Source organism: Ruminococcus sp. OA3 (genome assembly GCF_022440845.1).
Lineage (GTDB): Bacteria > Bacillota > Clostridia > Lachnospirales > Lachnospiraceae > Ruminococcus_G.
This window is the reverse complement of sequence record NZ_JAKNTO010000001.1, coordinates 3,573,626-3,688,968: the sequence shown is the minus strand read 5'-3', so window position 1 is coordinate 3,688,968 and position 115,343 is coordinate 3,573,626. Positions and strand designations below refer to the sequence as shown.

The 115,343-nt window shown below is 44.1% G+C and carries 124 protein-coding genes and 2 pseudogenes (2 of these 126 running past the window's edge); 113 read left to right on the top strand and 13 right to left on the bottom strand.

Annotation, left to right across the window (positions count from 1 at the left end):
- From secY to MCG98_RS16830, 12 genes are all read left to right on the top strand, one after another.
- Positions 1 to 512 carry the end of a preprotein translocase subunit SecY gene (secY, locus tag MCG98_RS16885; RefSeq protein WP_240303025.1) on the top strand. 805 nt of this gene lie to the left of the window's left edge, so 512 of the gene's 1,317 nt are visible here — the last part of the coding sequence; its start codon lies beyond the left edge, outside the window; the stop codon is at positions 510 to 512.
- A gap of 80 nt (positions 513 to 592) precedes the next feature.
- The gene (locus MCG98_RS16880; protein ID WP_240303024.1) at positions 593 to 1,237 is read left to right on the top strand and encodes an adenylate kinase; all 645 of its coding nucleotides are present in this window, start codon (positions 593 to 595) and stop codon (positions 1,235 to 1,237) included.
- 1 nt (position 1,238) lies between these two features.
- Positions 1,239 to 2,009 (top strand): type I methionyl aminopeptidase, encoded by a 771-nt coding sequence (gene map / locus MCG98_RS16875; RefSeq protein WP_240303023.1) that lies wholly within the window; start codon positions 1,239 to 1,241, stop codon positions 2,007 to 2,009.
- A 62-nt stretch (positions 2,010 to 2,071) separates the two neighbouring features.
- Positions 2,072 to 2,341, top strand: coding sequence for a KOW domain-containing RNA-binding protein (locus MCG98_RS16870; protein WP_240303022.1), 270 nt, complete (start codon positions 2,072 to 2,074; stop codon positions 2,339 to 2,341).
- Positions 2,342 to 2,351: 10 nt separating this feature from the next.
- Complete coding sequence (gene infA, locus MCG98_RS16865) at positions 2,352 to 2,570, top strand: translation initiation factor IF-1 (RefSeq protein ID WP_240303021.1); 219 nt, start codon at positions 2,352 to 2,354, stop codon at positions 2,568 to 2,570.
- Between the two features lie 66 nt (positions 2,571 to 2,636).
- Complete coding sequence (locus tag MCG98_RS16860; protein WP_240303020.1) at positions 2,637 to 3,821, top strand: cation diffusion facilitator family transporter; 1,185 nt, start codon at positions 2,637 to 2,639, stop codon at positions 3,819 to 3,821.
- Positions 3,822 to 3,947: 126 nt separating this feature from the next.
- Entirely contained in the window at positions 3,948 to 4,061 is a 114-nt protein-coding gene (rpmJ, locus tag MCG98_RS16855) for a 50S ribosomal protein L36 (protein WP_003497809.1), read from the top strand.
- Between the two features lie 470 nt (positions 4,062 to 4,531).
- Positions 4,532 to 4,900 carry a 30S ribosomal protein S13 gene (rpsM, locus tag MCG98_RS16850; protein WP_028528619.1) on the top strand — a complete coding sequence of 123 codons (369 nt, stop codon included), beginning with the start codon at positions 4,532 to 4,534 and terminating at the stop codon, positions 4,898 to 4,900.
- A gap of 46 nt (positions 4,901 to 4,946) precedes the next feature.
- Positions 4,947 to 5,339 carry a 30S ribosomal protein S11 gene (gene rpsK / locus MCG98_RS16845; RefSeq protein WP_028528618.1) on the top strand — a complete coding sequence of 131 codons (393 nt, stop codon included), beginning with the start codon at positions 4,947 to 4,949 and terminating at the stop codon, positions 5,337 to 5,339.
- Positions 5,340 to 5,357: 18 nt separating this feature from the next.
- A complete protein-coding gene (rpsD, locus tag MCG98_RS16840) occupies positions 5,358 to 5,951 on the top strand; it encodes a 30S ribosomal protein S4 (RefSeq protein ID WP_240303019.1) in 594 nt (197 codons plus the stop codon).
- Positions 5,952 to 6,019: 68 nt separating this feature from the next.
- Positions 6,020 to 6,979, top strand: a complete 960-nt coding sequence (locus tag MCG98_RS16835; RefSeq protein WP_240303018.1) for a DNA-directed RNA polymerase subunit alpha — start codon at positions 6,020 to 6,022, stop codon at positions 6,977 to 6,979.
- 87 nt (positions 6,980 to 7,066) lie between these two features.
- A complete protein-coding gene (locus tag MCG98_RS16830; RefSeq protein ID WP_240303017.1) occupies positions 7,067 to 7,603 on the top strand; it encodes a 50S ribosomal protein L17 in 537 nt (178 codons plus the stop codon).
- Between the two features lie 86 nt (positions 7,604 to 7,689).
- Here MCG98_RS16830 and MCG98_RS16825 read toward each other — a convergent pair whose 3' ends face one another.
- Positions 7,690 to 8,424 (bottom strand): SDR family NAD(P)-dependent oxidoreductase, encoded by a 735-nt coding sequence (locus tag MCG98_RS16825; protein ID WP_240303016.1) that lies wholly within the window; start codon positions 8,422 to 8,424, stop codon positions 7,690 to 7,692.
- A gap of 176 nt (positions 8,425 to 8,600) precedes the next feature.
- Here MCG98_RS16825 and MCG98_RS16820 point away from each other — a divergent pair, with 176 nt between their 5' ends.
- The 13 genes from MCG98_RS16820 to MCG98_RS16760 all read left to right on the top strand — a co-directional run bounded on the left by MCG98_RS16820 (position 8,601) and on the right by MCG98_RS16760 (position 23,418).
- Positions 8,601 to 9,533, top strand: coding sequence for a diacylglycerol kinase family protein (locus MCG98_RS16820; RefSeq protein WP_240303015.1), 933 nt, complete (start codon positions 8,601 to 8,603; stop codon positions 9,531 to 9,533).
- A gap of 242 nt (positions 9,534 to 9,775) precedes the next feature.
- Positions 9,776 to 11,890, top strand: coding sequence for a glutamine synthetase III (locus MCG98_RS16815; protein ID WP_240303014.1), 2,115 nt, complete (start codon positions 9,776 to 9,778; stop codon positions 11,888 to 11,890).
- 218 nt (positions 11,891 to 12,108) lie between these two features.
- The gene (locus tag MCG98_RS16810) at positions 12,109 to 12,447 is read left to right on the top strand and encodes a P-II family nitrogen regulator (RefSeq protein WP_240303013.1); all 339 of its coding nucleotides are present in this window, start codon (positions 12,109 to 12,111) and stop codon (positions 12,445 to 12,447) included.
- Positions 12,448 to 12,572: 125 nt separating this feature from the next.
- A complete protein-coding gene (locus MCG98_RS16805) occupies positions 12,573 to 13,808 on the top strand; it encodes an ammonium transporter (RefSeq protein WP_240303012.1) in 1,236 nt (411 codons plus the stop codon).
- Between the two features lie 130 nt (positions 13,809 to 13,938).
- Positions 13,939 to 14,859 (top strand): MoxR family ATPase, encoded by a 921-nt coding sequence (locus MCG98_RS16800; RefSeq protein WP_240303011.1) that lies wholly within the window; start codon positions 13,939 to 13,941, stop codon positions 14,857 to 14,859.
- A gap of 12 nt (positions 14,860 to 14,871) precedes the next feature.
- Positions 14,872 to 16,665 (top strand): nitric oxide reductase activation protein, encoded by a 1,794-nt coding sequence (locus tag MCG98_RS16795; RefSeq protein WP_240303010.1) that lies wholly within the window; start codon positions 14,872 to 14,874, stop codon positions 16,663 to 16,665.
- A gap of 209 nt (positions 16,666 to 16,874) precedes the next feature.
- Positions 16,875 to 17,726 (top strand): YitT family protein, encoded by an 852-nt coding sequence (locus MCG98_RS16790; RefSeq protein WP_240303009.1) that lies wholly within the window; start codon positions 16,875 to 16,877, stop codon positions 17,724 to 17,726.
- A gap of 123 nt (positions 17,727 to 17,849) precedes the next feature.
- Positions 17,850 to 18,938 (top strand): helix-turn-helix domain-containing protein, encoded by a 1,089-nt coding sequence (locus MCG98_RS16785; RefSeq protein WP_028528606.1) that lies wholly within the window; start codon positions 17,850 to 17,852, stop codon positions 18,936 to 18,938.
- Between the two features lie 13 nt (positions 18,939 to 18,951).
- Positions 18,952 to 19,635: a cell division ATP-binding protein FtsE gene (ftsE, locus tag MCG98_RS16780; RefSeq protein ID WP_240303008.1), complete on the top strand. Its 684-nt coding sequence runs from the start codon at positions 18,952 to 18,954 to the stop codon at positions 19,633 to 19,635.
- Positions 19,625 to 20,533, top strand: coding sequence for a permease-like cell division protein FtsX (gene ftsX, locus MCG98_RS16775; RefSeq protein ID WP_240303007.1), 909 nt, complete (start codon positions 19,625 to 19,627; stop codon positions 20,531 to 20,533). The genes ftsE and ftsX overlap by 11 nt, the downstream gene beginning before the upstream one ends.
- 77 nt (positions 20,534 to 20,610) lie before the next feature.
- Entirely contained in the window at positions 20,611 to 21,786 is a 1,176-nt protein-coding gene (locus MCG98_RS16770; RefSeq protein ID WP_240303006.1) for a S41 family peptidase, read from the top strand.
- A gap of 63 nt (positions 21,787 to 21,849) precedes the next feature.
- Entirely contained in the window at positions 21,850 to 22,719 is an 870-nt protein-coding gene (locus MCG98_RS16765) for a DegV family protein (RefSeq protein ID WP_240288972.1), read from the top strand.
- A 207-nt stretch (positions 22,720 to 22,926) separates the two neighbouring features.
- Positions 22,927 to 23,418, top strand: coding sequence for a sporulation initiation factor Spo0A C-terminal domain-containing protein (locus MCG98_RS16760; RefSeq protein WP_240288973.1), 492 nt, complete (start codon positions 22,927 to 22,929; stop codon positions 23,416 to 23,418).
- A 64-nt stretch (positions 23,419 to 23,482) separates the two neighbouring features.
- Here MCG98_RS16760 and MCG98_RS16755 read toward each other — a convergent pair whose 3' ends face one another.
- Both MCG98_RS16755 and MCG98_RS16750 read right to left on the bottom strand, forming a co-directional pair.
- A complete protein-coding gene (locus tag MCG98_RS16755) occupies positions 23,483 to 24,547 on the bottom strand; it encodes an HD domain-containing phosphohydrolase (protein WP_345891690.1) in 1,065 nt (354 codons plus the stop codon).
- A gap of 3 nt (positions 24,548 to 24,550) precedes the next feature.
- Complete coding sequence (locus tag MCG98_RS16750) at positions 24,551 to 24,913, bottom strand: Hpt domain-containing protein (protein ID WP_240288974.1); 363 nt, start codon at positions 24,911 to 24,913, stop codon at positions 24,551 to 24,553.
- Between the two features lie 167 nt (positions 24,914 to 25,080).
- Between MCG98_RS16750 and MCG98_RS16745 the strand changes: the two genes are divergently transcribed.
- From MCG98_RS16745 to MCG98_RS16710, 8 genes are all read left to right on the top strand, one after another.
- On the top strand, positions 25,081 to 26,499 hold the full coding sequence (locus MCG98_RS16745) for a phospholipase D-like domain-containing protein (protein WP_240288975.1): 1,419 nt from the start codon (positions 25,081 to 25,083) through the stop codon (positions 26,497 to 26,499).
- A 163-nt stretch (positions 26,500 to 26,662) separates the two neighbouring features.
- Positions 26,663 to 28,657: an excinuclease ABC subunit UvrB gene (gene uvrB, locus MCG98_RS16740; RefSeq protein ID WP_240288982.1), complete on the top strand. Its 1,995-nt coding sequence runs from the start codon at positions 26,663 to 26,665 to the stop codon at positions 28,655 to 28,657.
- Between the two features lie 203 nt (positions 28,658 to 28,860).
- On the top strand, positions 28,861 to 29,358 hold the full coding sequence (infC, locus tag MCG98_RS16735) for a translation initiation factor IF-3 (RefSeq protein WP_240288976.1): 498 nt from the start codon (positions 28,861 to 28,863) through the stop codon (positions 29,356 to 29,358).
- A gap of 27 nt (positions 29,359 to 29,385) precedes the next feature.
- A complete protein-coding gene (rpmI, locus tag MCG98_RS16730; RefSeq protein ID WP_028528597.1) occupies positions 29,386 to 29,583 on the top strand; it encodes a 50S ribosomal protein L35 in 198 nt (65 codons plus the stop codon).
- Between the two features lie 26 nt (positions 29,584 to 29,609).
- Positions 29,610 to 29,966: a 50S ribosomal protein L20 gene (rplT, locus tag MCG98_RS16725; protein WP_240288977.1), complete on the top strand. Its 357-nt coding sequence runs from the start codon at positions 29,610 to 29,612 to the stop codon at positions 29,964 to 29,966.
- Positions 29,967 to 30,072: 106 nt separating this feature from the next.
- Positions 30,073 to 30,756, top strand: a complete 684-nt coding sequence (locus MCG98_RS16720; protein ID WP_240288978.1) for a polysaccharide deacetylase family protein — start codon at positions 30,073 to 30,075, stop codon at positions 30,754 to 30,756.
- Positions 30,757 to 30,874: 118 nt separating this feature from the next.
- Positions 30,875 to 31,684, top strand: coding sequence for a methyltetrahydrofolate cobalamin methyltransferase (locus tag MCG98_RS16715; RefSeq protein ID WP_240288979.1), 810 nt, complete (start codon positions 30,875 to 30,877; stop codon positions 31,682 to 31,684).
- A gap of 146 nt (positions 31,685 to 31,830) precedes the next feature.
- Positions 31,831 to 32,469: a corrinoid protein gene (locus tag MCG98_RS16710; protein ID WP_240288980.1), complete on the top strand. Its 639-nt coding sequence runs from the start codon at positions 31,831 to 31,833 to the stop codon at positions 32,467 to 32,469.
- Positions 32,470 to 32,530: 61 nt separating this feature from the next.
- Here MCG98_RS16710 and MCG98_RS16705 read toward each other — a convergent pair whose 3' ends face one another.
- On the bottom strand, positions 32,531 to 33,403 hold the full coding sequence (locus tag MCG98_RS16705) for an AraC family transcriptional regulator (RefSeq protein WP_240303005.1): 873 nt from the start codon (positions 33,401 to 33,403) through the stop codon (positions 32,531 to 32,533).
- 174 nt (positions 33,404 to 33,577) lie between these two features.
- Here MCG98_RS16705 and MCG98_RS16700 point away from each other — a divergent pair, with 174 nt between their 5' ends.
- The 4 genes from MCG98_RS16700 (at position 33,578) to MCG98_RS16685 (ending at position 38,921) form a co-directional block, all read left to right on the top strand.
- Positions 33,578 to 33,730, top strand: coding sequence for a hypothetical protein (locus tag MCG98_RS16700; protein WP_156887916.1), 153 nt, complete (start codon positions 33,578 to 33,580; stop codon positions 33,728 to 33,730).
- 151 nt (positions 33,731 to 33,881) lie between these two features.
- The gene (locus MCG98_RS16695) at positions 33,882 to 36,074 is read left to right on the top strand and encodes an ASKHA domain-containing protein (RefSeq protein WP_240303004.1); all 2,193 of its coding nucleotides are present in this window, start codon (positions 33,882 to 33,884) and stop codon (positions 36,072 to 36,074) included.
- 12 nt (positions 36,075 to 36,086) lie between these two features.
- Positions 36,087 to 37,409, top strand: coding sequence for a replication-associated recombination protein A (locus MCG98_RS16690; RefSeq protein WP_240303003.1), 1,323 nt, complete (start codon positions 36,087 to 36,089; stop codon positions 37,407 to 37,409).
- A 168-nt stretch (positions 37,410 to 37,577) separates the two neighbouring features.
- On the top strand, positions 37,578 to 38,921 hold the full coding sequence (locus MCG98_RS16685) for an MATE family efflux transporter (RefSeq protein WP_240303002.1): 1,344 nt from the start codon (positions 37,578 to 37,580) through the stop codon (positions 38,919 to 38,921).
- 15 nt (positions 38,922 to 38,936) lie between these two features.
- Here the strand turns inward: MCG98_RS16685 and MCG98_RS16680 are convergent, their stop codons facing one another.
- The 4 genes from MCG98_RS16680 to MCG98_RS16665 all read right to left on the bottom strand — a co-directional run bounded on the left by MCG98_RS16680 (position 38,937) and on the right by MCG98_RS16665 (position 41,428).
- On the bottom strand, positions 38,937 to 39,452 hold the full coding sequence (locus MCG98_RS16680) for a DUF4364 family protein (RefSeq protein WP_240303001.1): 516 nt from the start codon (positions 39,450 to 39,452) through the stop codon (positions 38,937 to 38,939).
- Positions 39,453 to 39,466: 14 nt separating this feature from the next.
- Positions 39,467 to 40,390, bottom strand: a complete 924-nt coding sequence (locus tag MCG98_RS16675) for a TIGR01212 family radical SAM protein (protein ID WP_240303000.1) — start codon at positions 40,388 to 40,390, stop codon at positions 39,467 to 39,469.
- Positions 40,391 to 40,408: 18 nt separating this feature from the next.
- Positions 40,409 to 40,699: a YerC/YecD family TrpR-related protein gene (locus tag MCG98_RS16670; protein WP_240302999.1), complete on the bottom strand. Its 291-nt coding sequence runs from the start codon at positions 40,697 to 40,699 to the stop codon at positions 40,409 to 40,411.
- Positions 40,700 to 40,831: 132 nt separating this feature from the next.
- Complete coding sequence (locus MCG98_RS16665; protein ID WP_240302998.1) at positions 40,832 to 41,428, bottom strand: DUF1836 domain-containing protein; 597 nt, start codon at positions 41,426 to 41,428, stop codon at positions 40,832 to 40,834.
- A gap of 197 nt (positions 41,429 to 41,625) precedes the next feature.
- Between MCG98_RS16665 and pcrA the strand changes: the two genes are divergently transcribed.
- From pcrA to rlmD, 6 genes are all read left to right on the top strand, one after another.
- Positions 41,626 to 43,851: a DNA helicase PcrA gene (pcrA, locus tag MCG98_RS16660; RefSeq protein WP_240302997.1), complete on the top strand. Its 2,226-nt coding sequence runs from the start codon at positions 41,626 to 41,628 to the stop codon at positions 43,849 to 43,851.
- A 77-nt stretch (positions 43,852 to 43,928) separates the two neighbouring features.
- Entirely contained in the window at positions 43,929 to 44,156 is a 228-nt protein-coding gene (locus MCG98_RS16655) for a hypothetical protein (RefSeq protein WP_028530197.1), read from the top strand.
- Between the two features lie 136 nt (positions 44,157 to 44,292).
- Positions 44,293 to 44,829, top strand: coding sequence for a prolyl-tRNA synthetase associated domain-containing protein (locus MCG98_RS16650; RefSeq protein WP_240302996.1), 537 nt, complete (start codon positions 44,293 to 44,295; stop codon positions 44,827 to 44,829).
- Between the two features lie 17 nt (positions 44,830 to 44,846).
- Complete coding sequence (locus MCG98_RS16645) at positions 44,847 to 46,298, top strand: extracellular solute-binding protein (RefSeq protein WP_240302995.1); 1,452 nt, start codon at positions 44,847 to 44,849, stop codon at positions 46,296 to 46,298.
- Positions 46,299 to 46,320: 22 nt separating this feature from the next.
- Positions 46,321 to 49,275, top strand: coding sequence for an EAL domain-containing protein (locus MCG98_RS16640; protein WP_240302994.1), 2,955 nt, complete (start codon positions 46,321 to 46,323; stop codon positions 49,273 to 49,275).
- 35 nt (positions 49,276 to 49,310) lie between these two features.
- Positions 49,311 to 50,669, top strand: a complete 1,359-nt coding sequence (rlmD, locus tag MCG98_RS16635) for a 23S rRNA (uracil(1939)-C(5))-methyltransferase RlmD (protein ID WP_240302993.1) — start codon at positions 49,311 to 49,313, stop codon at positions 50,667 to 50,669.
- A 61-nt stretch (positions 50,670 to 50,730) separates the two neighbouring features.
- Here rlmD and MCG98_RS16630 read toward each other — a convergent pair whose 3' ends face one another.
- From MCG98_RS16630 to MCG98_RS16615, 3 genes are all read right to left on the bottom strand, one after another.
- Entirely contained in the window at positions 50,731 to 51,945 is a 1,215-nt protein-coding gene (locus MCG98_RS16630; RefSeq protein WP_275891344.1) for a tyrosine-type recombinase/integrase, read from the bottom strand.
- 158 nt (positions 51,946 to 52,103) lie between these two features.
- Entirely contained in the window at positions 52,104 to 52,670 is a 567-nt protein-coding gene (locus tag MCG98_RS16625) for a hypothetical protein (protein WP_240302992.1), read from the bottom strand.
- Positions 52,671 to 53,323: 653 nt separating this feature from the next.
- The gene (locus tag MCG98_RS16615; RefSeq protein WP_240302990.1) at positions 53,324 to 53,695 is read right to left on the bottom strand and encodes a helix-turn-helix transcriptional regulator; all 372 of its coding nucleotides are present in this window, start codon (positions 53,693 to 53,695) and stop codon (positions 53,324 to 53,326) included.
- Positions 53,696 to 53,834: 139 nt separating this feature from the next.
- Here MCG98_RS16615 and MCG98_RS16610 point away from each other — a divergent pair, with 139 nt between their 5' ends.
- From MCG98_RS16610 to MCG98_RS16435, 36 genes are all read left to right on the top strand, one after another.
- Positions 53,835 to 54,011, top strand: a complete 177-nt coding sequence (locus tag MCG98_RS16610) for a hypothetical protein (protein WP_240302989.1) — start codon at positions 53,835 to 53,837, stop codon at positions 54,009 to 54,011.
- 3 nt (positions 54,012 to 54,014) lie between these two features.
- A complete protein-coding gene (locus tag MCG98_RS16605; RefSeq protein ID WP_240302988.1) occupies positions 54,015 to 54,227 on the top strand; it encodes a helix-turn-helix domain-containing protein in 213 nt (70 codons plus the stop codon).
- A gap of 2 nt (positions 54,228 to 54,229) precedes the next feature.
- Positions 54,230 to 54,469: a hypothetical protein gene (locus MCG98_RS16600; RefSeq protein ID WP_240302987.1), complete on the top strand. Its 240-nt coding sequence runs from the start codon at positions 54,230 to 54,232 to the stop codon at positions 54,467 to 54,469.
- Positions 54,470 to 54,667: 198 nt separating this feature from the next.
- Positions 54,668 to 54,892, top strand: a complete 225-nt coding sequence (locus MCG98_RS16595; RefSeq protein ID WP_240302986.1) for a cysteine-rich small domain-containing protein — start codon at positions 54,668 to 54,670, stop codon at positions 54,890 to 54,892.
- Positions 54,889 to 55,053 (top strand): hypothetical protein, encoded by a 165-nt coding sequence (locus MCG98_RS16590; RefSeq protein ID WP_240302985.1) that lies wholly within the window; start codon positions 54,889 to 54,891, stop codon positions 55,051 to 55,053. The genes MCG98_RS16595 and MCG98_RS16590 overlap by 4 nt, the downstream gene beginning before the upstream one ends.
- Positions 55,053 to 55,703: an ATP-binding protein gene (locus MCG98_RS16585; RefSeq protein WP_240302984.1), complete on the top strand. Its 651-nt coding sequence runs from the start codon at positions 55,053 to 55,055 to the stop codon at positions 55,701 to 55,703. Before MCG98_RS16590 ends, MCG98_RS16585 begins: the two co-directional genes overlap by 1 nt.
- Positions 55,687 to 56,280, top strand: coding sequence for a DUF669 domain-containing protein (locus tag MCG98_RS16580; RefSeq protein WP_240302983.1), 594 nt, complete (start codon positions 55,687 to 55,689; stop codon positions 56,278 to 56,280). The genes MCG98_RS16585 and MCG98_RS16580 overlap by 17 nt, the downstream gene beginning before the upstream one ends.
- Before the next feature lie 9 nt (positions 56,281 to 56,289).
- A complete protein-coding gene (locus MCG98_RS16575; protein ID WP_240302982.1) occupies positions 56,290 to 56,850 on the top strand; it encodes an ERCC4 domain-containing protein in 561 nt (186 codons plus the stop codon).
- Positions 56,851 to 57,588: a hypothetical protein gene (locus MCG98_RS16570; protein WP_240302981.1), complete on the top strand. Its 738-nt coding sequence runs from the start codon at positions 56,851 to 56,853 to the stop codon at positions 57,586 to 57,588.
- A gap of 12 nt (positions 57,589 to 57,600) precedes the next feature.
- Positions 57,601 to 57,984: a helix-turn-helix domain-containing protein gene (locus MCG98_RS16565; protein WP_240302980.1), complete on the top strand. Its 384-nt coding sequence runs from the start codon at positions 57,601 to 57,603 to the stop codon at positions 57,982 to 57,984.
- Positions 57,977 to 58,411 carry a hypothetical protein gene (locus tag MCG98_RS16560; protein WP_240302979.1) on the top strand — a complete coding sequence of 145 codons (435 nt, stop codon included), beginning with the start codon at positions 57,977 to 57,979 and terminating at the stop codon, positions 58,409 to 58,411. The genes MCG98_RS16565 and MCG98_RS16560 overlap by 8 nt, the downstream gene beginning before the upstream one ends.
- A 70-nt stretch (positions 58,412 to 58,481) precedes the next feature.
- Positions 58,482 to 59,660, top strand: a complete 1,179-nt coding sequence (locus tag MCG98_RS16555; protein ID WP_240302978.1) for a phosphoadenosine phosphosulfate reductase family protein — start codon at positions 58,482 to 58,484, stop codon at positions 59,658 to 59,660.
- 17 nt (positions 59,661 to 59,677) lie between these two features.
- Complete coding sequence (locus MCG98_RS16550) at positions 59,678 to 60,121, top strand: hypothetical protein (RefSeq protein ID WP_240302977.1); 444 nt, start codon at positions 59,678 to 59,680, stop codon at positions 60,119 to 60,121.
- Positions 60,122 to 61,070: 949 nt separating this feature from the next.
- On the top strand, positions 61,071 to 61,364 hold the full coding sequence (locus MCG98_RS16545) for a hypothetical protein (RefSeq protein WP_240302976.1): 294 nt from the start codon (positions 61,071 to 61,073) through the stop codon (positions 61,362 to 61,364).
- On the top strand, positions 61,330 to 62,643 hold the full coding sequence (locus tag MCG98_RS16540) for a PBSX family phage terminase large subunit (protein WP_240302975.1): 1,314 nt from the start codon (positions 61,330 to 61,332) through the stop codon (positions 62,641 to 62,643). The genes MCG98_RS16545 and MCG98_RS16540 overlap by 35 nt, the downstream gene beginning before the upstream one ends.
- A gap of 8 nt (positions 62,644 to 62,651) precedes the next feature.
- Positions 62,652 to 64,154 (top strand): phage portal protein, encoded by a 1,503-nt coding sequence (locus MCG98_RS16535; RefSeq protein WP_240302974.1) that lies wholly within the window; start codon positions 62,652 to 62,654, stop codon positions 64,152 to 64,154.
- Positions 64,155 to 64,165: 11 nt separating this feature from the next.
- Entirely contained in the window at positions 64,166 to 66,115 is a 1,950-nt protein-coding gene (locus MCG98_RS16530; RefSeq protein ID WP_240302973.1) for a phage minor capsid protein, read from the top strand.
- Between the two features lie 14 nt (positions 66,116 to 66,129).
- Positions 66,130 to 66,357: a hypothetical protein gene (locus tag MCG98_RS16525; RefSeq protein WP_240302972.1), complete on the top strand. Its 228-nt coding sequence runs from the start codon at positions 66,130 to 66,132 to the stop codon at positions 66,355 to 66,357.
- 55 nt (positions 66,358 to 66,412) lie between these two features.
- Positions 66,413 to 66,700 carry a ribosomal-processing cysteine protease Prp gene (locus MCG98_RS16520; RefSeq protein WP_240302971.1) on the top strand — a complete coding sequence of 96 codons (288 nt, stop codon included), beginning with the start codon at positions 66,413 to 66,415 and terminating at the stop codon, positions 66,698 to 66,700.
- A 49-nt stretch (positions 66,701 to 66,749) separates the two neighbouring features.
- On the top strand, positions 66,750 to 67,370 hold the full coding sequence (locus MCG98_RS16515) for a hypothetical protein (protein ID WP_240302970.1): 621 nt from the start codon (positions 66,750 to 66,752) through the stop codon (positions 67,368 to 67,370).
- A 15-nt stretch (positions 67,371 to 67,385) separates the two neighbouring features.
- Complete coding sequence (locus MCG98_RS16510) at positions 67,386 to 68,237, top strand: phage major capsid protein (protein WP_240302969.1); 852 nt, start codon at positions 67,386 to 67,388, stop codon at positions 68,235 to 68,237.
- 16 nt (positions 68,238 to 68,253) lie between these two features.
- The gene (locus MCG98_RS16505) at positions 68,254 to 68,643 is read left to right on the top strand and encodes a hypothetical protein (RefSeq protein ID WP_240302968.1); all 390 of its coding nucleotides are present in this window, start codon (positions 68,254 to 68,256) and stop codon (positions 68,641 to 68,643) included.
- A complete protein-coding gene (locus MCG98_RS16500) occupies positions 68,630 to 68,980 on the top strand; it encodes a putative minor capsid protein (RefSeq protein WP_240302967.1) in 351 nt (116 codons plus the stop codon). The genes MCG98_RS16505 and MCG98_RS16500 overlap by 14 nt, the downstream gene beginning before the upstream one ends.
- Positions 68,973 to 69,380, top strand: coding sequence for a minor capsid protein (locus MCG98_RS16495; RefSeq protein WP_240302966.1), 408 nt, complete (start codon positions 68,973 to 68,975; stop codon positions 69,378 to 69,380). Before MCG98_RS16500 ends, MCG98_RS16495 begins: the two co-directional genes overlap by 8 nt.
- Complete coding sequence (locus MCG98_RS16490; RefSeq protein ID WP_240302965.1) at positions 69,377 to 69,766, top strand: hypothetical protein; 390 nt, start codon at positions 69,377 to 69,379, stop codon at positions 69,764 to 69,766. The genes MCG98_RS16495 and MCG98_RS16490 overlap by 4 nt, the downstream gene beginning before the upstream one ends.
- A gap of 16 nt (positions 69,767 to 69,782) precedes the next feature.
- Complete coding sequence (locus tag MCG98_RS16485) at positions 69,783 to 70,280, top strand: hypothetical protein (protein ID WP_240302964.1); 498 nt, start codon at positions 69,783 to 69,785, stop codon at positions 70,278 to 70,280.
- Positions 70,281 to 70,322: 42 nt separating this feature from the next.
- Positions 70,323 to 70,772, top strand: a complete 450-nt coding sequence (locus MCG98_RS16480; RefSeq protein ID WP_240302963.1) for a hypothetical protein — start codon at positions 70,323 to 70,325, stop codon at positions 70,770 to 70,772.
- Between the two features lie 4 nt (positions 70,773 to 70,776).
- The gene (locus MCG98_RS16475; protein ID WP_240302962.1) at positions 70,777 to 71,388 is read left to right on the top strand and encodes a Gp15 family bacteriophage protein; all 612 of its coding nucleotides are present in this window, start codon (positions 70,777 to 70,779) and stop codon (positions 71,386 to 71,388) included.
- The gene (locus MCG98_RS16470; protein WP_240302961.1) at positions 71,388 to 74,090 is read left to right on the top strand and encodes a phage tail tape measure protein; all 2,703 of its coding nucleotides are present in this window, start codon (positions 71,388 to 71,390) and stop codon (positions 74,088 to 74,090) included. Before MCG98_RS16475 ends, MCG98_RS16470 begins: the two co-directional genes overlap by 1 nt.
- A 10-nt stretch (positions 74,091 to 74,100) precedes the next feature.
- The gene (locus tag MCG98_RS16465; RefSeq protein ID WP_240302960.1) at positions 74,101 to 74,514 is read left to right on the top strand and encodes a DUF6711 family protein; all 414 of its coding nucleotides are present in this window, start codon (positions 74,101 to 74,103) and stop codon (positions 74,512 to 74,514) included.
- A 5-nt stretch (positions 74,515 to 74,519) separates the two neighbouring features.
- Positions 74,520 to 80,243 (top strand): leucine-rich repeat protein, encoded by a 5,724-nt coding sequence (locus MCG98_RS16460; RefSeq protein ID WP_240302959.1) that lies wholly within the window; start codon positions 74,520 to 74,522, stop codon positions 80,241 to 80,243.
- Positions 80,243 to 81,463, top strand: coding sequence for a hypothetical protein (locus MCG98_RS16455; protein WP_240302958.1), 1,221 nt, complete (start codon positions 80,243 to 80,245; stop codon positions 81,461 to 81,463). Before MCG98_RS16460 ends, MCG98_RS16455 begins: the two co-directional genes overlap by 1 nt.
- A gap of 72 nt (positions 81,464 to 81,535) precedes the next feature.
- Positions 81,536 to 81,760, top strand: a complete 225-nt coding sequence (locus tag MCG98_RS16450; protein ID WP_240286193.1) for a hypothetical protein — start codon at positions 81,536 to 81,538, stop codon at positions 81,758 to 81,760.
- Positions 81,757 to 82,017 (top strand): phage holin, encoded by a 261-nt coding sequence (locus MCG98_RS16445; RefSeq protein ID WP_240286196.1) that lies wholly within the window; start codon positions 81,757 to 81,759, stop codon positions 82,015 to 82,017. Before MCG98_RS16450 ends, MCG98_RS16445 begins: the two co-directional genes overlap by 4 nt.
- A 31-nt stretch (positions 82,018 to 82,048) precedes the next feature.
- Complete coding sequence (locus MCG98_RS16440) at positions 82,049 to 82,207, top strand: hypothetical protein (RefSeq protein WP_240301488.1); 159 nt, start codon at positions 82,049 to 82,051, stop codon at positions 82,205 to 82,207.
- Positions 82,204 to 83,601: a phage tail tip lysozyme gene (locus MCG98_RS16435; protein ID WP_240302957.1), complete on the top strand. Its 1,398-nt coding sequence runs from the start codon at positions 82,204 to 82,206 to the stop codon at positions 83,599 to 83,601. The genes MCG98_RS16440 and MCG98_RS16435 overlap by 4 nt, the downstream gene beginning before the upstream one ends.
- 238 nt (positions 83,602 to 83,839) lie before the next feature.
- Here MCG98_RS16435 and MCG98_RS16430 read toward each other — a convergent pair whose 3' ends face one another.
- Complete coding sequence (locus MCG98_RS16430; RefSeq protein ID WP_240302956.1) at positions 83,840 to 84,181, bottom strand: sporulation initiation factor Spo0A C-terminal domain-containing protein; 342 nt, start codon at positions 84,179 to 84,181, stop codon at positions 83,840 to 83,842.
- A 285-nt stretch (positions 84,182 to 84,466) separates the two neighbouring features.
- On the bottom strand, positions 84,467 to 84,652 hold the full coding sequence (locus tag MCG98_RS16425) for a hypothetical protein (RefSeq protein WP_240286206.1): 186 nt from the start codon (positions 84,650 to 84,652) through the stop codon (positions 84,467 to 84,469).
- Between the two features lie 482 nt (positions 84,653 to 85,134).
- On the opposite strand from MCG98_RS16425, the gene MCG98_RS16420 reads away from it, so the two are divergent.
- From MCG98_RS16420 to MCG98_RS16265, 34 genes and pseudogenes are all read left to right on the top strand, one after another.
- Positions 85,135 to 86,280 carry a hypothetical protein gene (locus tag MCG98_RS16420; RefSeq protein ID WP_240286207.1) on the top strand — a complete coding sequence of 382 codons (1,146 nt, stop codon included), beginning with the start codon at positions 85,135 to 85,137 and terminating at the stop codon, positions 86,278 to 86,280.
- Positions 86,281 to 86,628: 348 nt separating this feature from the next.
- Positions 86,629 to 87,291: a helix-turn-helix domain-containing protein gene (locus tag MCG98_RS16415; protein ID WP_240302955.1), complete on the top strand. Its 663-nt coding sequence runs from the start codon at positions 86,629 to 86,631 to the stop codon at positions 87,289 to 87,291.
- An 85-nt stretch (positions 87,292 to 87,376) separates the two neighbouring features.
- A complete protein-coding gene (locus MCG98_RS16410) occupies positions 87,377 to 88,288 on the top strand; it encodes a DUF4097 family beta strand repeat-containing protein (protein ID WP_240302954.1) in 912 nt (303 codons plus the stop codon).
- Complete coding sequence (locus MCG98_RS16405) at positions 88,285 to 88,719, top strand: hypothetical protein (RefSeq protein ID WP_240302953.1); 435 nt, start codon at positions 88,285 to 88,287, stop codon at positions 88,717 to 88,719. Before MCG98_RS16410 ends, MCG98_RS16405 begins: the two co-directional genes overlap by 4 nt.
- A gap of 14 nt (positions 88,720 to 88,733) precedes the next feature.
- On the top strand, positions 88,734 to 89,396 hold the full coding sequence (locus MCG98_RS16400) for a hypothetical protein (RefSeq protein WP_240302952.1): 663 nt from the start codon (positions 88,734 to 88,736) through the stop codon (positions 89,394 to 89,396).
- Positions 89,374 to 90,591, top strand: coding sequence for a hypothetical protein (locus tag MCG98_RS16395; protein WP_240302951.1), 1,218 nt, complete (start codon positions 89,374 to 89,376; stop codon positions 90,589 to 90,591). The genes MCG98_RS16400 and MCG98_RS16395 overlap by 23 nt, the downstream gene beginning before the upstream one ends.
- A 448-nt stretch (positions 90,592 to 91,039) precedes the next feature.
- Positions 91,040 to 91,465, top strand: a complete 426-nt coding sequence (locus tag MCG98_RS16390; RefSeq protein WP_240302950.1) for a sigma-70 family RNA polymerase sigma factor — start codon at positions 91,040 to 91,042, stop codon at positions 91,463 to 91,465.
- On the top strand, positions 91,462 to 91,698 hold the full coding sequence (locus MCG98_RS16385; protein ID WP_240302949.1) for a helix-turn-helix domain-containing protein: 237 nt from the start codon (positions 91,462 to 91,464) through the stop codon (positions 91,696 to 91,698). The genes MCG98_RS16390 and MCG98_RS16385 overlap by 4 nt, the downstream gene beginning before the upstream one ends.
- 76 nt (positions 91,699 to 91,774) lie before the next feature.
- Positions 91,775 to 91,906 carry an SHOCT domain-containing protein gene (locus MCG98_RS16380; RefSeq protein ID WP_240302948.1) on the top strand — a complete coding sequence of 44 codons (132 nt, stop codon included), beginning with the start codon at positions 91,775 to 91,777 and terminating at the stop codon, positions 91,904 to 91,906.
- Positions 91,907 to 91,967: 61 nt separating this feature from the next.
- Positions 91,968 to 93,722, top strand: coding sequence for a recombinase family protein (locus MCG98_RS16375; RefSeq protein ID WP_240302947.1), 1,755 nt, complete (start codon positions 91,968 to 91,970; stop codon positions 93,720 to 93,722).
- Between the two features lie 401 nt (positions 93,723 to 94,123).
- Complete coding sequence (locus MCG98_RS16370; RefSeq protein ID WP_240302946.1) at positions 94,124 to 95,062, top strand: HTH domain-containing protein; 939 nt, start codon at positions 94,124 to 94,126, stop codon at positions 95,060 to 95,062.
- A 193-nt stretch (positions 95,063 to 95,255) separates the two neighbouring features.
- A complete protein-coding gene (locus MCG98_RS16365) occupies positions 95,256 to 95,645 on the top strand; it encodes a helix-turn-helix transcriptional regulator (protein WP_240302945.1) in 390 nt (129 codons plus the stop codon).
- 52 nt (positions 95,646 to 95,697) lie between these two features.
- A complete protein-coding gene (locus tag MCG98_RS16360) occupies positions 95,698 to 96,405 on the top strand; it encodes an ImmA/IrrE family metallo-endopeptidase (RefSeq protein WP_240302944.1) in 708 nt (235 codons plus the stop codon).
- A gap of 39 nt (positions 96,406 to 96,444) precedes the next feature.
- Positions 96,445 to 96,705: pseudogene (locus tag MCG98_RS16355) on the top strand (HK97 gp10 family phage protein); the annotation flags it as partial.
- Positions 96,702 to 97,019: a hypothetical protein gene (locus MCG98_RS16350; RefSeq protein WP_240302942.1), complete on the top strand. Its 318-nt coding sequence runs from the start codon at positions 96,702 to 96,704 to the stop codon at positions 97,017 to 97,019. The pseudogene MCG98_RS16355 and the gene MCG98_RS16350, both read left to right, overlap by 4 nt.
- A 3-nt stretch (positions 97,020 to 97,022) precedes the next feature.
- The gene (locus MCG98_RS16345) at positions 97,023 to 97,550 is read left to right on the top strand and encodes a major tail protein (RefSeq protein ID WP_240302941.1); all 528 of its coding nucleotides are present in this window, start codon (positions 97,023 to 97,025) and stop codon (positions 97,548 to 97,550) included.
- Entirely contained in the window at positions 97,547 to 97,924 is a 378-nt protein-coding gene (locus MCG98_RS16340) for a hypothetical protein (protein ID WP_018594136.1), read from the top strand. The genes MCG98_RS16345 and MCG98_RS16340 overlap by 4 nt, the downstream gene beginning before the upstream one ends.
- Positions 97,921 to 98,085 carry a hypothetical protein gene (locus MCG98_RS16335; RefSeq protein WP_018594135.1) on the top strand — a complete coding sequence of 55 codons (165 nt, stop codon included), beginning with the start codon at positions 97,921 to 97,923 and terminating at the stop codon, positions 98,083 to 98,085. The genes MCG98_RS16340 and MCG98_RS16335 overlap by 4 nt, the downstream gene beginning before the upstream one ends.
- 102 nt (positions 98,086 to 98,187) lie before the next feature.
- On the top strand, positions 98,188 to 99,825 hold the full coding sequence (locus tag MCG98_RS16330; protein ID WP_240302940.1) for a hypothetical protein: 1,638 nt from the start codon (positions 98,188 to 98,190) through the stop codon (positions 99,823 to 99,825).
- Between the two features lie 167 nt (positions 99,826 to 99,992).
- Positions 99,993 to 102,839, top strand: coding sequence for a phage tail tape measure protein (locus tag MCG98_RS16325; protein ID WP_240302939.1), 2,847 nt, complete (start codon positions 99,993 to 99,995; stop codon positions 102,837 to 102,839).
- A 2-nt stretch (positions 102,840 to 102,841) separates the two neighbouring features.
- Complete coding sequence (locus MCG98_RS16320) at positions 102,842 to 103,168, top strand: hypothetical protein (protein ID WP_240302938.1); 327 nt, start codon at positions 102,842 to 102,844, stop codon at positions 103,166 to 103,168.
- 15 nt (positions 103,169 to 103,183) lie between these two features.
- A complete protein-coding gene (locus MCG98_RS16315; RefSeq protein WP_240302937.1) occupies positions 103,184 to 105,001 on the top strand; it encodes a hypothetical protein in 1,818 nt (605 codons plus the stop codon).
- Positions 105,002 to 105,011: 10 nt separating this feature from the next.
- A complete protein-coding gene (locus MCG98_RS16310; RefSeq protein WP_240302936.1) occupies positions 105,012 to 106,412 on the top strand; it encodes a hypothetical protein in 1,401 nt (466 codons plus the stop codon).
- Positions 106,413 to 106,508: 96 nt separating this feature from the next.
- Positions 106,509 to 106,921, top strand: a pseudogene (locus MCG98_RS16305) (phage holin family protein).
- Positions 106,908 to 107,876 (top strand): N-acetylmuramoyl-L-alanine amidase, encoded by a 969-nt coding sequence (locus MCG98_RS19015; RefSeq protein WP_345891689.1) that lies wholly within the window; start codon positions 106,908 to 106,910, stop codon positions 107,874 to 107,876. The pseudogene MCG98_RS16305 and the gene MCG98_RS19015 overlap by 14 nt, the downstream one beginning before the upstream one ends.
- The gene (locus tag MCG98_RS19010; protein WP_345891688.1) at positions 107,818 to 108,399 is read left to right on the top strand and encodes a hypothetical protein; all 582 of its coding nucleotides are present in this window, start codon (positions 107,818 to 107,820) and stop codon (positions 108,397 to 108,399) included. The genes MCG98_RS19015 and MCG98_RS19010 overlap by 59 nt, the downstream gene beginning before the upstream one ends.
- 189 nt (positions 108,400 to 108,588) lie before the next feature.
- Positions 108,589 to 108,984 carry a recombinase family protein gene (locus MCG98_RS16295; protein WP_240302935.1) on the top strand — a complete coding sequence of 132 codons (396 nt, stop codon included), beginning with the start codon at positions 108,589 to 108,591 and terminating at the stop codon, positions 108,982 to 108,984.
- A complete protein-coding gene (locus MCG98_RS16290; RefSeq protein ID WP_240302934.1) occupies positions 108,981 to 110,261 on the top strand; it encodes a recombinase family protein in 1,281 nt (426 codons plus the stop codon). The genes MCG98_RS16295 and MCG98_RS16290 overlap by 4 nt, the downstream gene beginning before the upstream one ends.
- Positions 110,185 to 110,586, top strand: a complete 402-nt coding sequence (locus MCG98_RS19005; RefSeq protein ID WP_345891687.1) for a recombinase family protein — start codon at positions 110,185 to 110,187, stop codon at positions 110,584 to 110,586. Before MCG98_RS16290 ends, MCG98_RS19005 begins: the two co-directional genes overlap by 77 nt.
- Before the next feature lie 177 nt (positions 110,587 to 110,763).
- Positions 110,764 to 111,501 carry a recombinase zinc beta ribbon domain-containing protein gene (locus tag MCG98_RS19000; RefSeq protein WP_345891686.1) on the top strand — a complete coding sequence of 246 codons (738 nt, stop codon included), beginning with the start codon at positions 110,764 to 110,766 and terminating at the stop codon, positions 111,499 to 111,501.
- Positions 111,502 to 111,633: 132 nt separating this feature from the next.
- On the top strand, positions 111,634 to 111,888 hold the full coding sequence (locus tag MCG98_RS16280) for a single-stranded DNA-binding protein (protein WP_240302933.1): 255 nt from the start codon (positions 111,634 to 111,636) through the stop codon (positions 111,886 to 111,888).
- Between the two features lie 59 nt (positions 111,889 to 111,947).
- The gene (locus MCG98_RS16275; protein ID WP_240302932.1) at positions 111,948 to 113,456 is read left to right on the top strand and encodes a class I SAM-dependent DNA methyltransferase; all 1,509 of its coding nucleotides are present in this window, start codon (positions 111,948 to 111,950) and stop codon (positions 113,454 to 113,456) included.
- 216 nt (positions 113,457 to 113,672) lie between these two features.
- Positions 113,673 to 114,908, top strand: coding sequence for a restriction endonuclease subunit S (locus MCG98_RS16270; protein ID WP_240302931.1), 1,236 nt, complete (start codon positions 113,673 to 113,675; stop codon positions 114,906 to 114,908).
- Positions 114,909 to 114,926: 18 nt separating this feature from the next.
- Positions 114,927 to 115,343, top strand: partial view of an FRG domain-containing protein gene (locus MCG98_RS16265; protein WP_240302930.1) — the start only. The gene runs 429 nt beyond the window's last position; only the first 417 of its 846 coding nucleotides appear in the window; its start codon is at positions 114,927 to 114,929; its stop codon lies off the right edge, out of view.

Here is a 115,343-nt window from a genome sequence, read left to right as displayed (position 1 = left end):
TCCCGATCATCTTTGCTTCTTCGATCATGTCTTTCCCGGGCATTATCGCCTCTTTTGTCGGGAAGACAGGGGGAACAGGTATCGGTTCCAAAATACTTGCCGGATTAAACTCTGGAAACTGGTTTAATCCACATCAGCCGGTTTACTCTGTCGGTCTGGTGGTTTATATCTTACTGGTTATATTCTTTGCTTATTTCTATACATCCATCACTTTCAATCCATTGGAAGTTGCGGATAATATGAAAAAGCAGGGTGGATTTGTACCAGGTATCCGTCCTGGAAAACCGACGGTTGACTACTTAAACCAGATTTTGAATTACGTAATTTTTATAGGAGCAGCAGGACTTACGATCGTGGCTGTCATACCGTTTTTCTTTAACGGTGTGTTCGGTGCAAATGTTTCTTTCGGCGGAACTTCGCTGATCATTGTCGTCAGTGTTATCCTGGAAACATTGAAACAGATTGAATCCATGATGCTGGTAAGAAATTACAAAGGCTTTTTAAATGAGTAATCAATAGGAGGTTGTGGCGTTTCACGCCGCAACCTTAACGTGTATCTGTAATTGACCATTAGAGAAAAGGAGAGATACTTATGAAGATTATTATGTTAGGAGCACCAGGGGCAGGCAAGGGAACACAGGCAAAAAAGATAGCTGCAAAATATCAGATTCCGCATATTTCTACTGGGGATATTTTCCGTGCAAATATTAAAAATGGAACAGAGCTGGGCAACAAGGCGAAGACATACATGGATCAGGGACTGCTGGTTCCGGATGAACTGGTGTGCGATCTTGTTGTTGACCGTGTGAAACAGGAAGACTGTGCAAACGGCTATGTTCTGGATGGATTCCCAAGGACGATTCCGCAGGCTGAAAGCCTTCGGTCCGCTTTAAAAGCGCTGGGAGAAAGCATTGATTACGCGATCAATATTGAAGTACCGGATGAGAATATCGTGAACCGCATGGGTGGAAGAAGAGCATGCCCTGCGTGTGGAGCGACCTATCATAAAGAGAATATACCGCCGAAGATCGCAGGCATCTGTGATGTCTGCGGAGCTAAATTGATACTGAGAGATGATGACAAACCGGAGACAGTTAAAAAACGTCTGGATGTTTATCACGATCAGACACAGCCGCTGATCGAGTTCTATACAGCTGAGAACGTGCTGGTGGAAGTAGATGGTACACAGCCGATGGATACTGTATTTGAGGCCATCTGTAAAATTTTGGGAGCGTAATATGTCGGTTACAATTAAATCTTTAAAAGAAATTGAACTGATGAGAGAAGCCGGCCGTCTGCTGGAACTGGTTCACGATGAACTGGCGAAGGCTGTTCGGCCGGGAATTTCAACATGGGATATCGACCATCTGGGAGAAGAACTCATCCGCAGTTATGGCTGTGTTCCCAACTTTTTGAATTATAATGGATTTCCGGCTTCTATCTGTGTTTCTGTTAACGATGAGGTCGTACATGGAATTCCAAGAAAAGACAGGATCCTTCAGGAGGGTGATATTGTGAGCCTGGATGCCGGTCTGATCTATCAGGGATATCATTCTGATGCTGCCCGTACACATGCGGTCGGTGAGATCAGTGCTGAGGCCAGGCGGCTGGTCGATGTTACCAGACAAAGCTTTTTTGAAGGCATTAAATACGCAAAGGCAGGACATCATTTAAATGAAATATCCGCGGCAATCGGTTCATATGCGGAGAGTTTCGGTTATGGTGTGGTAACGGATCTGGTAGGCCATGGCATAGGCAGCAGCCTGCATGAAGATCCACAGATACCTAATTTTGCACAAAAACGCAGAGGACTTCGACTGCAGCCGGGAATGACCCTGGCAATTGAGCCCATGATCAATATGGGACGCGCGGATGTCTGCTGGCTGGATGATGACTGGACTGTTGTGACGGAAGACGGCTCATGGTCAGCACATTACGAAAATACAGTGCTGATTACGGAGGGGGAACCGGAACTGCTGACGTTGACAGAGCAGAAAGCAACTAAGTAAATGCAAGCTGTCAGGGGCAGCATGGCTTAGTGGAGGAAAGTACCCGTCTGAGGGAGGAATATATGAAAAATGTAGCTAAAGGCATGTTTGCCAGGTCTCTGGCAGGACATGATAAAGGCAGATTATATATCATATTGTGCACAGATGAGGAATATGTATATCTGGCAGACGGAAAAAACCGCCTGCTGGATACACCAAAGAAGAAGAGGAAGCGTCATGTTCAGGTAGATTATCATATTTCAGCACTCATACAGGATAGAATGGATTCCCGCTGCGGGCTGCGGGATGAAGATATCAAAAGGGCCATTAAATTGAAGGAAGCTAATATCTAGGAGGTAAGAAATGTCAAAGGCTGATGTTATTGAAGTAGAAGGTACGGTATTGGAAAAGCTGCCAAATGCCATGTTTAAAGTTGAATTGGAAAATAAGCATGTGGTTCTGGCACATATCAGCGGCAAGCTGCGTATGAATTTCATCCGTATCCTGCCGGGTGACAAAGTAACGATTGAACTGTCACCGTATGATCTGACAAAAGGCAGAATCATATGGAGAGATAAATAAGAGTAATGAAGTTAGAAGTGATACTTTACGGCTGTAAGGTGTCACTTTTTTAAGAAAAGGGAAAAGATGGATTTTTTAGTTAAAAAGTTTGTAAAAAACAGCGACAGGATTCATGATCCTGCGGTCAGGACTTCCTATGGCGTACTCGTGAGTATCGTTGGGATACTGTGCAATGTCCTGTTATTTGCCGCGAAGCTTTTAATCGGTGTTTTCATGCACAGTATTGCAGTCATGGCAGATGCCTTCAATAACCTGTCAGATGCCGCTTCCTCTGTGATCAGTTTTGTGGGTGTCAAGATGGCCAGCAAACCGGCGGATGATGAGCATCCTTTTGGGCATGGACGTATGGAATATATTGCGGCTTTCATCGTTGCGTTCCTGGTAATACAGGTTGGATTTTCATTTTTCAAGAGCAGTATTGTGAAGCTTCAGAATCCGGAGGATATTACCTTCGAACTGATTCCATTTTTGATTCTGGTACTCTCGGTGGGAGTGAAATTCTGGATGGCACATTTTAATCGCAGGCTTGGGAAACGGATCGACTCAAAAGTAATGCTGGCGACCGCTGCCGATTCCCTGGGGGATGTGATCACGACATCCGCGACGATTGTTTCGATACTGATCTGTGCGTTTGCCGGTATCAATATTGACGCAATTGCAGGACTTGTGGTTTCGATGGTCGTTATATGGTCCGGCATTTCCATCGTGAAGGATACACTGGAACCTCTCATCGGGGAGGCTGTTGATCCGAAGCTGTACCAGGACATAACGGAATTGGTTGAGAGTTACGACGGTATAGTGGGAACACATGATCTGATCGTGCACAATTACGGTCCGAATAAAAGTATGGCTACGATCCATGCGGAAGTGCCGCGCGATGTGGACATTGAAGAGTCACATGAGATTATCGACAGGATAGAACGGGATGTAGCGAAAAAACTCGGTATTTTTCTGGTCATTCACATGGATCCGCTGGCGGTTGAGGACGAGGCTATCCTGGCAGTGAGGGGAGAGGTCGAAGAGATCCTCTGGCTGATCGATGAGTCTTTAAGCTTCCATGACTTTCGGATGGTGCACGGAAAGAAACAGATCAATCTGATCTTTGACGTTGTCGTACCACACAGTTATACGCAGGAGAATCGTGACAGGCTGGTACACAAAATCAAAGTAGCCATGCAGAAAAAAGATTCGAGGTATCAATGTGTGATTACAGTAGACCAGAGTTTTGTCGCAGACGCAAAAACGGAGTAAAAAAATTGTAAAACCGCTAAAAATTGCTTGCATAATATGGCGTGTGGTGTTATACTATAAAACGAACTTTTGTGCACGGCAAGTCCGTGTTCACTGCAGAAACACAGAAAGGAAAGGAGGATTCCAATGAAAGTAAGATCATCTGTTAAGCCTATTTGTGAAAAATGTAAGATCATTAAAAGAAAAGGTAGTATCAGAGTAATCTGCGAGAATCCAAAACACAAACAGAGACAAGGCTGACCACTTAATGAGTACGAACCGCGGGCGCAGTACGAATTTTAGTGGGAAGCCTGTTCGAATCATCTGTTGATTCGAACTTCCTTACGCTGTACAAGCGCAAGCGCAGCACGAACTTAGTGAATCACCTGTTCGAATTACGAAGTGATTCGAACCTCAGATGCAAGTGTAGTGAATTTAGACGTACATTTGCACTTTTAACGAGCGGCTGCAGCTTTGAACCACCCGGAAGAGTTGTTCAGGCTGTTACTAATATTATTGTGAGAGTATCACGTATAATATTGCTTAATACCGGTGCCCCGTCGGCTCCGGAAAGGTCATGCGTTTAGCAGCATGGCTGGATGCTTGCATACCGGCATCCCAGTTAGGAAAATATTAACGAGGATTCATGGGGTTGCGCACACATTTCAGGCCTGTTTTGCAGGAGCTGCGTGTATTTTATGGATCGGAAACAGAAAATGGAGGAATAATACATGGCTCGTATAGCTGGTGTAGACTTACCAAGAGACAAACGTGTGGAAATCGGATTAACTTATATCTATGGAATCGGCAGAACAAGTGCTGACCGTATCCTGAAAGAAGCAAATGTGAATCCGGATACTCGAGTAAGAGATTTAACTGACGAAGAAGTAAAAAGAATCAGTGTGGTAATCGAAGAAACACAGACAGTAGAAGGTGATCTGAGAAGAGAAATCGCTCTCAACATCAAACGTCTGCAGGAGATCGGATGCTACAGGGGTATTCGTCATAGAAAAGGACTTCCTGTTCGTGGACAGAAGACAAAGACAAATGCAAGAACACGTAAAGGTCCGAAGAGAACAGTTGCAAATAAGAAAAAGTAAATTTAATCATATTTAATTAAGAGAAAGTGTAGGTTAGTTTTTTATTATGGCTAAAGTGACAAAGAAAACGACGAAACGTCGTGTTAAGAAAAACGTTGAACGCGGACAGGCACATATTCAGTCATCTTTCAATAACACAATCGTTACTCTGACTGATACTGAAGGCAACGCTCTTTCATGGGCAAGTGCTGGTGGTCTGGGATTTAGAGGTTCAAGAAAATCTACTCCTTATGCAGCTCAGATGGCAGCAGAAACTGCTACAAAGGCAGCGCTGGTACACGGTTTAAAAACAGTTGACGTATTTGTAAAAGGTCCTGGTTCAGGAAGAGAAGCTGCAATCCGTGCACTCTCTGCAAGCGGACTGGAAGTAACCAGCATCAAAGACGTAACTCCGGTACCGCATAACGGATGCCGTCCACCAAAACGTAGAAGAGTTTAATCAGGAGGTCTAAGTAATATGGCAGTAAATAGAGTACCCGTACTGAAAAGATGCAGATCCCTCGGACTGGATCCTGTATATCTTGGAATCGATAAAAAATCAACAAGACAGTTAAGAAGATCAAACCGTAAGATGTCTGAATACGGTACACAGTTAAGAGAAAAACAGAAAGCAAAATTCATCTATGGTGTTCTGGAAAAACCGTTCAGAAACTACTATAAAAAAGCTGATCAGATGCCGGGCATGACAGGTGCAAATCTGATGACTATGCTGGAGACACGTCTTGATAACGTAATTTTCAGACTTGGTTTTGCAAGAACAAGAAGAGAAGCCAGACAGATCGTTGACCACAAACATGTACTGGTAAACGGAAAACAGGTAAATATTCCGTCTTATCTCGTAAAAGCCGGTGATACGATTGAAATCAAAGAAAAATGCAAAGGATCTCAGAGATACAAAGACATTCTGGAAGTTACAGGCGGAAGAATGGTTCCGGAATGGCTGGATGTAAATCAGGAAACATTGACTGGTACAGTGAAAGAATTACCTGCAAGAGAAGTCATTGATGTTCCGGTTAACGAGATGCTTATCGTCGAGCTGTATTCCAAATAATACGATCGGATAAACATTTTTAAAAAGATACCCTCAATCAAAATATTAACCCAGAAGGAGGGCTTGCAGTGTTTGATTTTAATAAACCGAAAATCGAGATTACTGAAATTTCAGACGATAAAAAATATGGTAAATTTGTGGTTGAGCCGCTCGAGAGAGGATACGGCACGACACTCGGCAATTCTCTGAGAAGAATCATGCTTTCTTCTCTTCCGGGAGCTGCTGTCAGCCAGGTAAAGATCGAAGGCGTTCTGCACGAATTCAGTTCCATTCCGGGCGTTAAAGAGGATGTAACCGAGATTATCATGAACCTTAAGAGTCTTGCAATCAGAAACACAAGCGAGACTAATGAGGCGAAAATAGCTTACATTGAATTTGAAGGTGAAGGTGTAGTTCATGCTTCTGATATTCAGGCAGACCAGGATATTGAGATTCTGAATCCGGATCTTGCGATCGCAACGCTGAACGGCGGTGCAGACAGCAAGCTGTACATGGAACTTACCATTACCAAAGGACGCGGTTATGTCAGCGCGGACAAAGGAAAAAGCGAGGACATGCCAATTGGCGTTATCGCGATAGATTCTATCTACACTCCGGTTGAGCGTGTAAACCTGACAGTTGAAAACACGCGTGTCGGTCAGATCACGGACTATGACAAGCTGACACTTGATGTGTTCACCAAGGGTACACTTGCGCCGGATGAGGCTGTCAGCCTTGCAGCCAAGGTGCTGAGTGAGCATCTGAAGCTCTTCATTGATCTTTCTGAAAATGCAAAGACCGCTGAGGTTATGATCGAGAAAGAAGATCATGAGAAAGAAAAAGTTTTAGAAATGAATATCGACGAGCTTGAGCTGTCTGTTCGTTCCTACAACTGTCTGAAGAGAGCCGGTATCAATACAGTAGAAGAATTATGCAACAGAACTTCAGAGGATATGATGAAAGTCCGCAATCTGGGACGCAAATCTCTGGAAGAAGTGTTGGCTAAGTTAAAAGAACTGGGATTGCAGCTGAATCCCGGTGAAGAATGACTTAGAGAATATTTGTAGATTACAGCCGTATGTCAGTAAGACCGAAGAAGCATGATATAGGGTTCCACAAATGGAGGAAATAATACAATGGCAAAATATAGAAAGCTTGGAAGAACATCCAGCCAAAGAAAAGCGCTGCTCAGAAACCAGGTCACAAACCTGCTTTATAACGGGAAAATCGTTACAACTGAGACAAAAGCAAAAGAAGTTCGAAAAATTGCAGAAGGCCTGATCGCGCTTGCTGTAAAAGAGAGAGATAATTTTGAGACAGTTACAGTGACTGCAAAAGTTGCACGTAAAGATGCTGACGGTAAAAGAGTAAAAGAAGTTGTCGACGGTAAAAAAGTAACTGTTTATGATGAAGTGCAGAAGGAGATCAAGAAAGACGCTCCGTCCAGGCTTCATGCAAGAAGACAGATGATGAAAGTGTTCTATCCGGTAAAATCAGTTCCGGCTGAAAATGCAGGTAAGAAGAAAAACACGAAAGAAGTAGACTTGGTAGATAAAATGTTTACGGAAATCGCACCAAAATATGCAGGTCGTAATGGTGGTTATACAAGAATCATCAAAATCGGACAGCGTAAGGGCGATGCAGCAATGGAAGTGCTGTTAGAGCTCGTATAGTAGTAACATTCATGGCGGCGCCATAAATGCTAAATAAAAATCGCAGGTCAGTGACCTGCGATTTTTTGCATTACGTGAAATGTATATCACATCCATCCCCCGTCGAACGTCAGGATCTGTGCGGTGAGATATGGGTGACAACAGGCAATGTCGTACAGGAAATCACCGGCCTCATCCGGTTCTGCCATGCGTCCGAAAGGAATTTCTTCGCAGAGTGCTACGCGTTGTGTATCGTCCAGCATCTGGTTCATATCTGTGTCTACCGCACCGAAGGCAACGGCATTGACCCGGATACCGCTGGGGGCGAGTTCACGTGCAAGGGCTTTGGTGAAGGCATTCACTCCGCCCTTTGCTGCTGAGTAGGCGGTTTCACAGGAAGAGCCGTGAATACCCCACACGGAGGAGGTGTTTACAATGGAACCACTGTGCTGTTTTAGCATCAGCGGGATAGCCCGTCGGCAACAGAGAAACTGAGAAGTCAGGTTTACACTCAGTATCCGGTTCCACTGTTCAAGCGTCATGTCCTGCAGAAGCCCCATGTGGGCGATTCCGGCGTTGTTGATCAGGACATCCAGTGAATCTTTGGAATCTGCAATTTCATCGAACAGACAGTCAACATAGACTTCGTCGCTGATATCTCCGTGAGAAAGGCGGCAGCTGATTGCATACTCGCTCTCAAGATCACACCTGAGAGACTCCAGATAGTCGACACGCTGATGGCAGTTCAGGATCAGGTTGTATCCGTGTTCTGCAAAAGAGCGTGCGCAGGCGCGCCCGATACCGCGGGATGCACCGGTGATCAAAACGGTTTTCTGTTTCATATGTGGACACTCCAAATCATGATTATTTGTTGGACGGGCAGCGCTGGTGCGGCCCTGTTTGCTTATTATACCACAATTATGCAGTACTGGAAACAGCCGATAAAGTATCACGTTCTGGTTGTAGGATTGGGAAAATAGTAGTAAAATAAAGCATAGCAAAAACAGAGGAGAAGCTTATGGAAAAAAAGTTATTTTTCATTTTTAATCCGAGATCAGGTAAAGGACTGATTAAATCTAAACTGCTGGATATTGTAGACATTTTTGTGAAACACGGGTATCAGGTTATCGTACATCCAACACAGAGTGCTGAGGATACGTACAATGCCACTAAGAAAATGACGCAGCATGCAGATCTGATCGTGTGCAGCGGCGGTGACGGGACACTGGATGAAGTCGTAACCGGCATTATGGACAGTGGGATCGATATTCCGATGGGTTACATACCATCGGGCAGTACGAATGATTTTGCGAACAGTCTTTCTATATCAAAAAACATGATCAAAGCGGCGGAAGAAATTATGGAGGGTCAGGTTTATGGATGTGATGTAGGGAGTTTCAACAATGATACTTTCGTTTATATCGCGGCGTTCGGCCTGTTTACGGATGTGTCGTATCAGACAGCGCAGACGCTGAAAAATGTTCTGGGACATATGGCGTATCTCTTAGAAGGTGCCAAGCGTATCTTCGATATAAAATCATACCACCTCAAAATAGAGGTAAATGGAAAAGTGCTGGAAAATGATTATGTCTATGGTATGGTGACGAACTCGCGTTCTGTTGGAGGGTTTAAAAACCTGACGGGAAAAAATGTGAAGATGGATGACGGGCTTTTTGAGGTAACGCTGATCCATATGCCGAAAAATCCTTTGGAGCTGAATGAAATTATGGGTGCTCTGCTGAACGCAGTTGATAATACGGATCTGGTAGATTCATTCAAAACAGACCGGATCGTGATAGAGGCAACGGAGGATATTCCGTGGACTCTGGATGGGGAATACGGAGGAGAACACAGGGAGATATGTATCGTAAACAAAAAAGAAGCGATACACATCCTGCTCAATCCCAGGAAACATAAGGCAAAGCCACTGGAATTGCCACTGCAGCAGTAAGCTGTCACTTTCTACGAAAACAAGGTTTTTTGCTTGAGGAACTTCATACTAATTACCAAAAAAAGAATTTTCGTAAAGAATGTCTTGCAATTTTTGTGTGTTTGCGGTATCTTATTAACAGATTGGAAATGCTATTTCCAAGTGACGTATGCAGAACAAAGGCGTTCCACACGAGTGGAATGCCTTTTTTTACTTTTTACATATGCATGGGTCGCTAAAAATGGTTGAAAGGATGAGAAAAAATGGGTGATTTTGTTAATGTAGCTGAGATATTCGGGAAAAACGTATTCAATGATACAGTCATGCAGGAACGTTTGCCGAAAAAAGTTTACAAAGAACTGAGACAGACGATTGAAGAGGGAAAAGAGCTGGATCCTGCAGTCGCTGATGTGATAGCTCATGAAATGAAAGAATGGGCCATTGAAAAAGGGGCTACACACTATACGCACTGGTTTCAGCCGCTTACAGGCGTGACAGCTGAGAAGCATGATTCCTTTATATCAGCCCCTATGAGTAACGGAAAGGTTCTTATGAGTTTTTCCGGAAAGGAACTGATCAAAGGAGAACCGGATGCATCATCCTTTCCCTCGGGAGGTCTGAGAGCAACATTTGAGGCAAGGGGATATACGGCCTGGGACTGTACATCGCCGGCATTTGTGAGGGAGGATGCAGCAGGAGCAACACTTTGCATTCCGACGGCCTTCTGTTCTTATACCGGAGAGGCACTGGATCAGAAAACACCGCTGCTTCGTTCCATGGAAGCAATCAATACGCAGGCGCTGAGGCTGATCCGGCTGTTTGGAAATACGACTTCTAAAAAAGTAACCCCCTGTGTTGGACCGGAACAGGAATACTTTCTTGTGGATGCTAAGAAATTTCAGCAGAGGAAGGATTTGATTTATACTGGAAGAACACTGTTTGGTGCTATGCCTCCAAAGGGACAGGAGCTGGATGATCACTACTTTGGAACGATTCGCCAGAGGGTTGCAGCATTCATGAAAGATGTCAACGAGGAACTCTGGAAGCTTGGTGTGACGGCAAAGACTCAGCATAATGAAGTTGCCCCGGCACAGCATGAACTGGCGCCGATATACGCACAGGCAAATGTAGCCGTAGACCATAACCAGATCATCATGCAGACGCTGAAAAGGGTTGCCTGTGCGCATGGTCTGAAATGTCTGCTGCATGAAAAACCATTTGCGGGGGTAAATGGTTCGGGTAAACATAATAACTGGTCACTTACCACGGATGACGGGATTAATCTGCTGGAGCCCGGTAGGACACCTCACGAAAATATTCAGTTCCTGATGATTCTGACGTGTGTGCTGAAAGCTGTGGACACTCATGCAGATCTGCTGCGCGAGTCAGCTGCTGATGTGGGAAATGACCACAGACTGGGAGCGAATGAGGCGCCGCCGGCTATCATTTCAGTTTTCCTTGGTGAGCAGCTGGAGGATGTACTGGAGCAGCTGATCAGCACAGGCATGGCAACACACAGCATCAAGGGAGGAAAACTGCGGACCGGCGTTAAGACACTTCCTGACGTAGCCAAAGATGCCACTGACCGAAACAGGACTTCACCGTTCGCATTTACAGGAAATAAATTTGAGTTCCGTATGGTAGGCTCCAGGGATTCGATAGCACCGCCAAATACTGTTTTGAATACGATTGTGGCGGAAGCGCTCAAGGAAGCCTGCGACATTCTGGAAAAGGCAGAGAATTTTGACGATGCAGTGCACGATCTGATCAAACAGTATGCGTCAGACCACCAGAGAGTCGTCTTTAACGGAAACGGGTATTCCGAGGCATGGGTGGAGGAAGCTGCCAGAAGAGGGCTTCCGAATATCAAATCCATGGTGGATGCGATTCCGGCGCTGGTGACAGACAAAGCAATCAAGGTATTCGAGGAATTTGGCGTTTTTACCAGGGCAGAACTGGAATCGAGAGTTGAGATTCAGTATGAAGCTTATGCAAAAGCGATCAATATTGAGGCGAGAGCAATGATAGATATTGCCACCAAACAGATTATTCCGGCTGTCGTCAGATATACGAAGGCGCTTGCGGATTCTATCAATGCGGTAAAAGAAGCGTGCGATGCCGATGTGAGTGTTCAGACTGATTTGCTGAAAAAGACATCACTGCTTTTGAAAGAGACAAAAGCTGCCCATACAAAACTGATTGAGATTGAGAACCAGGCGGTAGCGATGGAGGAAGGTGCCCGTCGGGCGAATTTCTATCACAGCAATGTGATTCCGGCTATGGAAGCTCTGAGAGCTCCGGTGGATGAACTGGAAATGATCGTTGATAAAGAAATGTGGCCGATGCCTTCTTATGGTGATCTGATGTTTGAAGTGTAACTGTTTCTGAAAAGGAGGGTGCCAGACAGGAAAATGAAATACAAAAACCTGTCTGGCACGAGTTATAAAAAAGTTATAAGGAATGCTAATTGATAGCCTCTTCTATAATTATAATATAGAAGAAAAAAATGAAGAATTCATATAACACTGATGAAGGCATTTTTAATTTTCAGTGAATAAAATATGAATGAAAATTTATAAGTGAGGAGGACAATTATATGAAAAAGCTTGAAATTGTTGTTAAACCTGAAAAGCTTGAAGATCTGAAAGGAATTTTGGATCAGTGTAATGCGAGTGGTCTTATGATACACAATATCATGGGTTACGGACAACAGAAAGGATACAAACAGCTTTACCGCGGTGCAGAATACCACGTCAATCTTTTACCCAAAACAAAAGTTGAGACAGTTGTAGATGATGAGGTGTGTGATATGATCATTGACAGAGTCGTGGAGCAGATCAACACTGGAAATTACGGCGATGGTAAAATTTTCGTTTACGATGTGGAAGATGCAGTACGCATCCGGACAGGAGAGCGTGGAAAAGATGCATTATGATCTGCAGAGAGAGGAAATAAATATGACAACAACCTGTTATCAAAGGGGATAACTATTGGGTTCTCAGAAGAATCCGGTAGTTATCCCTTTTTTTGATCAGCAGGTGGCATGAGGAGGAAATGATTATGAATGTTGAATTGTTGATGAATATCATCTGGACTATGATAGCCGCATTCCTGGTGTATTTCATGCAGGCGGGATTTGCCATGTGTGAGGCAGGATTCACAAGGGCAAAGAACACGGGGAACATTTTGATGAAAAATATGATGGACTTTGTCCTGGGCAGCTTATGCTTCTTTCTGATCGGTTTTTCGCTGATGCACGGTACAGACTGGAACGGCATCATCGGTCTTGGCGGACTCTTTGATCCGACCTCGCTCGGAACGGTGGAGGATGTCAGCGGCACTGCGGTAAACATGATGAATGGTCTTCCAGTAGGCGTTTTCATGATCTTCCATACTGTGTTCTGCGCAACGGCTGCCACGATCGTATCGGGTGCTATGGCTGAGAGAACGAAGTTTATCGCATATCTGATCTACAGTGCGGCGATCAGCCTTGTGATCTATCCGATCACAGGGCACTGGATCTGGGGAGGCGGATGGCTGAGTCAGATGGGATTCCATGATTTTGCGGGATCTACAGCGGTCCATATGGTAGGCGGTATCTGTGCCTGTGTGGGGGCTAAAATCCTGGGTCCGCGTCTTGGCAAGTATAACAAAGACGGTTCTGTAAACGCGATTCCTGGCCATAATCTCTCGATTGCGGCACTCGGTGTCTTTATCCTGTGGTTCTGCTGGTTTGGATTTAACTGCGGTTCCACTACGTCGGCATCGACAAGCCTCGGTGATATTGCGATGACAACAAACCTTGCAGCGGCAGCGGCAACTCTCCTGGCAATGATTGTCACATGGATCCGTTATGGTAAGCCGGATGTTTCCATGACATTTAACGGTGCTCTTGCAGGTCTGGTTGCAATCACTGCTGGCTGTGACACCGTGAGCAACTGGGCAGCCATTGCCATCGGTGCTGTTGCCGGTATTCTGGTAGTATTCTCCGTTGAGTTTTTTGATAAGATCGTTAAAATCGATGATCCGGTAGGTGCCATCAGTGTACACGGTGTGTGTGGCGCCGCCGGAACGATCCTGACAGGTGTATTTTCGAAAGAGGTGAGTCTTGGAACACAGGTGCTCGGCGTTGCATCGGTTGCTGCATACGTAGCGATCGCAGCATTCATTGTGTTCAAACTGATTGATGCCACGGTTGGACTGCGTGTGTCAGAGGAAGAAGAAATCGATGGTCTGGATGTGCATGAACACGGTGCGCCTGCCTATGCGAACTTTAACCTGCACCGAGACAGATAAATCAGGAAATTAAAATTAACGTTCCCAGAGTCAATGACTTTGGGAACGTTTTTCTTGACTTGCTTTTTCAGGACATTTCCCATATTATTAGTAATAGCAGTGGACTCGTAGATAAAGGAGAAATCAGATTGTGGATGAATTAAAATTTTTAGAGGATCAGGGTGTAAACCCGGGAATGATAGAAGAGGTTCGCGCATACCGCGAAGAGTTTCCTGTTGATGATACGGTGAAGTACCGGGTTGTAAAGCCGCTGATGCCGTTTTACGGACGTGAGATTCTGGAGATGGCAATTGCAGGCCTGCTGCAGGGAGAAAACCTGCTGCTGACAGGTTCCAAGGCGACGGGAAAGAATGTTCTGGCGGAAAATCTGGCATACATTTTTAACAGGCCTTCCTATAATATATCGTTCCATGTCAATACGAACAGCGGTGATCTGATCGGAACAGATACGTTTATTGATAATCAGGTGCAGCTGCGAAAAGGAAGCATTTACCTGTGCGCACAGTATGGGGGCTTTGGCATTTTGGATGAGGTGAATATGGCAAAAAATGATGCGGTTTCTGTGCTGCATGCCACCCTGGATTACCGGCGCAGCATTGATGTGCCGGGGTATGACAAGATAGAACTTCATCCGGCCGCCAGGTTTATAGGGACGATGAACTACGGGTATGCGGGAACGAAGGAGCTGAATGAGGCTCTCGTATCCCGTTTCCTGGTGATCGATATGCCGCCTCAGTCGAGAGACACGCTGGAGCCAATTTTTGCACAGACTTTCCCTGATGGGAAACCGGAGGCGATGGAGCAGCTGATAGGATTGTTTCTGGACCTGCAGCTGAAAGCGGCCAACGGTGAAATTTCAACGAAAGCGCTGGACCTGCGCGGTATGCTTGCGGCAGTCAAAACGATCCGATGCGGACTGGCGCCGGCACTTGCTGTGCGGATGGGAATTGTAAATAAGAGTTTTGATGCATTTGAAAAAGAAATCATCAGTGATGTTGTCATGACGAGAATACCGGAAGCCTGGACAGAAGAGGATATATTTCTCATGTAAGGAGCAAAATCTATGACAGATGTAAATATGAGAGAAGAGTATCAGCTGGAGATTGAAAACCGGATCAGGAACCTGATCTGGACAGTGTGTGGAGATTATACGCTGGAAGCAAGACCGGATGTGGATGCATTTCTGAAATCAAAATATATCGCACTTTACGATGGCATCAAGCAGGGAGCATTTGCCAGGTATTTCTGCAAAGAAGAACTGAGCCTCTATCTTGTAAAAAAGTTGTATATCCATGCAGATGAAGCTTCCCTGATGACAGTTGCACAGATGTGCATTGAGGAGGCTGTTGAGAGCAGGATCGCCAGTGAGAGGAGCGGCGTGCCCGAAATACGCAGGCGTGCGCTGGAGGATACGCTGGAGTTTGATTTTCATCATCTCGTGAAGAGTGAAATCGGCAGGCTGAAGATAGCACTGTTCCGGGAGAAAATACAGGGCGAGTATGTGGTGAGCAGCGCGGTTCGCAGGAATATGGAGCGCATATATAAACTAAAGAATGCAAAGACTACGCGGGATGTGATTGAGACGATCGATGAGCTTTACAATCTCTGGGTGGAACCGGGGTATGAACAGACGTACGGAACACTGGAACACATCCTTTCTGTCACGCTGGAGGAACTTACCGAGTACAGCTGGAAAGATTTTCTGACGGAAGAGATGTATGAGGAGAATCTCGAGGCCTATCTCGAAAAAGTCAGCAGAGATATGACCGCCACAAGAACACCGGGGAGCGAGGAAGAGGAAGAAGAAGAGGTCCGGGACGAGGAGGGATTGCGTAAGAAAAAGATCATCGTTGTGGATGAAGAAGCGATGCAAAAGGTCTATTCTTATGTTGAGCTGAATTTCGGCAAAACGTACCTGTCACCGCTTCAGGAAAAGCGAATGAATTTCCAGTTGTGCAAAGGACTTCATTCCGATTGCAGCCTCTATTTTACGGATGGTATACTGCGAAGTCCGGTCACTCGTAATTATCAGTATGAATATGCCAGGAAACAGCAGGCTAAGAATAAGTATGCTTACTACGATTATCATCGTGTGGTTAAGCGAAATATAGCAGTGCTGTCAGATACCTTGAAAAAGGCGCTGGTTATGCGGGATGAGGTATCAGAGACCATCAGCGACAGGGGAATACTGATTCCGTCCAGGCTTTGGAAGGTGGGGAGGACACAGGACGCAAAACTGTTTCGCAAAGAAGAAAAGACAAGCACCCAGGATTTTGTGGTAGATGTGCTGATCGATGCCAGTGGTTCACAGCGGCCCCGACAGGAAAAAGTGGTGCTCCAGGCATACATTATCATGGAAGCCCTGAGCAGTGTACGGATTCCGCATCGTGTCACAAGTTTCTGTACATTCTGGGATTATACCATTATTCAACGGTACAGGGAATATGATGACCCGCGGTCTGAAAATGAACGGATCTTCGAGTTTACGACATCTTCAAATAACAGGGATGGCCTTGCTGTCAAAGCTGCAGCCCAGGAGCTTCTGAACCGGGATGAAGAAAAGAAGATATTGATCATCTTGAGTGATGGGAGACCGTATGATGTAATCCTGAACAGACCGAATGCACGAAATCCACAGCCGTATCAGGGTGAATATGCGATTAAGGATACCGGATTCGAAGTGCGTCGCCTCAGGAGCCAGGGAATCTCTGTGATGGGGGTATTTGCCGGGGAAGAAAAAGACCTGGAGGCGGAGAAGAGAATTTTTGGAAAAGATTTTGCATATATCCGTGATATTGAGTATTTTTCTAAAATTGTCGGAAGATATCTGAAAAAACAGTTGGAGGACAATGTCTAAAAAAGGGGATAATTCCCCTTTTTTATTGTACAGGAAATTCTTCCGGAGGATGCAACATATGCGCTAAGGAAATAGGTTGTCTGCATGACTGCGCTCCAGCGCGGAGTCCGGTCTCCAGGCCTTAATATGCGTTGGAATTTGGCTGAATATATTCTGGCAAAATACGAATACTCTTACTAGGCATATTACGCTGCAGCGGAGGAAGTTTTATGACAAGCAAAAAAGAATATTTACTGATAATTGCAGGAACAGCCGCCATGGCGGTTTCCATCAATTCCGTATTCGATCCCCTGGGAATGGTTACGGGAGGTTTTTCGGGGATTGCGATCCTGATCAAAGAGCTTACAAAACATCTGATACCCGGGGGCATGCCGCTCGGCATCACAACTGCGCTTCTCAATGTTCCACTGTTTTTGATCGGAATAAAAATCAAAGGCTTCCAGTTTTTGAAGCGCTCGTTTGTCGGGATGATCAGTCTTTCTGTGTGGCTTTCTATCCTTCCGCAGATTCCGATCATTGAAGGAGATCTGATGCTCGCTGCCCTGTGCGGCGGTGCAATACAGGGAGTGGGTATCGGACTGGCGTTTTCAGGGAGAGGGACGACGGGAGGGAGTGATATGGCGGCGGCGCTGCTCCAGAAAAAGTTTCCGTGGTATTCCGTAGCTCAGATCATGCAGGTGATTGACTGGATTATAGTTTTTTTTGGCGCCCTTGTTTTCGGATTTTCCATGGTTTTATATGCGGTTGTAGCCATTTTTGTCATCTCAAAAGTCAGTGACGGAGTAATTGAGGGGTTGAAATTTTCTAAAGCAGCGTTTATTATAACGGAGAAGCATCAGGTGATCTCACAGACACTAATGAAGGAATTAAAAAGAGGAACAACTGGGATAACGGTACACGGAATGTATTCCGGAAAAGAAAAAATCATGTTGTTCTGCGTAGTTCCCAAGAAACAGATTGTCTATGTGAAGGAAATTATACACAGGCTGGATGAACACGCTTTTGTAATCGTTACAGATGCAAGGGAAGTACTGGGAGAGGGCTTTTTGCGTTACGAATGACGAAAAAATGAAAAGTTTGTTAAAAAAATTGTATTTTCTCTTTCTTTTTTTGTGTAATTGTATTAAAATATATTCTAAGGGACTTTTGTTTTCCTTTAGAAAACGCAAAAAAGGGGTATCAATATGATTTCAAATCAAATACTTCAAAATACAATCGAAGGCTTAAAAACAATATCCAGAGCGGATCTTTGCATTATGGATATTGAGGGAAAAGTTCTGGTATCGACCTTCGCAGAACAGGTTGCCAGCAGTGCGGAAGTATTGAGTTTCGTTGAATCGCAGGCGGACAGCCAGGTGATCAAGGGGTTTCAGTATTTCAAGGTGTATGATGAACACCAGCTGGAGTACGTACTGATCGCAGGCGGCGGAAGTGAAGATATCTATATGATTGGCAAGCTGGCGGCATTCCAGATTGAGAATCTGTTGATTGCCTATAAAGAGCGTTTTGATAAAGATAATTTTATCAAGAACCTTCTGCTGGATAATCTTCTGCTCGTCGATATCTATAACCGTGCGAAAAAGCTACATATCGAAGTGAATGCCAGAAGGGTTGTATTTATACTGGAGACTAATCAGAGTAAGGATTACAATCTGCTGGAATGTATTAAAAATATGTTCCATGGAAAGAATGGCGATTTCATCACGGCAGTCGATGAGAAGAATATCATTATCGTCAAAGAACTGTCGGAGACCGATGGATATGACGAGATGAATAAAATTGCGGTTTCCATTCTGGATACGCTTGGTTACGGTACGGTAGGCGAAACCCACATTGCCTATGGAACGATCGTGAAAGAACTGAAAGAAGTTTCGAGATCCTACAAAGAAGCCAGAATGGCACTGGATGTCGGAAAAATCTTTTTTGGTGACCGCGATGTCATCGCTTACAGTTCACTCGGTATCGGTCGTCTGATCTATCAGCTTCCGATTCCGCTGTGTAAGATGTTTATCAAGGAAATATTTGCTGATAAATCACCGGATGATTTTGATGAGGAGACTCTGGTGACAATTAATAAGTTCTTTGAGAACAGCCTGAACGTTTCTGAGACATCCAGACAGCTGTATATTCACAGAAACACACTGGTATATCGCCTGGACAAGCTTCAAAAGAGTACCGGACTGGATCTGCGTGTATTTGAGGATGCCATTACGTTTAAGATTGCGTTAATGGTAGTGCGGTACATGCAGTACATGGAAACCTTGGATTACTAGTCAGGAGGAAATTATGATTACGTTAAAGGGCGTAAGCAAATCCTACGGAAAAGGCCAGCCGGCCATTGACCGAATGGATTTGCAGATTGATAAGGGGGAATTTGTTTTTGTTGTGGGGAACAGTGGATCCGGGAAATCCACATTGATTAAACTGCTTTTAAAAGAGCTGGAACCCACAGAAGGCACAATTGAGGTTAACGGTCAGATTCTTAATACGATGAAGCGCAGAAAAGTACCAAAATACCGCCGCGGGGTCGGTGTCGTATTTCAGGACTTCCGTCTGCTCAAGGACAGGAATGTCTTTGAAAATGTTGCATTTGCTCAGCGTGTCATCGAACGCCCAAACAGGGTGATTAAAAAAAGAGTACCGGAGGTTCTTACTCTGGTAGGACTGGCAGAAAAATATAAGTCATATCCGAAAGAGCTGTCCGGAGGTGAGCAGCAGAGGGTTGCGCTGGCAAGGGCCCTTGTCAACAGACCGAATATACTGCTCGCGGATGAGCCTACGGGAAATCTGGATCCTAAAACTTCATTTGAAATTATGAAGCTTCTGGAGGAAATCAACGAGCGTGGAACAACCGTATTGGTCGTTACTCATAACCGTGACATCGTAAACACAATGAAAAAGCGTGTGATCGCGATGAAGAAAGGCGTCATTGTAAGCGACGAACAAGAAGGTGAATACCATGCGAATTAGTACGATTGGATACAGTGCGAAGCAGGGTGTTGTCAACATTGGCAGAAATATTATTTTTTCACTTGCTTCCATAGCGACAATAGCAGCCTGTGTTTTTCTGTTTGGACTTGTGTTTTCTATTGTTATCAATTTTAATTATATTGTCAAAAATGTGGAGGAGGGCGTATCCATCACCGTATTCTTTGATGAGGATGCTGACCAGGCAACGATTGATGCGATTGGAGAACAGATTAAGGCGCGTACGGAGGTTACAGAGGTAGAATACGTCTCTGCACAGCAGGCCTGGGACGAATTTAAAAAAGATTATTTTAAAGACGCTGAGGATGCTGCGGAAGGGTTTGAAAATGATAATCCACTCAGCAATGCAGCCAACTATGTTGTTAAAGTTGACAAGATAGAACATCAGGCTGATCTGATTACATACATTGAAGGTCTGAACGGTGTCAAGAATGTCAATCATTCTGAAGGAGCGGCGAATACGCTGACTACGTTTAACCGTCTGCTGGGAATGATCTCTGTTGCGATCATCGGCATTCTGCTGGCGGTTGCCATCTTCCTTATCAGCAATACGGTATCAGTCGGCATAGCTGTCCGAAGAGAAGAGATCGGCATCATGAAACTGATCGGAGCTACAAATGGATTTGTCCGTGCACCGTTTATCATAGAAGGGCTGATCATTGGTCTTATCGGTGCGGCAATACCTCTTCTCATCCTGTATTTTATGTATAATAAGACGATCGGGTATATTCTGGAAAGATTCAATGTGCTGAGCAGTATCGTATCATTCCTGGAAGTGCGCCAGGTATTTGAAGTACTGGTTCCGGCAGGTCTGATTCTTGGAATGGGTATCGGACTGATCGGAAGTGTGATTACTATCAGGAAACATCTCAGAGTATAATATACAAATGATTGATTGAAAGAAATGAGGGCTTCAAAGGACATATGTCTTTTGAAGCTCTCCTGTTTGGAGTGCTTATGTCGAATAATAGAAAAAACAGCCTGGAGTGTTTTATTCTCGGTGTGATGGTTACGATACTGGTGTTTCTGATGTACCGTTTTGTGGATACGACATTCCTGCAGGGGAGGGGCGACACATCCCCGGAGAGCAGGACTGCCAGAGCGAAAGTCGAGGAGATCGACGGTCTTATTGAACAGGAGTATCTGTTTGATGCGGATGGAGATGATCTGTCACAGGGAATGTATGCAGGTCTTGTAGAAGGGCTTGGGGATAAGTATTCCCGCTATTATACAAAGGAAGAGTATGAGGCCGTGCAGCAAAGTAATGAGGGTCATTACGAAGGCATAGGGGTCGTGATGATGCAGGATAAGGATTCCGGTATGGTTCAGGTGGCACACTGTTATGAGGGAAGCCCGGCTGCTGAAGCAGGGGTTCGGGAAGGTGATATCATCTACAAGATCGGAGACACGGTTGTTGCGGATAAAGATTTATCCGAGGTTTCAGATGCCATCAAGGACAGTGAAAGTGATGTTATTCATCTGACGGTATACCGCCAGACGGAAAAAAGATATATAGAAGTGGATCTCGAAAAAGCTGAAGTCGAGATACCTGCAGTATCTTACAAGATGCTGCAGGATGAGGTGGGCTATATTGTCATCTATCAGTTTACCGCTGTCGTACCGGAACAGTTCCAGAAAGCGTGTCAGCTGCTTACAGAACAGGGGATGAAGCGGCTGATCGTGGATCTGAGAGACAATCCGGGAGGTCTTTTGACCTCTGTATGTGACACGCTGAACTCCTTTATGCCAAAAGGACTTCTTGTATACACCGAAGACCGGAATGGAAACCGCACAGAACACTTCAGCGAGGGGAAAACACCGCTTGATATACCGCTTGTTGTGCTCGTCAATCAGAACAGCGCGAGCTCTGCGGAAATATTTGCGGGAGCTGTGAAGGATTACGGCGTCGGGACGCTTGTCGGTACGACGACGTACGGAAAAGGAATCGTTCAGAAAACATTTGGATTAAATGACGGCAGTGTGGTGAAACTTACGGTTTCCAGCTACTATACGCCAAACGGGATCAATATACACGGCACCGGGATCGAGCCGGATGTAGAGGTTGAACAGCCGGAAGATGCCACGGAAGATCTGCAGCTGGAAAAAGCACTGGAGTTAATTTGTAAAGAATAAACAGTTGTGAATTGAATTTCATCTGAAAAAGTGGTATGATGGAACAAAAACAGGGAGGGGATTATGCAGAAATTTGTTATTACAACGGACAATATGGCCGATTTACCGGAAACATATTACGGAGAGCATCAGATTCCTTACATGTATCTGCCGTACACAATGGATGGAGAGACTTATCGGAAAGAAAATGAGCTGAAGTCCAGTGATTTTTATAACAAAATGAGAAATGGTTCTATGCCTACGACATCACAGGTCAACTCTGAAGATGCGAAGGAGCTCTGGAAGCCATTCATAGAGGACGGATATGATATTTTGCATATTGCATTTTCTTCAGGGCTGAGCGGAAGTTATAACAGCTGCCGGATTGCCGCTGAGGAGATAGCGGAAGAGTATCCGCAGAGAAAAGTGACAGTGATCGATTCATTGTGCGCATCACTGGGAGAGGGACTGTTCGTTCATCTCGCCGTGAAGATGAAGGAAAGCGGAAAGTCCATGGATGAGATCATCGAGTGGCTGGAAAGCCATAAGATGAATCTGTGTCATGTATTTACGGTAGATGATCTGAATCATCTTCACCGTGGAGGGCGTGTATCTAAGATGACCGCTGTCATCGGTACCATGATCAATATCAAGCCGGTTCTTCACGTGGATGAGGAGGGACATCTGATCGCAGTCAGTAAAGTTCGGGGAAGGAAACGTTCTCTGATCACGCTGGTCAATATGATGGAAGAACGCCTGAAAGATTACACCGGGGGAAAAAGCAGCGTCTTCATCAGCCATGGTGACTGTCTGGAAGATGCACAGTTCGTGGCGAAGCTGGTGAAGGAACGTTTCGGAACAGAAGATATTCTGATTAATCCGGTTGGATCTACGATCGGAGCACATTCAGGACCGGGAACAGTCGCACTGTTTTTCCTTGGAAGCTACAGATAGCTGTTAACGACATACTGCCAGAGGCTACTGCAGTTATGCAGTAGTCTTTTTTTGTCCAAATAAATCATATATCTAAAAAAAACTGAATTTTTATGCAAAAACTTCCGAATTTGGAATGTTTTTAAATGTCGAGGATTCTATTTCGAATTTAATTTTTCCTATAATTAAATAATTAAACGAAATTATTTAAACACAGAAGGGGATAACATGGAAGTTGATAGGATTGAAGGGTTAAAAACAGGAGAGGTGCTTCTTACGCTTACTGAGAATTCATGCACCATAGGTGCAGCACAGGAATATGGGACGTGCTGCTTTGGGTGTGAGGTGCACAGCGGACAGGGATGCGGCAAAAGTGAGCAGGCATGGAGGGAAAAAGCTGGTCAGCTGCTGCTGGAATTTGGTGTTTCTGTACATACGAAGGGATATGTATATTTGTGTCAGGCAGTCGGTATGGCAGCAGCCAGCCCGGGAGAGACGATTTGGGTGACAAAAGAGATTTATCCTGCTATTGCAAAACGTGAGCGTGCGACGGCAGCAGGAGTTGAACGCGCCATCAGATATGCAGTTACAGGAATCTGGGATCACGGAAACTGGAAGCTTTACAGCAGCATTACACAGAATCTGGCGGTCAGCAAGCCGACAAACGGGCAATTTATTCTTCAGGTTGCAAAATATCTGCATGAAGGCATGAGGATGTAACCGATTAAAATGAATATAAATAAAAGCAGGTTTCCAGGATCAGCCGAACCCGGAAATCTGCTTTTTATTTTTGATGATCTGCATATTCATTTGCAAGATGCGCAAATTCAGTGCGTACACTCCTGAAGCTCTCCAAAAGCCTGGGTGAAAAAGTACCGCATTCACCGTTCAGGATCATATGGAATGCCTGTTCTTCGGGGAGCGCCTTTCTGTAAACACGATCCATAGTGAGTGCATCATAACAGTCTGCGATTCCCACAACCTGAGCACAGACTGGTATTTGATCAGACGTCAGTCCGTCAGGATATCCTTTTCCGTCCCAGCGTTCATGGTGATAGCGGCAGATATTATATGCGTACTGCAGGTATTTCTCATCCCCGACACGCTTCAGGGTCTTTAGCATTTCACAGCCTTTTGTAGTATGGGTCTTCATGACCTCGAATTCCTCATCTGCCAGCCGGCCCGGCTTATTGAGTATCGAATCCGGGATGGCTATTTTGCCGATGTCATGCATGGAGGATGCGCTGGCTATGATATCGATGTCTTTTGTATTCAGACCGAGGTCTGTGCAGTGTCTGGTTACTTCCTGCAGCAGTGTTCTTGTAAACAGACGAATTCGCTGAATATGCTGTCCGGTCTCCAGGCTTCGGTACTCAATAATTGATGAAAGTGCATCAACCATGACCGTATTAGATTCACGCAGTTTGACGGCCTGTTCTTCGATGATCTGTTCCTGGTAAAGTTTTCGGTGGTTCAGTTCTATCACATTCTGTACTCGGCGTTTTACCACATGAGGTTCAAATGGCTTCATGATGATGTCGGAAGCGCCGAGATCAAATGCTTTCACTTCATTTTCGGAAGAATCCTCTGCAGTGATGATTATGACGGGAAGTTCAGAGAGAAGACCATCTTTTTTTAATTCCGTCATAACCTGATAACCGTCTTTGACAGGCATATTCAAATCCAGCAGTATGATCGCCATGCGTTCGTGATATTTGCGGGCAAGTGTCAGAGCCTGGTCGCCATTTTCTGCTTCCAGGAGACGAAAATCATGTTCAAACAGGCCGCAGAGTATCACGCGGTTAATCTCGATATCATCTACAATTAAAATCGTATCTCTGGTTTTCATCAGCTAAATCTCCATGGTACTGCTGATAGCAGCCACTGCCGCATCATATGCCTCTTTTGCAGCGGGAAATAAATCCTGAGCCTGCGCAGCATTATCTGAGCGCAGTTCAACTACGATCTGAGAACAGAGGTCGAACAGTCGTGTCAGTCCAAGATTTCCGGCGACTCCTTTCAGAGTGTGGGCAGCGAGCAGTGCATCATCATAACGTTCTTCTTTCATTGCACAGGAAAAAAGTTGCATGTTCTCATCCTGCAGAAATTTATGCAGAAAACGAATATAAAGACCGCTGTTTCCGGAAAAGCGGGCAACAGCAGCGTCATAATCAATACCAGCAATCTGGAGAATAGTTCTCGAATTTTGATCCATTTTATTGGTACTCCTTTAAAGGGTATATATTAGTAAATATTATAGCATATATTTTTGCGTATTGTAAACATAATCTGAGGGCGGTAAAATATTAATGTTTTTGAGCGAATGATATGATAAACTGTAAAATGACGGATAATAATAACAGCGGTCTGCAGGAGGAAGAGATGAAGTATAAGAGAATGATGACAGTGGTTCTGATCATACTGGTTCTGATAGTATATATTTCTTTTGTCTGTGTTCCTTACCGGAAGCAGGAAGGGGTTACAGCGAAGACGAAAAACAGTTTTGATTCCTCTGATTTCTATGGAGATCACCTCTGCCAGGACCGTGCGGCAATTCTGTTTCAAAATGATGAGGCATTGGAGGAGAGGATTCGTTTAATATCCAACGCTTCTGAAAGTATTATACTGTCAACATTTGATTTTAAATCTGATAACAGCGGAAAGATCATGCTGTCAGCTTTATACGATGCCGCGATGAGAGGCGTGAAGGTCCAGCTATTGCTGGACGGCTTTTCATATTTTATACATGTGATGGGGGATCCATATTTTAAGGCGCTGGGTACTCTCAAAAATGTAACCATCAAAGTATATAATCCGATCAACATCCTGAAGCCGACTAAACTGATGGCCCGTATGCATGATAAATATCTGATAGCAGATGACACTGCATTTATTCTGGGGGGACGCAATACATTTGATTATTTTCTGGGAAATGATACAGACTATAAGAATTATGACTGGGACGTTTTGATATACAATGCGGGCAAGACGCAGGGGTCTTCCGTAGAACAGGTAAAGACATATTTTAAATCGGTCTGGGAGCTTTCTGAATGTAAAATTGTAATGGATTCAGTGCCTGCATTTTCAAAAGAAAAGATCAGAGAGAGCGGAAATGAACTGGTGGAACTGTATGGAAATATGCGGTCAGAACACGGCGGGTGGTTTGAAGAAGCAGATTATATGGAAATGACAACGGAAACAAATCAAATCCGTCTGATATCAAACCCAATTCAGGCTGCGGTAAAAGAACCGGTCTTATTTTACAACATGACGGAGCTGATGATGCAGTCTTCGGAGAAAATAGTATTCCACACCCCATATATATTGTGTAACGATTATATGACAGAAAGGCTCACAGAACTTGGCAATACAAATGAAGATGTATGGATGATGACAAATTCAGCTCCAAATAATGGAAATCCATTTGGAGCCGTTGATTATCTGATCCATAAAGAAGAAATTGTGGATACTGGTATCAACATCATGGAATACGATGCGGGAGTATCATATCATGGGAAATGCTTCACGATCGGAGACAGGCTGACGGGAATCGGATCATTTAACTGGGATATGCGGAGTGCATACATCGATACGGAATTGATGCTGGTGGTCGACAGTACATCTTTGAACACGAGCATGCGCAAATATATGAAAACGTATGAAGAGGATACGCTCATTGTGCAGGACGAAGTGACATATACACTGGCACCGGGACAGATTCCGCAGAAGATCAGTCCGAAACGTCTGGAAAAAATCCGCATGCTGTGGCCGCTGGATGAGTGGTTTCGTCATTTGATGTAACTTAAAATGCAGAACAAACATTCGGATGTGCCCTGTACTTTATCTATGCACTCTGTTATAATCAAACTATATAAACTTTTATCGGACCACCATGGAGGTAAAATACATTATGGTTAATCAAGGACATTCGCAATCCGCATCGCTGCCTGCTGATGAAACCCGCATGAAAGGGGGGGCTGGTTTCAGACTGCATTCAGAATACCAGCCTACGGGCGACCAGCCGCAGGCGATAAATCAGCTTGTGCAGGGATTCAGGGAAGGCAATCAATGTCAGACGCTGCTCGGCGTTACCGGATCCGGCAAGACATTTACGATGGCAAATGTCATTCAGCAGATTCAGAAACCGACGCTGATCATTGCACATAATAAGACTCTGGCAGCCCAGCTCTACGGCGAGTTCAAAGAGTTTTTTCCGGAGAATGCAGTTGAATACTTCGTGTCCTACTACGATTACTATCAGCCGGAGGCCTACGTCCCATCCACTGACACCTATATCGCGAAGGATTCCGCTATCAATGAGGAGATCGACAAGCTGCGTTTGTCGGCAACGGCCGCTCTGAGTGAGCGGAGGGATGTTATCATCATCTCCAGTGTGTCCTGCATCTACGGGATCGGCAGTCCGAAGGACTATCAGAATATGATCATTTCTCTGCGCCCCGGTATGGAAAAAGACCGTGATGCGGTGCTGAGAGAACTGATTGATATACAGTATGACCGGAATGACATGGATTTTCACCGCGGCACTTTTCGCGTGCGTGGAGACGTGGTGGAGATCTTTCCGGCGGATGCCACAGATATCGCATACCGTGTTGAGTTCTTTGGGGATGAGATTGAACGGATTACGGAAATTGACACTCTGACGGGGGAAATACTGCATGAGATGAATCATGTTGCAATTTTTCCGGCATCACATTACGTTGTTCCCATGGATAAAATACTGGCTTCGGCAAAGGAGATCGAAGTTGAGCTGGAAGAGCAGGTCCGTTACTTTAAGAGTGAAGACAAGCTGCTGGAGGCACAGCGTATACAGGAACGGACCAACTTTGACCTGGAGATGATGAAGGAGACGGGATTCTGTTCCGGCATTGAGAATTATTCGCGTTATCTCGCAGGCCTCAGGCCGGGAGAGGCACCGTATACCCTGATGGATTACTTTGAAGATGACTATCTTCTTATCATTGACGAGTCACATAAGACTGTTCCGCAGATTCGCGGAATGTATGCAGGCGATCAGTCACGGAAGTCGACTCTGGTAGATTATGGATTCCGCCTGCCCTCGGCAAAAGATAACAGGCCGCTTAATTTCACGGAATTTGAGGAGCACATTGATCAGGTGATGTTTGTATCAGCGACTCCGGGAGATTATGAAGCGGATCACGAGATGCTGCGCGCGGAGCAGATCATCCGTCCAACCGGGCTTCTGGATCCCGATGTGGAAGTGCGCCCTGTGGAAGGCCAGATTGATGATCTGGTATCCGAAGTCTATAAGGAAGTCGATAAGCATAATAAAATTCTGATCACTACTCTGACGAAGCGCATGGCTGAAGATCTGACAGATTATATGAAAAATCTCGGTATTCGGGTAAAATACCTGCACTCGGATATCGATACGCTGGAGCGGACGGAGATCATACGTGATATGCGTCTCGATGTGTTTGATGTGCTTGTGGGAATCAATCTTCTGAGAGAGGGGCTTGATATTCCGGAAATCACCCTGGTTGCGATACTGGATGCGGATAAAGAAGGGTTTCTGCGTTCTGAGACCTCGCTGATCCAGACGATCGGACGTGCGGCAAGAAATGCGGATGGCCATGTCATCATGTATGCCGATAATATAACGGATTCCATGAAAGTGGCGATTGAGGAGACAAAACGGCGCCGGGAGATACAGGAGGCATATAATACAGAGCATGGCATCACTCCAAAGACTATTCAGAAAGCCGTGCGTGATCTGATCAGCATCTCAAAAGAAGTGGCGAAGACAGAGAAGAATCTGGCAAAAGATCCGGAATCTATGAGCAGGAAAGAACTGGAACAGCTGATTGCGAATCTGGAGAAACAGATGAAAGCGGCAGCTGCAGATTTAAACTTCGAGGTTGCAGCAGAACTGCGCGATAAAATGGTGGAGCTTAAGAAGAATCTGGAGGATATTGAATAAAACAGTTGACAGAATGATAAGGGTTGTGATAAAGTAAACAAGTATGAAAAACAAAGAAGAGTATCCACTCTCACCTTAGCACAAATGAGTGACTATGGTTAATATTGAAATAATAAGTCATTATTATGCGATATGAATAAGTGGATAGTCTGTCTATCTACTTATTTTTTTATTTATGGAGGTGCACAACTATTAGCGATTTAATGATTAATGAGCAGATCCGCGACCGGGAAGTAAGACTGGTTGGAGCGGACGGGGAGCAGATGGGAATCATGTCATCCAAGGAGGCATATAACATTGCGGTGGAGGCCGGACTGGATCTGGTGAAGATTGCGCCGACAGCAAAACCGCCGGTATGCAAGATCGTGGACTATGGCAAGTACAAATATGAACTGGCGAGAAAAGAAAAAGATGCCAGAAAGAAACAAAAAACCGTCGACGTAAAGGAAGTTCGCCTGTCTCCAAACATTGATACAAACGATTTAAACACGAAGGTCAATGCAGCCAGAAAGTTTATCTCCAAAGGGGATAAAGTGAAGGTGACTCTGCGTTTCAGAGGACGTGAGATGGCGCATATGCACAGCAGCAGGTATATTCTGGATGATTTTGCAGAGAAGCTGTCTGATATTGCAGTGGTAGAAAAAGCACCAAAAGTAGAAGGCAGAAGTATGACGATGTTCTTAAGCGAAAAACGTCAGTAAAAACATATATTCAAGGAGGACGACAAAATGCCAAAAATTAAAACAAGCAGAGCAGCTGCAAAGCGTTTCAAAAAAACAGGTACAGGAAAATTAGTAAGAAACAAAGCTTATAAAAGCCATATCTTAACCAAAAAATCTCAGAAGAGAAAAAGAAATCTGAGAAAACCGGCTGTTACGGATGAGACAAATGTAAAGAACATGAAGAAAATTTTACCTTACATTTAAGATAGAGTCGAAGGAGGAATATAAGAATGGCAAGAATTAAAGGCGGCTTAAACGCTAAAAAAAGACATAACAGAACACTGAAACTGGCAAAGGGTTACAGAGGAGCCAGATCAAAACAGTACAGAGTGGCAAAACAGTCAGTAATGAGAGCCCTTACAAGCTCCTATGCAGGCAGAAAACAGAAAAAACGTCAGTTCAGACAGCTGTGGATCGCACGTATCAACGCTGCGGCAAGAATGAACGGTTTATCATACAGCAAGTTTATGCATGGTTTAAAATTAGCTGAAGTAGATCTGAACAGAAAAGTTCTGGCAGATATGGCAGTTAATGATGCTGCAGGATTTACAACTCTTGCGGAACTGGCAAAATCTAAAATCGCATAATAGTAAAATGTTACGATCCCGGAATCTAAGTTCCGGGATTTTTTAGCATTCTATTCTGACAGAGAACCTTCATATGATATAAGGAAATACATGGAGGAATTTCCGGATGAAATTTTGGAATGTTTATAAAAAACTGCAATGGATACTGCCGGCGCTGATGCTGCTGGCAGTTTCTGTTCTATGTCTTGGCAATGCACGAACAGATGTACAGGAGGCGTCGTCCGAAGTGATGGAAAAGCCGAAAGTAGCGTTGACATTTGATGATGGACCGCATGAAGTATATACCCCCCAGTTGCTGGACGGACTTGCAGAGCGAAATGTAAAGGCCAGCTTCTTCCTGCTTGGAAAGCAGATACCAGGGAATGAGAAGATTGTAAAGAGAATGTATGAGGAAGGACATCTGGTGGGAAATCACGCTTATAAGCACGTGCTTCTTACCAAGTTACCGAAAGCGGAAGCATGTGAGCAGATCCAGACGACATGTGAGCTGATCAGACAGATCACCGGTGAATATCCTGCATATATCCGCCCGCCTTATGGAGAATGGGACGATGAACTGGACTGTGGAATACCGATGATCCCGGTGTTCTGGAACATTGATTCCATGGACTGGGAGCTTAAAAACACGAATGCTGTTTTAAAACGTGTTTTGCCCTGCGTCAAAGAGGGAGATATTATACTGATGCATGACAGTTATGACACAACTGTTGAAGCAGCGCTGCAGATTGTGGACGAATTGACGAAATCAGGTTATGAGTTTGTCACGATTGATGAGATGTTATGTGAATAGTGGTTAAAATATCATAATATATTTCCAAAAAAATCGGTAATAGTGTTATATTGTTCCTTTACCTGCAAATATTCATATGGTATAATACAAACGAATAAGAACCAGGGGGATAATTCTAATGATAATTATCGGTGAAAAAATAAACGGTTCCATTCCATCCATGGCGAAAGCGATCGCCGCACGTGATGAAGAATGGATCAAAGACATTGCAAAAAAAGAGGCAGAGGCGGGCGCAACATTTATCGATGTGTGCGCATCTGTTGATGAAGAGGTAGAAGTTGAGACGCTGAAATGGATGATCGGCCTCGTGGAGAGCGTGACAGACCTTCCGATCGCAGTGGACAGCCCGAGTGCAAAAGTGTTAAGTGAAGCATACAAGTGCTGCAGCAGACCGGGTATCATCAATTCCGTATCCATGGAAGGTGATAAGATTGATGAGCTGTTCCCGATCGTAGCAGCTAACCCGGGATGGGAGGTAGTCGCACTGCTGTGTGATGACACCGGAATCCCGCAGACAGCGGAGAAGAGACTGGAAGTATTCGGAAGGATTATGGAGAAAGCAAAAGAGTACAATATCGATCCGAGCAGGATCCATATTGATCCATTGATTGAAATGCTGTGTACATCAGAGGACGGCATCGCAATGATCACAGAAGTGATCAGCACGATCCGCGCACAGTACCCGACCATACATATCACGGCAGCAGTCAGCAACATCTCCTTTAACCTGCCGGCAAGAAAACTGGTGAACTTAGGATTTACCGTACTTGCAATGAATGCAGGACTGGACAGCGCGATCCTGGATCCGCTGAACAGGGACATGATGGGACTCATCTATGCGACAGAAGCACTTCTGGGACTGGATGATTACTGCATGGAATATATCGGAGCCTACAGGGAAGGCCTGATCGGTCCTGTGCAGAAATAAAGCAGACGAGCAAAGCAAGTTTTCATTGCCGATTGCTTCGGCCTGTCAGATTTTTTAAGTAACAATCGAAGGATAAGTTTTGAGGAAAACTTATTTTTTGATAGATAGCAAAAACAAAATACAAAAAAGAAGCGGAGGAATTTAACATGTCACCAAAAATTCAGGAAGTTGCAGATTTAGTAGCAAAGGGAAAAGCAAAATTAGTTGGACCAGCTGTACAGGCAGCATTGGATGATGGATGTGATCCTACAGAGATTCTGAACGGCGGAATGATCGACGCAATGGCAGTTGTTGGAGAAAAATTCAAAAACAACGAGATCTTCGTACCGGAGATGCTGGTAGCGGCAAGAGCAATGAAAAAAGGTGTAGAAGTTCTGAAACCACACCTCTCAGCAGGAAGCACAGGAGCAATGGGTAAACTGATCATCGCGACAGTAGCAGGAGACCTTCATGATATCGGAAAGAACCTGGTAGCAATGATGATCGAAAGCGCAGGATTTGAAGTGATCGACCTCGGAGTAGACGTGCCGATCGAAAAAATCATCGAGTGCTACAAAGCAAATCCGGATACAAAGATCGTATGCCTGTCCGCACTGCTGACAACAACCATGCCGTCCATGAGAGACACAGTTGCAGCGCTGAACGAATCAGACTTCAGAAGCAATATCAAGATCATGGTAGGCGGAGCACCTATCACAGCAGAATTTGCTGATGAAATCGGAGCAGACGGATATTCAGAGGATGCAGCTTCAGCAGCTACTCTTGCAAAAGAATTAGTAAAATAATAGTATTACATAGAAAACGCACTGCAGATTCTGCAGTGCGTTTTTACATGTTTTTATATTTTTATGTTTCTGAGCTGCTGCGCTGTTGTTTGCGGTACTGACTTGGGGTGACACCCAGCTTATCTTTAAATGTTTTTGTAAAAGCAGGGAAATTCGGGAATCCACACTCCTCACTGATGCTTGAGAGGGTGTTGGATGTGTTTTTTATCAATTCACAGGCGTGTGTAAGACGGCAGCGGATAATGTATGCATTCGGGGTAGTGCCGTATATCTCTTTGAACAGACGGGTAAAGTGGCGTTCCGAAAGATGCGCAATGTTGGCCAGGTCTTTTACGGTAAGCGGCTCAAAATAGTGGGTCTCCAGGTAGTTAAACGCATCCTCCATAAACTGGTAGCTCTGGTGCGATGCTTTATCAGTCTGCACGTATTCATTGGAAATAATAGTCAGGAGACAGATAAAATACTCTCTCACAGATATATTATAACCGGGTTTCTTTTCCGTAAACGTATAGTAAAGCAGGCTGCTGAGCAGGCTCACCAGTTCCAGATGACTGTCTGACAGAATCAGAACACTGTTGAAAATATGGTGATAACGGTAATAAGCGGTGCTCATAAAAAATGACTGAAATCCTATCAGCTTTTTGAGTGGCATGTTTGATCGCGCAATACTGTCAAGATCGAACACATAGCGGTAGAATTTCAGTTCCCGGACACCGATAAAACCGTGCCGGAAGCCTGGCTGTATCGCAATGATGTAGCCGCGTTCCACAGGGAAGAGCGAACCCTCCACAGCGCAGATGGCATCCCCGCCCATAATAATGATCAGCTCATAATAGGAATTATCACGCATCGGAGTGTTGCCGGTATAAAGTCCTTTTTCTACGTACAATTCTATATTAAGTTCCGGTACTGGTTTGTCAATTCGTGATATCATATCCTGATTATAAGTGAAAGACTTCTTAAAGTCAATAAATCATGGCTGAAATATATAAAAGTAAGTCTGAAAAAGCACATGAATTAAGACAAAAATAGTGGTATATTGATGTCAATGAATGAAGGGACGGAACAGGCAACAGGGATTATAAAAAAAGAAAAAGGAGTAATTATCATGAACGAAGAAAGAATATCAATTGAGGATTTATGTCAGGAGGATCTGAAAGCCGGAAGCAGTGCGGAAATACGCTATGCACATAAGAATGATGTGGAAACACCGGAAATGAGAGAGCATTACGATGACTGGTCATACAGCAATCATTATTAATTGTCTTGAATGCTGTCGAAAATAATATTATAATGTATAAAGAGGCATCACACAAGTGCTTTGTGTGGTGCTTTTTGACTTATCGGAAAGCAGGCGGAGGATCTCCCTAATGAGATTCTTTTTATAACTGGACTAACTGGGGGAAAATGACATGGAAAGTATCATTAAAATTACGGAATTTCAAAAGAACATTGAGAAGGAAACGGTACTGAAGCTTATGGACTGTAAGGAAGACAGCCCTATTTATGAAGAAGTACAAAAAGAATTTGCAGAGCTTAAGCACGAGGTGGAGCGAAGGCTGGAACCAGGGGCGCTGATCGGGTTCGGAAAAGTCACAGGTGAACTGGCATGCGATAAACTGAAAGCAGATGAGGAGGTCATCTATGTCCTCGCAACAGTGGGGAAGGAAGTCAGCAGATACAGCTCCGAATTCTTTGAGGAAGGTGATTTTTTGAAGGGCATGCTCGCAGATGCCATGGCGGATGCCTGTCTGTTTGCGATGGATCATGAGATTGAGGCGGTTTTGAAAGAGGAATGCGCCAGGAGGAAGATCGGAATTGTGAGCCGTCTTGAAGCGCCGAACGATATTCCGATGAATGCCCAGAAGATTGCATTTGATGTGCTGGAAGCTGATGAGAGGCTTGGGATTGCCATAAGTCCATCGTACATGTATGATCCGGTAAAGACATCCTGTCAGGTAATGCAGATAACCGATGATGCCTCTGTTTTTCGGGCTCAGCATAACTGCAGAAAATGCAGTGCAAAGAACTGCAGTATGAGAAAGATACAGCCGGTCACCATCACCGTTAAAAACAAGGATAAAGAAATCGTTGTGGTCTCTGAAGAATATGAAAACATCCTGGCTGCAATCAACAGGCAGGGGGCCTATTTCAGTGCAGTCTGCGGGGGAAAAGGAAACTGTGGAAAGTGTAAGATCCGGCTGGTAGAAGGAGAGTTGGATATCACTCCCTCGGACCGGAAGCATTTTACGGAGGAAGAACTTGAACTGGGATATCGTCTTGCCTGCCGGGCATATCCGGCGGAAGACTGTGTGATCACCATGGATGTGCAGGATGAAGAAGGATTCTCCATACAGATAGGCCACGGTGAAGACCAGCAGGAGCATGCGGCTGTGGATGAGGCAGGTTATGATATCGCTGTTGATATCGGCACGACCACGCTGGCATTTCAGCTCGTTGGCAAGACTGGGAAAAAGGCGGTAGGTTCTTTTGCAACACTGAATCGCCAGAGGGCGTTTGGTGCGGATGTTATTTCCAGAATTCAGGCTTCCTGTGATGGCAAAAAAGACGCACTGCGCAGGAGTATCCAGGAAGATCTGATGACGGGGATAAAGGCACTTGTGAAGAATGCGGGGATTGGGCCCGACCAGATTGACAGGATCGCGATAGGCGGTAATACGACGATGGGACATCTGCTGATGGGATATTCGTGCGAGGGACTGGGGTTATTTCCGTTTACACCCGTTGACATCAGCCTGATAGAAAGGCCATTTCATGAGGTACTGGAGAATGATTACTGTAAGGCAGAAGTGATTCTGCTTCCGGGAATCTCGACATATGTAGGCGGCGACATTGTATCCGGGCTTTATGACTGTGAGTTCGATACGAATGAAAAGACAGCACTTCTGGTGGATCTTGGGACAAACGGAGAGATGGCAATAGGTAACCGGGACCGTATTGTATCGACTTCAACGGCTGCGGGGCCGGCCTTTGAGGGAGGTAATATTTCCTGGGGCATGGGTAGTGTGCAGGGGGCGATCTGTAAAGTAGAGATTGAAGACGGCAGGGCCAATGTGGCTACGATCGGTGATAAGATGCCGGTCGGCCTGTGTGGAACAGGGGTCATTGAGACAATTTCCGAGCTGATCGAACATGAACTTGTCGATGAGACAGGGCGCCTGGAGGAGGAATACTTTGAGAAAGGATACTTCCTTGCAAAGACTGCGGATGGCAGAGATATTACGTTCACTCAACAGGATGTGCGGGAAATTCAGCTGGCAAAATCTGCGGTCCGTGCGGGTATTGAAGTACTTCTGAGAAGATTTGGCGTTACTTATGACCAGGTGGACGCAGTTTATCTTGCAGGTGGTTTCGGCTATCATATTAATCAGGAGAAAGCGATGGTGCTGGGACTGATCCCAAGAGAATTTGATGGCAAGATAAAGGCTGTCGGAAACAGTTCGCTTGGCGGAGCACTCCGTTATCTGATCAACGATGATTCGAAAGAAAAACTGGAAATGATTCTGGAACATTCATCTGAAATCGACCTGTCTACGGATGCAGATTTTAATGACCTTTATATGGAGCATATGTTTTTTGAATAGGATAGGATGACGATGGATTTATTTGATTACGTAAAAGAAAAGACTCTGGAGCAGGAATCTCCTCTGGCATCCAGGATGCGCCCGCTGACGCTGGAAGAAGTGGTGGGGCAGGAGCATATTGTCGGTGAAGGAAAGATGCTTTACCGGGCGATCAAAGCGGATAAGCTTGGTTCCGTCATTTTCTACGGTCCTCCGGGAACCGGAAAAACGACACTTGCCAGAGTGATCGCAAACACGACCAGCGGTGAATTTCAGCAGCTGAATGCGACGACTGCCGGGAAAAAGGATATGGAGGAAGTCGTCAAACATGCCAAGGATATGCTGGGGATGTACCGTAAGAAAACAATCTTATTTGTGGATGAGATTCACAGGTTCAACAAAGGGCAGCAGGATTATCTGCTTCCGTTCGTGGAGGACGGAACCCTGGTTCTGATCGGGGCAACGACAGAAAATCCTTATTTTGAAGTGAACAGCGCGCTGTTGTCACGCTCGGTCATTTTCGAACTGAAGCCGCTTGAGAAGAAAGATATCATGCAGCTCCTTGAAAAAGCGGTGACGGATGAAAAACGGGGAATGGGTATGTACCGTGCCGTACTGGAAGAAGATGCAAAGGAATTTCTGGCTGATATTTCCGGCGGTGACGCCAGGACAGCGCTGAATGCCATAGAACTTGCCATTTTGACGACGCAGCCGTCTGATGACGGGAAGATCCATATCGACCTTGATACGGCATCTGAGTGTATACAAAAACGTGTGATACATTACGATAAGACCGGTGATCAGCATTATGATACGATCTCCGCGTTTATTAAAAGCATGAGAGGATCGGATCCCGATGCAGCTGTTTATTATCTTGCAAAAATGCTGACGGCAGGTGAGGATATTAAATTTATCGCCCGGCGTGTGATGATCTGTGCGTCGGAGGACGTGGGCAATGCGGATCCGCAGGCTCTGGTGGTTGCGGTGGCAGCCTCACAGGCCGTAGAACGTGTTGGAATGCCGGAAGCGCAGATCATCCTGTCACAGGCAGTTACGTATGTTGCCTGCGCACCGAAAAGCAATGCCAGCTGTCTGGCGGTGTTTGCAGCGGCACAGTCCGTGCGGGAGAAAAAAACTTCAGTTCCCCCGCATTTGCAGGATGCTCATTATAAGGGCTCTGCAAAACTGGGAAGAGGAACCGGCTACCAGTACGCCCATGATTTCCCGAATCACTATGTCAGGCAGCAATACCTGCCGGATGAGATCGCGGGGGCTGTTTTCTATGAGCCGACGGACATGGGGTATGAAAAAAATATCAGAGAGCATCTGGAATATATAAAGAAGAATTCCAGATAAGAGAAATTGACAAACATGTATTGATGTGGTATCATGCACAGATAATGATATACGCCTGTCTCGGCTATGGAGGCTATAGATTTTACTGTTTCTGAGTGATCAAACAGTGAATCTATAGCCTTTTCGTTTGTCCGGCAGGAATACAGGCAGATGAGGAGGAAATGAATTTTGGAACAGTCTTATATGAAAGAACGGTCGGTGCTGCCGCTGCTTCTGTCGATGTCGGTCCCGATGGTGATCTCCATGCTGGTCAATTCACTGTATAATATCGTGGACAGTATATTTGTGGCAAAAATCAGTGAGAATGCAATGACAGCGCTGTCACTTGTATTTCCGGTACAGAACCTGATCAATTCCATTGCAGTGGGATTTGGGGTTGGGATAAGTGCTGTGATTGCGATCTGCCTTGGCGCACAGAAGCAGAGGCAGGCGGATACGGCTGCCTCACAGGGGATGCTGTTTGCCATACTGCACGGTATGATATTGACTGGCGCATGGCTTTTTGGAATACAGCATTTCTTGAAGATGTTTACGGAAGACGCTGACATTATTCAGGAAGGATGGAAGTATTCATCCATCGTTATCAGTTTTTCTGTGGTGATCATGGCGGGTATCACGTTCGAAAAGATATTTCAGTCAGTGGGAAAAATGAAGATTACAATGATCGGCATGATTTGCGGGTGTGTCGTAAATATTATACTGGATCCCATTATGATATTCGGTCTGGGGCCGGTTCCGGCGCTTGGCATCAGAGGCGCGGCCTGGGCTACAGGGATCGGGCAGACGGTCACTCTGGCGATCTATGTTGCTGTCTATGCTGCAAAACCACTGAACGTGAAGCTGCGCTTAAAAAATCTGAAATGGGATCGCGCTGTCTGCACGAGGCTTTATACAGTTGGAATACCGGCAGCTATGAATATGGCTCTGCCGTCTCTGCTGATTTCCGCATTGAATGGAATACTGGCGGCTTATTCTCAGACATATGTCGTTGTGCTTGGTGTTTACTATAAACTACAGACATTCCTTTATATGCCTGCAAACGGGATCGTACAGGGTATGAGACCCCTGATCGGTTATAATTACGGGGCCGAAGAGAAACAGCGTGTAAAAAAGATTTATAGAATTGCTCTGACACTGATCGCAGTGATAATGGGTGTGGGAATGCTGGTATGCCTGGCGCTTCCGGATTATCTGATGGGGATGTTTACGGAAAATCCGCAGACGGTGGAAGCGGGAACTCTGGCTCTCAGAACGATCAGCGCAGGGTTTTTGGTCTCTGCTGTATCTGTAACCTCAGCGGGAGCACTTGAAGGTATCGGCAAGGGGGTTCCATCCCTGATGATCTCCCTGCTGCGCTATGTGATCATTATCATACCGGCAGCTTTTTTACTGAGTCGTATATCGGGTGCTGCCGGCGTATGGCATGCATTCTGGATTGCAGAGGCCGTCACTGCACTTGCTGCGTATATGATTTACCGCAGGGCGTCGGGACAGACGTCTGATCATTCCTGATATGACAAGGGAGCATTATATCATCAGCTCATTCATCAGATAAGCATAAATCTCCTGGCTTTTTTTTGACCAGCTGCCGCAGATGGCTTTTGCATTGGATTCTTCGGGGACGGTAAGGTTCAGTTCGATCAGCGTACTGGTCCCTTCCCGTACCTGGCAGCGGACAGTGTATTCCTGCTCCGGAGTCTTGTAGTAATCAGAGAGAACAGAGACTTCATTGCGCAGCTCGTAAGAATTTTCATCCAAATATCGGTTGATATCCTCTTTGATAGGATCCGGTATCTGGTTATCAAAATACGTGATCGTCTTTTTGCCCTCGTCGGTCATACGGTAGTAGGAAGTGTTACGGATAACTTCAGCCGTCACAAGATCTGCTTCCAGCATTTCAGAAATTGCCTGCTGGAGGTGAAAATAGCTTGTGTATTCCTGACCGAGAATAAAATCAGAAATCTGCGCATTCGTCAGCGGGAAACTGACTTTGCGCAGCATATATAAAATAATCAGTTTATAGAGAGTCAATGCCTCTGCCATTAAAAATCTCCTTTCTATGTGTGATAAAGTCTGCCCTGCCACGTATTTTCTGCCTTCATGCGGCGGTGCAGTTCATTGAGGACGGTGCGTTTTGCACTGCTCCATTTGGGAGCAATCAGCAGATCCCTGGGACCGTCTCCTGTCAGCCGGTGAATCACAATATCCGGTGACAGATGCTCAAGGCATGAGATGACAAGTGTCAGATACTCGTCCATATTAAGCGTCTGAAAAAGACCTGCCTCATAGTCTCTGGCCAGATCGGTACCTCTCAGAACATGAAGCAGCTGGAGTTTTATCCCCTGAATGGAACAGCTGTTTAAATAATGAATGGTATCAAGGACATCCCGGCTCGTTTCTCCGGGGAGCCCCAGGATCAGGTGTACGATGACATCGAGTCCGTGTGAATGGAGATCCGTTACGGCTTTCTCGAAACAGGGCAGGTCATACCCCCTTCGGATATAGCGTGCAGTAGTCTCGTGCATGGTCTGAAGGCCAAGTTCGATCCAGACAGGTTTTATCCGGTTCAGGGAATCCAGAAGACGGATGATGTCGTTGTCCAGACAATCGGGGCGTGTGCCGATGGACAGTGCAGCGATGTCTGGATGTGAAAGGGCTTCTGTGAAAATGGATTCCAGATACGAGACAGGGGCATACGTATTGGTGTATGCCTGAAAATAAGCGATATATTTGCGGACCGGGCGTTTTTGGGTCAGAACGGCCTTCTGCTCTTCAATCTGCTGCGAAATAGAAAGCTCTTTATCTGCAGCGAAATCACCGGACCCTCCGGCGCTGCAGAAAATACATCCCCGCGTATCCAGGGTTCCGTCTCTGTTGGGACATGACATCCCGCCGTTTAAGGCGAGCTTATATACCTTTTCATGAAACTGTTCTTCCAGCATGGAATGAAAAGAGTGATAAGGTTTATCCAGCCATTTCATATCATCTCAGTCCCCGTGTCATTTGATGTTCAGACGCTCAAAGACCATTTCATATCCGTCGTTCCCGTAGGTGAGGGAGCGGTTTACACGGCTGATGGTTGCGGTAGACGCACCTGTTTTCTCGGAAATTTCCAGATACGTTTTTTTCTGCTGCAGCATTTTTGCTACTTCAAAGCGCTGTGACAGTGACAACAGCTCATTGATCGTACATACGTCTTCAAAAAAAGTATAACATTCTTCTTTGGTTTTTAAACTCAAAATTGCGTCGAAAAGCTGATCGACAGCTTCTGTATGAATCGTTTTGCTCATAAGAATACTCCTTACACAATATTATGTGCCTACCTGCATATTTTAACACGTTAAAATTTTGGTGTAAAGAAGAGTAGAATAAAAAACTGCTGCAAAACGAAAATAATTCGTATGCAGCAGTAAAGATTTCGTTTACTTTTTTTCAGAAGGAAAAAGATCGATCAGATTCTCAATGATCTGCTTCTTTACATAGACGTCAAAGCTGAGCAGGCAGATAAATGAAAACAGCTGAAGAAAGCCCTGTTCTTCTTCCGGAGCGTCAGTGAAGGTCTCCGTCGACGTCTGATAATATTTGCGGACATCCTCTTTCATGGATTCAATCTCTGATTTTTCCAGGCTGAATACTTCATTGTAAATATCTGTCAGACTGATGCCGTCTCCTTCCTGAAAATACTTATCCGTGATCGGTCTCAGCAGCGACTGGATGTCATTTATGGACAGAATACTTTTGAAATAATAGATGAAGATCAACAGCAGAATGTGTTCTGTGGAATATTTCTTCTTTTCGGGTGGAGGCAGAAGATTATTCTTCGTGTAATTGTTGATCATCGTTTTTGTCAGGATTTTATCACTTTCATACCGTTTGGAGGCAGCCAGCTGAGCATCCATAAAAGTGGTTACCTGATCCATATATAATGGGATGTTCGGTACGTCCCCGGGTTTGATATAATCGATGCGTGAAATACTCTCAAGGATACTGTTGATAATATCATTTGTGTCAATTGTCATTGGATGTGTCACCTCATAAAAATATCGGATAGTCTATGAATTATATTATATAGTTTTTAATACTAGATGACAAGAGGTTTTTTGCCCTTTGTTTGCGGGGGACCGTCTAAACTGTTTGCATTAATACTCCGCAGGTAATATAATAGAACGTGCGGGTAGATGTTGAAAAAGAAAATGAGATGGAGTTTACATAATTTATGAGTATTTATGACAGTTTAAATCCACAACAGCAGGAAGCTGTGTACTGTACAGAGGGACCACTGCTGATTCTGGCAGGGGCGGGGTCAGGAAAGACACGTGTTCTGACACACCGGATATCCTATTTGATAGAGGAAAAAGGTGTAAAGCCATGGAATATCATGGCCATTACATTTACAAATAAGGCTGCGGGAGAGATGAAAGAGCGGGTTGAAAATACAGTGTCATTCGGTGCGGACAGTGTCTGGGTGAGCACTTTTCACTCCAGCTGTGTGCGGATTCTGCGCCGTTATATTGACAGGATCGGATATGGTACAAGTTTTACCATATATGATTCGGATGACTCCAAGTCTGTGATGAAAGAAGTCTGTAAAACGCTGAATATCGATACGAAACTTTATAAGGAACGCATGCTGCTTTCAGCAGTATCATCGGCAAAGAATGAGATGATAACTCCTGAGGAATATGAGCGCAATATCGGGGGAGAGTGGAATAAAAAGACCATTGCGCGTGCGTACAGAGAATATCAGAGCCGTCTGAAAAAGAGCAATGCTCTTGATTTTGACGATCTGCTGATGAAGACTGTGGAACTTTTTGAAAGCTGTCCAGACATTCTGGAGTTTTATCAGGAACGTTTTCGCTATCTGATGGTTGATGAATACCAGGACACGAATACCGTTCAGTTTCGCTTTATCAGCCTGTTGGCAGGGAAATACAGGAATCTCTGTGTAGTGGGAGATGACGATCAGTCTATATACAAATTCAGGGGAGCTGATATTGGAAATATTCTTGGATTTGAAAAGGTATTTCCGGATGCGAAGGTGATTCGTCTGGAGCAGAATTATCGATCCACCCAGAATATTCTGGATGCGGCGAATGAAGTTATCAAGAATAATGTGGAGCGAAAAGAAAAAACGCTCTGGACTGACAACGAAAAAGGCTATCCCGTGCGGTTCCGACAGTTTTTGAATGCATTCGAAGAGGCAGAATTTATTGCCGGGGATATCAGAAAGCAGGTTCGGGACGGAGATGCAGCATATAAAGACTTTACTATTCTGTACCGGACCAATGCTCAGTCGCGGTTGTTCGAGGAAAAATTTCTGATGGCTAACATCCCATACCGTCTGGTGGGCGGAGTGAACTTTTATGCTCGTAAAGAGATTAAAGATCTGCTGGCGTATTTAAAGACGATTGATAATGCGCAGGATGATCTGGCCGTAAGAAGAATTATCAATGTGCCGAAACGGGGGATCGGAGCGGCAACTCTCACGAAAGTGCAGACGTATGCGGCGGAGCGGGACATGAGTTTTTATGAGGCACTGGAGGATGAGGGGATCAGTGCTGCTGTGGGACGCAGCAGCGGAAAGCTGGTTCCGTTTGTCAGTCTGATTCAGCGGATGCGGTCTCAGCTTGAGTATCTGTCTGTCTCAGAGCTTTTGAAACAGGTAATTGATGAAACCGGTTATGTGAAAGAGCTGGAGGCAGAGGAGACGGACGAATCCCGTGCCCGGATTGAGAATATAGATGAGTTGCTTACCAAAGCGGTGACGTATGAGGAAGAAAATGATACGCCGACGCTTGACGGTTTTCTGGAGGAGGTCGCACTCATAGCTGATATCGACACTGTGGAAGACGGAGATGACAGAGTACTCCTGATGACGCTTCACAGTGCCAAGGGACTGGAATTTCCGTACGTTTATATGGCGGGGATGGAAGACGGTATTTTCCCAAGCTATATGACAATCACATCGGATGATCCGTCTGAGATTGAGGAAGAGAGAAGGCTGTGCTACGTCGGGATTACACGGGCAATGAAGGGTCTGACTCTTACAAGTGCACAGCAGCGGATGTTACGGGGAGAGACTCAATACAATAAGGTTTCCCGTTTTATCAGGGAGATTCCAAGGGAACTGGTTGATGTGGGACATGAGATCAAAGAGCGCGAGAGTAAAACAGACCAGATGCTGGCTAGCAGCAGTTACCGTCAGATGAAAGAGGCGTTCAGAGCTCAGGTTTTTCAGCCTCAGCAGTTTAAAGTGACGAAGGCGGAGCGATTGGATTATGCGGTCGGGGATACGGTGCGTCATGTCAAATTCGGCACAGGTGTGGTGGAATCAGTTGTTGAGGGTGGAAAAGATTTTGAAGTGACAGTAAATTTTGAAAAATATGGAATAAAAAAAATGTTTGCTGCTTTTGCTAAACTGAAAAAAATTCCAAAAGCTTAAAATTCAGATTTTTGTGGTAAAATATTGAAGATGGTGTTATAATATTTCTAATTAATAGAGAGGACGGTGTTCTTAAAATGAATAAAATTGATGAACTGATGGCAATGCTGCAAAAAAAAGAAAAAGAAGACAAGAGTAAGAATACACTGTTATGGGTTCTGGCGATCGTAGGTGCTGTTGCTGCAGTAGCAGGTATTGCGTATGCAGTCTATCGTTTCTTTACGCCGGATTATCTGGAAGATTTTGAAGATGATTTCGATGATGACTTTGATGATTATTTCGAGGATGAGGAAACAGAGGAATAATAATATCAAACAATATTCCCGATGCCGATATGGTATCGGGAATTTTCATTTGTGTGGAAATTTATTTAAGATTGCGGATTGCCATATTTTGGAGTATGATTGTGAGAAAGACTGATATTTTTGAAAGGGCAGAATCATGACAGAATTAGTAAAAGGCCGGCCGATGGATACAACCGGCCGTATGGATAAAGAAATACGTACATATGATCTTCTGGAACAGCTGGAAATACCATTTGAGAGAGTTGACCATGAGGCGCTGGCGACGATCGATGACTGTGGGGAAGTGGACGGTATTCTCGGAGTTGAAATCTGTAAGAACCTGTTTTTGTGCAACAGGCAGCAGACAGATTTTTATCTGCTGATGCTGCCAGGAAGCAAACCGTTTAAGACGAAGGAATTGTCAGCAAGGCTGGGCGTCTCCAGATTGTCTTTTGCGAAACCTGAATTCATGGAGGAATTTTTGGACATTACACCGGGGGCGGTCAGCGTGATGGGGCTGATGAATGACAGTGAGAAGAGGGTACAGCTGGTGATCGATCAGGAGGTACTGGAGCACACGGAAGTTGCCTGTCATCCCTGTGTAAATACAACGAGTATTAAATTATCAGTCCGCGATCTTCTGGGGAAATTTTTACCTGCTGTAGGACATGAGCCCGTGTGTGTGAAATTATAGGATTGAGGAGAAAAGGTATGAACAAGAAGAAGGTTATGGCTGCAGCTGCGGCATTTGCTGTCTTAACAATGATGATGAGTGGTTGTGGCAATGGAAAGAGCAGTCTGGATCCTGACAATCCGGTTACAATAGAAGTGCAGACCTACTACAATGGTGCGCATAAGATCGCATTTGATGAGCTCGTGACGGAGTTTAACAATACAGTGGGAAGTGAACAGGGTATTTTTGTAAAACATATCAGCAGCGGGGATCTGAACGAACTGCTTGAAAATCTGGAATTTGAGCTGAGTAAGCCCGAAGATGAGAGGGAACTCTCTGATCTCTTCAGCTGTTATGCTTCAACGGCCTTAAAATTTGAGGAGCAGGGTCTTTTGGTCGATCTGGATGACTGGTTCAGTGAAGAGGAACTGTCGGAATATCTCGATGCATATATTGAAGAGGGAAGGATGGGCAGTGAACAGGCGCTGACCTTATTCCCGACTGCAAAATCAACCGAGGTGCTGACTGTAAATATGACGGACTGGGAGTCGTTTGAAAAGGATACAGGTGCCGTGCTGGAAGACCTTTCAAGCTGGGAAGGTGTAGCTGAAACAGCTGAAAAGTATTATGAGTGGACGGATGCAAAGACGGATACACCCAATGATGGTAAAGCATTGTTTGGCATGGATGCATTCGCAAACTTTATTCTGACCGGGACGCATCAGCTGGGGGCCGATTTGTTCCAGGTTAAAGACGGTGCGGTGGAATTAAATGTGGATAAGGATGCCATGCGCAAGATCTGGGATGTGTATTATGTACCTTATGTCAGCGGGTATTATGCGGAGTACGGCAGATTTCGGTCAGATGATATGAAAACCGGTGATCTGATAGCTTCCGTGGGCTCTTCTTCCGGGGCATCGTATATGCCGACAGAAGTTACGGTTGGAGATGCGGAGCCATATCCGATTGAGACAGAGGAGCTGGCAGTGCCCAATTTTGGAGGAGCAGATCCGGTTGCTGTACAGCAGGGAGCGGGAATGGTGGTCAGCAAATCTGATCCGGTCCGTGAAGAGGCGACGGTTATATTTTTGAAATGGTTTACAGACTCCTATGTAAATACACAGTTCTGTATACAGTCTTCCTACCTGCCTGTCAAAAAAGAAGCGAATCAGTTATCGTTTATTGAAGACGTCGTTGAGAATGAAAATCTGGAGTGGAATGAAGAAATCCGCAGGACGATGGAAGTTTCCTTTGAAGAGAGCACACAGTATGAATTGTATACAATGCCTGTATTTGACGGGAGTGACGCATGCAGGACAGTGATCGGAGATTCTCTGAGAGAAAAGGCAGCCAGTGACAGGGAAGCGGTAAAAAGCCGTCTGGAGGAAGGAACACAGTCTCTGGAGGAAATCGTAAACGAATTTAATACAGATGAACAGTTTGATAACTGGTGTGAAGAGTTCACACAACAATTGAAAGAAAACTTATAAATCAATTACTGAGGTTGCCTCCATGAAACTAAAAAAACCGAAAAACATTTCGATTTTTAAAAAGCTGCTTGCTTCAATGATGGCAGTGGTAATTCTTCAGGGAGTATTGTTTCTTTCAGTCCTTTATATTAACGGTGGGTTTCATTATCTTAAAGAAAATGCCTGTGAAAGCTTCAGCAGCACTGCAGGAGCCAGAAAAAATACGCTGGAAAATCTGATGGTGAAAGGCTGGTCTGATTTAGGTGACTATCCGAATCAGATTCAGGGGACAATAAAGACAGAGCTGAAAAACAGAGGAAGAAACATACAGGACCTGAAATCTGATAAAAATTTGAATAATGAGATCATCCTTGCGGTATCGGAAGATATTATGGATCTTCTTCGCAGAAATATGATTACGGAATCATTTATTATATTGAACGGATATGGAGACAGCGATGAATACTGTGGCCTTCTTGTGCGCGATCTGGATCCGGATACTTATTCAGGGACTGAGGATCTTCTGCTTGAGGTAGGGTCTGTCAGCGTTGCCAAAGAGCTTGGTCTTGCACTGGATTCTTATTGGACGGCTAAATTTACTCTAAACAACGAATCGGGGAATTTTGATGTGTACGGTAAGCCTGTGGATGCTGCCGGCTTATATACAGAAAGGAAACCTCTGGAGCTTGGTTACTGGTCATCTTTTTTTCGCTGGAAAGATAATGATGTGAAGGTCATGACTTACTCCATACCATTGATTGAGGATGGGGTGGTCTATGGAGTTATGGGAATATCGGTTTCAGAAGACTATATGGAGACTCTTCTGATGCCAAATGAACTGGACCAGGGGGCGAAAGCCTCTTATATGATTGCCACAACCAGCAGAAGCCAGAAAGCGTATACCCCCGTTCTTTCTACAGGCCTGATCCAGAACGAGATCAGCAAAGAGACCACTCTTACATTTGCAGAGAAACCAGTCAGCCAGAAGGTTTATGATATGGAAGGTACTGAGAATTGCGGCAGTATTCATCAGATCAACCTTTATAACAGGACTTCGCCGTTCTATGCGACAAAATGGAATCTGATTGCAATACAGCCGAAGGATGTACTGTTCAGCACATCCACACATCTGCAGCTGGCCATCGTTATGGCGTTTGTGATATCCATAATACTGGGGATAGCGGGAGCTGTGCTGGGAAGTTATTTTTTTACCAAACCGATCAAACGCATGGTGCGGGTGCTGAAATCCAAAAATGCGGAAGAAGAGCTGGAATTTGACCATTCTGATGTGCGTGAAATTCAGGCGCTTGGAAACGCAATGAAATTTCTAAATGAGACGGTGCGCGAGAATGCCTCAAAACTTTCACAGATTATAGAGTTGGTTGATCTTCCGCTCGGAGCTGTTGAATACCGCACGGATTCTGACAAAGTATTCTGTACACAAAAAGTTATCACCATGCTGAAATTCGATCCTGCATACTGTGAAAACCGGCTGATCGATAAGGAATATTTTGATAATTATCTCAGAAATAATAAACTGGATGATCTGCTGAGTTTCAGTGCCGAAAAAGATTTCAGTGTCCCGGATGGGGCCTCACAGCAATGGATCCATTTTAAATCCCTGGCTGAGCCTGAAAGGGTGCTGATCACTGTGATGGATATCACGCAGGATGTGAACGAGAAGCAGAAAATTGAATACGAAAGAGACTACGATATCCTGACCCATCTGCTGAACAGAAGGGCCTTTAAACGAAAAGTGAATGAGATGCTGAATCGTGCAGAAAGCAGAAATGAGCTTGGCGCCATGATCATGTGGGATCTGGACAATCTGAAGTATGTCAATGACGCGTATGGACATGACTATGGGGACAAATATATACAGCGGGCGGCGCAGATTTTTGGAAGTCTCGGCGGAGAACATACCCTTGTGGGCAGAATCTCGGGAGATGAATTCCTGGCTTTCGTGCCGGAATGCAGATCAAGAGCGGAATTGCTTGACAGTGTTTACCGGATCAAATACCGTCTGAATACAACAAAGCTCATCATGCCTGACAAAGAAGAAATTGCGCTTCGGGCTTCGGGCGGTATTGCGTGGTATCCTGATGACGGCATCACATATGATGAGCTGAAGCGTTATGCGGATTTCGCCATGTATGATACGAAGAACAGCTATAAGGGGGCAGTAAAAGAATTTGACAGAAAATCCTATGAAAAGGATTATCTGCTTATCCAGGGCAGAGAGAAACTGAATAAACTGATTGAAGAAAAGGCGATCACATATGTGTTCCAGCCGATTGTGGATACTTCGGACGGAAGTGTATTTGCCTATGAGGCGCTGATGCGGCCAACAATTATGGAACTGGCCTCTCCTGCCGATGTCATGCGCCTTGCAAGTGACCAGTCCAGGCTTCCGGATATTGAAGAACTGACATTTACTCAGGCTTTATATGAATACAGCAGACAACATGAGACTTTTGGAGAGTGCAAATTGTTCATCAATTCAATACCTAACCAGCTGATAAGCGCGGAGGTAGAAAAGCATCTGCTGGAACAATATCCGGATTGCAAAGGGCGGATGGTAATAGAGATCATGGAGAGCGAGCAGGCGGACGGTGAGATTATGAGGGAAAAGCATGAGATGGCCGGTCGGCTGGGGGCCGAAATTGCGATTGATGATTTTGGTTCAGGATACAGCTCAGAATCCACGCTGTTATATATGCAGCCGCAGTATGTAAAGATTGACATCAGCATAGTCCATGATATTGACAGTGATGAAAATAAGCAGTCCCTTGTTGCAAACTTTGTAAGCTATACAAAAGCCCGCGGCATGAAAGTTATCGGTGAAGGTGTTGAGACAAAGGCAGAGATGGAGACGCTGACTGCTTTGGGCGTAGAATATCTTCAGGGATATTACGTAGGCAGACCGTCCCGCCAGATACGACAGATCGAAGACAGTGTCCGCAGTGAAATTGAAAATATTAACCGGTCCTTTGGATAAAGGAAAAGAGAATGAATGAGAAGTGAGGGAACATTATGAAAAAAGGAGATATCTGCCAGGGAGCAATATCCGGTGTGGATTTTCCAAATAAGGGAAGAGTCTGCCTGGAGGGGAATACGGTAACTGTAAAGAATGGAATTCCAGGACAGAAAATCGAATTTATGATCAATAAAAAACGAGGGGGCCGTCTGGAAGGACGGCTTCTTCAGGTTCTGGAAAAATCCCCCCTTGAGAAACGTGACCCGGTCTGCAGCATCTTTCCGGCGTGCGGAGGATGTATGTATCAGACAATGCAGTATGACGATCAGCTGGAGATGAAACAAAATCAGGTAAAAAAACTGCTGGATGATGTCATCCGCGATGAATATATTTTCGAACCGATCAAGAGAAGCCCCAGGGAATTTGCGTACAGAAACAAGATGGAATTTTCTTTTGGCGACGAGTATAAAGACGGTCCGTTGTCACTTGGACTGCATAAAAAGGGCAGCACGTATGATGTTCTGACGGCAGCTGACTGCCGTCTCGTTCATGATGACATGACGAAGATTCTTTCATGTGTGCTGGAGTTTTTTCAGAAAACAGGAGTGGGTTATTACAAGAAAATGCAGCACACAGGATATCTGCGCCATCTGCTGCTCAGAAGGGCTGACACTACAGGAGAGATTCTGGTAAATCTGGTGACGACTTCACAGGAAGAACACGATCTTCAGCCGCTCACCGAGCGTCTGCTTGGCATCGATACACAGGGGAAAATAGTGGGCATACTGCACATTATCAATGACTCGCTGTCTGATGTCGTAAAAAGTGATGAGACAAGAATTCTGTACGGCCAGGATTTTTTCTATGAGGAATTGCTGGGACTCAAATTCAAGATCACGCCGTTTTCATTCTTTCAGCCCAATTCCGGAGCAGCCGAGGTGTTGTATGATACGGTGCGCGAGTACATCGGAGATACGAGGGATATGACGGTCTTTGACCTTTACAGCGGAACGGGTACCATCTCCCAGATCGCCGCCGCAGTAGCCCGCAGGGTAGTCGGGGTCGAGATTGTGGAGGAGGCGACAGAGGCCGCCAAAGAAAATGCATACTTAAATGGAATCAGAAACTGTGAATTTATTGCCGGTGATGTGCTGAAAGTACTGGATCATTTAAATGAAAAACCGGATTTAATCATTCTGGATCCTCCGAGAGACGGAATCCATCCAAAGGCACTGCCGAAGATCCTGGATTACGGCGTGGACAGGATCGTCTATATTTCCTGCAAGCCGACGAGTCTGGCACGCGACCTGGAGCTGATACAGGAGCGGGGGTACCGGGTGGAACGGTGTGTTTGTTTTGATCAGTTTGTGCATACGGTGCATGTTGAGACAGTTGCGCTCTTGACCCGTAAATAGGCGGTTTTTCGGGATGCTATTTACTGAAAATGTTGTCCTTGTCAACGTGGTGTCAACGCTTTTATTGACTCGTTGACAAGGATGCTTTTTCGAACAGATCGACGGTCCGAGTTCGCATTGTGTCGGTATCATGTACGTATGTGTCCATCGTAGTCTTTAAGGACGCATGGCCGAGGCGCAGCTGTACGTCTTTGATGTCGGCGCCCTGCTCGATCAGGATCGTGGCATGTGTGTGCCGCAGGGAATGAAAGTTAAACTGGATCCCCAGATCGTAATTGACAACCCTGCTTGCGTACCTGGACAGATCGGGGTTGATCAGAGTGCCGTTTTCGTGCGTGCAAACGAAACTCAGCTTTTCATGCGGCGGTTGGATCCCAGTGTTTCCATCCATGCCATAGATTTGATTTTCGTCTCTGAGATAATAATCCGTATAGTGCGGGCCATATTGCATACGGTTCTGCAGCTGCCATTTACGTTGCTTTTTAAGCGCAGCCAGCAAGGTATCCCCTATCTTGATTGTACGCACGCTGCTGGCCGTTTTTGGTGTTCCAAGCCCCCATATCGTGCCAGTCTTAACGAGGATACGGTCAACAGTAATTGTGGCATCCTGCAGATCAATACGGTCCCAGGTAAGCCCGGTACACTCTGCGATCCGGAACCCCGTATAATAACAGATCATGAACAGAATATGGTATCTGCTGCCTTCCGGGAATCTGGTTATGATCTGGGAGAATTCATCTGGTGTAATGATCTTTTTGTCTGTTTCCGCTTTCGAGTATGCACATTTTGGCAGATGCACATATTGCATTGGATTATCTTTCAGATAGCCACACGGATACACTGCATATTTAAAAGAACCAAGCAGCACAGCGTGGATATTTTTTAAGTAGTTTTTGGCAAGGCCCTTGGCGTAAAGTTTATTCATATGCTCCTGTAAGGTGTCTGGCCCGATAGATCCGAGACGATAAGAGCCGAGATAAGGCTTAATATGTATCCGGATAATATCGGAGTATGCCCGCTGTGTATTCGGTTTGCATTCCACTTTGACGTAGTGATCCATCCAGTAATCCATGTAGTCACTGACCGACAGTGCAGACGGCTCGAAGACACGGCCGGCATTGTCATATTCTGCTTTCGCTTTTGTACCTGCCTCAATCGCATCTGCTTTTGTCCGGAAGCCACCTTTTGATATCGTGGTCCGTTTGCCGCTGATCGGTGCGCCTTCAAAGCTGTATTCCCAGTTTTTACCTCTTTTTCTTGTTCTGAGTTGTGCCATAGTATCATCCTCCTTTGTTTTTGGGTATAAAAAATACACCTATACAGGTGCGGAGGATTTATGGTACAATATATGTGTTTAGGATATATTATATCGGTCTCCATGACCTGTATAGTATTGCTTGTCGTCCCGGTGTTGGTAGCACTGGGGCGGTTTTTTTATTGCATAGAATCTAAACTTTTTTCAATTTGTTTCAGATTTTCTTGCGTAGCAGTATCTTCTACTGTCTCAACTCCACGATAAACATATTTAACAACCTGGTAAGCGTCTGTACCCAAAATAGAACGCAAGTCGTTGTCATCGTAAGCATAGTCTAGTAAATAACCATAATACATTGTTTTCTCCATGACGTCATTATCTGTGAAATAATTAGGGTATGTATCATGAATATATGCAATAGCTTCGCTTGTTTTTGTCTCATCAATAGATTTTGCATCATCACGTGCTTGTAATGCAATTTTATCAACCATATCTGAGGTATTTGGCTTAGCATTTTTAACCTTTTCTTTTAATTCTGCCATAGCAAAATCCATTGCTTCTTCATCAGAAATCCCGGAAACAGGTGTATCTGCTTGTGCAGTAGTTTCTTCATCAGATTCTGTGTTTTTTACAATCATATCATCCATGCTTAATCCTTGGGACTTACCATAAATTATGCCAACTGTTATAGCTACTATTGATAATAATAAAAAAGCACTAATTCCGATTAAAATTTTCTTTTTCATATGCAATCCTTCTTTCATTGTACAAGACCAGCCCCTCTGCCCTGCCCGGCAGTGGTCTTGGTTTATTATTAATCGCCCATCGCGGTTAATTTGTTATTACAGTGGAATTATAAGTTACATCACATTAAAATAAAATAATGAAGATTCTATTAGGTGATATTATGTACAAAAACAATTTAACAACTCGGCAAGTTTCTATTATGACTGGAATTCCCAAATCTACTATAAATAAGATTGTAAATGGAAAGGTATCACCTCGTTTAGACACTTTAGAAGCCATTGCCCAAGGATTGAATGTACGAATTTCTGATCTATATGAATCAAATTACAAATAAGTGTCCCTGTATGGGGACAAATGATTTAATTAGGTAGTTTTTTGCATTTTATTACGTGTTCTTATTATAAAAATACGGAAGCAAAAAACAGAATTCTAATCCAATTAATCCTTGTTCTATTTGCTTATCAATACAATCATAATAATTATAAGGAGTTTCGGTTTTTGCATTCCACATATGGAGGAATACAAATGAGTAATCAAGAGTACAAAAAGCAAATTATTGAAATGGTAAACCAAACTAGTGATAATGCTGTGTTAAGACGGATTTATCTAATACTTGAAGTTATAGTAAGAGCTGGCGATTAAGCTGGCTCTTCTATTTTATACCAAGGCAAGCTTTCATGAATTCTTCTATATGTTTTAGCTTCTCTGGAGAGGCTTCAGCAATTGCATTTAACATATTTTTTGCGGTTTGGTTTTCAGTAATACTAAGTTTTCCGAGATTCAAAGAAAATTTATCATTTTCATCTACTTTAGTAAACATATTTTCTTCTCCACCTTCACCTGTGCGAAGCCAAACTTCATTTACTCCAAATTTTTGACATATATCAGAAATTGTTCTATCAGAAGGATTTCTTTTTCCACTTTCTATTAATGCAATTGTATTTTGTTTTAAATTAATAATATTAGCAAATTTTTCTTGCGTCAGGTTCTTGGATAATCTTACTTCTTTTATTCTTTTATTCATTGTGTTCACCTCCTTTTTATTTTTAAGTATAAATCAATATTACCATAAAAAAATCACTCAGTCAATAAAAAACTTATTGACAATCAATGCTTAGCGATATATAATTATCACATAATCAATATAACGGAGGTGATAAAAATTGGATACCAAAAAGCAGATAACAGTACTGTTAACAGAGGATCCTCTTGAAAACATCAAAATTATAGCGCCACTTTTAGATGAAGCAAGTCAGCATGACACATTCATCTATATGCTTGGTATTTATAATGGAATGAAGAAAGAGGACAACTCAGAAAAAGAGGGCAAGGAGGTGTAACACATGGATGATATTCTGTACACAGCAGAAGAACTCTCGAAGCTGTTTAAGTGCAACGTTGGAAGAGTGAATGATCTTCGTAAAGCAGGGTTACTGCCAGCGTTAAAACTTGGATGCTTTAAATACCGAAAAGTAGCGGTCGAAAAGTTTCTGGAAAAGTACGAGGGGAAAGATGTAACAGATCCATTTAACGTTCAGGAGTTGAAAGGAGATTGAAGATGTTACAAAAACTTATCACATCCGCGGCACTGGCGTACATAGCAGCGGATTTGACCGGCTGGTACCACACGATCCCCGAGCGGCTGATCTGCTGCATAGGGCTGGGGCTGGCTATCGCGGCGGTGTGGATACAAATTGAAGAGAGGAGGCTGCATCATGACAAAAATGGAACAGCTGAAGTTGGAAAACGAAGTGTTGAAAAACGTTATCGCTTGCGTACAAGAGGAGCTGGATCATAAAGAGGATAATCCATATATAACCTTAGGGGCGATCAGCGGTGTGATTAAATACGACAAAAAAATGAAATTTGCGCTGAAATATGGATACACAATTGACTACCGAAGATGCGAAGAAAAGAGTCCCCGCACCGACCAAAGCTTGGGGACTCAGAAATAAAAATATCAATTAAATTATAACAATTCGGGGAGGAAAATGCAATGTTCTATTCGGATAACCCTGCGCTGGATGCGGAGAAAGAAGCAGAGCGGCAAGAAGAACTGGCAGAACGACCTCACATAGAGTGTGACTGGTGTCATGGTTACATCTACGAGTGTGATGATTGGCATGATGGGGATTTTAAAACAAAATTAAATGGTCTTATCATTTGCGACGACTGTCTGTCGGATTATATCAAATCGATTAGAAAGGAGCACACAGGATGAATGATATGGAGCAGCGGAGAGAACGCCTGTTGGCGCTTTTGGACACGGCGCTATGCTATGTTGACAAGGATCCCATCTATGAAAACTACACGTCCAGAAACATATTGAATTATTTAAGGGGGATCCAGGCAATCAACCAGATCATGAAGGAGGAGAGCTGATGGCGATACCAGTATTAATTATCGGGCGCTCCGGGACGGGAAAAAGCCGGAGTATGAAAAGCTGTGTGGGAAAAGACGTTAACCTGATCCGCGTATTAAACAAACCATTGCCGTTTCGGGGGCAGATTGACGGGTGGTTTACCGATGATTATCAGCAGGTCATGAAATGCCTGTTGGCGTCCAGGGCAAAATCCATCGTCATTGATGACGCGGGGTACCTGATCACAAACCATTTTATGAGGTGCCATGCAAATACGGGGGGCGGGAATGGGGTGTTTAGCCTCTATAATGACCTGGGCGATTACTACTGGAACCTGATCCAGTTCACCATCAACAAGCTGCCGGGCGACAAGATTGTCTACTTTATCATGCACGAGGATAAAAATGAGGCGGGTGATGTACGGCCCAAAACGATAGGGAAGATGCTGGATGAAAAAGTCTGCATCGAGGGCATGTTTACGATCGTCCTGCGCAGCGTGAAGGAGGGCGATGATTACCTGTTTGTAACGCAGGCGCTGGATGGGGCGGTGAGCAAGTCACCGGAAGAAATGTTCGAGAGTGTCAAAATCCCAAATGACCTGTGGCTGGTGGACCAGGCAATCCGAAACTATTACGATATGGAGGAATTACAGAATGCAGAAACCAAATGATTATGAGACAACCAAACCCTATGGGGAGTATGAAGCCTTGCCGGCCGGCGGCTATGTGTGCCGGATTGTCCAGGTGATTGAGACCAGGAGCAAAAAAGGAAAGGACATGCTCCAGATTGCACTGGATATTGCCGAGGGGGAATACCAGGGCAAGTTTCAAAAGGAGTTTTCTGAGAATACCAGGGAGGATAAAAAATGGCCCTGTACGGTTTACCAGCTGGTCCTGGATGCGGAAGGGAAGACCAACCGTGGGCTTAAGACGTTCCTGGATGCGGTTGAGGCGTCCAACCCGGGGTTCCGGGTGATCTGGGGTGACACGTTCTGCGATAACCTGCGGCACCGCTTGGTAGGGGGGATTTTTGGAAGGGAAGCGTATGAGAAAGCAAATGGGAACGGGACCGGCTGGAGCACGAAGTGCCAAAGCTTCCGGGAAACCACGGCCATCCGGGAAGGGCGGTATCAAATACCGGAGGATAAGCCATTAAAAGCAGGGCGGCAGCAGTGGCAGCCGGCAACCGATCCCGATGGTTTTATGAGCATCCCGGACGGGGCCTGCGAAGAATTGCCGTTTAACTAGGGGGAGGATATGGGGAATTACACAGAACTTGAGATCAATGAGATCATGAAGACTATGGTTGTTCTCGTGGATACACGGGAGCAGCCCACCCCCCGGTATTACCACCGCATCCGGCAGTTCCAATTCCCATACCGCCGGCAGAAGCTGGAATTTGGGGATTATTCCTGTGAGTGTACGCTTCCGGGCGGAGACGTCCTGGACTTCTCTTCGCATGTTTCGGTAGAGCGCAAACAGGATATCGAAGAACTCTGCATGTGCTTTGGGACACAGCGGAAGCGGTTTGAGAAAGAGTTTGAGCGGGCCCGCCAGAGGGAGGCGCGGCTATACCTCCTTACGGAACATCCGGACCCGAAGGAAACCCGCAATGATGTCGGGTGGCCGCAGGTATTTAACGGGTCCTATGACAGCCGGCTTCCCTCAAAGTCTCTCCTGGCAAGCATTTTGGCGTGGGGGGCACGCTACAACATGGTCTTCCAGTTTGCGTGCTGGAAATACAGCGGGCAGCTGATAGAAAACATCTTGTACCGGGAACTGAAGGAATATCTGAGAAACCAGGAAGCGGGTGATTAAATGGCGGCAGGATGGGTGAAACTGTACCGGAGCGTAATGGAGACGGACCTTTGGCAGGACAAGCCGTTTACGAGGGGGCAGGCCTGGGTTGACCTGATCATGCTGGCAAACCATATGGACAAGGAATTTCTGTTTGACAGTACTTATATCAGCGTGGAAAGGGGCAGTTTTATTACGAGCAAACGGAAGCTTTCCGAGCGGTGGGGGTGGTCGATCACCAAGCTGACAAAGTTTTTAAACGAACTGGAAAAGGTTGAAATGCTGGCCCAAAACAGTGACACGAAAAAAACCACCCTGAAAATCCTGAATTACGAGAAATACCAGGGGTTTGAGACGATCCTGGAAGTTGCAGAAAAAACAGGGAAAAGAACAGCAAAAGAACACCGGAAGAACACGGAAAGAACACCGAAAGAAACAAACAATAAGGAAAAGAATGATAAGAATGAAAAGAAGGTAAGGATGGGGGCACACCAGCACATCAAAATCGAACCGGTTGGGTTTGATCAACTTGTTAATGATTTTGGAAAGCCGGTCATTGATGAGTACGTGGAGAGGCTTGACCGCTATATTGAGGAGAACGGGCGGTATAAAAATGCGAACCATGCGGGCATAATCCGCAGGTGGATCACAGAGGATGCAACCAAGAGCAAAAAGAAGCCGGGGAACAACAAATTCAACAACTTCCATCAAAGAGCGTATGATTACTCGGAGCTGGAGAGGCAGTTGTTGGGGAAATAGGGGGTGTGGCATTTGCCGAGTGGAAAACCGATATCCATGGAGATAAAACAGCAGGTCTGCCGTATGGTGGAACAGGGATTTACGAATCGGAAGATTGCAGCAAGCGTTGGGGTCTGTGAAGCGACAGTCAGCAGGCTGCGCAGGCGGATGCCCATGGAGGCGAAAAACAACTCCATTAAACAAGAGGAATGGGAGAAGTGGGACGAACTTACCCGGCCATACTGGAAGGACCTCTGGGAGAAATGGGATCAGGGGATCCGGGATTTTAACATACGGGTTATGTCCTGTGCGAAAGAGCGGGAACGGCTGCGGCAGTCACAGAGGCAGAAAGAATCTGCGGAGAAAGCCAACCAATACCAGAAGCTCATACAGCAGATCGGAGGGAAAGATGATTGAGATTGAATATGTGGAGCCTACGCTGATCGATAAGATACGCCTGATCTCCGAGAAGTATAGCAAGAAACACCAGAGAGAAAAGACCCTGGAAGAGATCGGGGAATACAGGGAGGAACTTGAAGAGGCAATCAAAAACCTCAATAAGCTGGAAAAATCAATTGAGTCAGCATCCAACCCCTTCGACAACGAGCAACTTGTATACATGCCTGACAACACATGGTCGGAGGCTATGGACGTAATGATCATGATAATACAGCAGATCATGCAGCATAACAAGGGCAATAAGGCTAGGGCAGAGGCTGAGAGAAAGGTCAACCGCCAGATTGAACGGATGCGGGAGGAAGGATTGCTGACAGCAGAGGAATACAATCGGTATTGGGGTGGTTCAGGCTGGCGGGAAGCACTGGGCTATCTGGTGGAATCGTAATAATTAAAAAATAACAGAAAGGAGCCAGCCTCCTGCAGGGGTAAGGGTATACCGGGCTTCTTAGAGAAAAATGAAACAGACAAAGAAAAATAGCAAGGAAGTATATCATTCGAGAGTATATACGGAACGTCCAGCATACGCTGACTTTGACGCGCCGGGTAAATTCCAGGCAATACAGTCAATCATTGCAAGGAGGTTGAAAGAGCATCCGAATGCAATATGCTCGTATTCTGGTGGGAGCGATAGCGATATTATGGTGCATCTTGTTGAGAGTACGCGTGAACTTTTTGGCTTACCGAAAATAAAGTATGTATTTTTTAACACAGGATTAGAAATGAGGGCAACAAAAGACCATGTGAGGGCAACTGCAGAAAAATACAGTATCGAAATCGAAGAATGTAGACCGAAAGTGAATATCGTACAGGCATCCAGAAAATATGGGATTCCGTTTGTTTCAAAGATTATGTCTGCTGGGCTTGAGGGATGGCAGAAAAAAGAAATCCCGCTGTCGATTGCAGACGAGTTTGAAAAGGCAGAAGATAAAGCTGCAAAGCGCAAAGAGTTAAAAGAGCGGTATCCGAAGTGCGAAAGCGTAATCAATTTTCTGTGCTGCTGCAATTCTGCCGGAGAGCCAAGACCAAATATACAGCTTGTTATCAACTCATCAAAATATATGCGAGATTTTATCAGTGAGTACCCACCGGATTTTAAAATCAGCGCAAAGTGCTGTGATTATTGTAAAAAACAAGTGGCTCATAGGGTACAGAAAAATTATGACATGATTATCACTGGGGAAAGAAGAGATGAAGGCGGTATGCGTTCCGTGCCCCGTAAAGATAGTACATCAATGTGTTTTACTGAAACCAGTAGCGGTCAACACAGGCTTAGACCATTGTATTACGTCACAGATGCAGATAAGGACTGGTATAAGGATTTTTACGGCATTAAATATTCTGATGCGTACGAAGTGTATGGTCTGACCAGAACAGGATGTTGCGGTTGTCCGATATCTTACAAGGCTGTCGAAGACTTGGAAAAAATACGTCAGTATGAGCCGAATGTAGTAAAAGCTGCATACAATATCTTCGGGAAAAGTTACGAGTACAGGAAAAGCTATAACGATTACAAGGAAAACCGAAGAAAAGCCGAGAAGGAAGCGAAAAATCGGATGGAAGACCAAAATGTAGAAGGGCAGATGAGTCTTGCAGATATACCGGAGTATCTGTGGTGTCGTGATGTAAATGACTAACTGGGGAGGTGATACCATTGGAAAAGCATATCCTTGAGCAATACACAGACTTGCAACAGGAAGAACGGGATATGGTGCGTCGGATACAGTCGGTCAGTGATAAGCTTCTGAACACGGAGATGAGCGGGTACATGGTCGCAGACTCCGTGACATGCGGGAAGAAGGGCAAGAAGCCACTGGGGACCAGGACGATCAAAGGATTCCCGATCCCTGAGTATGATAAAAAAAGGTCGGCACTTAAGACATACAAGCTGCAATTACAGCTATTGGATGACAAGTTATTGCAGATGTTGACAGCTGTGGAGGAATACATACAATCCATAGAGGACAGCAGGATCAGGAGGATTATCAGGCATCGGTATATCGACGGTATGAGCTGGGTACAGGTGGCGCACCGGATGGGCGGAAAACATACGGCTGATAGCTGCAGGATGGCGCATGACAGGTTTTTGGAAAAATAATATTTGTTCGTTCTGTTCGTTTTACCTGTGTTACTATGATAACATGGACGAAATAAAACAGAGTTCACGGCCATTAAAAACTTCCTTTACGACCGCTGGTCTTCACCGGTCGGTGGTTGTTTCGCCGCTGCACAATAGGCAGTAGGCACCTGCAGGATATGTGACTGGGTCCCAGAATGGGGTAGGCACATTATATACCGAGCATTCCTATGTCACATAAACACAGAACGTACCCGGGTGATCTTCGGACCCCGGGTCTTATTCGGAATATAGCTCATTTGTAGAGTAACCGGATGATTCCGTGATGTACCGGGTTCGATTCCCGGTGTTCCGATTTTCAGCGGCTGGCATTATCTGTGTTGGTCGCTGATCTCCCCCAAACATATTTTTTTCAAGACGCCCTGTAGAAATATGGGGCGTTTTGGTGTAGAATGAAAGAAAAATATGTTTTGGGAGGGAATTGCTTATGAAATGCAAATGCAAGAGATGCAAAAAAGAAGGTCAAAATTTTTACAGACACCATGATGGTGGATATGTATGTGAGAGCTGTCTTGGTGCTTATTTTATGTGTCCTGATTGTGGAGAAATATTTGACAAGGATGATTACGAATGTGGCGATACGGGAACAGGATTTTGTAAAAAATGTGCACCCAATCATTGAGTGTAATAAGTCAGGCACCCTTCGGGGTGCTTTTTGATTGCAATAAATTAAGCCAGAATTGAAGGTGGTGACGTGCCTAATGAAGAAAACTTAAAACCAGTGAGAACCAAGGAAGAAGCAAGAGAGCGCGGAAGGAATGGCGGTAAAGCATCAGGGGCAGCCCGGCGCCGGAAAGCCAATTTTAGGAAGACCCTGAACCTCTTGCTTACGACCGAAATAAATAGCCCAGAATGGACGCCGCTGCTGGAATCGCTGGGGCTTGATAGCACTTTGGAGAGCGCCCTCAACATGGCAATGATCAAGGCAGGGCTTGAGGGCAATGTGAAAGCCTATGAGGCGGTTGCGAAGTACGCCGGGCAGTCCGGACAGACGGAGGCAGATGAGGAAGAACAGCGGATCCGTACCGATCGGGCGAAGAGAGCCAGAGATCAGGAGGTCGGGGACGAAAGCGGAGCAGAGGAAAACATACAAACTTTCTTGAAAGCCATGAATCCAACACAAGATGAACTTGACAGCCTGTTTGACGATGAAGAGGAGGAAGAGGTAAATGCCGAAGAAGCAGAAGAAACCGGCGAAGTTTAAGTTCTTGCCTTTCTCTGACCAGCAAAAGCGACTCATGCATTGGTGGCGGCCGGGACTCCGGTCGGCGGAGAATGATTTCATCACAGCGGATGGCGCTATCAGGTCAGGCAAAACGATAGCTTGTATTATTGGTTTTCTCACCTGGTCGCAGGAGATGTTTTCAGGGGAATCCTTTATTCTGGCAGGAAAGACGATGGGCGCATTAAAGAAAAATGTCATTCGCCCTATGCTGCAGATATTGGAAGCGTGGGGATGGCCTTACACATATATCCGTTCTGGGACTGATGCCAGGGTGGAGATTGGTACCAATGCGTATTATCTTTATGGAGCCAATACAGAGGCAGCACAGGATGCACTGCAGGGTTTGACTGCTGCAGGTGCTTACCTGGATGAGGCGGCACTCTTCCCACAGAGTTTCGTTGACCAGGCTATAGGCCGGTGTTCGGTGTCCGGGGCAAAAATATGGATGAACTGCAACCCAGAGGGACCGCACCACTATATCCGTGAAGAGTTTCTTTTGAAAGTGAAAGAGAAGCGAGTGTACCATCTGCACTTTATGATGACGGATAATCTTTCTCTTTCACCGAAAGTCATTGAGCGATACAAGCGAGCCTGGGTACATGGCAGCGTATTCTATAAGCGGTTTATCCTGGGGTTATGGGTGGCCGCAGACGGCTTGATATATCAGCAGTTTGCGGATCACGTGCAGGATTATCTCGTGGGACCGGACTGGTTAAAAGACAATCAAATCATGTATGCAGTAATCGGGGTCGATTTCGGTGGTACGAAGTCGGCCCATTCTTTTACTCTGACCGGATTCACAAAAGGATTCAAGCAAGTGGTTGTCCTAGACGAGTATTACCGCAAGAAGCGTATCAACCCAAAACAGCTCCAGGATGATTTTATTGATTTCGTCCGGAGAGCAAGGATGAAATACAAAGTCTATGAGGCTTACTGTGACAGTGCAGAGCAGTCACTGATTGCAGGTCTGGAATCTGCCTGCATACAGGCGCATGTGGCAATAGACATCAAGAATGCAATTAAAGGACCAATCAATGACCGGATCGCTTTCTACAACAGCCTGATTGCACAGGGGCGCTGGAAGGTCATGAAACACTGCACACACACCATTGAGGCGTTTGAACAGGCCGTATACGACGATAAAAAACCACATCAGGATGTGCGCTTAGATGATGGACTTATGAATGTAGACAGCCTGGACAGCACGGAATACAGCACAGAGAGCATTCAGGACGAAATCTTATATATAGTGGCATAGGAGGAACTATGAGCAATAAAATTCAGCAGTATTTACGGGATCACAAATACAATACGGCTCCTGATGAGACATACAGCCATATTGATGAATGGCTGGAGTGGTATCAGGGTGATGTAGAGAAATTCCATAGATACAAAGTCTATAATGGTGTTGTGACCACAGAAAATAAGCGTTACAGCATGGGCATGGCGAAGAAACTCTGTGAAGATTGGGCAAACCTGATCCTGAATGAAAAGGTTTCTATCAAGGCAGGAGATTACGAGAAACGATTGAATGAGATACTCGAAGCGAACAACTTCCGTGTCCGAGGGAACCAGTTGCTCGAAATGATGTTTGCTTTGGGAACAGGAGCCTTTGTGGAATATCGTGATGCTTCAGATAATGTCATAATTGACTATATCCGCGCCGATATGATTTATCCACTGTCCTGGGATAATGGAGATATCACGGAATGCGCTTTCGGAACGACCCGTGTGATTGACGGAAAAGAGAATATCTATCTGCAGATACACCGCCTTGGTAGGGAAGAGGATGTAGAGAATCCTGAATTGTACTACATAGAGAACAGATATATAGAAGCTGATTCTGGGAAAGAGATTGAACCACCGGAGGAGATAGAGCCTTTGGTGCAGACAGGTTATGAGAAGCCTCTTTTTCAAATTATAACACCGAATATCTGCAATAACATAGACCTGGACAGCCCGCTTGGCATATCGATATATGCAAATTGTATATCACAGCTTAAAGGCTGCGACTTGATTTATGATTCCTATGTCAATGAGTTTATACTTGGACGCAAAAGGATTTTGGTCCCTATATCAGCGGCTAAGATGCAGATGCAGAAAGAGGGTATTACGGCGCCTGTATTTGATGCTTCTGATTCTGTGTATTACCAGATGCCGGGGGATCGGCAGGAAGACCTGAAGCTCACAGAAGTAGATATGGCTATCAGGGCCCAGGAGCATGAGCTGGGTATGCAGCGCAGTCTTGACATTCTAAGCCTGAAAGCAGGTATGGGTACTGGGAGATTCCAGTTTAATTCGACAGGAGTGAAGACGGCCACTGAAGTGATATCTGATAAATCAGATTTGTATCAGAACCTGCAGCGGAATGAAATTCCGGTAAAGTCTGCGCTGATCAGTATGATCAAGGCCGTGGCATTCCTGGATTTCGGAAAAGAGATTGATCCCACGGTGGATTTTGACGATTCCATAATTGAAGACAGCAATACTACTATTGATCGTAATATTAAGCTGATTCAGGCAGGTTTGCGGTCAAAGCTCACGGCAATCATGGAGATTGACAAATGCTCTGAGATGGATGCAAAAAAAGAGCTGGAGCGAATCGCAGAGGATAGTCAGATTACTGGACAGGATGTGGACTGGACGAAGGGGGATCAGGATGAATCGGAACAGGAGAAGGGTGACGCCGGAGAAAGTGAGAAGGAAAAAGAGGAGAAAACCGATGATAGTCAGGGTCGTGAAAAAACTGGTCCGGCTAATAAGAAGTAAGGTGATGTGAGATGACTCTGCTGGAGAATCAGAGAGCCGCAGACATACCTGCAGGCATGTTTCAGGATTTGGAAGAGCAGCTTATGGCAAATATCATCCGTCACTGTAAAGATTATAATGAACCTATTGCATCAGACGAGTGGCTTATGCGGAAGCTGGCTGAGATAGGGAAACTGAATCAGGAAAATATCAAGATCATAGCAAAATCTACAGGGGTGTCACAAACAGCAATGGAATGGATGCTGAATGAAATGGCTGAGAAAGTCTTGGCCGAAATAGAACCTGGTATGAGACAGCTTGTGCGTCGTGGTCTGGTGGGAGAAGCAGTGCCTGCCCCAAAGAGCAAGAATGTAAAACAGGTGTTAACTACCATGCAGGGTCAGGCAAAAGATACGCTGAACCTCTGTAATACAACCATGCTTTATAAAGCAAGGGATGCTTATAAGAAACTGGTAGGCAATATAGCATCAACGGCTGATGAGATAGCTGATAAACAGCAGAAGCTTGATATCCTGAACAAACATGCAACCTCTGCTGTGATCGGCGCAGAATCCCGTCAGCAGGCGCTTAGGAAGTGTATCCGGGAGTTTAATTACAAGGGGATACCTGCTTTCGTTGACAGACGTGGCCGCGAGTGGACACCGGAGGCCTATATCAATATGGCAATGCGGTCCACGAGTAACACAATGGCGGCAGAGATTCAGATGGCCCGGGCAGATGATTACGGACTTGATCTGGTTGAAGTGGATAGTCACTCTGGCGCCCGGCCGAAATGTGCCAGGGACCAGGGAAAAATATTCGACCGGGCTAATAAGTCTACAAAATATCCGCATTGGAAGACTTCCAGTTATGGGGAACCCGATGGCCTGCTTGGGATCAATTGCGGACATCATATCTTCCCATACATGGAAGGGGTATCGATCAGGCGGTATTTTCCAATGGAAGACCTGGGCGCCAATGATAAATTGTACCGAGAGACGCAGGTGCAACGGGCGCTTGAGCGTGGGGTACGAAAGCAGAAACGGGAGTGTATGCTGTATGATGAGATTGGCGATAAAGAAGCTTTTGAGCAGGCCGCCGTAAAGTTAAAGAGAAAAGAAGCGGAGCTGAGATCGTATGTTTCTGGAAATAATAAGCTTCATCGTAGGAAAGACCGGGAACAGGTTGTCGGTTTTGATAAAAGCATCAGTGCGCGTGCGATCGCAGCGGACAAGGCGTCGAAAAAGAAATATGCACAAAGTCATATGGATTCCGCCGCCTTGTATAATCAGGATAAGAATGCTATAATAAAAACAGAAAGGTTTACAAAGCGTGAAGATGCTGATAAGCTGCTCCGGCCGGAAACTGAAAAGGTATGGCCTAAGCTGACGGCGCATGAGAAAAAATCTGCATATAAATATACAGAAGGATCCGGAGGATTTAACAGACCGCTGCGTGGTTACGCAGGTAGTTGGGACAAGTTTGTTGGGATTGGCAAAGTACCTCTGAATAATGAGCATTGCGAGAGTTATATCAGCGGCCTGAAATCAGCTATCGACAAAGCAGCATTACCAAAAGACATGTGGTTATACCGTGGTTCTGACAAACAATCTCTTGCGGGGCTGCTGGGGATTGAGAAAGATAAAATTATGCCATCAAAAGTAGACACGCTGAATCGGAAGTTCTCAGGACAACCGATCTATGATCCGGCTTTCTTCAGCACGGGCGTGGCGGCGGATGCGGGTTTCAACGATAGCATTGCATACGAAATTTTAGCGCCCAAAGGGACAAAGGGGATCTATGCGGAGCCATTTAGTGCATTTGGAGACACAAACAGTTCGGGCACCTGGGATGGAAAACAAAAAGGTTCCAGTGTGGGAAGTGAAGCTGAGTTTATCCTTCAGGCAGGAACGCGTTTTATTGTGAAAGAGATTAAGAATGTTTCTGGAAAAGTAACTGTCGTTCTGGAAGTATTACCATAGGAGAAGGTGATCACATGAGTCAGTTTAATGATGAGAGAGTAATGACCGGCATGAAAATGCCAGATGCAAAAACGGTTAAATGCCGTACATGTAAGTCCGCAGAAAAAGAACATATATGCAGGGCGTGGTGTGTGAAGTATCCGAAAGGGGTATATAAACCGCATGACGTGTGTTTTGAAAACGCGGATTGTCCAGAGTACGAAAGAGGCGAGGATCTTTTGCCATATGAAATTGAAGTATAAGTACCACCGGTCAAAATGGGCTGGTGGTATTTTTATGCTTTTGGAGGTGACAAAAATGATCATGATCAAAGTAACAAAGGATGGGATTACGGTGGAGGGTCATGCGGGCTTCGGGCCGCCCGGCTGTGATATCGTGTGTGCTGCGGTGTCTGCCCTTTTGCAGACCACGGCAAAGTCTATAAATGATTTGACTGCAGACCGTGCAGAGTGTCTGTTTGAGTCAGGAAAAGGAACAGTGAAATACAGGAATTTATCAGAACAGGGACAGCTTCTGGTGGATTCTTTTTTTATTGGTAGCTGCGCAATTGCAGAAGCTTATAAAGATTACGTACGGATTGCCTGATGCGGCGCCGACGGGCGGTAAACGGAAAAATAAATGGGAGGTACTCGATATGAAGTACATAAACGTAAAGAGAAAATATCAATCGCTGAATCTGCAGTTATTTGCGGAGGAAGGTGATAACGGTGAGGATACCGGCGGTGACGACCAGGGCGGGGATGAAAACCCGGACGAAGACGGCGATAGTGAGGAGCCCGAAGAGGAAGAAAAGAAGTTCTCACAGAAAGATGTTGATGAGACTGTCAAAAAAAGACTTGCCAGAGAGAAGCGCAAGTGGCAACGTCAGCAGAATACATCCAGAAAAACCGATAGCGGGGATAAGGCTGGTGAAGATGCGGATCCGGATGATAAGGAGACGCAGGAATTAAGGGAGAAGGCACAAAGAGTGGAAGAACTTGAACTGAAATGGACATGCCTGGAGCATGATGTTGATAAATCCTGTGTGGATGACGTCCTTGCGCTTGCCCGGGTAAAGATGACAAAGGACCAGGATCTGGATATTGAGGATGCCATTGAGGAAGTACTCAAAAAATATCCGCAGTTCAAAACGTCTTCTTCCGGAAGCGATGAAGATAACAGAAAATCATGGGGTCAGCGGCAGACGGGCAAAGGTGCAAAGAAAATGTCCGGTGTAGAATCAAGATTTTACGAGCTGAACCCTGACCTTAAATAGTAAAGGAGAATAAATATGCATAATAAAAGAATTTTGGACCTGCAGTTGTTTGCAGGGCATGAAGCACAGGAACGCTATTCTAGCCTGGTGCTTGCAAAGCTGAGAAAGACAGCAATCTTTGTCGGCCTGTTTAATCGCAGGTATGAGGGTACACCGACTGCCGGTGCGGTAAAGATTCCGGTAAGGGATACTGAGGTAAAGGTCGGCAACTACGATAAAGCTGCTGGCGGGGATCTGGATACCGGATCCACGACCTATAAAACATTGCCGATCGATAAAGATAAATATGTGAATGAGCTGATTGACGGTTATGATGCTGCATCCGTACCGGATAACCTGGTGGCGGATCGGCTTGATTCCGCAGGTTACGCAATGGGTATCTCTCTGGATTCAGAACTTATCAATCTGCTGGTGACAACCGGGACCGCATCTGCGAATACCACTGAACTTACGAAAGAAACCATCTATGAATCTGTCGTTGATGAGGTTGCAGCACTCAAAAAGAAAGGACTGACAGTTGCGGAAATGTGGCTGGCAGTAACAAATGAGACTTATGCCACACTCTTGAAATCCCCGGAATTCATCAAAGCATCTGATCTCGGTGATTCTGTGGTCCAGAACGGGCGCGTGGGCCGGATTGCCGGTCTGAATGTATATGAGACCAACAACATCCCGGATGACTCGAACGTGGAGTACGTGATCGGCAACAATGTATTCTGCCATTTTGTTGATGAATGGAAGACAAATGTTGGAATCAATGACCTGAAGGATGGTAAACACATCGGGGCATCTGCCGTACAGGGGCGCCGTGTCTATGGTGATATGGTATCACGCCCGGAGACTGTGACTGTCAAAAAGAAAGCGTGAGATAGGAGGCGGTTAAATGCCTTACGTAACACAGGATTATTATCTGAACACATTTCATGGGGAGCCGGTAATTAACGCCGACTTCCTGTCTCTTTTAATGAGAGCGGAAGAAATAGTCGAGGAAATGTGTATGTACAGACTTACGCTATCGGCATTTCATGAGATGGAAGAAAGGATTCAGGAACGTATCCGTAAGGCAGTATGCGCCCAGATCGAGTATCTGGATGCCAACGGCGGCAGTGAAATAGATAATGGTATCGACCTGCAGAGTGCCGGCCTTGGTAAGTTTAACTATGCAAAAGCATCCGGTGTATCAGGCAGCACCCAACAGTCCATCTATGCGCCGCGTGCGCAACGTATTTTAGCATCAACAGGGCTTTTGTATCGAGGAGGTGATTGCTATTAGGGCGATACCTAAAAAACTGCTTATTCACGCGGTAACGCACGCCATAGAGGGAGAAGAAGACCGCTGGGGAAACACGGAATTGGTAGGTGAGCAGATGCTCACACATGTGCGTCTGGAACCGTCCAGTAAGGTTGTGCGGGATAAGAGTGGTGCTGAGATCCAGCTTGCAGCCACACTTTTTTATGACTGTCGGAACAGTCGACCTCAAGGAATAACTTTTGCAGTGAATGACATTATCATTTTTAACACGCAGAAACTCCGTGTCATGTTGGCAGAACCTCTCTATGATGGTGAAAAGTTGCACCATTACGAACTGGGGCTGATTTCCTATGCCTAAAATAAGTACCAGGGTGACTTTTAACAAAATGTCTGCAATGGCGAGGATCCGGGCGGCTGCGAATGACGGACTTACAATCATGGCGCAACAGGCGCTGAAAGACACTACGCAGCATGTTCCGAAAGATCAGGGCACTCTACAGAGTAGCGGGCTTGCAAACAGTGATTTTCAGGCGCGGGATTTGAAATATGAGATGCGGTGGTCAGAACCATACGCGCAGTATCTGTGGCATGGTGAGGTTATGTATGGGAATCCAACGGCCCGCACTTATGGACCTGAAAAAATAACTTTTACGTCGGCACTGGCCCGAATGGAATGGGCAAAATACGCAAAAGAAGTGTACGGAAAGGACTGGAAGAAAGTATATCAGGCAGCAATGCGAAGGAGGCTGAGGCAGTGACACCACAGACAGAGTTTATAGAACTATTTGCAAAGACAGCTGAAGACAATTGCCAGCTTGACTGCAGGATATCCCTCAAAGAGTTGTCAGAAAAGAACAGTCTGTATGCGGAACTGGGGCAGGGGGTTTCTGATGTGGTCTATTATGACAAAGCGTCGGTGAGGATGTTTCCAGTTATGATGTTGTGCAGGCACAAGGAACAGAACCGCTGTTTGGATCAACTTTGCAGTATATGTAATTATTTTCAGAGACTAAGACAGTATCCACCAGGAAACACATTTTCGTGGTTGGATACGGAGATCGCAAAAGAACCGTCCAAAATTGGCAGGGATGAGGACGGTACATATCATTATTCCTGTATTTTAAATTGCAAAGTATTTTTCTAAGAAAGGAATGATAATTATGCTGAATATGAATTTGCAGAAATTTGCCGAAACGCTTCCGGAAAATACAATTACTCCGGAAATCAATTATGAAACAGAAGCATTTATCAACACCACCCCTACAGGACAGTCTGCCACATGGGCTACATTAGGGGCATTGACAAAGAATATGGCGGAATCTCTTAATGAGGTGCTGTATCAGGCATCATATTATAAAGATCAGGGTTGGGGCAGCACAGAGGTAGTGGGTGCGCAGCTTACATTAACGCTGACTGGAGATTGTAAGCCGACAGATCCAGCCTATGAATATATCACAGGAGAAGATGTGATGTATAAGTTTGGCGAGGCAAGAAAAACGCACATTAAAGTGCAGCGCGGCAATGCTTACGTGATTTGGCCGGTGACACTGGCAAACATTACGAAAGGCCGGGGAGATTCGACGGCAACAAATGCACTGACTGTTACTATTCACGGAAACGGGCAGCCGAGTCTGGGGACAACAGGTGCGGAAGGTTGAGAGGGGGAAACCCCTCTTTTACTTTTTGGGAGGTAGAGGAGCATGGCATATCAGTTAAAACGCAGTAAGAAGTATATCGAAGAATTGCAGCTTGTGGATGAAAATGGAAATGTCCAACATACGCTGCAGGTTCGGCTGGATGGCGACGAGCTGCTTCGCAATATCAATGGGAGATACCTGGAGCTGATAAAGGCTCACAAGAAGTATGGTAATACAGTGTCGGAAAAGATGTCACACGAAGAGACTGATGATGCGATCAAAGAATTGGGTCAGGCTACTGTTAACATGATAATGACGGTATTTGGCCCTGAAAATGCGAAACTGATTGTGAACTTCTATGAGGGCAGGTATGTTGAACTGACGCAGGAAGTCACGCCTTTTATGATAGATGTTGTAGTTCCGAGATGTCAGGAAATCATTAAAGAAAATAAGGAGCGGGCTAAAGCTAGGTATAACCGTAAACAGCGTAAGAAACTGTTTAGAAGGGACTGATTACATGAGCTTTATCACGGAACGACCAAAAGAGATTGTCTTTTATAAAGGTAAAAAGTACAGAATTAATCCTGCCTTTGACGTGATTTTGGATATCCAGAAACTTTATCGGGAAGATACCCTCTCCGCTGAGGACAAGCTGGAAACAGCTCTGCTGATGTTGGGACTATCCAAAATGCGCTTATTATCGGTTTCTATGAAGGACAAGGCAGGTCTTTTGGACGCAATCTATGTGCAAAGTGTGAATGTAAAGCAGCGTCCACAGACAAAGCCCAGGCAGCCGGTTCTGGATTTTGATGAGGACGCAGAGTATATTTATGCGTCTTTTATGCTCGATTATGGTATTGACTTGGTTAAACAACAAGGGCGCCTGTCATGGAGAGCATTCATTTATCTGTTTCAGGGGCTTAGCAGCAAGTCAAAAATTAAAGAGGTCATGCGGATTCGTGATATGGATATTCCGCAACCGACAAAACATAATCAAAAAGAAATACAAAATATCATAGAGCTGAAATCTTACTATGCGTTGCCTGTACATGGCGGAGGAGGGCAGGATGGATTGAACCGGCTTTTTGATATACTGGAAAGTCTCGCTGTGAATGGAGGTGGACGATAGTGGCTGGTAATACAAATAATGACGGCGATGTGATATATGTCATACGCGCCGATGACAGTAAGCTCGAGAAAGACTTGGATACAGCAGATAAAAAGGTTAAGAAATCTCTTGAAAAAAGTGCGGATGACACGTTAAAGATTGAGGATGAAAAAAACGAGAAAATTGCTGACAGCAGTGAAAAATCCGCAAAGAAAGTAGTGGAGTCAGCAAAAGATACCGGCAAAGCCTGGGAGGATGCTGCTGAGACTGCAGAAAAAGCAGTAGATGATTTGGGTGACGCATTGGATGAAATACAAAGTACAGATATCCAGATCGATGCGGATACGTCGCGGGCCATGAGTGAGATCAATAACCTTCAGGTGGATGATATTGAAGTCAATGTAGATGCAGACGCATCAAAGGCAGAGTCGGAAATCCACTCTATCAGCGATGATAAAACTGTGAATATTGATGTTGACGCAGATATTTCACAAGCGAAATCCCGCATAAAGGGTATTAGCGATGATAAGAGTGTCAAAGTGAAGGTAGATGCGGATGTATCGGACGCCAAACAGGAGATAGAGGGTTTAGTAGACGATGCTGAAAAAGCAGGCGGGGATCTCACTAAATTATTTGGTAACATAGGATCAGCACTGAAGGATTCTATATCAGACGCGGCTACTTCCGGATCGCCTATTGCTGCAAACGTGGCTGGATTGGCCTCTGGATTATCTGGCGCGACAGTAGCAGCTGTAGGGGCGGGTGCGGCAGTCGTTGGAGTAGGAGCTGCGGCTGTTTCTACAGCAGATGAAATGAAGCAGGCTATGAATCAACTACAGGCAAGCACTGGGTCATCTGCGGAGGAAACGGAAAAATATCAGGCAGTTTTAGAAGCGGTTTATAAAAATAACTACGGCGAGGATTTTAACGATATAGCGGAGGCTATTTCGCAAGTAACAAAAAACATGGGGGAAATGGATGACGCCAATCTCCAGAATGTAACCGAATCTGCATTTGCGCTTCAGGATATTTTCGAATATGAAATCTCGGAATCCACCAGAGCAGCAAAGGCCATGATGGACAATTTTGGAATTGATGGTCAGGAGGCAATGAATAAGATTGCTGCTGGTGCACAGAATGGACTGGATTATTCAGGGGAGCTTTTGGATAGCATATCAGAATATTCTGTTCAATTTTCCAAAATGGGATTCACCGCCGACGATATGTTCAACATCTTTCAGAAAGGTACAGATACTGGTGCGTTTAACTTAGATAAAATTGGTGATGCAGTTAAGGAAAATGCAATCCGTGTGATTGACTGTTCGGACAGCACCGCGGAAGCATTTCAAAAACTCGGTCTTGCATCCGAAGATTTGTCAGAACCCATGAGTAAAGCTCAAGAAGAGGCAGTAAAATACTCAGATAAAATAGAAGATTTAAGCGATAAGCTTGAGCTGGCTAAAATTAAGCAGTCTGAATTTACCGATAAAACTTCTGAAGCAACAAAATTAAGTAATGAAAAGACAATAAAAAAATATACAGAGGAGCTTGCGGAAGCAGAAGCTGGATTAAATGAAGTTAATAGTTCAATTGAATCCATGAATGCACAAATGCAGAACAGCGGTCCGTCTGTTGAAGAATTTGCACAAAAGTTTGCTGCGGGTGGCGAGACAGCACAGGAAGCTTTTGACCAAGTTATGACAGGCATTATTGCACTGAACGATCCATTAGAACAGAATGCTGTTGGCACTGCTCTGTTTGGAACAATGTGGGAGGATCTGGGCCCTGAAGTAGTTGGCGCATTAGGGGAAATTGGAGATGCAGCATACGGAACTGGTGAAGAACTTGAAAGCATGAAGGACGTGAAATATGATGATCTCGGATCTAGTCTGGACGAATTGATGAGGGGGTTGGAACTGCTGCTGGTACCATTGGGCGAGGCGTTGCTGCCATTAATAACTGAGCTTATAAGTTTGCTTACACCTTTTGTAACAGAGTGTATTGCGCCAATACTTGAGGCACTATCACCGCTTATCACAATGATATCTGAAATGTTAATTCCCATTTTAAGCACATTACTCTCTGTTGTAAGTTCCGTTTTTGGTGGAATTGCTTCAGACGTAGCATCAGTTATCGGTAACGTCATTGAAATTTTGAAAAGCCTTGTATCGTTTATTGTAAACGTATTGACTGGAAATTGGACAGCTGCCTGGGAGAACATAAAAAACATCTTTGAAAATATAATGGGTGGTATTGGAACAGTATTGAAATGGCCAATTAATTTTATTATCGATATTTTAAATGGATTGATTAAAGGCATCAATAGTATCCAAATACCGGATTGGGTTCCTGTGATAGGAGGAGCAAGTGCAAACATTCCAACTATCCCACGTTTAAAGGTGGGAATGGATTACGTTCCGTCTGATGATTTTCCAGCGTTGCTGCATGAGGGTGAAGCTGTGCTGACGAAGCAGGAAAATGCTGCTTACCGACAATTGGGGGGAGTGGTCGGCATGACAGATATGCTCAATACGCCGGATTATAAAAGCTATGCCGATCCATTTGGTACATTCAATTTTGATTATGAAAAACTTGCAAATATCGTTGGTAAATCAAATGGAGATATCGTACTGACGATGAACGGAAATGAGCTTATGCGTTGGATCAGAGAGGAAAATGAGAGCTACAGAATCCGAACGGACGGCGTTGGATACTTAGACTGAGGAGGAGAGTATGGCCTTTGACGGATATTATTTAAAGTTTGGAAATGCGATTTTTCCGAATAGTTTATTGATTGAAGAAAGCTATAGCTGCACACCAGACCAGAAGATTGTTATTGATTCCTACATTGATGTTAACCGTAATGAGCACAGAGATATCAGCAGCAGCCGGAGAGCGACGGTGAGCGTAACAACAAAGGCTTATCTCACCACGCAGGAGCAGAATCAGATGATCAGCATCATGCGACAGGGTCTTTTGAACGAAATAGAGGGCAGGTATAAAGTTTCCTTTTGGAATCCCAATATCGACGGGTATTCCACGATGGAAGCTTTTTTAAGTGATATTGAATACGTGGTTGCCATGCAGCTTGATTCGGGGCCGGTATATGCAGGGATAACAATTGAGCTTGAGCAGAATAGAGGATGATAATTATGGCACTAACGAAATGGTCAGATAATAAAGCGGCAGCAATACTGGAGGGGAATTATGACGGGTATATACAGTCATCCCTCATACAGCTACGGCTTACAGGCGAAATCGGGAGTAACCCGGCAAACGGCACGGCAGTTTATAATATACAGGAAAATACGACGTACAAAGTCCGATTGTATATGGACACGCGTTTTCGAGTGGCAGCATGTTCCAGTATTGCTATGAATACAGTTATGACAAATTACTACCGTGACGCTGCCGATCAAAGTAATACGACGGTGGCAGGTGCGTATAAAGAGACTGAGATCACGTCTGAGGCAGGTCAGGTGTATATGCCGGTGGTGTACTGGGCTTCTGGGGGCAGCAAGACATGGTCTGAGGTGTTTGACACAATTGAGGTACGGGAGCAGTTAGGGGGTGCGCTGACGCTCAAATCTGTCCCGACAAAGTTGGAATACAACGTGGGTGAAGCGATTGACCTGACTGGGCTATCCGTTGCTGTGGCATGGTCCGACGGCTCTGAGGAGGCTGTAACAGACTATGTAGTATCAGGTTTTGACAGTAGTACCGTAGGGACAAAAAATGTGATAGTCACGTATCAGGGCGAGACGGTTACGTTTGTTGTGGAAATAGCCGTGTTGATTGCAGTCACTGGGATTGAGATAACATCTATGCCGAACAAGACGGAATATCAGATTGGGGAAGAACTGGATCTGTCGGGGATGGTGGTAACGGCTACTTATAATGATGGGACAACGGGAGCGGTAAGTGCGTATACCGTCACCGGATATGATGCTACAGTGTCTGGTGGGCAGACGCTTACTGTAAGTTATAAAGGTTTCGAGGCGGTCTTGACGGTGACGGTGAGTGAACCGGTATATTACACGATCACATTTCAAGATTGGGATGGAGTTGTCCTAAAAACAGAAGTTGTTTTGGAAGGAGAACCAGCAACGGCACCAGACGATCCGGCCAGAGAAGGATATACGTTCACTGGATGGGACCAGCCATTCGGTACAGTTAGGTCAGATTTAGTTGTGGCAGCTCTTTACACGATAAATCAATATACGGTTACCTTTCAAGATTGGGACAATACCATTATAAGTGAGCAGCTTATAAATTACGGAGGCGCTGCCACGCCGCCAATTAATCCAGTAAGAGAGGGCTATACTTTTACCGGCTGGGATGAGGATTTCAGCAATATCACCACAGATTTATCAATAAATGCGTTATATGAAGTAAACGTAATCGGAATAGAAATAGCAAGCCCTCCGTTAAAATTGGAATATTTTCTTGACGAAGCTCTGGATACAACAGGATTACTTGTTGATATATTGTTTTTTGATGGAACCAAAGAAAGAATAACCGGCTATACGGTTTCTTTTGACAGTAGCATAGCAGGGAACCAGACTGTTACTGTCACTTATGAAGCATTTACCGCTTCCTTTGCTGTTTGTGTCAAAAATATTGTGTATGAAAATATTGGATCTCCTACTTTGGGAAATGTAACGGCTGAGCTCGATTTAGACAGCGGAACTTTAACAGTCAGAGGCATTGGGGCAACAAAATATTATTCGGGAGGACCGTTGTTTAGCGCATACCAATCGAATATTAAAAAGGTGGTGGTAGCAGAAGGGATTACCAATATAGGTGCCTATACGTTTCGAAATCTTACCAACCTGATAGAAGTGACGTTGCCTGAGAGTTTGACCACTATGGGGTTTGATGTGTTTGCGAACACCACAGCATTAGAAACGTTATATTATAACTGTATCAACTGTAATTGTGGATGGAAATATCAAAGCAGTTATTACCCTCCGTTTAATAAAGCAAAGTTAAAAAACATTGTTTTTGGGGAAAAGGTAAAAGTAATTCCGGATTATTTATTTTATGACTCCTATCCAGGGCTTGGAGTGCGGATTGTGCTTCCAGACAGCATAGAAGTCATTGGCGAAAAATCTTTCTATGGTTCGGGATTAGATTGTGTATTAGTCGGAAGTAAGATAACAAGTATTGGTAATAATGCATTTTCATCTAACTATGGGCGTCTGAAATTATACATTAGAAAAAATGATGGAACAGTTACAGGTGCACCCTGGGGGACGCTACCTAGAAATATTATCTGGTTGGGAGAACACGGAAATATAGAAATAGATACTCAGACAGATATCATTTATCGTCTGTATAGTAACAAAGCATGGGTTGCGGGAATCTGGGATCCAGACATAAAGGAGCTAAAAATTCCGGCAATATACAAGAATTTTGCAATAGGTATTGAGCAAAATGCTTTTAGTGGAATGTACATGGATTACATCTTTATAGATGCAGCGTTTGATTCAATACCGGGAGAGCCATGGGGAGGTTCTACGAAGCTTCGGGTGTTCTGGAAAGATATGACTATTCTTAACGGAATTGTGTACAGAGTACAGGGGGAAGAGGCTTATGTTTATGGGATCTATGATACAAATCAGGAATACACGAACATAGTAATTCCAGAGACCTATGAGGGAAAACCAGTAACGGCAATTACCGATTCTGCATTTGAAGGTAAGAATATTACGAGTATTTCATTGCCGAATACGGTAAAGGTAATTAACAAAAGCGCATTTGAATTCTGTGAATCTTTAACACAGATATCACTGCAAGATGGCTTGCTTGAGTTGGGCGAGTACTGTTTTAATTGCTGCACAGCATTAAAAGAAGTAACAGTTCCGGGAAGTGTTGAAGTAATTGGTGCCTATTGTTTTGCGGAAACAGAGCAGTTAAAAAAAGTAATATTAAATGATGGTGTTAAACGGATTGACGAAAGTGCATTTCGTTCATGTGCAGTGGAAGTGCTCACATTGCCTGACGGAATAGAGTATATTGGCAAGCAAGCATTTGCGTATCTCCCTTTTTTGGCAACATTAGATATCCCTGGTGTTGACTATATTGATGAGGCGGCGTTTGAAAGCTGCCAATTGATGACCGCAGTATATTTAGGAAATAATGTAAAGGAGCTTGGAAGCCTTGTATTTGATTGGTGCGAAGTGTTAAAAGAAATAACATTTTCACCAGGTGTTCAAAAGATTGGCGATCAGGTACTAAATGGCTGTTGGGAACTTACGAGTGTCTACATCTACAATAAAAGCATGGAAATATTCGATGACGCCTACGCAATTTGTAAAGATGCAGAGTCAATCTATGGATGGACAGGTTCAACAGCGGAAGCGTATGCAACAAAATATAGCAGAAATTTTGTGCCTCTGGATATGGAAGTGGTACCGGTCGGCATCAATATCCTTGCTTATCCAATTAAACGGGTTTATACAATCCTGGACGATTTTGATGCAACTGGGTTGAAAATAGGTCTCCTATATAAAGACGGAAGCACTGCAGAAGTATCGGACTATCAGATTTCCGGATTCGATCAGCGGATCGGATCCAAAACGATACTAGTTACTTACGGGGATTATTCGGTAAGATTTTCTGTATCGGTCCGTCAAGGATATCGCGTTGAATTTCGAAGCCCAGAAGGGAACATCTTAAAAGAGGAAAATGTACCAGAAGGAATTGCAGCAATCCCTCCGGAGCTATCTGGGATAGAGGGATATACGTTTATAGGATGGGATAATGACTATGTAAACATCACAGAAGACACAGTATGCACAGCAGTATATAGTATACGATGTTTTGAAGTTACCTGGCAGAATCATGACGGAACAATTTTGAAGGAAGAGCAGGTGCAGTATCTGGACGATGCAACACCGCCGGAAGATCCAGTTCGAGAGGGCTATGCTTTTACGGGTTGGGATAATGAATATTTTGGCGTACAGTCTGACTTGATAATTACTGCAGTGTATGAGGCTGTCGTGAAGGTTACCGGGATCACTGCAACTGACATTAATCTGAAAAATGGAGTGATGCAGCCCATTGAGTATTTGGTACAACCAGAAAACGCCACTAATAAAATGGTTGTATTTTCATCATCGTATAAGTCAGTTGTTACAGTAGGTGAAGACGGCATACTGAAAGCCAACAGCGTTGGTAGTGCGACAGTTACAATAACAGCGCAGGATGGAGGCGGAGTATCTGCGTCTTGTATTATAACCGTTGAACCAGATGATATTCTGGAGTCTCTGTGGATTTTGCCAAGCGAGTTGTGTTTACAAAAAGGGAAAACCTATACGCTGACGGCGAGTATGCTCGCGGGGGAAGATGCCAATGTTGAGGTTTTGTGGACAAGTTCCAAACCGGCGGTCGCTACAGTTGATAAAAAAGGAACAGTCAAAGGTGTAGCTGTAGGAAATACCGTAATCATGGTACGAGCAAAACAAAATGCTACGCTTTTTTCTGAGTGTAAGGTTGAGGTCGTAGAAAAGAAGGATTATCTCCGGGAGTTATATGCGGATGACTCCGTTCATAAAGAGCTGGTCATTCATTCTGTCGGAGGGAAGTTTAGTGATATTACCAATAATGATATTGTTGCGGAAAGTATGGAGATCAAAGAGGCGGTCAGTACTTCAGCACCTGTTATGTTGGGCGGATGTATCACTAATAGTTTTGAAGTTCTGATCAGTGCGAAACGGTTCTTTAATAATCCGCCAAGTGGAGAAATCCAAGTATATCAAATGGTGCAGGGGTACCGGATTGATTTGTTTAACGGAATTATCCATACAGCAGAAAGGCAAGAAAATAAGATTACAAGAAAATTGATTGCTTATGACAAGTTATATAGTAAAGGGGACACGAATGTTGCCAGTTGGTTCTCCAATCTTAAATTTCCAATTACTGTTGGCGCCCTGCGGAAAAAATTGTTTCAAAAAATCGGGATCCCATACCAGACGGTAACGTTACCCTGTGACTCCTTCAAAATTTATAAAAACTATGAATACTATACAGATGAAAATTCATCGTCAAATGAAAAAAAGAAGCGAGTGCTTTATGACATTCCGGATAAATTAAAAGCTGTTGAAGTAATTCATGATATCTGCGAAGTAAGTGGTATGTTCGGGTGGATGAATCGAGCAGGGGCATTTGAATTTATCAACTTCGAATATGCCGATACAGCAACATTACATCCGATCACGATCCATGACAGTGAGGTCAAATGCCCGGTCAATGCAGTTGAAATTTATTTGGATGACAAGGAAGTTGATCCATCCGTTACATCAAGAGGAAGCTACAACGATCGTAAAAAGTATAGTATCGACGATGGGAATTTTATCGTGAGTGCGACCAGGGGGAAAACGCTCAATGCAACATCATATAATGCTTATCAGACATCTTATAAAAAACAAATTTTGAATGCATTGCATGAAAAACGGTGGGTTTCCTATGAATGCCGGCAGCGCTTTGATCCAACAACCAGAATCGGTGATGGCGTGCATTACCGTAATGAAAAAATGCTGAGTGATGGAACACAGTATATATGGGAAACGGAGAGTGCAATTTTAGAGCGAACTATTACGGGAGTGCAGAGTGTCACAGAGACCTTATCCGCAAAGGTCGGGTATTATACTGCTTCAGGAAATAAGAAGAAGATTTCCAAAAAAGTTACCAATAATTCAAAAGCTATTTCTAACCTGAAGAATTCTGTAGGGAGCATTGGAAATGATTATTATGGCAGCGGCGGAGGATCTGGTGGTGGAGGTGGTTTTAATGTCGAATCCGTAACAGAACTCCCGGCGTCACCTGATGGTAACACTATTTATCTTATTCAGGGAGAGGTGGTGGTTGAATAGTGGGAAGACGGAGTTCCAGATTATATTTTGCAGGTAAGGATCATAAAGAAATTTACTTTCAAGGAAAATGCCATGATGCGATGTATTTGGGAAAGGAATTATTGTGGTGTAAACTAGGAGTAAAAATCAATGTACAAATCTTAGGTTACTTGCAGTTTAGGCATATTGCAACTGCAGTGGGTGAGAGAGCGGTATATACGAGTTACAATGCCAAGAATGGAACGGATAATAAAAGTTTCCAGATGATTCATTATAAAAAAGGAAAATGTGTCGGCGAGTACACTCATTCCACGAGATCAGTGATGGGAGAGGCACAATGGGCGGGAGCTTTTTTGGCAAATCCAGAGTCTTATATTATGTACTGCGCACAACATGCAGGTAGCTCATATATGGAATTATATTATTCAACGGACGGAATTGAGTTTATGTATACAGGTAGTTCGATTGCTAATTGGACGAATTTTTTACCTAGTGTATCCGTCATTTCAAATGAAGGAGTGGCAATTTCGGGAAAGATTATGCTTATTCCTAAAAATAGTGTGCCGGCAATGAGTTCATCTCGTACAACATACTGGGGGCATATTTTAAGCGCAGAGATGCATAATGATGGCTCTCTGTTCAATTTTTGGCATTATGCATATACACATCTGGGAGATGCGTATGCGTATCTGAAATTTTCCACGGATCCAATAACTGACAAGACATATGCAATTAGATCGGACTATCAATATCAATATGAGAGAATTTACAGCATAATGGAGATATCAGCATCTACATATGAATGGATGGCGGGAACTGAAAAGAAAAAAGATCTTGTTGAAATAACAGAGCATAAAAAATATTATACAGGATTTTTTGGAAATTCCGATGGGAAAGAGTTTAACAATATAAAAGCTTTAAATGGTAAAATATTTGTCCAGCAATCGAACCCGCTGGTCGCTCGATATGTAATAGACGCAGAAAGTGGAGAATGGAAACAGATTAATGCAGAAATTTCTGTCAGTAATCTTTGGTATATTAAAGAAAAGCGAATATATGTGTCTTTAGTGTCTGGTGGTGTTGTTTTATCTTCGAATGGATTCACCTGGAAATTACATCCATTTGAAGACTTGCTATTCGTCTCGTTTACAGCGGCGTATGTGAAGAAGGATGGGATTTATGTGTGCGGAAAACGAGAGGGGGATGAGAGATACTGCACGGTGTATGTTGAAATAATCTGATTATTGTAGAAAACGAGGTGACGGAGTAATGGGCTATATTTTGGTATTTATGTTGGGGATTAGGAGGCACGAATGGAACCAGAAATCATTGTAGCGCTGATCGCATTTGGCGGGAGCGCATTAGGCACCTTTACGGGCATAGCGGTCAACTCAAAACTGACCAACTACCGCCTGCAGATGTTAGAGGACGAGGTGCGGACGCATAACAACTTTGCCCGCCGGATGCCGGTGGTGGAAGAACAGATTAAGGTAATTAATCACCGGATTAGTGATTTAGAGGAGGATAAAAAATCATGAAAAGAAAAATCGAAGCAGGAACTATTGTAAGAACAATCGTGCTGGTATTGGCACTGCTGAATCAGGTATTATCCATGACAGGGCACAGTCCGCTCCCGATCAGCGACGAGGAAGTTAATACGCTTGTGACGACGGCGTGGACGGTGATCGCTGCGGTAGTTGCGTGGTGGAAGAATAACAGCTTCACGCAGGCGGCGATTGCGGCGGATGAGCAGTTACATAGCAAAGATAGTAAAGATGGTATAGAGGGCGAGTAATCGTCCTCTTTTTAATTGCAGAGGTGCGGCCATGACAGAGCAGGAGATAGAGGATTTTGTACGATACCTGGATAAGGATACGCGCGGCTACTGTGTGGCACCCGATCAGCAGAATCCAGACTGTTGTGACTGCTATCTCTGCAGATTTACGTTTTTTAACCAGGTAAGAGAGGAGCTGAAAAGCTTATGAGCATTAATATAGAAGCCGAAAAACGGGCTTATAAACATTTTGTTGCTGCAGGCATGACACCGGCCGGCGCCTGCGGGTTGATCGGAAATCTGGAAGCGGAGTCTGATGGGTTTTGGTGTAATCGCCTGGAATACCTGTGCGTCAAACGCCTGAAAGAGCGCGGAAAGGTGTACACTGATACGAGTTATACGGCTGCGGTTGACAGTGGAAAGATTAGCTGCGAGGAATTTCTGCACCCGATCCCCGGCAAGCAGTATGGCTATGGGCTGGCACAGTGGACAACCCCGGCTCGCAAGTCTGGATTGTACACGCGGGTAAAACAGAGAGGCGTATCCATTGCGGACGAGGACACACAGCTTGACTATGTGCTGTACGAGCTTGAGCATGTGTTTCCGAGTGTCCTGAAAGTGCTGAAAACGGCAGCCAGTATTCGGACAGCATCGGATATCGTACTACGAAAATTTGAAGCGCCGGCCGGGATCACGGAAGCTACGTGTAAGAGCCGGGCAGCCAGAGGACAGAAGTTTTATGATCATTATGTGAAGGGAGTAGCCATGACAAAACAGAATGCGATTGACAAGCTGATCAGCGTGGCGTCCGCAGAAGTCGGATACCTGGAAAAGAAGAGCAACAGCCAGCTGGACAGCAAAACAGCCAATGCGGGCAGCAACAATTACACCAAATATGCCAGGGATTACCGAACATTTGCAGGCGTAAACTATCAGGGACAGGCCTGGTGTGATATGTTTGTGGACTGGTGTTTTGTACAGGCATTTGGAAAGGAGACCGCAAGGGAACTGCTTGGAGGGGGATTCTCTGCCTATACACCGACCAGCGCCCAGTATTATAAGAATAAGAAGCAGTGGCATGCCACGCCACAGGCAGGGGACCAGGTCTTTTTCCACAACTCCAGCAGGATCTGCCATACCGGTATTGTGTACCGGGTATCCGGCAATACGGTGTATACGATCGAGGGCAATACGTCCGGGGCGTCCGGGGTGATTGCCAACGGCGGCGGGGTATGCAAAAAGTCGTATGCACTTGGCAACTCACGGATCAGCGGTTACGGCCGGCCGGATTGGAGCCTGGTGACTGGGAGTGCGGTAGATGTACCGACAACACCGAAAGGAGATGCAGTATATATGTTCAGTATGAAAACAGTGAAAAGAGGGGAGACCGGCACCCATGTGCTGCTGGTACAGGAAATTTTAAGGGCCCGTGGTTATAAGGGCAAAGACGGCAAGGTCCTGGAGCTCGACCGGAGCTGCGGGGACAACACGGTCTATGCCATTACTGCTTATCAGAGAGACCGGGAAAAGCAGTCGCCGGGTATCTGCGGCGGGGTGGATGGTGTTGCAGGAGAGAAGACCCTGCGGGATCTGATCGCGCTTTGAGCCTGTCCTATGATGGGCTTGAAATAGTCTTATCAGAAAGGAGGGCAGTTTGTAACCCGTAAACCATGCAATAAGCAATCGAAGTTTCTGACGCTATATCTTGTAAAAACCCCCGGCTGCGCTATGCCGGGGGAAAATCTTCATGCTCGCGAAATCAACAGAAAACCGCTCCCACCTGACGGGCAGTACTAATCACTCGACAAGATTCGACAAACGGAAGAAAAAAATTAACCAGCAGTTAATATGCCGGAAAATCAGTAAGATATGTACAGAGATAAAGGATCAGTTCTTTGGGCGACGGCGGTTCAATCAATTTTCGTTTTATAATCTGTTCTAATCTCTTATGATCTCCATACTCCCAGCAATCAATAGTTGCTCTTGAGATGCTTCGAGCAATTGATTTTATCGGTAGCCCGATTTCCTGAGAGATTAACGGATATACCTGTCGTTCCAGATTGAGTCCCATGAAAAAAGACAGTTGACAGCTGTAGTAAACCGCCAAAGCCAGACAATAATAGCTTCTATGGCATGGGTGTCCGGATATGGACTGAATCAGTGTAATAACATCTCTTAAAGTCATAAAGTTCTCCTCTCTTAGTGCATATGTTAACAATAATTTTACACTGACTCGACTAAAAATGGAGAGGAATAGACAAGAGTGGACGTAAAAAGAGATATGTAATATTGGGAGATAAAATTGCTGCGCTATGTGCTCTCAGATTTCCCACCCGGGGCAATTTTATTTGCACAAAAAAAACAGAACCAACAAATGGTTACGCGTCAATAGGCTCTAATTGCCGTTACACGTAACCAAATATGGTTCTATAGAAAGTATATTTGGTATTGGATACAGTGTCAATAATGATCACTTTTTTCTTAATTCAGTTCTCATAGCCTCTTCAAGGATTTTCCGGCGCATCCGCTCTTTGGCCTCTGGATCCTCTGGCGAGTCAATATTTTCGACTTCTTTTTCGATCTCCGCAGCTTCTTCCATAAATGCCTTTTCCATTTCATCAACCAGTGATTTACGTCTCTTTTTAAATAATTTCAACTTGAGCTCACCCCTGATAAAATTGTATCACGAGAGGGGTAAGAAAGAATCTGGTAAATAATGGTAATTACTCTGGCGTGTTGACAGTGTCTACGACGTGTCAACATTGAGCAAAAAATGCATAGTTACAATAAGTAAAACGTAACAATAACATTTAGCATTATTTCTTTCAAACACGTCGTTTTTACTGTATAATTAAAAACAATTAATAACGTATAAGAATGAAAGTCAGTTATGCGCAGACAAACGGTGCATGTGGAGACTTGTGTGTTGCTACAAAGGCGAACTATGTAGAAATCCTTAATTTTAGGCACTTTCATAAGCATATTGTGTTTACAGACGAGGGGGAGAAAATGAGGAATAAAGAGATTAAGGATTATATCAATGTGTCGGTGGTGGTTGATATAGAGTGGGGAGATACAAGAGGATAGAATACTTTGTTTTAGCAATATGTGAATATTGGATATAAGGAGATGTAATAGATGGCGGTTGACTTAAAAGAATTTAAAAAGAAATTAGCTGAAAATAAAGTTTATGATGCATGGCAATATGTGGAGAGTTTGAAAGAAACATTAGGATATATGAGTGTATCATATGATATGCTGGTAAAAGTTCATGAACATCGTGTTAATACATTGAAAGTGGTTGAGCAAGATTTGTTGCAAGAGGCTTGTTCTACAGGAAAAGCATCGTGTAAAACTAGTGATCTTGAAAAAACTAATTTGAATATTGGTGGATATATATTAGACGATACCGTTTTTTTAAGAAAAACGTCAATGGAATTTTTTCATTATGGGCGAATAAGCATGGACGTTCTATTCCAAATAGTTAATGCGGCACTGCTAGGGGATGAAGCTATTTCTGTAGAAGATAAAGGATTATTGAAGAAGTTACTTTCTAAATTGTCGAGTAAACCAGAATTTGCTACATTATTGCAGTTGATGGATAATAATAAAAATGACGCAAAATATCAGTATCTTATAGCGTTTGATAATTTTATGAAGCATATAAAAACAATACTGATTACAGTAAAAAATAGTATTTTGATTGGCACTATAGATTCATTTAAGATAAATAGTTTTTGTTATGGTGGGGAATTTTATCCGGAGGAAAATGCGTTAGATAAAATAAAAGAATTACACGATTACGTAATACACACAATAGATACAATTCTTAATGAAGTATTATTACAAATACCTAATTGTTTTTCAAATAGTCAACGTATACAGGAAATACATTATAAACAGGTATTTACTGAAAAAGAAGGTAAAAACTTTTTGAATTATATGACATTTTTTATTGACGTAGATAATGATTTATCGGAATTACCTCAAGAAATAAAAGTTTTTCCTTTGATTATAAAACCAAATGATGAAATTTATAGTTTTGATTTTAGATTTGATAAAATATTTATTCGTAAAAGAGGTAGTGAAGAAAATGCAATCTTAGGATGTGCTACATTAAAAAATGGCTTAGAAACGAACCAATTTTATAGAACCTTTGAAGTAAAATCTTGTACAGAAATGGACTATCATTTGTATATTGCAACGTTTAAACAGAATTACTCGAAAATTTCATTTAATGCATATGCGATGGATGGTGTTATGATATTTATTAAGGAGGACTAATTAGTAAAATTTATTTATGAATGTTAGAGTACTATTAATAGGCAGTCCATCCAGCGGCGTGCGAAGCGAAAGCTGCTGGTACGGACTAGCCTGTGTTGGATTGGCGTAAGCCAATCCAACTTGTAACCCCAGTTATCTAACAGTGGGGTACAAATACAATAGGAAACAGAAATCAATAATCACGAAACACTGATTTCATAAGGCTTTGAAGCGATTTTGCACAGTGAAAACCACATGTGACAAAATTGAAAAATGTCACATAAAGCGAATCAGATATCATATTGACATCTCAGTCTAATGAGCGTATATTAGAAATGAACAATTCATTCATTTTTTGGGGGTGTAATTTTGACACAGAGAATTGAGTCAATTGCTGAAGCTGCAACTTCTTTGTTTTTAAGACAAGGATACTCAAAGACACAGATTAGCCATATCGCAAAGGCAGTAGGTGTTTCGGTTGGCACAATTTATCATGATTTCATTGGCAAAAAAGAGATTATGCATTATATTTTGAAATGTACGATACAACCAGAGTTTGCTTGTAAAATGCTTGAAAGGCCAATTAGTGATGAAAATTTTGTGGGGTTGGAACAGGAAGTTGTGAAGGTTTTGGAAGATTCCGCCGAGAGATTTGAGAAACCTTTATTAAAAGGGCTTGGGGAATATACTTTTGAAACTTTGATTTCAGACGCATTTGATCTTATGTCACAATATGCGGTAGGTTGTCTGTTTATTGAAAAGAATCAGTATGATTTCCCGTTTTTGGCAAAGCATTATAAAGCCTACAGGAAAAGATTTCTCTCCACTATGAAAGAATATCTAAAGGCTTTTATAGAAAGAGAGAGTATCCGTAAGATTGATGATGTGGAATTGACAACAATTCTTATTGTAGAGACGTTAAGCTGGTGGGCGATGGATATCCACTATACATCATTTGAAACAAGTGATATTTCAGAAAAAGCGGCGAAAGCAGTTTGTATGGATAATATTGTATTAGCTTATAAGTTGTAGTTAGAAGGGCGAAATGCCCTCTAATTTTTAATCTGATTATGAATGAATGATTCATTTATAAAAGCAAAAGGAGAAAATGATATTTATGAAAAGAAAAATTATACTGATATTTATACTGTTTATTATCATGATATTTTCAATTTCCGCTTGTGGAAAAGGAAGTTCTACAAAGTTGGTAAATGAGATGAGTTTTTCATTAGAAAACATTTCCGATTTAACGATTTCTTATGATGATGAAAATATCAGTTTTTTTCAAAATGAAAATGATAATCTTGTAATCAAAGAATATATGAGTAAAGATAAAGAAAGTTATCATGCAAAGGTCAGTCAAAAGAAAAACAGTATTCAAATTAACGAAGGGGGAAAACCATTTTTTAAAAAGGATTTTATAAGATATGTGGAAGTCTATTTACCGTCTGCCTATTCCGCAAATATAAAAGTTACTACAACAGACGGAAACATTGATATGTCAGGCATAGAGTTAAATATGGAATCTATTCGTATAGATACTACTTGTGGAACATTAAAAATAAATAAAGGTGCGGCAGAAGAGATTTATCTTTCTTCTACCAGTGGAACGCTTGAACTGGGAGAGATTATTGGAGATCAGATTAAGATAGAGACTACACAGGGAAATGTTACCTGCGAAAAAATAGACGGAAAAGTCACTTATACTTCAACCAGTGGAAATGCTGAATTTCTGTCAGCTAGTGGCTCCGGCACTTACAAATCAAATAATTCTGGAACACTATCCGTGATTTATGATGAAGTCAGGGGCGATTTGACTTTCTTTAATAAAAATGACAATGTGCAGATTAGGATTCCACAGGATTTAGAGTTTGAATTTGAAGCGATTACAAAAAATGGAAAGATAGATACAGATTTTGGCGGCGATATTTCGGTAAATGGTGATTTAACAAGTGGAACAATTGGTAGCAGTCCCACTGTGACCATTAAGGTTGAGACCAAAAACGGTAATATAGAGGTGAGCCGATGAAGAAATTAGTAACTTTTCTGATGACAGTTATTATGATTTTATTAGGTGGAGTGACTCTATACATGTGTAAAAATTATACGGTATATAATTTAATGTACATTTTCTGTTTTGTATTTATTGCATTTTATGCGGTTTTTACTCCATCCACGATATTATCAAAAATAGTGCAGGTGATTCTATATGCACTGATAATGGCGGCACAGATTGTATTTAACACTCTGGTAATAAGGTCAATGGTTTACGATATTCCTTATGATTTATGCAGAATTTTGGGAGTGTGTATCGTTGCAGTTCCATTTATCGTAAGAGTAAATTTCTTTCATCAGACTACAAAAAGATATAAGTTTCCTTCTTCGGAGGAATTAAATGTAATTACCTATGAGGAATTTATCTGTAATAAAAATGAAATTCTTAGGAAGATGGAAAAGTAAAAAATGCGGGATATGTGTTATCACAAATAGAATTAACTGAAATTCTGTATCATCTGCCGAGACACAGCTCGTTTCGTTATGTGAACAATGGAACTTTGACAGAGAGTTATTTTCAATCTGCTTATGAAACAGTAAATGAGGGATATGTATATATTGTTGTTACAAAAAGCAGAAGTCCTTCCAGTAATGTGATTGGTTTATTTACAGATAAAGAATATAATCATGTATCTTTGTCTTTTGATAAACAGTTAAAGACTATTATTAGTTACAACGGTGGTAAGCGTGCAACACCGCCGGGACTTAATGCAGAATTGGTTGAAAACTTGGCGGCGAGAAATGGTTCGGCTATATTGGTATATCGTTTACCTGCAACAGAGAAGCAGAAAAGAATCATGATACAGAAGGTTGAGAAGATCAATGATGAGGGAAGTGCTTATAATTTATTGGGGCTGATTTTTAAAAGGTCAAGAAAACCTAATATTATGTTTTGCTCGCAGTTTGTATATACAATGCTAAAGCTGGCAGGTTTGAACTATTTTAACAAGCGGGCAGCACAGGTGATACCTTCTGATTTTATTGAGTTGGATTATGGGAGAAAACTGGAATTTGTCCGAAGGATTGCATTAGATAATATGGATTTGGAAAGTGGGATAAATGAGAGTGAAAAGAACATCTGACTATATATCATGTGGATATATGGATTTGATAGAACTGGCACATGTGGACAGAATTTATCCAGTGATGTATTGTAAGTTGGTAATTCAAGGAGATTTTAATTTAAAGAGATTTAAGGATTCAATAGAAAAATCAGCACAGTATATTCCAGAAATATTATATAGTGTAGATTTTAAGCAGTGCAGATTTATTAACGTACAACATACTGTGAATGACGTGTTTTTCACAGGAAATGATGAAGAGGGATTCATTTCCGTTTGGGATCTGTCAACGGATACTCAATTAAAAATCTTTATGATGCAGGATAACAATATATGGAATCTGACAATCGGTATGAGTCATGTATTAACAGATGGAGTAGGCTTTTTACAGTATTTATATCTACTGGCGTCAATATATAATGGAATAACATTACCGGGTGGGTTAAAAAATATTCGCAATATGGACATGGTTATAAAAAAGATACCATTTTGTATTAGTAAGAATCATGATCCAATCCATGAAAAGGTGATATGCCGCTATCATGGAGAAAATAAATACTATTGTTTATGTTGTTGTGTAAACGAAATGGATTTTAAGCGGATTTGTGTGAAAGCAGAATCATTAAATGTAAGTATAAATGATGTTTTGATGACAGCATATTCCAGAATTATAGCACAACGGTTGAGAGAAACCAATGTCAGTATTCCTTGCACTGTGGACTTGAGAAGAGTATGTTTTGAAAAAAATAGATTGACGATAGGAAATATGACGGGGCTATATCGATCAATACCAGTATTTGTTGCAGATGAAGATTCTTTTGAGACTACCTTATTACAGATACATAAGGAAGTAAGGCGGCAGAGGGAAGCTTTACAGTGTTTTCATGGAATTAAGATACTTCAGATGTTGTATCGCAAGATTCCGACACGAAATTTAGTGTGGCTTATTAGGGGAAATTATCATTTGAATCCAATATCATATACAAATATGGGGAAGATAGATTCCAACAGATTATATTTTGCGGATTGTAACATTAAAAGTTGTTATACTACTGGAACATATAGAAAAGCGTCTGATTTTCAACTATCAGTCAGTACATTTAAAAATGTGTGTACATTAAATTGTACATTGTCTGGGGGTATACAAAGAAAAACAGAAGGAGAAACTCTGTTAGAAGAGATAAGAAAGGAATTGATAGATTGGTTGAATAGATAGTGTAAAAATGCTGTTGCTCAGCGGTTAATAAAAAAACCGTTGCAGACAGCATTTTTTTGTGTGCCTAAATTTCTTGAGTAACGGTTGAAAAACCGCGATTTTTTTACTCACGATTAAAAATGGGATTTATTTGGGGCGGTTTTAGGAGGAAATCGTCTTGATAAATCTAGGTGATACATTGTTGATAAATTTGCTGTTAAAAAAATTTATTTTTATACAGTGGGGTTATATGCCATTACATGTGGTTTTTTACATCATGTAATAGGAACAATCAGAAAAGCACAGGAACAATTTTTAGTTATTGTTTTTGTGCTTTTTTGTTGTGTAAATAATTTTTTGAAAAAGTATAGAGGTGGTGCAACAAATCGAATCTCCGAGGTGAGTGTTAGAGCGAAAAGAGGTAGGAATCTTCACACTTTAACAATTTTCACGGGAAGGAGGTGAGATTATGCAGCCTTCTTCATTTGAAAAAGCAATCCGCTTACAGTTTGATTGCCTGATCCGTAAAGTTATTGATTGTACAGTAAAGAATTACAACAGAGAAATAGGCAGACGTGCAAAACATGAACGTCCATTCTGTGAAGTGCCGGAAATAGAATACGCTTGTACGGGAACCACGGACGAATATTCTACGGAGTTTATGGCATTTCAAGTATTCGGTTCAGAGGTTCGTGTCCATGATGAACGATTGGGTGAAGCAATTATGAAGCTGAGTGAGAAACAGAGAAATATTTTGTTGATGTTTTATTTCCTTGAAATGTCAGATACAGAAATCAGCGAAGTATTAGGGATTGCACGTTGTACTGTTTACAGAAACAGAATGCGTTCATTGGATTTTATCAGAGACGGATACAGGAGGAATCAGAAAAAATGAAACAAGTAAAACAGTGTCCGTCATTTTCTGTGATCCGTTCAGCGTCAGATGGTGATGAGACAGCAATAGAAAAAATATTAAATCACTATAATGCGTACATATCAAAGGCTTGTCTACGTCCGTTTTATGACGAATATGGAAATATGCAGCTTGTAGTGGATATGGAATTAAAGGGAAGAATCAGAACCGCTATTACTAAGGCGATTTTGAAATTTGAAGTTGAAATAAAATAATTTTTCTGCGGAGTGTTTGTTACCTCATTTCCACTCCGTTAGATATGGAAGGTGGGATTTTATAGAAAAAGATTTAATGAGGTATAGTTTGCAGCTTGCCATGTTAAAACAGCTCCTTGACAAACAACTGATTACAGATAAGGAATATACCCTAATCAAAGCAAGGTTAATGAAAGATTATAAGGTGGTTTCTGATATAACAACTTGAAATGCAAATACAAGTGTTATATAATAACACTACAATAGGAATACAAAAAGGAGCGGACTAAATGAAAGAGGTAGAAGTAATCAAGGCAAGAAATGATTTGACGACAAGAGCAAGAGGCAAGACTATTGAGCGTATGCGTGTGGCTGCATATTGCAGAGTGAGCACGGACAGCGCAGACCAGTTAAACAGTTATAAATCACAGGTTGCCTATTATACGGATTTAATCAAGAAGAAAAAGGAATGGGTGCTTGCAGATATTTACGCTGATGAAGCAATTACTGGAACACAGGTAACAAAGCGTGAAGATTTTCAGCGTATGATAAATGATTGTATGAATGGCGATATTGACATGGTGATTACGAAGTCTATCTCCCGATTTGCAAGGAATACATTGGATACATTGAAGTATGTCCGTATGCTGAAAGAAAAGAATATAGCGGTTTATTTTGAAGATGAGAAAATCAATACACTGACTATGGACGGTGAATTGCTCCTTGTCGTGCTTAGTTCGGTGGCGCAACAGGAGGTTGAAAATATCTCTGCTAATGTAAAAAAGGGATTAAAAATGAAAATGCAGAGAGGTGAAATGGTCGGATTTCAAGGTTGTCTTGGTTATGATTATCACCCTGATACAAAGACAATTACTGTGAATGAGGAAGAAGCTGAAATTGTTCGTTATATATTTAATCGCTATATTGAAGGTGCTGGCGGTTCTGTGATTGGTCGTGAGTTGGAAAACTTAGGATATAAAACAAAGTATGGCAGTTCTACATGGGCACAGTCTACGGTAATTGGAATTATCAAGAATGAAAAATACAAAGGAGATTTACTGCTTGGAAAGACATTTACCGTAGACCCTATTTCCAAAAGAAGATTAGAGAATTTTGGCGAAGAAGATAAGTTTTATATTCACGATCATCATGAGCCGATTATCAGTGAAGAAGTGTTTGAAAAGGCACAGGAAATTCTTGCAAGAAGAAATATCAATCGTGGAAAAATCGGTGATGGGAATACGAAGAGGGAAAAATATAGTAGAAAATATGCGTTTAGTTGTATGTTGGAATGTGGATTTTGTGGTGGTACTCTGACAAGGCGTAATTGGCACAGTAGTTCACAGTATAGCAAGGTTATTTGGCAATGTGTAACCGCTACGAAAAAAGGAAAGAAGTTCTGTAAAGACAGTAAAGGAATATCAGAAAAAGCGATTGAGGACGCATTTGTGGAAAGTTATCGTCTTTTATGTGCTGATAATAAGGACGTGTTGGAAGAGTTCTTACAGCGGATAGATGATACTTTAAGCGACAGTACCATTAGCAAACAACTGGCAAAGACGGAAAAAGAGATAGCAGCTATTGAAAAGAAAAAGGGGAAACTTGTAGATATGCGTTTGGACGAAACGATTGACAAGGAAACCTATGAGAGCAAATATACAGAGTTAATGAGTCGACAGGAAGAATTGCTTTCAGAGAGGAAAAAGCTACAGGAAACTTCCGAGAACGAAAAAAATATAAAGAGACGTTTGAAAGAGTTTAAGAAAACGTTGGAGCAGAATGAAGTTTTAGAAGAATTTGACCGCTATGTGTTTGAGAGTATTGTAGAAAAGGTAATTGTAGGGGGAATAGATGAAGAGGGAAACAAAGATCCTGCACAACTTACCTTCGTGTATAAAACAGGCTTGAAGAATAGTGTTGATGGTGATAAATTTAAACCACAGAGAAAAAATGCAAGGGGCAGACATAGAACAGACAAATTGTGTTCAAATGCAAGTAACGAGGTTGAAAATATGTGTTCCGATTGTAGTGATGATACACGTTGAAACCGTTACGCTTCTGGTGCGGAAACCTTGATTCTATGCGGGGTTGTGGAGATTTTAACGGAAAATGGAGTTGTGTTTTTGCGGATGGTGAGATGGATAAGTTTTCGCAGATGGGGGACGGGGATAACGCCGGAGAGTTTGAAAATGAGGGTTTTGTCGGGCAAAAGATATAATCCGGCAAAACCCTTACTATCTGGCAAAAGTGTATACTGTCTGGCAAAACCAGTGTTGTGCGATAAAAGCGATAGTTGCTGAGTAAAATAAACAATGATAAATTTTTGCTTGTAATTTATCAACCCATCGTTTAAACTGAACCTATCTGAATACACAGTTCTGAAAACATATCGTTCGGGAGTTCCCCGGTATATTCAATCATACATTAAGGCAAAGGAGAGGTAGGTATGTCATTTGGATTTATTGATTTTGCAAAAGAAGTTTTGAAAGCTTCGGAAAGTCCGCTGTCTGTTGAAGAGATGTGGGAAGCAGGCTGTAACCAGGGGCTTGATGAGAAGCTGGGTTCTTCCGGCAAAACACCAATTAGGACCCTGTCAGCCAGAATCTATGTGGATATCAAAAACAACATGGATTCGGCATTTATACAGGTTAGCAAAAGGCCAGCTAAATTTTATCTGAAAGGAAAAGACATTAATCCAGAAAAAGGAATCCCGGATTCTGGTGCAGGCAGGAAAAAGAGTAAATTTACAGAAAGGGATTTACATATTTTACTATCAAGCTTTGTCTGCACGGACGAGCATTTTAAATGTATGACAAAGATGATTTATCATGAAGTTTCCAAGAGGGAAAAAAGTGGTAAGAATAAATGGCTGCATCCTGATATTGTGGGGGTTCATTTTCCGTTTGATTCTTATACGGATAATACACTGAAGCTTTTCGATGTGTTGAAGGTCAACCCATATAAGCTGTATTCATTTGAGATGAAAATCAGCCTGACTCTGTCAAACTTGCGGGAATATTACTTTCAGGCGGTGTCAAATTCAAGCTGGGCGCATGAAGGATACCTGGTTGCGCTTCAAATATCAGAGGAACCGGAACTGATGGATGAATTGCGGAGATTGAATAATGCCTTTGGGATTGGGGTAATCCGTCTGGATGCGGAACACTTTATGCAGAGTGAGATACTATTTTCAGCGAAAGAGAAAGATTCCCTTGATTGGGATACGATAAACCGTCTGGTGGATGATAACCGGAATTTTAAAAGTTTTCTCAATGATTTGATGGAGGATGTCAAAGTTGGAAAAGTCAAGAGCAGGTATGATGACGTCTATCTGGAAGAGGAGCAAATGTATCAATATATTTTGAAATGCGGTATTGTATCCTGATGAATGTATAACAATTCTATTTAAAAGATAGTCCTTGACTGTTTGCTTTAAAAGCAGGCGGTCAGGGATTTTTTAATTCTGTTTATCTGAAATGTTCCCTTTTATAAAAAAATGTGTCAATGAACAAGTTGACGAATAAATGTTTGTTTTTATGGAAAAACTTACCATATAAAATTTTACAGGGAGAACAGCCATGAATACAAATCATCGATTGGAATTTGGAAAATATGTGGAGACGCTGCGGAAGGGCAGGGGGAAGTCTCTTCGGGAGACGGCAAAAGCCATAAAAGTATCACCACAGTTTTATAGCAAAGTGGAGAAAGGGAGGAGCAGTGCGTTTACTGCAGAAAGGTTGAAGTCGCTGGCCTGCTTTCTCTTATTAAATGATGATGAAGTCCATACACTTTATGATATGGCGGCAGAATCACGGTCATCCAGTGATATTGCGACACCACAGGACTGTGCCGATTATATGCTGTGCAACAGTTATGTAGTAGAAGCGCTGCGGCTTTCGATGGAAACCGGTGCGGGAGAAAAAGAATGGCAGGTTCTTTTGGATGAGTTAAGAGCAAGGAAGGGGTGATCTGTCTATGTACCAGCCAAGGTTAAGAAAGAGCAGAAACAGGATTCCTATTATGAGTAATGCTGAAATTGATGAACATGCGGAAGAACTGTTGAAAGACTACAAATCTACTGTGTTGAAAAATCCGCAGCCAGTGGATATAAAAGCCTTTGCAGAAATTTATCTCGATCTGGCGTTAGATTACACTTATTTGTCTCATTGCGGCCTGATTTTAGGCAGGATGATATTTCAAAATACAGAAAGAGTTCCTGTGTATCTGCCACGGGAAAAATGTGCTGATTATCTGTATGTGGATAGAGGAACTATGATGATTGATAATACCGTATTGGAGGATAGGAAGGAGTACCGGCTCCGGTCCACCATAGGGCACGAATGCGGGCATTGGATATTCCACTCTGATTATTATACGCACACAAATTACCAAAGTCAGGGGATAAAGCCGCGATCAGGTATTACCGAATGCCGGAAAATAGATATTGAGGGCGGATCAGGAACGGCAGGTAAACGAAGGCTGATTACAGATACAGATTGGCTGGAGCACCAGGCTAAGTATTTCAGTGCTGCTATTTTAATGCCAAAGACGCCATTTGTCAGTGTGGCATTAGATATGCAGGAGAACAACCACCATAGTGAAACAGACATCACAGAGGCACTTTCCAGGAAATTTCAAGTATCGCCAGCTTCTGCTAAAATACGGCTTGTTCAGTTGGGACTTACCGGATGTTTCAATCAGGATGTTAGATTTGCAAATGTCCAATGAGGTGATGAAGCGGAGCGTGACAGAGGTGAGCCGGTCCGTGAAAAGGACATTCAGGCCAATGCTCCGGTGAGGACTGGGAAATATAAGAAGAGCTGGGCGGCAAAGAAAGTGCAGGAGGATGCCAATTCCCTGACTATGGTGATTCACAACCGTGACCGTTACCAGATTGCCCATCTCCTGGAACATGGGCATGCGAAACGGGGTGGAGGACGGGTACAGGCCGTTCCCCATATCGCCCCGGCAGAACAGCGGGGAGCGGAAGAGTTGATGGAAAAGATGGAACGGGGGTTATCGCATTGATGCATGAGCAGGTGCTAGAGATGATTGAGAAAATGGAACTGCCCTGTGCCTATGGACATTTTGCGGAGGGACAGTCTCCAGAGCCGCCGTTCCTGGTGTTTCTATACCCGGAATCCCGGAATTTTGCAGCAGATGGGATTGCTTATTTTAAAAAGCGGAAGCTGCATATTGAACTGTACACGGATTATAAGTCTGTGGAACTGGAGGAGCGGATAGAGACCGTGCTGGAAAGCCATGGTTTCTTTTATGCCAGGAGTGAAGTATGGATTGAGTCGGAACGGCTGTATGAGGTTCTATATGAAATGGAGGTTTGAGGAATGGGAAATAAAGTGAAGTTTAATATCTGCAATGTCCACTATGTCCCGTTGACGGCAGGGGAGGACGGGACGGACACATTCGCAGTCCCGGTGGCGATGCCGGGCGCGGTGTCTTTAAGCCTGGACCCCAACGGGGAACCTGAGTCCTTTTATGCGGATGGGGTGGAATATTACGTCATCAATAACAATATGGGGTATGACGGGGATCTGGAGCTGGCGATGATTCCGGAGACGTTCCGGACAGATATCCTGAAAGAAGAGGCGGACACCAATAAGGTGCTGGTGGAGAACTGCAATGCGGAGACGGGAAGCTTTGCCCTGCTGTTTGAATTTGACGGGGATGTGAAGGAAATCCGGCATGTGCTGTATAACTGTTCTGCTTCCCGCCCGAAGATTGAATCTAAGACCTATGAGGAATCCAGGGAGGTGCAGACGGAGACACCAGCCCCGGCCAGCTTTGCAATGAACCAGGAGACGGGCAAGGCTGCAGAAGTGAAATCCATGGCAAAGGCGATGGCGGATAAATGAGCATAACCAGGAAGGTTGAGATTGACGGGCAGGAGGTGCTGTTTAAGGCTTCGGCGGCCATACCGAGGATTTACCGCTTGAAATTCCAGAGGGATATTTACAGGGACCTGCGGGCTTTGGAGCAGTGCGTGGGAGGCTCTGAGGAAGGGGAGTCCGGTCTGGATTTGTTTTCTTTGGAGATGTTTGAGAACATCGCTTTTGTGATGGCAAAGCATGCAGATGGTTCAATCCCGGACACGCCGGAGGAATGGCTGGATGGGTTCAATACGTTCTCCATATATCAGGTACTGCCAAAGTTGATTGAACTTTGGGGACTGAATGTGCAGACGGATGTGGAGGCTAAAAAAAACTCCGCCCGACTGAGCGGGAGATGACAACGCCACTGTTCCTCCTGCGGTGTGTGCAGCTTGGGATTTCTATTCATGAATTGGAACTGCTTTCTATCGGGATGATAAATGATATGTATGCGGAGAGCAGGAATGACGAGTGTAAGTATGCCCAGCTTGCCACGCAGCAGGATTTCGACAGGTTCTGATTACAGGTTTTGTTTTCATTGATTGGCCGGCTGTTTCCTGCTATACTGGTAAATAGGGGCGGCTGGCTTGGTCAGCAATAAAAAATAAAAGGTGGTAGAATATTGGATGAATTTGCTTTATTAGGTGGATTGCATGAAATTATTGACCGCAATATTGAATTTAAAATAAAGAAGTGGTTAGATACCCATAATGTTAATTATTTTTTGCTATATCCGTTAGCAATGGTAGAATTAGGGGCGATGAGTGAACCTCCAGAAAGAACAAGTAATTTATTTAAGCGTTGTATAACGTCATACATTTATTCAAAGACAATTTTAAATAACAAAGAATTGCATCTAAAAAAACTAAATATTCCTGGCTTGAAAAAATATATGAAAGAATATGAAAAGACACTATATCCACTTTTTCAGAATTACAGGTTTTCAAGAGAAATAAATGATATAAATCCTGTTTCTAAAGCCAGATTGACTAAGATGGGAGAACATAGATACCAATTAACAACATCTTTAGTTACAGATAAATATCAAGAAGAGAATTTTTATTTTTATGGAGAAGATGATAAGGATAAGAATAGAATGGAACTAGAACAGACGAAAGAATTGCATTTAAAATTTTGGTATAAGATAGTTATTCAGCAGACATTGATAAAAGAACTTGAACAAAATATAGATAAGACTTTGTTCGGGGATTGTTTAAATATTATTGAGAAGGATTTGAATAAATGGGATTCAAAGGTTAGAAGCAAAGTATTTGATAATCCCAGACAAATTGCATTAGTTATAGCCTTTTTTTATTATTATGCTATGATTCGTTCAATTTGTGTACGAATTGTTACTCTTGAAAACGAAGACTATATAGAAAATGCAGACGAATGTATCATGCAGTTTGATAAAGAAAAGTGCATACATGATATAGTAACCATTAGCAATATCCGGGAAAGAAAGGTAAGAGACATCGTAGAATATTTTATAAATAAAGGGAATGTAAATCTTATGGAATTTCCTTTATTTGAAATAGAAAATAAACTGATTACTGTTCCTTCACTAATTTTGGTAAATGACTGGCAGTTTACAGTAGTAAATGGACACTATGCAAAAAATATCAGTATTTTAAATCGTCAAAAAACTATATCAGTTATTACAGAGGGAAGAATAGAGAAACTTATGGAATCTGTAAGGAATGTTGCTATTGCAAAAACAGTTCCTTATAATTTTAAAGATGTGGATGGAAAACTGAATGATTGTGAAGTGGATTTTGCAATTTGGGATAAAAAAAGAAATGCTGTATTAGTTATTGAAGCAAAGTGGATTGATAAGCATTATGGAGATGAAATAGATAAAAGATATGGGAAAATATTTGAGACACTTAATAGTATTTATACTAAACAGATTAGTAAGCATAAAATATATTTAAGTGAAATTAGCCATCTGAATTTCTTGTTTAAAGATGATGTCAGATTTACTCCGTGTGATGTTATGCCGGAAGTATTTTATTTAGCTGTGGATAAAAGGAATCAAATGCATATTGGGGATAAGCATATGATTTCTGAATTTATGCTAATGTATTTTTTGAAGAAACATATTTATGCAGAAGAGTTTGATTTATTAGAATTTTGGAGTGAGATAAGTAGTTTACAAACAAAGTTTGAATATATTCAATGTTCAACAGAATTTCATGAAATTCCTGTTGGGGAAGATGTGATTTTGGTTGAGAAAAGTGATCTTACTTGGGAAGAATAATATAAAATATTCTATAAATAAAGTAAAAGTCAATTGATTATTAAACATAGTTTTAATAAAAACTGAATTTATACATAGGCATCTGCTAATGTGGCAGGTGCCTTTTCCATATATTTGAGCCTTAACCGGCTCTTTTTTTCTGTCCAAAAACAGGAAGGAGGCATCGCATGGCAAACCGCATACAGGGTATCACGGTGGAAATCGGCGGCGATACCACCAGACTGATCACAGCGCTGAAGGGCGTCAATTCAGAAATCCGCAACACCCAGTCCCAGCTTAAGGATGTGGAGAAGCTCCTGAAGCTGGATCCACATAATTCGGAGCTTCTGGCGCAGAAGCAGAGACTTTTGACGGATGCCATTGGGAAAACGAAGGAGAAGCTGGAGGCACTCAAATCCGCCCAGCAGCAGGTACAGCAGCAGTTTGAGCGCGGCGATATCACCAAAGACCAGTACGATGCCCTGCAGCGGGAGATTATTGAGACGGAGCAGAATTTAAAAGACCTGGAAAAACAGGCGGAGGATACCAACACCTCCCTGTCCGGATTTTCGCAGGCGGCGGAGAAGGTTGGGAAGTTTGGGGATGCCGCCACATCGGCAGGTAAGAAACTGCTCCCGGTGACTGCCGAGATTACGGCGGCGGGCGGGGCATCCGCTAAGATGGCGATGGATTTTGAGGATGCCATGGCAAAGGTTAATACCATTGCGGATACCACGGAAGTGCCGCTGTCGGAACTGGAAAAGGCCATCCTGGATTTGTCGAACCAGACGGGCATCAGTTCTTCGGAGATTGCGGGGAATGTGTATGACGCCATCTCCGCCGGGCAGAAGACCGGGGATGCGGTGAATTTTGTGTCCAATTCCACGAAGCTGGCAAGGGCCGGGTTTGCAGATGCGGGAAGCGCGCTGGATGTGCTGACTACGATTATGAATGCCTATGGCCTGGAAGCGTCTGAGGTAGGCCGGGTGTCTGACGTGCTGATCCAGACACAGAACTTGGGCAAAACCACGGTGGGGGAGTTGTCATCCTCGATGGGTAAGGTTATCCCCACAGCAAAAGCAAACGGGGTGGCATTGGAACAGGTGGCGGCGGGATATGCCCTGATGACTGCCAACGGTGTGGCAACTGCAGAATCCACCACCTATATGAATTCCATGTTCAATGAGCTTGGAAAATCCGGCACGAAGGTGTCGGTCACTTTGAAGGAAAAGACGGGGAAATCCTTCCTGGAACTGATGCAGGACGGGGCCAGCCTTTCCGATGTGCTGCAGGTTATTTCCGACAGCGCGGCGGAGCAGGGGCTGGCCTTTGGTGATTTATGGGGGAGTGCGGAGGCCGGGAAGGCTGGGCTGATTCTTCTGGGGGAAAGTGCGGAAACTTTCAATGGGACTCTGGAGCAGATGCAGAATTCCACAGGGGCAACGGAGACAGCTTTCGGGAAGCTGAACACCAATTCCTATACGATACAGAAGGCGTTTAGCCAGTTGAAAAACACTGCCATTGAATTTGGTTCCGCCATTATGAGCGTGCTGGCACCGATTTTGATTGCACTGGCGGATAAGATACAGGCGTTTACTTCCTGGTTTTCCGGGCTGTCGGAGGGGACGAAGAAGATGATTGTTATCGTCGCCATGGTGGTGGCTGCCGTGGGACCGGTGTTAATCATCATTGGGAAGATTGCAACGGGCATCAGTACAGTGATGAGCCTGGTGGGTGTGATTGCCCCGGCCATATCCGCATTAATTCCGGTCATCGCCAGCGTAGGAGCGCCAACACTTGCGATTATCGCTGTGATTGTGGCGTTGATTGCGGTTGGGAAGTTACTGGTTGCCCACTGGGATGAGATCAAGGCCGCCTGTATGAATATCTGGAATGCCGTGAAGGAATTCTTTGCCGGGCTGTGGGAGGGGATTAAGCAGACGGCCAGCGCTGCGTGGACATCTATTTCACAGTTTTTTTCCACACTCTGGACAGGGATATCCACGGTGGCACAGACCATTTGGAACGGGATTGCCACATTTTTCTCCACGTTATGGGAGGGCATTAAAACTCTGTTTCAGACTGTGCTGACGGCGATTTCCACAATCGTCACCACATATTTTAACATTTACAAAACGATTATTACCACGGTGCTGACTGTTATACAGACGATTTTCACCACAGTCTGGAATGCCATTAAAATGGTGGTGATTACAGTTGTTACGGCGGTACAGGCGTTCCTGACTACAGCATGGAATGCCATCCAGACGGTGATTTCTACGGTACTGAATACCATCCAAAGCATCGTTTCCTCTGTGTGGAATGGAATACGGGATGTGGTAACTGCGGTGATGAATGCAGCGGGCAGTATTATATCCACTGTGTGGAATTCAGTGAAAAATACGGTGACGGCTGTGCTGAATGCTATTAAGACAGCAGTCATGAACATTTTTAATAACATTGTCAGTGGAATCAGCAATGCCATGAGCAATGTTTACAATGCGGTGAGGAATGGGTTTGAGCAGGCGGTGGGTTATATTAAGGGGCTGGCTTCCAGTGCATGGAACTGGGGTGTGGATATTGTGAACGGGATTGCCAACGGAATCCGGAATGCCGTGGGGAATGTGGTGGATGCGGTCAGGAGCATTGCGGATAAGATTGCGGCGTTCCTCCATTTCTCCGTGCCGGATGAGGGACCGCTTACAGAGTATGAATCCTGGATGCCGGATTTTATGTCCGGGCTTGCTAGGGGGATTGAGGGTAGCCGGGGTATGATTGAGAAGGCAATTCGGGGCGTGGTTTCGGATATGGTGGTCAGCCCGCAGATTGGGATGGCCTCCGGCATGGCGGAGCAGCAGGTGATTTCTGCCAATAACGTCACACAGTTATTGAACGGAATCAGGGAGACAGTGAGCGGGTTTGGAATGGCGAATACGGGGACGATCTGCATCCCGGTGTACCTTGGCGGCACGTTACTGGATGAGGTGGTGGTGAATGCACAGAACAGGCAGAACCTGAGGTCAGGAGGTAGATAGGCATGGCGTTTATACAGTATCTGACGTTTGACGGGGTGGCGCTTCCAATGCCGGATTCCGGTGGGGAGACGGAGGCCGGGACTACACAGGGGGATGTGGTCAGGAGCGGCGTGGTGACAATTCCGGTTTCCTTTTCGCTAAGCCCGAAGTGGGTGAAGGCCATGGCGGGGTTCCGCAGGAAGCCGAAGATTGCTGTGGAGTTTTTTGATACGGAGACACTGGAAGTGAAGCGGGCGGAGATGTTTATGGAAGGCTATAAGGCTGGGCTGGTGAAAGACACTTCCTATAAAGGGCTGTGGAAAGTGTCATTTAATTTGAAAGAGTTTTAAGGAAAGGGTTGGCTCATGTATCCAGTCAGTGAAGTATTTTTAACTGCGGTGCAGGAGAACGCCCGCAATTTTTACTGGACAGGGAGAATTACCACGAAGGCCGGGGTGGTCCATGAGTTTGGAAATGGAGATATCGTGAAAGGCTCCGGCTACATCACAGGCCAGTGCTGCGGCAGCACAGAGATTGAGATTGGTACGGTGTATGCGGCGGAGATGGGGCGCACCCTTTTTTCGGAGATTGACCGATATACGCTGGAGGATGCAAAGATTGAACTGTTCTATCATCTGCGGCTTGGGAACGGGAGCTTTGAGGAAGTCCCCATGGGGATTTTTGAGGTGAGTAAGGCGAACCGGACGCTACACTGTCTGGAGATAAAGGCGTATGATTACATGTTGCGGTTTGAGAGAAGCTTCAATGGCTTTGAGACTGTGGGGAATGCTTATGCTTTCCTGGTTTTGTGCTGTAAAGCCTGTAACGTGGAGCTTGCCCATACCCAGGCGGAGATTGAGGCGATGCCAAACGGTACGGAACTGCTGTCAGTGTATACGGAGAATGATATTGAGACGTACCGGGACGTGTTGTATTATGTGGGGCAGGTGCTGGGAGGTTTTTTCTGTATTAATCGGACGGGAAAGCTGGAACTGAGGAAATACAGGAATGTGCCCGTGATGACGGTTTCCGACAGGCAGCGGTTTTCCAGCAGCTTTTCGGATTTTATTACCCGGTATACGGCAATCAGTTCTACGAATGCTAAGACGCAGACAGCAGAGTATTATGCGTTGGAAACAGATGACGGGCTGACCATGAACCTGGGCGTAAATCCGCTTTTGCAGTTTGGTTTGGAGGAGACGAGGAAAGCACTGCTGGAAAATATGCTGTCTGATTTATCCGTCATCTGCTATGTTCCGTTTGATTCGGATACCATCGGGAATCCGGCATTGGATTTGGGGGATGTACTGGTGTTCTCCGGCGGCCATGCGGATGAAACGCAGTTAGCCTGTGTGACTGGATATCAGATTAAAATTAATGGGAAGCATTCTTTGAAATGTGTGGGGAAGAATCTCAGGCTGGCACAGGCCAAATCGAAGAATGACAAGAACCTCTCCGGCCTACTGAACCAGATTGAAGCGGGGAAGATAGGGATTCACACGTTTACCAATGCATTAGCCTATACAGTGAATGAGACGGATGTGAAGATTATCAGCATTGAGTTTGCGGCGGCAGAGGAGACGCATGTACAGTTTTTTGCGATTGTGTTGGTGGATGTGTCGGCAGATGCAGCGGTACAGGCAGGGACGGCAAAGGGAACGGTTGTTATCCCGGTACCGTCTGTGGCTGAGGATGGGACGGAGACTACGGTAAATGTCAGCGTGGAGGCGGAACTGCCGGTCATGGTTCCTGCGGATGGGAGGGCTGTGGCGCGTGTAAGGTATGTGTTCAATGACGAAGAGATTCTGACCCATTATCCGGCGGAAACCTGGGGGAGTGGGAAGCATGTGCTGCCTTTGTATTATCCTATTGAGGAACTGATTCCGAACTTTACGAACACGTTTCAGGTATTCCTCCGGCTGGAGGGCGGCAGCGGACAGATTGATACCGGGGGATGCATTGCTTCCATCAGCGGGCAGGGCATGGCGGCGGCTCCGGCATGGGATGGGAAGATTGTATTGGAAGATACGGCTGCTGTGTTCCGGGTTGGCGCAGGATTGAGCGTCAGAGGGTTTGTAGAGACAGTTGGAATTGAGACCATGGAGCTTGTACAGAGGCAGATGAGGGACAGCATGGGGCGGATTCCAGTAGGCGCGTTTGGATGTCCGGTAGATTTGAGTTAAGGAGGGCGTTATGAGACTTATGGGAACGATGAGGATTGAACTGACGGATGTGAATACCGGGGAGGTCACAGCGGTGACGGAGGAAAATATGGTGACGGATGCAGTGAACCATATCCTGGGGCTGAATCCCATGGGGGTGTTTTACGAAATCGGGGAGAGTATTGACGGGGTGAAATTGCAGGAGGCATTACTTCCGGTCTGCCCTAACATGATTGGGGGTATTCTGCTGTTTTCCAAGGTACTGGAGGAACGGGCGGACAATATTTATTCCCTGTCGGATAACCTGCCAGTGGCTTATGCGTCAAATAATGTGAATTCCACGGCGAATGTGGCGAGGGGAAGCATGAACCTGACGGAGAGCAAGAAGCTGGACAATGGATACAAGTTTGTGTGGGAGTTCACGCCGAGCCAGGGGAACGGTACCATTGCGGCGGCTGCCCTGACCAGCGCCCAGGGCGGGGCGAATGCTTATGGGAGCCTGGTGAATGACAGTTCCACATTCCTGCAGATTAAAAGCATCAAGCTGGACGGGATGGCTGTGGCTCGGGAGCTGGTGCTGTTTGAGACGGTGGAGGTGGATTTTGAAAGGAATCTGCTGTATTCCATCACGTATCAGGATACAGGGGTGCGTATACGGAAGGTGCATATCCCGATTTTTACGGTGGGGCTGAACGAGAAGCTGGATGACTCATCCTTTGTGGTGGTGGATGACCAGGTGATTCAGACTTCCACGTTCCGGTTTCTTGGGGATTACACGCTGTACGGGGAATTTCTGGACGGCGGGGACGGGTACTGGTACGGGTTTTCCAATGAGGGGAATTCCTCCGGCAGTGCTACTATGGTGTGGGTGAAGATTAAGAAGGATGATTATTCCATGACAGAGGGGGAATGGACGCTGTCCAATGCGAAACTGATAGATGTGGGGCGGCGGGAGGAGGACAGTTCTTTCCCGGAGCGGTATCTGCAGTGCTGCATTCGGAGCGGATATCTGTATGTGATGGCGAATAACAAGAAGGGGATTTATAAGATTAACCTTTCTAATTCTTCAGACGTGACGCTGATTAATCTGGGGTTTACTTCCAAATGGAAGCCGCTGTGCGATACAGGGACCTGCGAGGTGTATATGACGCTGGTTGGCGATTTGATTATCGGTGGGGATTTCCAGGTTACGGTTGAGGATAAGGTAATCCGCACCCAGGGGAGCTCCCGGCTGAATGACGCGGCAACCCCGCTGTTCCAGTATAAGAACTTTCTTTTGGGGTGGGGAGGAAGTTATGGGAGCGAGTACCGGACTATGTACCTACTGACACCTTATCTGGCAACTATTAACAACCTGTCATCGGCGGTGGTGAAGACAGTGGACAAGACGATGAAGATTACCTATACACTGACGGAGGAGACCGTGCCGTAAGGGTGGCGGAGAAAAGGAAAACTTATGGAATCAGGAGCAGGCGGCAGTCCAAAACGGGCTGCTGTTTTTGTGCGGAAAAACAAGGAGGGTTTTGAGATGAGAGATGTAACAGGCACGATGCAGTATGTATTTGCCGCTATGGGCGGAGCTTTGGGAGCAGTCATGGGAGGCTTTGATGGTTTTTGTATGCGCTGGTTATTTTTGTGTCAGTGGATTATGTGACCGGGGTAATGGTTGGGATTCTGAATAAGGAGCTTTCCAGCCAGGTTGGGTTCAGGGGGATTTTTAAGAAAGTGGTCATTTTTTCTCTGGTTGCTGTGGCGCATATCATTGATACCCATGTGATCAGGAACGGGAGCGTGCTGCGGACGGCGGTGATTTTTTTCTACCTGTCCAATGAGGGGATTTCCATTCTGGAGAATGCGGTGAAGATTGGGCTGCCGATTCCGGAGAAGCTGAAAAGTGTGCTGGAGCAGTTGAAAGAGGGGAACGGACATGAAGGTAAATAAGAATTATGTTTCTGACAATAACACGTATGAGAGCAATAATCCGCAGTATATCGTGGTGCATAACACGGATAACTTTGCGGCAGGGGCGGATGCCAGCGCCCATGCCAGGGCACAGTATAACGGGAATTTAAGCACCTCGGTTCATTATTATACGGATGACAAGGATACGGTTTACCAGACGGCTCCCCATGGACGGGGATGCTGGCATGTGGGGGTAAATTATGGAGGCAGACTGTTTGGAACAGTGAATAATAAGAATTCCATTGGTGTGGAGATGTGTGTGCAGGCAGGGTATGATTTCCAGAGAGCTTTTGCCAATACAGTGGAGTTTGTCCGGCAGCTGATGGCGGAGACTGGGATTCCGGCTGACCGGGTGGTGCGGCATTATGATGTGTGTGCGAAGAACTGTCCTTCCCAGATCCGGGCGAAGGGGATGTGGGAGAAGTTTAAGCGGCAGATTGGGAGCGGCGGCTCTGGGCAGGAGGAGAATGTTTCTTCCTATACAAAGATCATGGGGAAGACTGTGGCTGCGGAGCAGCAGATGCGGGAGTATATTAAAAAGAAAAATCCGGCTGTAGAGCAGTCGGTGTTGGATATGGTTCCGCTATACCTGTCCGAAGGGGAGGCAGAAGGTGTGAGAGGGGATATTGCTTTTGCTCAGTCTTGCCTGGAGACGGGGAACTTTGGCTTTTCCGGTTCGGCGGTGACGCTTGAGCAGAATAATTTCTGTGGGATGGGCGTGACTTCCAATGGGAAAAAGGGGAATTCTTTTGATTCGCCGCAGATGGGCATCCGGGCGCAGGTGCAGCATTTGAAAGCCTATGCCAGTACGGAGGAATTGGTGAACCCGAAGGTTGATTCAAGGTTCAAGTATGTGGCCAGGGGGTGTGCGCCTTATGTGGAATGGCTGGGGATTCCGGAGAATCCGCAGGGTAAGGGCTGGGTATGGCGGTAAGATTCTGGATATTTTGAGGAGTATCATTGGAGACAGCGGGGATACGGGGAGTAGCATGGAAGGCTCCGGGAATCCGAACCAGCCAGTCAATCCTTTGTCTGGTTTTGTGAAGGTGTTTTATAAGGGGAAAGACGGAGTGAATGTGAGGGAAGCGCCGTGTATGGGGGATAACGTGGACCAGGTGGTGTTCGATGGCGTTTATACGGTGGTGGGTGTCAGCGCAGACGGGCTGTGTTATAAGCTGAAATCCGGGCTGTTTTTGACTTCGGATAAGCGGTATGTGCAGTTTATGGAGAAGCTTCCGGCGGCATCTTCTTATATGGTGAAGGTGGGGATTCCGGATTTGAATATCAGGAAGGGACCGGGTGTTGATTATGCGAGGACAGGGAGGTTTACCGGAGCTGGAGTGTTTACTATTGTGGAGGAAGCGGACGGAGCAGGGGCTTCTAAGTGGGGGCTGTTGAAATCTTACCAGAAGAAGAGAGACGGGTGGATTTCGCTAGATTTTGTGACGAGGATATAGAGATTTGCCCGGTGGGGAAATCTGCCGGGTTCTTCTTTTTGACCTTCTGAAATAAGTTTCCGCAGACCAAAAGAAAAGACGTGGAAACCGCCTATCTGCTTGACTTACAGGGTATTTAGAGTGATTAATAGACTACGCTTATTGAGCTTGCTCAATAAGAAACCAAAAACGAAAGGAGTGGGATGCCGGATGAAGATGCAGGTGGCATATTATTACAGAACCACACACCGGGATCATGGATATGAAAAATATGTGGAACCGGGGAGAGAAGCATTCCGCAGGCGCTATGGTAAGCGGACGGTGGAAGAACATTTCTTTTGGGATGAAGCGTCTGGCGTAGACACAAACCGGAAAGCGTTCCGGCAGTTGATTGAGGAAATTCAGGCCGGGCATGTCCGGGTGGTAGTCACAAGGGACGCCACTATGATTGCCCGTGACTGGCGGCAGTTCTTTGAATTTATGGAAGCCTGCGATAGAGCAGGGGTGCCAGTGATATGTATCAATGAGGACGGAGACGCAGGAAAGCAGTATGAATGTGCGAAGTGGTTTGTAAAAGAATACTTCGGAAGGGAGAAGGGTTTATGAGGATACGGATGTTGGAGCCGGTACAAAATAAAATACCGAAAAAAAAACGCGTCTGTGCTTATGCCAGGGTTTCCACGGATTCCAGGAAACAGGGTGAATCCCTGGAAAACCAAGTATCCTCTTATGAACGATCCTTGAATGCTAATCCGGAATATGAGTTTATTGGTGTATTTGCAGACCAGGGTATCTCCGGTTTCAGCAGGAACCGTCCGGAATTCCAGCGGATGGTACAGATGGCAAAGGAAGGACTGATAGATTTAATCATCACAAAGTCCATTTCCCGATTTGCCAGGAACACGGCAGTTCTTCTGGAGACGGTGAGGGAGCTGCGGCTGATTGGGGTTGCTGTCTATTTTGAAGAACAGAATATCAACACATTATCCGGGGACGGTGAGGTCCTGCTCACTGTCCTCGCTTCATTTGCGGAGGAAGAAAGCAGGAATGTATCGGAGAACCGGAAATGGTCTATCCGTAAGAAGTTTGAACGTGGGGAATATATGATCAACACGGAGCGGTTCATGGGCTATGACAAGGATGAATTTGGGGAACTGGTCATCAATCCAAAAGAGGCTATGGCAGTCCGGTTCTTTGCGGATATGTACCTTTTAGGAGTGGGTTCCAGCCGTCTGGGGCAGTTGGCAGATTTTCTGGGAGTCCCGTCTGTGACAGGAGGGAAGTGGACTGGCGGTTCGTTTATGGGTATGTTCAAAAATGAGAAATACAAAGGGGATTTCCATTTGCAGAAATATTACACACCGGAGGATAAGAGGAACCAGACGGTACGGAATCATGGGGAAGTACAGAGTTATTATATGGAGGACAGCCATCCGGCGATTTTGAGCACGGAGGTTTGGGATACCTTGCAGGAAAAGATAGAAGAAAATAAACGGGACAGGAACATTGCCCAGAGTGACACAAAAAAGTACCAAAACAGATATCTATTGACGGGGATGCTGTACTGTCCGTATTGCGGAAAGACACTCCGGCGCAGGATAGGTTATAAAAAGAAGGTAGAGTGGCTTTGCTCCACTTACATTGAAGAAGGAAAGCAAGCCTGTCCGGGCGTGCGGATTCCGGACGAATCGGCATCCCGGCAGGATATCATAAAATCAACGGTGGCAGAGGAGGTTTACAGGAATGGCAAGAAGCATTACCGTTATACCAGCAAAGCAGAATTCGACAGCAGGGGAAGGGAATGCCGTGCAGAGGAAGAAACTGCGGGTGGCGGCGTACTGCCGGGTGAGTACCGACCAAGAAGAACAGCTATTAAGCTATGAGAACCAGGTGCGGTTTTATACAGAGAGTATCAACAGCAATCCGGAATATGAGTGTGCCGGGATATATGCGGATGAAGGCATTTCTGGTACGAATACCAAGAAAAGGGATGAATTTAACCGGATGATTATGGACAGCCGGGCAGGGAAGATTGACCGGATTATCACGAAGTCCATCTCCAGGTTTGCAAGAAATACGCTGGACTGCCTGAATTATGTGCGGGAACTGAAGGGGTTGGGCATTGGGGTAACATTTGAAAAGGAGAATATTGACACTTTGGATGCAAAGGGAGAAGTGTTGCTGACAATCCCATCGTCCCTTGCGTAGGATGAAGGCCGGAATATTTCAGAGAACAGCACATGGGGTATCCGTAAGCGGTTTGAGATCGGGCAGCATAAGATGAGTACCAAGAGATTCCTTGGTTATGATGCGGATGAAAATGGCAAGCTGGTTGTGAATAAACAGTAGGCGAAGATTGTGAAGCGGATTTTTAAGAGGGAAGGTGTGATAAATTGGGATGGCGGGACGAAATGGCAGTCCACGACTATTGGCAGCATGCTGGAGAATGAAAAGTATAAAGGGGATACGCTTCTGCAGAAAAGCTACACAGTGGATTTCCTGACGAAGAAGCGAGTACAGAATGAGGGGGAAATCCAGCAGTATTATATTGAGGATGACCATGAGGCGATTATAGCACCTTGGATTTGGGAATGCGTGCAGTTGGAGATGAAGCGGAGGGATCGGTATCTGGAAGAGCATAATATTACACGGTTTTCCCAGAATACGGAGGCGAATCCATTTTCCAGCAAGATTATCTGTGGGGAGTGCAACAGGGCTTTTGCGAGGAAGGGGTGGCGAACACCAAATGGGGATAGGAAGGTGTGGCAGTGCAGTGAGCGGTATAAGGTGAAAGGTGTGTTGGGGTGTGGGAACCGGCACATTTATGAGGATACGCTGATTGAGATTTATCTGAGGGCATGGAACAGGCTGCTGGAGTGCAGGGAGATGCTAGTGCCGGAGTGGGAAGAGAAAATGCGGGGAAATGATTTGCTGGCGAAGTTCCGGGCGATGGATTTTATGGAGATTACAAAAGATGCACAGCCGATAAAGGAACTGGATATTGGTTTGATGCTTAGGACGGTGGATTATATTAAGGTGTATGAGAATGGGATGGTTGTAACAGTGTTTCTGGATGGGACGGAAATTGAATATAGAGTGCAAGGATGGATGATTAATCAGTAGTTATAGTAAATGCCTCATTCATAATGTAAAACATTGTGGATGAGGTCATTTTTATGGCACTTAATTGACAAAGCAAACGAAAGAGGTATAATGATATTAACAATGTTGTTATGATTGTTAAGGAGGAGTTTAATGACTGATGTAAATGACTTATTAAGTTTTGCTATTAAAGAAGCCGAAAATTTAATGGATGGTGAGATTTTTTTATTGAAGGATTTATTTAAGGGTTATGAATGGAATAGAATACCACGTAATGAACGATTGTTGCTTGGAACACTTTTTCTCAATTATGCGAATACGGTCAAATGTTCGATAAATGCTATTGAGAAAACTAGTTCGGGTCAACAAAAATATAAATTTCAAGCAATGCAACAATTGATGGAATAACGATAATGATATGTGAGATACATATTAAATATACTAAAACTGAGAGGATGATGATTATTATGGCAACAACAAATGGTAAAAACTCAGCAGATATTGGATTTGAAGAGCAAATATGGGCGGCCGCGGATATCTTGCGGGGGAATATGGATGCAGCCGAATATAAGCATGTGGTATTAGGGTTAATTTTTTTAAAATATATTTCCGATAAATTCGAAGAACGATATCAGGCACTTCTAGATGATGACGACGACGTGGAGGACAAAGACGCATATACGGAAGTGAATGTCTTTTTTGTACCGCCTATTGCAAGATGGAATGTTATTGCTGAGGCAGCTCATAAAGCAGAAATAGGTACCGTTATTGATGACGCCATGAGAGCGATTGAAAAGGAAAATAAACGGTTAAAGGATATCTTACCGAAAAACTATGCTAGAGATGAATTGGACAAGCGACGTCTGGGAAATGTCGTAGATTTGTTTACTAATATACAGATGATAGAACATGGTACAGACAAAGATATTCTGGGGCGTACATATGAATATTGCCTGTCGAAGTTTGCTGAACAGGAGGGTAAGCGGGCAGGAGAGTTTTTTACACCATCCTGTGTGGTACGCACTTTGGTTGAAGTGCTTCAACCATTTAAAGGTAGAGTATATGATCCTTGCTGCGGTAGTGGTGGTATGTTTGTACAATCGGCGAAATTTGTTAATAGCCATTCAGGAAATATTGGTAATCTTTCTATTTATGGGCAGGATGCCAATCCTACGACCCGTAAAATGGCATTAATGAATCTGGCGATTCGGGGTATTGAAGCTGATCTGGGTAAATTTAACGCTGATACTTTTCACAATGACTTACATTCGACACTGAAAGCGGATTATATTATGGCTAATCCACCGTTTAATCTTTCTGATTGGAATGATGGTAGTCTGAACGATGATGTGCGTTGGAAATATGGATTACCACCCAATGGGAATGCCAACTTTGCTTGGATGCAGCATATGATTCATCATCTAGCACCGAATGGTAAACTTGGTTTGGTACTGGCCAATGGTTCTTTGTCCAGTCAGTCTGGTGGTGAGGGGGAGATCAGGAAAAAAATTATTGAGGACGATTTGGTTGAATGTATTGTGGCTATGCCTACGCAGTTATTTTTTACAACCCAGATTCCTGTTTCATTGTGGTTTTTAAACCGAAATAAGAAACAGCCGAGGAAAACACTGTTTATAGATGCTCGAAATATGGGCACTATGATAAACCGCCGATTGCGGGAGTTGTCAGAAGGGGATATTGCCAAAATTGCAAATGATTTTAACTCTTTTGAATTAGGCAAGCTGGATGATGAGGCAGGCTTTTGTGCAACTGTAACTACAGAAGAGATCGCAAAGCAGGATTATATACTAACGCCGGGGCGCTATGTTGGTCTAGCAGAACAGGAAGAGGACAGTGAACCCTTCGCTGAGAAAATGGTAAGACTAACAGGGGAACTTTCGACTATGATGCAGGAGAGTTATACCTTGGATGAGGAGATTCGAAAGAGACTGGGGGCGATTGGGTATGAAGTTTGATATAGAGAAAAGAGTAGCGTTTTATGCTCCACTACAAGTGGGGGATACAGAGGATGAAACGCATGGATGTCGCCATACAAACCCAGATATATGTGGTTCAAGTTATTTAGAGGGGGTATGTGCCTTTACACGAAATGATGATATCTGCAAAAAATCTTCCACTGCATGGAAGAAACAGTATACAAAATTGCTATTAAGGGAGCGGGGGTAGTCTATATGAAAACGAAAAAATTGCACGAAGTATGTACATCAATTACGGACTGCCCTCACTCAACACCTATTTGGACAGAGCAAGGAAGGCTGGTGATACGTAATCAATATATAAAAAATGGTAGATTAGATTTGTCAAATCCTTCGTATACAGATGAGGAGCATTTTGTAAAACGACGTATAAGAGCAAAGCCTTTAGGTGGAGATATAATCATTACTAGAGAAGCACCAATGGGTGAAGTGTGCATTATTCCAGAAGACCTTGAGTGCTGTTTAGGTCAGAGAATGGTTCTGCTAAAAGTTGATAAAACGGTTTGTGATAATCGTTATTTATTATATACGCTCATGTCAAGGCAAGTGCAACACCAGATATCATGGAGCAATGGAACCGGAACAACTGTAAGTAATCTACGTATTCCGCATTTGGAAAATCTTGATATTCCATATATTGGTCTTCCGATACAGAGAGCTATAGCATCTACTCTTTCATGCCTTGATGATAAAATTGAGTTAAACAACAAAATTAGCGCCAATTTAGAGGCGCAATCACAGGTGATTTTTAAAAGCTGGTTTATGGATTTTGAGCAATTCCAGAACGGTGAATTTGTGGATAGCGAGTTGGGACGGATACCGAAGGGCTGGCGTGTAATTTTACTTGAAGATATTGCGAATTACGTAAAAGAACGTATCCCTGTAAATCAATGTAATAAAGAGAATTATATATCTACGGAGAATATGTTGGCGAATAAACAGGGCATTTCAAATGCTAATTCACTTCCCACTACATCTGCTGTGAGTCGCTATAAAAATAATGATATATTAATATCTAATATTCGACCATATTTTAAGAAAATATGGTTTGCTGACGAAACTGGTGGTTGCTCTAATGACGTTCTTGTAATAAGGGCAAAAAACGAAGTTCTAAATGGATATTTATATAGTTTGCTGTATTCAGATAGATTCTTTGAATATATGATGACTACATCCAAAGGAACTAAAATGCCGCGTGGAGATAAAACTGCCATTATGCGATATGCAATGGCTATACCAACATCATTTGAGACCGACAAATATGTTAAACAGTTTAATTTATTTGTACTATTATGTCAGAAGAAAATTCAGGCAATGCGAAGTGAAAACCGAATTCTCACTGCCCTTCGCGACACTCTACTACCTAAATTAATGAGTGGAGAAATTGAGGTACCGATTTCAAACCAAGAAGCAGTCAAATGTTATGAGTGATGAAAGGAGAATCAATATATGTCAAAAAATGAGGATGATACTATAGAAAAATTTGATATAGATTCTCCTTTGTTAGGCGAATATATATCAAAATTCTTGGATAATGCCAATACAGCCAAGAATCAGGGGGATGACCGCATACTATTCTACCGTGGGCAATCAAACTTAGAATTTTCTTTAACACCAGCAGTATTTCGTAACGGGCTACTTGAGAAAGAACATAAGTTGATTCAAGATTTGCTCTTGAATTCTCCAGCAGAATTTAATGATATTCAAAATAAGTTGGAGCGCCTAATTAAAATGCAGCATTATGGATTACCAACCAGATTACTGGATATTACTTCTAACCCTCTTGTAGCATTGTTTTTTGCTTGCAGTGAAAATTTAGATAAGGATGGAGAATTATTTATATTCTATGATTACGTTCAGCGTGCC

What these genes read in the sequence shown, in the direction of transcription:
- MCG98_RS16560 (WP_240302979.1), top strand. Translation starts at nt 57,977, where the DNA reads ATGATTGAGATTGAATATGTGGAGCCTACGCTGATCGATAAGATACGC.
- MCG98_RS16760 (WP_240288973.1), top strand. Translation starts at nt 22,927, where the DNA reads ATGGAAGTTGATAGGATTGAAGGGTTAAAAACAGGAGAGGTGCTTCTT.
- MCG98_RS16520 (WP_240302971.1), top strand. Translation starts at nt 66,413, where the DNA reads ATGATCATGATCAAAGTAACAAAGGATGGGATTACGGTGGAGGGTCAT.
- MCG98_RS16700 (WP_156887916.1), top strand. Translation starts at nt 33,578, where the DNA reads ATGAACGAAGAAAGAATATCAATTGAGGATTTATGTCAGGAGGATCTG.
- MCG98_RS16495 (WP_240302966.1), top strand. Translation starts at nt 68,973, where the DNA reads ATGCCTAAAATAAGTACCAGGGTGACTTTTAACAAAATGTCTGCAATG.
- MCG98_RS16575 (WP_240302982.1), top strand. Translation starts at nt 56,290, where the DNA reads ATGGGGAATTACACAGAACTTGAGATCAATGAGATCATGAAGACTATG.
- MCG98_RS16485 (WP_240302964.1), top strand. Translation starts at nt 69,783, where the DNA reads ATGCTGAATATGAATTTGCAGAAATTTGCCGAAACGCTTCCGGAAAAT.
- map (WP_240303023.1), top strand. Translation starts at nt 1,239, where the DNA reads ATGTCGGTTACAATTAAATCTTTAAAAGAAATTGAACTGATGAGAGAA.
- MCG98_RS16525 (WP_240302972.1), top strand. Translation starts at nt 66,130, where the DNA reads ATGAGTCAGTTTAATGATGAGAGAGTAATGACCGGCATGAAAATGCCA.
- rlmD (WP_240302993.1), top strand. Translation starts at nt 49,311, where the DNA reads ATGAAAAAAGGAGATATCTGCCAGGGAGCAATATCCGGTGTGGATTTT.
- MCG98_RS16475 (WP_240302962.1), top strand. Translation starts at nt 70,777, where the DNA reads ATGAGCTTTATCACGGAACGACCAAAAGAGATTGTCTTTTATAAAGGT.
- MCG98_RS16410 (WP_240302954.1), top strand. Translation starts at nt 87,377, where the DNA reads ATGAAAAGAAAAATTATACTGATATTTATACTGTTTATTATCATGATA.
- MCG98_RS16450 (WP_240286193.1), top strand. Translation starts at nt 81,536, where the DNA reads ATGGAACCAGAAATCATTGTAGCGCTGATCGCATTTGGCGGGAGCGCA.
- MCG98_RS16460 (WP_240302959.1), top strand. Translation starts at nt 74,520, where the DNA reads ATGGCACTAACGAAATGGTCAGATAATAAAGCGGCAGCAATACTGGAG.
- MCG98_RS16515 (WP_240302970.1), top strand. Translation starts at nt 66,750, where the DNA reads ATGAAGTACATAAACGTAAAGAGAAAATATCAATCGCTGAATCTGCAG.
- infC (WP_240288976.1), top strand. Translation starts at nt 28,861, where the DNA reads ATGATTAATGAGCAGATCCGCGACCGGGAAGTAAGACTGGTTGGAGCG.
- MCG98_RS16370 (WP_240302946.1), top strand. Translation starts at nt 94,124, where the DNA reads ATGTCATTTGGATTTATTGATTTTGCAAAAGAAGTTTTGAAAGCTTCG.
- MCG98_RS16430 (WP_240302956.1), bottom strand. Translation starts at nt 84,181, where the DNA reads ATGACTTTAAGAGATGTTATTACACTGATTCAGTCCATATCCGGACAC.
- MCG98_RS16720 (WP_240288978.1), top strand. Translation starts at nt 30,073, where the DNA reads ATGAAATTTTGGAATGTTTATAAAAAACTGCAATGGATACTGCCGGCG.
- MCG98_RS16805 (WP_240303012.1), top strand. Translation starts at nt 12,573, where the DNA reads ATGAATGTTGAATTGTTGATGAATATCATCTGGACTATGATAGCCGCA.
- MCG98_RS16645 (WP_240302995.1), top strand. Translation starts at nt 44,847, where the DNA reads ATGAACAAGAAGAAGGTTATGGCTGCAGCTGCGGCATTTGCTGTCTTA.
- MCG98_RS16870 (WP_240303022.1), top strand. Translation starts at nt 2,072, where the DNA reads ATGAAAAATGTAGCTAAAGGCATGTTTGCCAGGTCTCTGGCAGGACAT.
- MCG98_RS16530 (WP_240302973.1), top strand. Translation starts at nt 64,166, where the DNA reads ATGACTCTGCTGGAGAATCAGAGAGCCGCAGACATACCTGCAGGCATG.
- MCG98_RS16465 (WP_240302960.1), top strand. Translation starts at nt 74,101, where the DNA reads ATGGCCTTTGACGGATATTATTTAAAGTTTGGAAATGCGATTTTTCCG.
- MCG98_RS16705 (WP_240303005.1), bottom strand. Translation starts at nt 33,403, where the DNA reads ATGATATCACGAATTGACAAACCAGTACCGGAACTTAATATAGAATTG.
- MCG98_RS19015 (WP_345891689.1), top strand. Translation starts at nt 106,908, where the DNA reads ATGAAGGTAAATAAGAATTATGTTTCTGACAATAACACGTATGAGAGC.
- MCG98_RS16680 (WP_240303001.1), bottom strand. Translation starts at nt 39,452, where the DNA reads ATGGCAGAGGCATTGACTCTCTATAAACTGATTATTTTATATATGCTG.
- MCG98_RS16295 (WP_240302935.1), top strand. Translation starts at nt 108,589, where the DNA reads ATGAAGATGCAGGTGGCATATTATTACAGAACCACACACCGGGATCAT.
- MCG98_RS16745 (WP_240288975.1), top strand. Translation starts at nt 25,081, where the DNA reads ATGAAGTATAAGAGAATGATGACAGTGGTTCTGATCATACTGGTTCTG.
- MCG98_RS16670 (WP_240302999.1), bottom strand. Translation starts at nt 40,699, where the DNA reads ATGAGCAAAACGATTCATACAGAAGCTGTCGATCAGCTTTTCGACGCA.
- MCG98_RS16585 (WP_240302984.1), top strand. Translation starts at nt 55,053, where the DNA reads ATGGCGATACCAGTATTAATTATCGGGCGCTCCGGGACGGGAAAAAGC.
- MCG98_RS16510 (WP_240302969.1), top strand. Translation starts at nt 67,386, where the DNA reads ATGCATAATAAAAGAATTTTGGACCTGCAGTTGTTTGCAGGGCATGAA.
- MCG98_RS16655 (WP_028530197.1), top strand. Translation starts at nt 43,929, where the DNA reads ATGAATAAAATTGATGAACTGATGGCAATGCTGCAAAAAAAAGAAAAA.
- rpsK (WP_028528618.1), top strand. Translation starts at nt 4,947, where the DNA reads ATGGCTAAAGTGACAAAGAAAACGACGAAACGTCGTGTTAAGAAAAAC.
- MCG98_RS16375 (WP_240302947.1), top strand. Translation starts at nt 91,968, where the DNA reads ATGAAAGAGGTAGAAGTAATCAAGGCAAGAAATGATTTGACGACAAGA.
- MCG98_RS16770 (WP_240303006.1), top strand. Translation starts at nt 20,611, where the DNA reads ATGTCGAATAATAGAAAAAACAGCCTGGAGTGTTTTATTCTCGGTGTG.
- MCG98_RS16420 (WP_240286207.1), top strand. Translation starts at nt 85,135, where the DNA reads ATGGCGGTTGACTTAAAAGAATTTAAAAAGAAATTAGCTGAAAATAAA.
- MCG98_RS19010 (WP_345891688.1), top strand. Translation starts at nt 107,818, where the DNA reads ATGTGGAATGGCTGGGGATTCCGGAGAATCCGCAGGGTAAGGGCTGGG.
- MCG98_RS16535 (WP_240302974.1), top strand. Translation starts at nt 62,652, where the DNA reads ATGAGCAATAAAATTCAGCAGTATTTACGGGATCACAAATACAATACG.
- MCG98_RS16275 (WP_240302932.1), top strand. Translation starts at nt 111,948, where the DNA reads ATGGCAACAACAAATGGTAAAAACTCAGCAGATATTGGATTTGAAGAG.
- MCG98_RS16270 (WP_240302931.1), top strand. Translation starts at nt 113,673, where the DNA reads ATGAAAACGAAAAAATTGCACGAAGTATGTACATCAATTACGGACTGC.
- MCG98_RS16590 (WP_240302985.1), top strand. Translation starts at nt 54,889, where the DNA reads ATGAATGATATGGAGCAGCGGAGAGAACGCCTGTTGGCGCTTTTGGAC.
- MCG98_RS16750 (WP_240288974.1), bottom strand. Translation starts at nt 24,913, where the DNA reads ATGGATCAAAATTCGAGAACTATTCTCCAGATTGCTGGTATTGATTAT.
- MCG98_RS16595 (WP_240302986.1), top strand. Translation starts at nt 54,668, where the DNA reads ATGTTCTATTCGGATAACCCTGCGCTGGATGCGGAGAAAGAAGCAGAG.
- MCG98_RS16695 (WP_240303004.1), top strand. Translation starts at nt 33,882, where the DNA reads ATGGAAAGTATCATTAAAATTACGGAATTTCAAAAGAACATTGAGAAG.
- MCG98_RS16280 (WP_240302933.1), top strand. Translation starts at nt 111,634, where the DNA reads ATGACTGATGTAAATGACTTATTAAGTTTTGCTATTAAAGAAGCCGAA.
- MCG98_RS16315 (WP_240302937.1), top strand. Translation starts at nt 103,184, where the DNA reads ATGTATCCAGTCAGTGAAGTATTTTTAACTGCGGTGCAGGAGAACGCC.
- rpsM (WP_028528619.1), top strand. Translation starts at nt 4,532, where the DNA reads ATGGCTCGTATAGCTGGTGTAGACTTACCAAGAGACAAACGTGTGGAA.
- uvrB (WP_240288982.1), top strand. Translation starts at nt 26,663, where the DNA reads ATGAAAGGGGGGGCTGGTTTCAGACTGCATTCAGAATACCAGCCTACG.
- MCG98_RS16445 (WP_240286196.1), top strand. Translation starts at nt 81,757, where the DNA reads ATGAAAAGAAAAATCGAAGCAGGAACTATTGTAAGAACAATCGTGCTG.
- MCG98_RS16395 (WP_240302951.1), top strand. Translation starts at nt 89,374, where the DNA reads ATGAGAGTGAAAAGAACATCTGACTATATATCATGTGGATATATGGAT.
- MCG98_RS16820 (WP_240303015.1), top strand. Translation starts at nt 8,601, where the DNA reads ATGGAAAAAAAGTTATTTTTCATTTTTAATCCGAGATCAGGTAAAGGA.
- MCG98_RS16830 (WP_240303017.1), top strand. Translation starts at nt 7,067, where the DNA reads ATGGCAAAATATAGAAAGCTTGGAAGAACATCCAGCCAAAGAAAAGCG.
- MCG98_RS16625 (WP_240302992.1), bottom strand. Translation starts at nt 52,670, where the DNA reads ATGAAAAAGAAAATTTTAATCGGAATTAGTGCTTTTTTATTATTATCA.
- MCG98_RS16600 (WP_240302987.1), top strand. Translation starts at nt 54,230, where the DNA reads ATGTTACAAAAACTTATCACATCCGCGGCACTGGCGTACATAGCAGCG.
- MCG98_RS16545 (WP_240302976.1), top strand. Translation starts at nt 61,071, where the DNA reads ATGGCAATGATCAAGGCAGGGCTTGAGGGCAATGTGAAAGCCTATGAG.
- MCG98_RS16765 (WP_240288972.1), top strand. Translation starts at nt 21,850, where the DNA reads ATGCAGAAATTTGTTATTACAACGGACAATATGGCCGATTTACCGGAA.
- rpmI (WP_028528597.1), top strand. Translation starts at nt 29,386, where the DNA reads ATGCCAAAAATTAAAACAAGCAGAGCAGCTGCAAAGCGTTTCAAAAAA.
- MCG98_RS16365 (WP_240302945.1), top strand. Translation starts at nt 95,256, where the DNA reads ATGAATACAAATCATCGATTGGAATTTGGAAAATATGTGGAGACGCTG.
- rpmJ (WP_003497809.1), top strand. Translation starts at nt 3,948, where the DNA reads ATGAAAGTAAGATCATCTGTTAAGCCTATTTGTGAAAAATGTAAGATC.
- ftsE (WP_240303008.1), top strand. Translation starts at nt 18,952, where the DNA reads ATGATTACGTTAAAGGGCGTAAGCAAATCCTACGGAAAAGGCCAGCCG.
- MCG98_RS16710 (WP_240288980.1), top strand. Translation starts at nt 31,831, where the DNA reads ATGTCACCAAAAATTCAGGAAGTTGCAGATTTAGTAGCAAAGGGAAAA.
- MCG98_RS16690 (WP_240303003.1), top strand. Translation starts at nt 36,087, where the DNA reads ATGGATTTATTTGATTACGTAAAAGAAAAGACTCTGGAGCAGGAATCT.
- infA (WP_240303021.1), top strand. Translation starts at nt 2,352, where the DNA reads ATGTCAAAGGCTGATGTTATTGAAGTAGAAGGTACGGTATTGGAAAAG.
- MCG98_RS16650 (WP_240302996.1), top strand. Translation starts at nt 44,293, where the DNA reads ATGACAGAATTAGTAAAAGGCCGGCCGATGGATACAACCGGCCGTATG.
- MCG98_RS16860 (WP_240303020.1), top strand. Translation starts at nt 2,637, where the DNA reads ATGGATTTTTTAGTTAAAAAGTTTGTAAAAAACAGCGACAGGATTCAT.
- rpsD (WP_240303019.1), top strand. Translation starts at nt 5,358, where the DNA reads ATGGCAGTAAATAGAGTACCCGTACTGAAAAGATGCAGATCCCTCGGA.
- MCG98_RS16785 (WP_028528606.1), top strand. Translation starts at nt 17,850, where the DNA reads ATGATTTCAAATCAAATACTTCAAAATACAATCGAAGGCTTAAAAACA.
- MCG98_RS16795 (WP_240303010.1), top strand. Translation starts at nt 14,872, where the DNA reads ATGACAGATGTAAATATGAGAGAAGAGTATCAGCTGGAGATTGAAAAC.
- MCG98_RS16440 (WP_240301488.1), top strand. Translation starts at nt 82,049, where the DNA reads ATGACAGAGCAGGAGATAGAGGATTTTGTACGATACCTGGATAAGGAT.
- MCG98_RS16385 (WP_240302949.1), top strand. Translation starts at nt 91,462, where the DNA reads ATGAAACAAGTAAAACAGTGTCCGTCATTTTCTGTGATCCGTTCAGCG.
- MCG98_RS16715 (WP_240288979.1), top strand. Translation starts at nt 30,875, where the DNA reads ATGATAATTATCGGTGAAAAAATAAACGGTTCCATTCCATCCATGGCG.
- MCG98_RS16675 (WP_240303000.1), bottom strand. Translation starts at nt 40,390, where the DNA reads ATGAAATGGCTGGATAAACCTTATCACTCTTTTCATTCCATGCTGGAA.
- MCG98_RS16310 (WP_240302936.1), top strand. Translation starts at nt 105,012, where the DNA reads ATGAGACTTATGGGAACGATGAGGATTGAACTGACGGATGTGAATACC.
- MCG98_RS16340 (WP_018594136.1), top strand. Translation starts at nt 97,547, where the DNA reads ATGAGCATAACCAGGAAGGTTGAGATTGACGGGCAGGAGGTGCTGTTT.
- MCG98_RS16570 (WP_240302981.1), top strand. Translation starts at nt 56,851, where the DNA reads ATGGCGGCAGGATGGGTGAAACTGTACCGGAGCGTAATGGAGACGGAC.
- MCG98_RS16380 (WP_240302948.1), top strand. Translation starts at nt 91,775, where the DNA reads ATGAGGTATAGTTTGCAGCTTGCCATGTTAAAACAGCTCCTTGACAAA.
- MCG98_RS16630 (WP_275891344.1), bottom strand. Translation starts at nt 51,945, where the DNA reads ATGGCACAACTCAGAACAAGAAAAAGAGGTAAAAACTGGGAATACAGC.
- MCG98_RS16435 (WP_240302957.1), top strand. Translation starts at nt 82,204, where the DNA reads ATGAGCATTAATATAGAAGCCGAAAAACGGGCTTATAAACATTTTGTT.
- MCG98_RS16345 (WP_240302941.1), top strand. Translation starts at nt 97,023, where the DNA reads ATGGGAAATAAAGTGAAGTTTAATATCTGCAATGTCCACTATGTCCCG.
- ftsX (WP_240303007.1), top strand. Translation starts at nt 19,625, where the DNA reads ATGCGAATTAGTACGATTGGATACAGTGCGAAGCAGGGTGTTGTCAAC.
- MCG98_RS16615 (WP_240302990.1), bottom strand. Translation starts at nt 53,695, where the DNA reads ATGAATAAAAGAATAAAAGAAGTAAGATTATCCAAGAACCTGACGCAA.
- MCG98_RS16555 (WP_240302978.1), top strand. Translation starts at nt 58,482, where the DNA reads ATGAAACAGACAAAGAAAAATAGCAAGGAAGTATATCATTCGAGAGTA.
- MCG98_RS16580 (WP_240302983.1), top strand. Translation starts at nt 55,687, where the DNA reads ATGCAGAAACCAAATGATTATGAGACAACCAAACCCTATGGGGAGTAT.
- MCG98_RS16790 (WP_240303009.1), top strand. Translation starts at nt 16,875, where the DNA reads ATGACAAGCAAAAAAGAATATTTACTGATAATTGCAGGAACAGCCGCC.
- MCG98_RS16335 (WP_018594135.1), top strand. Translation starts at nt 97,921, where the DNA reads ATGACAACGCCACTGTTCCTCCTGCGGTGTGTGCAGCTTGGGATTTCT.
- MCG98_RS16540 (WP_240302975.1), top strand. Translation starts at nt 61,330, where the DNA reads ATGCCGAAGAAGCAGAAGAAACCGGCGAAGTTTAAGTTCTTGCCTTTC.
- MCG98_RS16825 (WP_240303016.1), bottom strand. Translation starts at nt 8,424, where the DNA reads ATGAAACAGAAAACCGTTTTGATCACCGGTGCATCCCGCGGTATCGGG.
- MCG98_RS16360 (WP_240302944.1), top strand. Translation starts at nt 95,698, where the DNA reads ATGAGTAATGCTGAAATTGATGAACATGCGGAAGAACTGTTGAAAGAC.
- MCG98_RS16505 (WP_240302968.1), top strand. Translation starts at nt 68,254, where the DNA reads ATGCCTTACGTAACACAGGATTATTATCTGAACACATTTCATGGGGAG.
- pcrA (WP_240302997.1), top strand. Translation starts at nt 41,626, where the DNA reads ATGAGTATTTATGACAGTTTAAATCCACAACAGCAGGAAGCTGTGTAC.
- MCG98_RS16815 (WP_240303014.1), top strand. Translation starts at nt 9,776, where the DNA reads ATGGGTGATTTTGTTAATGTAGCTGAGATATTCGGGAAAAACGTATTC.
- MCG98_RS16405 (WP_240302953.1), top strand. Translation starts at nt 88,285, where the DNA reads ATGAAGAAATTAGTAACTTTTCTGATGACAGTTATTATGATTTTATTA.
- MCG98_RS16810 (WP_240303013.1), top strand. Translation starts at nt 12,109, where the DNA reads ATGAAAAAGCTTGAAATTGTTGTTAAACCTGAAAAGCTTGAAGATCTG.
- MCG98_RS16390 (WP_240302950.1), top strand. Translation starts at nt 91,040, where the DNA reads ATGCAGCCTTCTTCATTTGAAAAAGCAATCCGCTTACAGTTTGATTGC.
- MCG98_RS16290 (WP_240302934.1), top strand. Translation starts at nt 108,981, where the DNA reads ATGAGGATACGGATGTTGGAGCCGGTACAAAATAAAATACCGAAAAAA.
- MCG98_RS16665 (WP_240302998.1), bottom strand. Translation starts at nt 41,428, where the DNA reads ATGACAATTGACACAAATGATATTATCAACAGTATCCTTGAGAGTATT.
- MCG98_RS16480 (WP_240302963.1), top strand. Translation starts at nt 70,323, where the DNA reads ATGGCATATCAGTTAAAACGCAGTAAGAAGTATATCGAAGAATTGCAG.
- MCG98_RS16880 (WP_240303024.1), top strand. Translation starts at nt 593, where the DNA reads ATGAAGATTATTATGTTAGGAGCACCAGGGGCAGGCAAGGGAACACAG.
- MCG98_RS16605 (WP_240302988.1), top strand. Translation starts at nt 54,015, where the DNA reads ATGGATGATATTCTGTACACAGCAGAAGAACTCTCGAAGCTGTTTAAG.
- MCG98_RS16755 (WP_345891690.1), bottom strand. Translation starts at nt 24,547, where the DNA reads ATGAAAACCAGAGATACGATTTTAATTGTAGATGATATCGAGATTAAC.
- MCG98_RS16325 (WP_240302939.1), top strand. Translation starts at nt 99,993, where the DNA reads ATGGCAAACCGCATACAGGGTATCACGGTGGAAATCGGCGGCGATACC.
- rplT (WP_240288977.1), top strand. Translation starts at nt 29,610, where the DNA reads ATGGCAAGAATTAAAGGCGGCTTAAACGCTAAAAAAAGACATAACAGA.
- MCG98_RS16320 (WP_240302938.1), top strand. Translation starts at nt 102,842, where the DNA reads ATGGCGTTTATACAGTATCTGACGTTTGACGGGGTGGCGCTTCCAATG.
- MCG98_RS16640 (WP_240302994.1), top strand. Translation starts at nt 46,321, where the DNA reads ATGAAACTAAAAAAACCGAAAAACATTTCGATTTTTAAAAAGCTGCTT.